Source organism: Terribacillus saccharophilus (genome assembly GCF_046592595.1).
GTDB lineage: Bacteria > Bacillota > Bacilli > Bacillales > Amphibacillaceae > Terribacillus > Terribacillus saccharophilus_C.
This window is the reverse complement of sequence record NZ_JAWVPF010000001.1, coordinates 402,789-507,190: the sequence shown is the minus strand read 5'-3', so window position 1 is coordinate 507,190 and position 104,402 is coordinate 402,789. Positions and strand designations below refer to the sequence as shown.

94 protein-coding genes, 3 tRNA genes, 1 other RNA gene and 2 other annotated features are annotated in these 104,402 nt (G+C 44.5%); of the genes, 52 read left to right on the top strand and 46 right to left on the bottom strand.

The genetic code is table 11. From position 1 onward, the window contains the following. Positions 1 to 68: 68 nt before the first annotated feature. The 7 genes from SFC25_RS02460 to tadA form a co-directional block, all read right to left on the bottom strand. Complete coding sequence (locus SFC25_RS02460; protein WP_411213748.1) at positions 69 to 329, bottom strand: pro-sigmaK processing inhibitor BofA family protein; 261 nt, start codon at positions 327 to 329, stop codon at positions 69 to 71. 74 nt (positions 330 to 403) lie between these two features. Beyond that, a complete protein-coding gene (locus tag SFC25_RS02455; protein WP_411213747.1) occupies positions 404 to 619 on the bottom strand; it encodes a YaaL family protein in 216 nt (71 codons plus the stop codon). A gap of 14 nt (positions 620 to 633) precedes the next feature. Next, positions 634 to 1,230, bottom strand: coding sequence for a recombination mediator RecR (gene recR / locus SFC25_RS02450; RefSeq protein ID WP_093726377.1), 597 nt, complete (start codon positions 1,228 to 1,230; stop codon positions 634 to 636). A 15-nt stretch (positions 1,231 to 1,245) separates the two neighbouring features. Continuing rightward, positions 1,246 to 1,563: a YbaB/EbfC family nucleoid-associated protein gene (locus tag SFC25_RS02445; RefSeq protein WP_411213746.1), complete on the bottom strand. Its 318-nt coding sequence runs from the start codon at positions 1,561 to 1,563 to the stop codon at positions 1,246 to 1,248. A gap of 26 nt (positions 1,564 to 1,589) precedes the next feature. Next, entirely contained in the window at positions 1,590 to 3,266 is a 1,677-nt protein-coding gene (dnaX, locus tag SFC25_RS02440) for a DNA polymerase III subunit gamma/tau (RefSeq protein ID WP_411213745.1), read from the bottom strand. 119 nt (positions 3,267 to 3,385) lie between these two features. Further along, an RNA gene (gene ffs, locus SFC25_RS02435) (signal recognition particle sRNA large type) lies at positions 3,386 to 3,651 on the bottom strand. 68 nt (positions 3,652 to 3,719) lie between these two features. Then, on the bottom strand, positions 3,720 to 4,199 hold the full coding sequence (gene tadA / locus SFC25_RS02430; RefSeq protein ID WP_411213744.1) for a tRNA adenosine(34) deaminase TadA: 480 nt from the start codon (positions 4,197 to 4,199) through the stop codon (positions 3,720 to 3,722). Positions 4,200 to 4,298: 99 nt separating this feature from the next. On the opposite strand from tadA, the gene SFC25_RS02425 reads away from it, so the two are divergent. Beyond that, positions 4,299 to 4,823, top strand: a complete 525-nt coding sequence (locus tag SFC25_RS02425; RefSeq protein ID WP_411213743.1) for a cysteine hydrolase family protein — start codon at positions 4,299 to 4,301, stop codon at positions 4,821 to 4,823. A 60-nt stretch (positions 4,824 to 4,883) separates the two neighbouring features. Further along, entirely contained in the window at positions 4,884 to 6,167 is a 1,284-nt protein-coding gene (locus SFC25_RS02420) for a glycoside hydrolase family 18 protein (RefSeq protein ID WP_411213742.1), read from the top strand. 25 nt (positions 6,168 to 6,192) lie between these two features. On the opposite strand, the gene SFC25_RS02415 is transcribed toward SFC25_RS02420, so the two are convergent. From SFC25_RS02415 to aldA, 4 genes are all read right to left on the bottom strand, one after another. Next, the gene (locus SFC25_RS02415; protein WP_411213741.1) at positions 6,193 to 6,912 is read right to left on the bottom strand and encodes a DUF3891 family protein; all 720 of its coding nucleotides are present in this window, start codon (positions 6,910 to 6,912) and stop codon (positions 6,193 to 6,195) included. Positions 6,913 to 6,966: 54 nt separating this feature from the next. Continuing rightward, positions 6,967 to 7,479, bottom strand: coding sequence for a type 1 glutamine amidotransferase domain-containing protein (locus SFC25_RS02410; RefSeq protein ID WP_411213740.1), 513 nt, complete (start codon positions 7,477 to 7,479; stop codon positions 6,967 to 6,969). Positions 7,480 to 7,546: 67 nt separating this feature from the next. After that, positions 7,547 to 9,247, bottom strand: coding sequence for an acetate--CoA ligase (gene acsA / locus SFC25_RS02405; protein ID WP_411213739.1), 1,701 nt, complete (start codon positions 9,245 to 9,247; stop codon positions 7,547 to 7,549). Between the two features lie 172 nt (positions 9,248 to 9,419). Further along, positions 9,420 to 10,862: an aldehyde dehydrogenase gene (gene aldA / locus SFC25_RS02400; RefSeq protein WP_411213738.1), complete on the bottom strand. Its 1,443-nt coding sequence runs from the start codon at positions 10,860 to 10,862 to the stop codon at positions 9,420 to 9,422. 241 nt (positions 10,863 to 11,103) lie between these two features. Here aldA and SFC25_RS02395 point away from each other — a divergent pair, with 241 nt between their 5' ends. Further along, positions 11,104 to 11,295 carry a CsbD family protein gene (locus tag SFC25_RS02395; RefSeq protein ID WP_411213737.1) on the top strand — a complete coding sequence of 64 codons (192 nt, stop codon included), beginning with the start codon at positions 11,104 to 11,106 and terminating at the stop codon, positions 11,293 to 11,295. A gap of 161 nt (positions 11,296 to 11,456) precedes the next feature. Here the strand turns inward: SFC25_RS02395 and SFC25_RS02390 are convergent, their stop codons facing one another. Beyond that, positions 11,457 to 12,212 (bottom strand): N-acetylmuramoyl-L-alanine amidase, encoded by a 756-nt coding sequence (locus SFC25_RS02390; protein ID WP_411213736.1) that lies wholly within the window; start codon positions 12,210 to 12,212, stop codon positions 11,457 to 11,459. 193 nt (positions 12,213 to 12,405) lie between these two features. Here SFC25_RS02390 and SFC25_RS02385 point away from each other — a divergent pair, with 193 nt between their 5' ends. The 3 genes from SFC25_RS02385 to SFC25_RS02375 are packed head-to-tail and all read left to right on the top strand — an operon-like array spanning position 12,406 to position 16,232. Then, positions 12,406 to 13,887: a spore germination protein gene (locus SFC25_RS02385; protein ID WP_411213735.1), complete on the top strand. Its 1,482-nt coding sequence runs from the start codon at positions 12,406 to 12,408 to the stop codon at positions 13,885 to 13,887. A 15-nt stretch (positions 13,888 to 13,902) separates the two neighbouring features. Then, positions 13,903 to 14,991 (top strand): GerAB/ArcD/ProY family transporter, encoded by a 1,089-nt coding sequence (locus SFC25_RS02380; RefSeq protein WP_411213734.1) that lies wholly within the window; start codon positions 13,903 to 13,905, stop codon positions 14,989 to 14,991. Further along, entirely contained in the window at positions 14,970 to 16,232 is a 1,263-nt protein-coding gene (locus SFC25_RS02375) for a Ger(x)C family spore germination protein (protein ID WP_411213733.1), read from the top strand. The genes SFC25_RS02380 and SFC25_RS02375 overlap by 22 nt, the downstream gene beginning before the upstream one ends. A 204-nt stretch (positions 16,233 to 16,436) precedes the next feature. Here SFC25_RS02375 and SFC25_RS02370 read toward each other — a convergent pair. Then, a tRNA-Arg gene (locus SFC25_RS02370) sits at positions 16,437 to 16,509 on the bottom strand. Positions 16,510 to 16,659: 150 nt separating this feature from the next. Between SFC25_RS02370 and SFC25_RS02365 the strand changes: the two genes are divergently transcribed. Both SFC25_RS02365 and SFC25_RS02360 read left to right on the top strand, forming a co-directional pair. Next, positions 16,660 to 17,301: a deoxynucleoside kinase gene (locus tag SFC25_RS02365; RefSeq protein ID WP_411213732.1), complete on the top strand. Its 642-nt coding sequence runs from the start codon at positions 16,660 to 16,662 to the stop codon at positions 17,299 to 17,301. Beyond that, positions 17,298 to 17,981, top strand: a complete 684-nt coding sequence (locus SFC25_RS02360; protein ID WP_411213731.1) for a deoxynucleoside kinase — start codon at positions 17,298 to 17,300, stop codon at positions 17,979 to 17,981. The genes SFC25_RS02365 and SFC25_RS02360 overlap by 4 nt, the downstream gene beginning before the upstream one ends. A 30-nt stretch (positions 17,982 to 18,011) precedes the next feature. Here the strand turns inward: SFC25_RS02360 and proC are convergent, their stop codons facing one another. From proC to guaB, 10 genes are all read right to left on the bottom strand, one after another. Further along, a complete protein-coding gene (gene proC, locus SFC25_RS02355) occupies positions 18,012 to 18,833 on the bottom strand; it encodes a pyrroline-5-carboxylate reductase (RefSeq protein ID WP_411213730.1) in 822 nt (273 codons plus the stop codon). A gap of 134 nt (positions 18,834 to 18,967) precedes the next feature. Further along, a tRNA-Ser gene (locus SFC25_RS02350) sits at positions 18,968 to 19,060 on the bottom strand. A gap of 58 nt (positions 19,061 to 19,118) precedes the next feature. Further along, positions 19,119 to 19,214 (bottom strand) — tRNA-Ser (locus tag SFC25_RS02345). 60 nt (positions 19,215 to 19,274) lie between these two features. After that, a complete protein-coding gene (gene serS / locus SFC25_RS02340; RefSeq protein ID WP_411213729.1) occupies positions 19,275 to 20,549 on the bottom strand; it encodes a serine--tRNA ligase in 1,275 nt (424 codons plus the stop codon). A gap of 50 nt (positions 20,550 to 20,599) precedes the next feature. After that, positions 20,600 to 20,801: a binding site (T-box leader), on the bottom strand. Between the two features lie 400 nt (positions 20,802 to 21,201). Beyond that, on the bottom strand, positions 21,202 to 22,530 hold the full coding sequence (locus SFC25_RS02335) for a serine hydrolase (protein WP_411213728.1): 1,329 nt from the start codon (positions 22,528 to 22,530) through the stop codon (positions 21,202 to 21,204). A 108-nt stretch (positions 22,531 to 22,638) separates the two neighbouring features. Further along, a complete protein-coding gene (locus SFC25_RS02330; protein ID WP_411213727.1) occupies positions 22,639 to 23,319 on the bottom strand; it encodes a uracil-DNA glycosylase in 681 nt (226 codons plus the stop codon). 69 nt (positions 23,320 to 23,388) lie between these two features. Further along, positions 23,389 to 25,497 carry a TRAP transporter permease gene (locus SFC25_RS02325; RefSeq protein WP_411213726.1) on the bottom strand — a complete coding sequence of 703 codons (2,109 nt, stop codon included), beginning with the start codon at positions 25,495 to 25,497 and terminating at the stop codon, positions 23,389 to 23,391. Continuing rightward, on the bottom strand, positions 25,490 to 26,014 hold the full coding sequence (locus SFC25_RS02320) for a DUF1850 domain-containing protein (RefSeq protein ID WP_411213725.1): 525 nt from the start codon (positions 26,012 to 26,014) through the stop codon (positions 25,490 to 25,492). The genes SFC25_RS02325 and SFC25_RS02320 overlap by 8 nt, the downstream gene beginning before the upstream one ends. Before the next feature lie 72 nt (positions 26,015 to 26,086). Next, positions 26,087 to 27,079, bottom strand: a complete 993-nt coding sequence (locus SFC25_RS02315) for a TAXI family TRAP transporter solute-binding subunit (protein ID WP_411213724.1) — start codon at positions 27,077 to 27,079, stop codon at positions 26,087 to 26,089. Positions 27,080 to 27,236: 157 nt separating this feature from the next. After that, the gene (gene guaB, locus SFC25_RS02310; RefSeq protein WP_411213723.1) at positions 27,237 to 28,712 is read right to left on the bottom strand and encodes an IMP dehydrogenase; all 1,476 of its coding nucleotides are present in this window, start codon (positions 28,710 to 28,712) and stop codon (positions 27,237 to 27,239) included. 135 nt (positions 28,713 to 28,847) lie between these two features. On the opposite strand from guaB, the gene SFC25_RS02305 reads away from it, so the two are divergent. Next, entirely contained in the window at positions 28,848 to 29,804 is a 957-nt protein-coding gene (locus SFC25_RS02305; protein ID WP_411213722.1) for a YaaC family protein, read from the top strand. Between the two features lie 10 nt (positions 29,805 to 29,814). Here the strand turns inward: SFC25_RS02305 and SFC25_RS02300 are convergent, their stop codons facing one another. The 8 genes from SFC25_RS02300 to dnaA all read right to left on the bottom strand — a co-directional run bounded on the left by SFC25_RS02300 (position 29,815) and on the right by dnaA (position 39,930). Continuing rightward, entirely contained in the window at positions 29,815 to 30,888 is a 1,074-nt protein-coding gene (locus SFC25_RS02300) for an HD-GYP domain-containing protein (protein WP_411213721.1), read from the bottom strand. Between the two features lie 72 nt (positions 30,889 to 30,960). After that, the gene (gyrA, locus tag SFC25_RS02295; protein ID WP_411213720.1) at positions 30,961 to 33,477 is read right to left on the bottom strand and encodes a DNA gyrase subunit A; all 2,517 of its coding nucleotides are present in this window, start codon (positions 33,475 to 33,477) and stop codon (positions 30,961 to 30,963) included. Positions 33,478 to 33,520: 43 nt separating this feature from the next. After that, the gene (gene gyrB / locus SFC25_RS02290; protein WP_411213719.1) at positions 33,521 to 35,449 is read right to left on the bottom strand and encodes a DNA topoisomerase (ATP-hydrolyzing) subunit B; all 1,929 of its coding nucleotides are present in this window, start codon (positions 35,447 to 35,449) and stop codon (positions 33,521 to 33,523) included. Positions 35,450 to 35,468: 19 nt separating this feature from the next. Next, positions 35,469 to 35,714 carry an extracellular matrix regulator RemB gene (gene remB / locus SFC25_RS02285; RefSeq protein WP_411213718.1) on the bottom strand — a complete coding sequence of 82 codons (246 nt, stop codon included), beginning with the start codon at positions 35,712 to 35,714 and terminating at the stop codon, positions 35,469 to 35,471. Continuing rightward, on the bottom strand, positions 35,714 to 36,838 hold the full coding sequence (gene recF, locus SFC25_RS02280; RefSeq protein WP_411213717.1) for a DNA replication/repair protein RecF: 1,125 nt from the start codon (positions 36,836 to 36,838) through the stop codon (positions 35,714 to 35,716). Before recF ends, remB begins: the two co-directional genes overlap by 1 nt. A 30-nt stretch (positions 36,839 to 36,868) precedes the next feature. Next, a complete protein-coding gene (yaaA, locus tag SFC25_RS02275) occupies positions 36,869 to 37,090 on the bottom strand; it encodes a S4 domain-containing protein YaaA (RefSeq protein ID WP_038562590.1) in 222 nt (73 codons plus the stop codon). Positions 37,091 to 37,249: 159 nt separating this feature from the next. Then, positions 37,250 to 38,392 (bottom strand): DNA polymerase III subunit beta, encoded by a 1,143-nt coding sequence (gene dnaN, locus SFC25_RS02270; RefSeq protein ID WP_411213716.1) that lies wholly within the window; start codon positions 38,390 to 38,392, stop codon positions 37,250 to 37,252. 188 nt (positions 38,393 to 38,580) lie between these two features. Further along, entirely contained in the window at positions 38,581 to 39,930 is a 1,350-nt protein-coding gene (gene dnaA, locus SFC25_RS02265; RefSeq protein ID WP_411213715.1) for a chromosomal replication initiator protein DnaA, read from the bottom strand. Between the two features lie 607 nt (positions 39,931 to 40,537). On the opposite strand from dnaA, the gene rpmH reads away from it, so the two are divergent. The 10 genes from rpmH (at position 40,538) to SFC25_RS02215 (ending at position 49,711) form a co-directional block, all read left to right on the top strand. Continuing rightward, on the top strand, positions 40,538 to 40,672 hold the full coding sequence (gene rpmH, locus SFC25_RS02260) for a 50S ribosomal protein L34 (RefSeq protein WP_093726343.1): 135 nt from the start codon (positions 40,538 to 40,540) through the stop codon (positions 40,670 to 40,672). 186 nt (positions 40,673 to 40,858) lie between these two features. Next, positions 40,859 to 41,233, top strand: a complete 375-nt coding sequence (gene rnpA / locus SFC25_RS02255) for a ribonuclease P protein component (protein ID WP_411213714.1) — start codon at positions 40,859 to 40,861, stop codon at positions 41,231 to 41,233. Positions 41,234 to 41,270: 37 nt separating this feature from the next. Next, positions 41,271 to 42,047, top strand: coding sequence for a YidC family membrane integrase SpoIIIJ (spoIIIJ, locus tag SFC25_RS02250; RefSeq protein WP_411213770.1), 777 nt, complete (start codon positions 41,271 to 41,273; stop codon positions 42,045 to 42,047). Then, the gene (gene jag / locus SFC25_RS02245) at positions 42,047 to 42,685 is read left to right on the top strand and encodes an RNA-binding cell elongation regulator Jag/EloR (protein WP_411213713.1); all 639 of its coding nucleotides are present in this window, start codon (positions 42,047 to 42,049) and stop codon (positions 42,683 to 42,685) included. Before spoIIIJ ends, jag begins: the two co-directional genes overlap by 1 nt. A 191-nt stretch (positions 42,686 to 42,876) precedes the next feature. Next, positions 42,877 to 44,253, top strand: a complete 1,377-nt coding sequence (gene mnmE, locus SFC25_RS02240) for a tRNA uridine-5-carboxymethylaminomethyl(34) synthesis GTPase MnmE (protein WP_411213712.1) — start codon at positions 42,877 to 42,879, stop codon at positions 44,251 to 44,253. Positions 44,254 to 44,271: 18 nt separating this feature from the next. Next, positions 44,272 to 46,161, top strand: coding sequence for a tRNA uridine-5-carboxymethylaminomethyl(34) synthesis enzyme MnmG (gene mnmG, locus SFC25_RS02235; protein WP_411213711.1), 1,890 nt, complete (start codon positions 44,272 to 44,274; stop codon positions 46,159 to 46,161). Between the two features lie 21 nt (positions 46,162 to 46,182). Continuing rightward, positions 46,183 to 46,899 carry a 16S rRNA (guanine(527)-N(7))-methyltransferase RsmG gene (gene rsmG, locus SFC25_RS02230; RefSeq protein WP_411213710.1) on the top strand — a complete coding sequence of 239 codons (717 nt, stop codon included), beginning with the start codon at positions 46,183 to 46,185 and terminating at the stop codon, positions 46,897 to 46,899. Positions 46,900 to 47,118: 219 nt separating this feature from the next. Next, entirely contained in the window at positions 47,119 to 47,970 is an 852-nt protein-coding gene (gene noc, locus SFC25_RS02225; protein ID WP_411213709.1) for a nucleoid occlusion protein, read from the top strand. A gap of 147 nt (positions 47,971 to 48,117) precedes the next feature. Then, positions 48,118 to 48,900, top strand: coding sequence for a ParA family protein (locus tag SFC25_RS02220; protein ID WP_038562607.1), 783 nt, complete (start codon positions 48,118 to 48,120; stop codon positions 48,898 to 48,900). Continuing rightward, entirely contained in the window at positions 48,872 to 49,711 is an 840-nt protein-coding gene (locus tag SFC25_RS02215) for a ParB/RepB/Spo0J family partition protein (protein ID WP_411213708.1), read from the top strand. The genes SFC25_RS02220 and SFC25_RS02215 overlap by 29 nt, the downstream gene beginning before the upstream one ends. Positions 49,712 to 49,769: 58 nt before the next feature. Here SFC25_RS02215 and yyaC read toward each other — a convergent pair whose 3' ends face one another. Continuing rightward, entirely contained in the window at positions 49,770 to 50,363 is a 594-nt protein-coding gene (gene yyaC / locus SFC25_RS02210) for a spore protease YyaC (RefSeq protein WP_411213707.1), read from the bottom strand. Between the two features lie 86 nt (positions 50,364 to 50,449). Here yyaC and SFC25_RS02205 point away from each other — a divergent pair, with 86 nt between their 5' ends. The 8 genes from SFC25_RS02205 to SFC25_RS02170 all read left to right on the top strand — a co-directional run bounded on the left by SFC25_RS02205 (position 50,450) and on the right by SFC25_RS02170 (position 56,923). Next, entirely contained in the window at positions 50,450 to 51,469 is a 1,020-nt protein-coding gene (locus SFC25_RS02205) for a YkvI family membrane protein (protein ID WP_411213706.1), read from the top strand. A gap of 50 nt (positions 51,470 to 51,519) precedes the next feature. Then, entirely contained in the window at positions 51,520 to 52,440 is a 921-nt protein-coding gene (locus SFC25_RS02200; protein WP_411213705.1) for a mechanosensitive ion channel family protein, read from the top strand. Beyond that, entirely contained in the window at positions 52,433 to 52,639 is a 207-nt protein-coding gene (locus SFC25_RS02195; protein ID WP_093726332.1) for a DUF951 domain-containing protein, read from the top strand. Before SFC25_RS02200 ends, SFC25_RS02195 begins: the two co-directional genes overlap by 8 nt. A gap of 326 nt (positions 52,640 to 52,965) precedes the next feature. Further along, the gene (gene ychF / locus SFC25_RS02190; protein WP_411213704.1) at positions 52,966 to 54,066 is read left to right on the top strand and encodes a redox-regulated ATPase YchF; all 1,101 of its coding nucleotides are present in this window, start codon (positions 52,966 to 52,968) and stop codon (positions 54,064 to 54,066) included. A 145-nt stretch (positions 54,067 to 54,211) separates the two neighbouring features. Continuing rightward, positions 54,212 to 54,502 (top strand): 30S ribosomal protein S6, encoded by a 291-nt coding sequence (rpsF, locus tag SFC25_RS02185; protein WP_095222056.1) that lies wholly within the window; start codon positions 54,212 to 54,214, stop codon positions 54,500 to 54,502. A 12-nt stretch (positions 54,503 to 54,514) separates the two neighbouring features. After that, entirely contained in the window at positions 54,515 to 55,015 is a 501-nt protein-coding gene (gene ssb, locus SFC25_RS02180; RefSeq protein ID WP_411213703.1) for a single-stranded DNA-binding protein, read from the top strand. A gap of 20 nt (positions 55,016 to 55,035) precedes the next feature. Continuing rightward, a complete protein-coding gene (gene rpsR, locus SFC25_RS02175) occupies positions 55,036 to 55,266 on the top strand; it encodes a 30S ribosomal protein S18 (protein WP_038562624.1) in 231 nt (76 codons plus the stop codon). A 226-nt stretch (positions 55,267 to 55,492) separates the two neighbouring features. Next, positions 55,493 to 56,923 carry an MDR family MFS transporter gene (locus tag SFC25_RS02170; RefSeq protein WP_411213702.1) on the top strand — a complete coding sequence of 477 codons (1,431 nt, stop codon included), beginning with the start codon at positions 55,493 to 55,495 and terminating at the stop codon, positions 56,921 to 56,923. Between the two features lie 25 nt (positions 56,924 to 56,948). Here the strand turns inward: SFC25_RS02170 and SFC25_RS02165 are convergent, their stop codons facing one another. Continuing rightward, on the bottom strand, positions 56,949 to 57,668 hold the full coding sequence (locus SFC25_RS02165) for an NAD-dependent protein deacylase (RefSeq protein ID WP_411213701.1): 720 nt from the start codon (positions 57,666 to 57,668) through the stop codon (positions 56,949 to 56,951). Between the two features lie 164 nt (positions 57,669 to 57,832). Beyond that, positions 57,833 to 58,066, top strand: a binding site (T-box leader). Between the two features lie 84 nt (positions 58,067 to 58,150). Between SFC25_RS02165 and SFC25_RS02160 the strand changes: the two genes are divergently transcribed. Continuing rightward, positions 58,151 to 59,308: a pyridoxal-phosphate-dependent aminotransferase family protein gene (locus tag SFC25_RS02160; protein ID WP_411213700.1), complete on the top strand. Its 1,158-nt coding sequence runs from the start codon at positions 58,151 to 58,153 to the stop codon at positions 59,306 to 59,308. 2 nt (positions 59,309 to 59,310) lie between these two features. After that, positions 59,311 to 60,894 carry a phosphoglycerate dehydrogenase gene (serA, locus tag SFC25_RS02155; protein WP_411213699.1) on the top strand — a complete coding sequence of 528 codons (1,584 nt, stop codon included), beginning with the start codon at positions 59,311 to 59,313 and terminating at the stop codon, positions 60,892 to 60,894. A 32-nt stretch (positions 60,895 to 60,926) separates the two neighbouring features. On the opposite strand, the gene SFC25_RS02150 is transcribed toward serA, so the two are convergent. Together SFC25_RS02150 and SFC25_RS02145 are read right to left on the bottom strand one after the other, a co-directional pair. Then, positions 60,927 to 62,243 (bottom strand): APC family permease, encoded by a 1,317-nt coding sequence (locus tag SFC25_RS02150; RefSeq protein WP_411213698.1) that lies wholly within the window; start codon positions 62,241 to 62,243, stop codon positions 60,927 to 60,929. A 208-nt stretch (positions 62,244 to 62,451) separates the two neighbouring features. After that, the gene (locus SFC25_RS02145) at positions 62,452 to 63,267 is read right to left on the bottom strand and encodes a histidinol-phosphatase (RefSeq protein ID WP_411213697.1); all 816 of its coding nucleotides are present in this window, start codon (positions 63,265 to 63,267) and stop codon (positions 62,452 to 62,454) included. A gap of 754 nt (positions 63,268 to 64,021) precedes the next feature. Between SFC25_RS02145 and SFC25_RS02140 the strand changes: the two genes are divergently transcribed. The 13 genes from SFC25_RS02140 to SFC25_RS02080 all read left to right on the top strand — a co-directional run bounded on the left by SFC25_RS02140 (position 64,022) and on the right by SFC25_RS02080 (position 80,548). Then, complete coding sequence (locus SFC25_RS02140) at positions 64,022 to 64,960, top strand: YybS family protein (RefSeq protein ID WP_411213696.1); 939 nt, start codon at positions 64,022 to 64,024, stop codon at positions 64,958 to 64,960. Positions 64,961 to 64,996: 36 nt separating this feature from the next. After that, on the top strand, positions 64,997 to 66,964 hold the full coding sequence (locus SFC25_RS02135) for a DHH family phosphoesterase (protein WP_411213695.1): 1,968 nt from the start codon (positions 64,997 to 64,999) through the stop codon (positions 66,962 to 66,964). Next, positions 66,961 to 67,407, top strand: a complete 447-nt coding sequence (gene rplI, locus SFC25_RS02130) for a 50S ribosomal protein L9 (RefSeq protein WP_411213694.1) — start codon at positions 66,961 to 66,963, stop codon at positions 67,405 to 67,407. Before SFC25_RS02135 ends, rplI begins: the two co-directional genes overlap by 4 nt. A 104-nt stretch (positions 67,408 to 67,511) precedes the next feature. Beyond that, complete coding sequence (gene dnaB, locus SFC25_RS02125) at positions 67,512 to 68,876, top strand: replicative DNA helicase (RefSeq protein ID WP_411213769.1); 1,365 nt, start codon at positions 67,512 to 67,514, stop codon at positions 68,874 to 68,876. 152 nt (positions 68,877 to 69,028) lie between these two features. After that, the gene (locus SFC25_RS02120) at positions 69,029 to 70,318 is read left to right on the top strand and encodes an adenylosuccinate synthase (RefSeq protein ID WP_411213693.1); all 1,290 of its coding nucleotides are present in this window, start codon (positions 69,029 to 69,031) and stop codon (positions 70,316 to 70,318) included. A 178-nt stretch (positions 70,319 to 70,496) separates the two neighbouring features. Next, positions 70,497 to 71,201, top strand: a complete 705-nt coding sequence (yycF, locus tag SFC25_RS02115; RefSeq protein WP_095219677.1) for a response regulator YycF — start codon at positions 70,497 to 70,499, stop codon at positions 71,199 to 71,201. 5 nt (positions 71,202 to 71,206) lie between these two features. After that, entirely contained in the window at positions 71,207 to 73,054 is a 1,848-nt protein-coding gene (gene walK, locus SFC25_RS02110) for a cell wall metabolism sensor histidine kinase WalK (RefSeq protein WP_411213692.1), read from the top strand. Then, on the top strand, positions 73,051 to 74,346 hold the full coding sequence (locus tag SFC25_RS02105; protein WP_411213691.1) for a YycH family regulatory protein: 1,296 nt from the start codon (positions 73,051 to 73,053) through the stop codon (positions 74,344 to 74,346). The genes walK and SFC25_RS02105 overlap by 4 nt, the downstream gene beginning before the upstream one ends. Beyond that, positions 74,346 to 75,209, top strand: a complete 864-nt coding sequence (locus SFC25_RS02100; protein WP_411213690.1) for a two-component system regulatory protein YycI — start codon at positions 74,346 to 74,348, stop codon at positions 75,207 to 75,209. The genes SFC25_RS02105 and SFC25_RS02100 overlap by 1 nt, the downstream gene beginning before the upstream one ends. Positions 75,210 to 75,222: 13 nt before the next feature. Then, positions 75,223 to 76,020, top strand: a complete 798-nt coding sequence (locus SFC25_RS02095; RefSeq protein ID WP_411213689.1) for an MBL fold metallo-hydrolase — start codon at positions 75,223 to 75,225, stop codon at positions 76,018 to 76,020. A gap of 56 nt (positions 76,021 to 76,076) precedes the next feature. Further along, positions 76,077 to 77,285, top strand: a complete 1,209-nt coding sequence (locus SFC25_RS02090) for a S1C family serine protease (protein WP_411213688.1) — start codon at positions 76,077 to 76,079, stop codon at positions 77,283 to 77,285. A gap of 368 nt (positions 77,286 to 77,653) precedes the next feature. Then, the gene (locus SFC25_RS02085; protein WP_411213687.1) at positions 77,654 to 79,969 is read left to right on the top strand and encodes a YhgE/Pip family protein; all 2,316 of its coding nucleotides are present in this window, start codon (positions 77,654 to 77,656) and stop codon (positions 79,967 to 79,969) included. 21 nt (positions 79,970 to 79,990) lie between these two features. Beyond that, positions 79,991 to 80,548 carry a TetR/AcrR family transcriptional regulator gene (locus SFC25_RS02080; protein ID WP_411213686.1) on the top strand — a complete coding sequence of 186 codons (558 nt, stop codon included), beginning with the start codon at positions 79,991 to 79,993 and terminating at the stop codon, positions 80,546 to 80,548. A gap of 31 nt (positions 80,549 to 80,579) precedes the next feature. On the opposite strand, the gene ytvA is transcribed toward SFC25_RS02080, so the two are convergent. Further along, positions 80,580 to 81,377: a YtvA family blue-light photoreceptor gene (gene ytvA / locus SFC25_RS02075; RefSeq protein ID WP_411213685.1), complete on the bottom strand. Its 798-nt coding sequence runs from the start codon at positions 81,375 to 81,377 to the stop codon at positions 80,580 to 80,582. 214 nt (positions 81,378 to 81,591) lie between these two features. Here ytvA and manA point away from each other — a divergent pair, with 214 nt between their 5' ends. The 3 genes from manA (at position 81,592) to SFC25_RS02060 (ending at position 85,083) form a co-directional block, all read left to right on the top strand. Continuing rightward, positions 81,592 to 82,545 carry a mannose-6-phosphate isomerase, class I gene (gene manA, locus SFC25_RS02070; protein ID WP_411213684.1) on the top strand — a complete coding sequence of 318 codons (954 nt, stop codon included), beginning with the start codon at positions 81,592 to 81,594 and terminating at the stop codon, positions 82,543 to 82,545. Between the two features lie 136 nt (positions 82,546 to 82,681). Next, complete coding sequence (locus tag SFC25_RS02065; protein WP_411213683.1) at positions 82,682 to 84,706, top strand: penicillin-binding transpeptidase domain-containing protein; 2,025 nt, start codon at positions 82,682 to 82,684, stop codon at positions 84,704 to 84,706. Positions 84,707 to 84,813: 107 nt separating this feature from the next. After that, on the top strand, positions 84,814 to 85,083 hold the full coding sequence (locus SFC25_RS02060; RefSeq protein WP_411213682.1) for a DUF4190 domain-containing protein: 270 nt from the start codon (positions 84,814 to 84,816) through the stop codon (positions 85,081 to 85,083). 17 nt (positions 85,084 to 85,100) lie between these two features. On the opposite strand, the gene SFC25_RS02055 is transcribed toward SFC25_RS02060, so the two are convergent. Together SFC25_RS02055 and SFC25_RS02050 are read right to left on the bottom strand one after the other, a co-directional pair. Next, a complete protein-coding gene (locus SFC25_RS02055; RefSeq protein WP_411213681.1) occupies positions 85,101 to 86,567 on the bottom strand; it encodes an amino acid permease in 1,467 nt (488 codons plus the stop codon). A 315-nt stretch (positions 86,568 to 86,882) separates the two neighbouring features. Continuing rightward, the gene (locus SFC25_RS02050; protein WP_411213680.1) at positions 86,883 to 88,304 is read right to left on the bottom strand and encodes an amidase family protein; all 1,422 of its coding nucleotides are present in this window, start codon (positions 88,302 to 88,304) and stop codon (positions 86,883 to 86,885) included. Positions 88,305 to 88,460: 156 nt separating this feature from the next. Here SFC25_RS02050 and SFC25_RS02045 point away from each other — a divergent pair, with 156 nt between their 5' ends. Both SFC25_RS02045 and SFC25_RS02040 read left to right on the top strand, forming a co-directional pair. Further along, positions 88,461 to 89,078 carry an acetate uptake transporter gene (locus tag SFC25_RS02045; RefSeq protein WP_411213679.1) on the top strand — a complete coding sequence of 206 codons (618 nt, stop codon included), beginning with the start codon at positions 88,461 to 88,463 and terminating at the stop codon, positions 89,076 to 89,078. A gap of 33 nt (positions 89,079 to 89,111) precedes the next feature. Beyond that, positions 89,112 to 90,473: an amino acid permease gene (locus SFC25_RS02040; protein WP_411213678.1), complete on the top strand. Its 1,362-nt coding sequence runs from the start codon at positions 89,112 to 89,114 to the stop codon at positions 90,471 to 90,473. A gap of 41 nt (positions 90,474 to 90,514) precedes the next feature. Here the strand turns inward: SFC25_RS02040 and SFC25_RS02035 are convergent, their stop codons facing one another. Further along, entirely contained in the window at positions 90,515 to 91,192 is a 678-nt protein-coding gene (locus SFC25_RS02035) for an ABC transporter ATP-binding protein (protein WP_411213677.1), read from the bottom strand. Between the two features lie 15 nt (positions 91,193 to 91,207). Then, positions 91,208 to 92,683: an ABC transporter permease gene (locus tag SFC25_RS02030; protein WP_411213676.1), complete on the bottom strand. Its 1,476-nt coding sequence runs from the start codon at positions 92,681 to 92,683 to the stop codon at positions 91,208 to 91,210. 203 nt (positions 92,684 to 92,886) lie between these two features. On the opposite strand from SFC25_RS02030, the gene SFC25_RS02025 reads away from it, so the two are divergent. Further along, complete coding sequence (locus SFC25_RS02025) at positions 92,887 to 93,564, top strand: response regulator transcription factor (protein ID WP_411213675.1); 678 nt, start codon at positions 92,887 to 92,889, stop codon at positions 93,562 to 93,564. After that, entirely contained in the window at positions 93,561 to 94,988 is a 1,428-nt protein-coding gene (locus tag SFC25_RS02020; RefSeq protein ID WP_411213674.1) for a sensor histidine kinase, read from the top strand. The genes SFC25_RS02025 and SFC25_RS02020 overlap by 4 nt, the downstream gene beginning before the upstream one ends. Positions 94,989 to 95,016: 28 nt before the next feature. On the opposite strand, the gene SFC25_RS02015 is transcribed toward SFC25_RS02020, so the two are convergent. From SFC25_RS02015 to SFC25_RS02005, 3 genes are all read right to left on the bottom strand, one after another. Further along, on the bottom strand, positions 95,017 to 97,434 hold the full coding sequence (locus tag SFC25_RS02015; RefSeq protein ID WP_411213768.1) for an immune inhibitor A domain-containing protein: 2,418 nt from the start codon (positions 97,432 to 97,434) through the stop codon (positions 95,017 to 95,019). A 447-nt stretch (positions 97,435 to 97,881) separates the two neighbouring features. Beyond that, positions 97,882 to 98,343: an 8-oxo-dGTP diphosphatase gene (locus SFC25_RS02010; RefSeq protein ID WP_411213673.1), complete on the bottom strand. Its 462-nt coding sequence runs from the start codon at positions 98,341 to 98,343 to the stop codon at positions 97,882 to 97,884. A 1-nt stretch (position 98,344) separates the two neighbouring features. Next, positions 98,345 to 98,704, bottom strand: coding sequence for a Lin0512 family protein (locus SFC25_RS02005; RefSeq protein WP_411213672.1), 360 nt, complete (start codon positions 98,702 to 98,704; stop codon positions 98,345 to 98,347). 107 nt (positions 98,705 to 98,811) lie between these two features. Here SFC25_RS02005 and SFC25_RS02000 point away from each other — a divergent pair, with 107 nt between their 5' ends. Continuing rightward, positions 98,812 to 99,270 (top strand): NUDIX hydrolase, encoded by a 459-nt coding sequence (locus SFC25_RS02000; RefSeq protein ID WP_411213671.1) that lies wholly within the window; start codon positions 98,812 to 98,814, stop codon positions 99,268 to 99,270. 55 nt (positions 99,271 to 99,325) lie between these two features. On the opposite strand, the gene SFC25_RS01995 is transcribed toward SFC25_RS02000, so the two are convergent. Both SFC25_RS01995 and SFC25_RS01990 read right to left on the bottom strand, forming a co-directional pair. Then, positions 99,326 to 99,607: a hypothetical protein gene (locus tag SFC25_RS01995; protein ID WP_411213670.1), complete on the bottom strand. Its 282-nt coding sequence runs from the start codon at positions 99,605 to 99,607 to the stop codon at positions 99,326 to 99,328. A gap of 68 nt (positions 99,608 to 99,675) precedes the next feature. Continuing rightward, positions 99,676 to 100,677, bottom strand: coding sequence for a LacI family DNA-binding transcriptional regulator (locus tag SFC25_RS01990; RefSeq protein WP_411213669.1), 1,002 nt, complete (start codon positions 100,675 to 100,677; stop codon positions 99,676 to 99,678). Positions 100,678 to 100,856: 179 nt separating this feature from the next. Between SFC25_RS01990 and SFC25_RS01985 the strand changes: the two genes are divergently transcribed. Further along, complete coding sequence (locus SFC25_RS01985; protein WP_411213668.1) at positions 100,857 to 102,185, top strand: 6-phospho-beta-glucosidase; 1,329 nt, start codon at positions 100,857 to 100,859, stop codon at positions 102,183 to 102,185. Positions 102,186 to 102,218: 33 nt separating this feature from the next. Here the strand turns inward: SFC25_RS01985 and SFC25_RS01980 are convergent, their stop codons facing one another. After that, complete coding sequence (locus tag SFC25_RS01980) at positions 102,219 to 103,199, bottom strand: LacI family DNA-binding transcriptional regulator (protein ID WP_411213667.1); 981 nt, start codon at positions 103,197 to 103,199, stop codon at positions 102,219 to 102,221. A gap of 108 nt (positions 103,200 to 103,307) precedes the next feature. Between SFC25_RS01980 and SFC25_RS01975 the strand changes: the two genes are divergently transcribed. Beyond that, positions 103,308 to 104,135: an HAD-IIB family hydrolase gene (locus tag SFC25_RS01975; RefSeq protein WP_411213666.1), complete on the top strand. Its 828-nt coding sequence runs from the start codon at positions 103,308 to 103,310 to the stop codon at positions 104,133 to 104,135. The last annotated feature ends 267 nt before the right edge of the window (positions 104,136 to 104,402 follow it).

Genomic DNA, 104,402 nt, shown 5'->3' with positions numbered 1-104,402 from the left:
TCTTGCTGTCAGCTCCGTTCCGAAGCGACTTGAATATAATATCATGTATCAGGGTACACTGCAATACTTTATAATAAAAAATATTGAATTGCTGCCAGTGAAGCTATTCCCGGAATACCTAACAAGCCCACTAATACTGTTGTTGCGGCATTTATTGGGATATGGAGTCCGGCAAGTGCCCCTACTACATTAAATAGAAATAATAGAAAGACACCAATAATAAGCCTGACTGAACCTTTGAGTACAAAACTAAAAAGCTTTCCTGACGTTCCTGAAATAAGTAAGATGACTACTGCAGCCAATAGTATACCGATTATTGCATATGACATTTTCCATCTCTCCTTTAACTTGTCCTGCTTTTCTACATTATGAGAAGGGACAAGAAAAAAGAACACGCATTGCGTTAGATACGCAATGCGCTTAAGTTTCGGTGTCTTGCTTCTCGCAGCATGAACAGGTACTTGGCTTGTGCTACCTGCAGATCATACTGCCCCATCTCACTAGCATCGACACTTCTCTCTATTATGGATTGGATACTGACCCAATCATTTTTCATCTTGAATATATCAGCTAACAACTCTTTGTCCACATCAGATCTCTTCAATCTTCTGCCAGCCATTACTCTCACCTGCTTTACAGTTCTCTTCTGCCTTCCATCGCTTTGGAAAGGGTGACTTCATCTGCATACTCCAGATCTCCACCCATCGGCAGGCCGTGTGCAATCCTTGTTGTTCGTATACCAGATGGTTTGACTAGTTTGGATATATACATCGCTGTTGCTTCGCCTTCTATGTTCGGATTGGTGGCAAGGATCAATTCCTTTACTTCTTCATCCTTCAGGCGGTTCAATAATGACGGGACATTTATATCTTCCGGTCCGATGCCATCCATCGGAGAAATTGCTCCATGCAATACATGGTATTTCCCATTGAATTCACGCATTTTCTCCATAGCGATGACATCTTTCGGATCCTGCACGACACAAATAAGAGAGCTGTCTCTTGCTTCATCCTGACAAATACTACAAGGATCCTGATCGGTGATATGACCGCAGATGCTGCAGTGGGTCAATTCACGTTTGGCATTGACTAATGCCTTCGCAAAATCCATGACGTCATCTTCCTTCATGCTAAGTACATGGAAGGCAAGGCGCACGGCAGTCTTTGGTCCGATTCCAGGCAATTTGGTAAAGCTGTCTATCAGCTTCGAAATCGGTTCGGGATAATACATCTATTTAGTTGCCTCCTAGAACATTCCTCCAGGTAACCCTTTCGTGAACTGTCCCATTGTTTGGTTGGATTTTTCGTCGACTTTCTTCAATACTTCATTTGTTGCAGAAATAATGAGATCCTGGAGCATTTCTACATCATCCGGATCTACTACCTCTTCCTGAATGACAACATCAGTAATCTCTTTTTTTCCATTAGCGATAACTTTCACAGCACCGCCGCCTGCAGTTGCTTCGAAAGTCATTTCGAAAAGCTCTTCCTGAGCCTGCATCATTTTCTTCTGCATCTTCTGCATCTGTTTCATCATATTGTTCATATTCCCACCACCACGCATGGAAAAATCCCTCCTTGAATTGATAGTTATTCTTTTATTTCGAGTAAGTCATCTCCGACCAATTTCCTGGCCTCTGCGATAATCGGGTCTTCCGCTTGCTTTCCATCTTCAGATGAATCCTGCTGCTTCTGATTCTTCAGGAAATCTTCCCGCAGTTCTGTCCAATTTGCCTCCGGAATCGGTATGACCGAAACTTGGTGTCCGATCCGTTCTGCTAGTAATGATTCTATCGTGTCTTTGTGTTCCAAGGCAAGCGAACAATGGATCTCATATTTGAAACCTATAATAAGCGCATTCTGGGAAGCTGCCCTTGGCTTGCTATTCAAAATCGTAGCATGCGCAGGAGCACTCTGCCGCTTCAAGGCATCCATAAAGCTTGCCCAGTGTTCGGCAACCAGCTTCAATTCGTCCTTTGTTGCTTCTGATAATACTTGGCGTATACGTTCAAAAGGAACACGATAGCTGTTTTTGCTGCCTGTCCTTGCCGGACGCTTAGGCTGTTCGGCCGGAGCCGATGCTGCTTGCGGCTGCGATTTCAGCTGTTTCAATTCCTGTTCCAGCTGAGAGATCTTGCGCGTCAGCTGCTGCACAGCCTCTGCTTCCACACTCGCTGTCGGAGCACTTTGATCTGCAATATGCAGAATCGCAATTTCAACAAATACCTTTGGACTGTTTGCCCATTTGATTTCCTGCTGACAGCGATTAAGTTCTACAATCGCCGCTTGGATCCAAGAAGCATCCACTTCCTCTGCCAGTTGTTTGAAACTATCGTCTACAAGCACGCGTTCCAGAATGTTCTCCATACCAGGTGCACTTTGGAACATGAGCAAATCCCGTAAGTAATAGATAAGATCAAAAACGAAACGCCCCGGATCCTTTCCATCCTGTATCAGCAGATCAACTTGTTCCAGTGCTGCTTGTACATCCTGTCGCGTACAAGCCCGGATTACCTCGGTTAGCCTATCCTGGGAGACGGCCCCGGTAACTGCAAGCACATCCGCAAGCTCCACGACATCTTCACTATAGGAAATTGCCTGGTCAAGCAAACTGAGTGCATCCCGCATTCCGCCTTCAGCAGCTAGCGCCACTGACTCAACTGCGTCATCGGATACAGTGATTTGTTCCTTCTCCAGAATCTCCTGCATCCTGTTCACCATTGCCTGCTGGTTGATACGTTTGAAGTCGAAACGCTGACATCGGGAAATGATCGTCAGCGGAATCTTGTGAGGTTCCGTTGTTGCCAGGATGAACACCACATGTTTCGGCGGCTCTTCCAATGTCTTGAGAAGTGCATTGAATGCCCCGATCGAGAGCATATGGACTTCATCGATAATATACACTTTATATTTAACCGCACTAGGAGCATATTTCACTTTGTCCCGGATGTCCCTTATTTGTTCGACACCATTATTGGACGCTGCATCAATTTCGATAACATCTGCAATTGAACCATCCTGTATACCTCTGCAAGCCGCACACTCGTTACACGCTTCCTCTACCGGCGCATGTTCACAGTTGATCGTCTTTGCAAAGATCTTGGCCGCACTTGTCTTCCCTGTACCACGCGGACCGGAAAACAAGTAGGCATGCGAGAACTTATCCTGCATGATGGCATTCTTCAATGTACGGATGATCGGCTCCTGGCCTACTACATCAGCAAATGTCCTTGGCCTCCAGACACGGTATAACGCTTGATAACTCATCACGCCGCGCTCCTTTTTTCATTCTTCCTTCATTATAACGGAATTAAGTTACTGATACTACATGTATAAAAAGAGCCCTTACCAAATGGCAAGGACTCTGATTGTTTATTGGTTAAGCGCCGTGCACCCACCGTCGATAATACAGATCTAAGCGTTACATAAGTTCATGGCTCGACCCAGGCTTCCCCGCGGCACACAGGAGAGACTGCTTACTGCTGCTTCCTTCCGGACCTGACAGGGTTCACAGTTTCCTGTTGCGCAGGACCCGGGTGTCAACACCAATTCCTTATGGCAGACCTTAAAGCCGCATTACCTCGGGCGGGAATTCGGCCTCGCTATAGCGGATTGCGAGTACAGGGCACCGCTACCTCCCCGCTTAGCACGGCTAAGTTGTGAATAAAGTTAGGCGCTTCTATAGCGCACTTCATAGTATAGCTTGTTTACGGAAAAAAATCAATCCCGGCTGTTTTTGGCTGCTTTCCGTTTTCGGAGCTCCCGGAAAAAGGAAGTCAGCAATCCGCCGCATTCCTCTTGCAGCACACCACCTGTCACTTCTGTTTGGTGATTGAACCGATCGTCTTCCAGTAAATTATATAAAGTGCCTGCACAGCCAGCTTTCGGATCATAAGCACCGAATACAACACGCCGCACGCGTGATTGGATAATGGCACCTGCACACATCGGGCAAGGCTCCAATGTCACATATAAATCACAATCCTCCAGCCGCCAGCTGCCTATCTTTTCATTGGCTGCCTGAATTGCATGCATTTCTGCGTGCGAGTGTGCCTGCTGTGTCGTTTCTCTAAGATTGAAGCCGGAAGCGATGATCTCCCCATCCTTCACAATAATAGCTCCAATCGGAACTTCTCCGAGAAGCTCTGCACGCTTGGCTTCTTTTATTGCTTGCTCCATCCAGTAAGCATCTGTCGTCATATTTATATCCCACATTTCTATCTAAAGGTTTCAAATTAGCTAAAGTTGATAATGTATAAGTATAAGAAGCTTCCTACTATGAAGTAAAGGGGAATTATCATGACTGACAAAAAAGCTGTCTTGTTTATAGATGTATTCAATACATTCGATTTTCCGGGCGGCGATCAGCTGCTGGAGAATACAAAAGAAATTCTTCCCAATTGGGAAAAACTTCGCAAGAAAGCAAAAGAAAATGATTGGCCAGTTATCTATATAAATGACCACTATGGAATTTGGCAGGATAACTTTAAAAAAATTGCGGATTATTGCCGGAATGATGATAACCATGAAATCATCGATAAGATGATGCCGCACGAAGATGATTATTTTCTTTTGAAGCCGAAGCATTCTGCTTTCTTTCAGACATCACTGCCATCCTTATTAAAGGATTTAGAATGCGATCGAGTCATTCTTGCTGGTGTTGCGGGTAATATTTGTGTCATTTTCTCTGCCAATGATGCCCACATGCGGGAATTCAAGCTGGATGTACCGAAAAACTGTGTAGCTTCCAATACGAAAGAACAAAATGAGGACGCCTTGCGCGTCATCGAAACAACTCTCAGCGCCAATACCGATCCAGTCTGACATAAGACGGCTCCTCCCAGCATAGCTTTTCTACAGAGGCTTTATAAAGGAGGAGTCGTTTTGCAAATATATGTAGTGCAGACTGGTGATTCACTGAACAGCATCGCAAGCCGTTATGGCACGACTAGCCAGGAATTGATTACCGCAAATGAACTGGCCGCACCAAATGATCTTGTCGTCGGACAGGCGCTTGTGATTCCGATTATTGGTTCATTCTATTATGTCCAGGCTGGGGACAGTCTTTACACTATCGCCAGGAGAAACAACCTGTCAGTTGCAGAACTGGCCCGGATCAATAACATTTCAGCATCAGCACTACTGCAGCCCGGCCAGCGTCTTTACCTGCCTGCAAAGCCAAAAAGGCAGATCGAATCAAACGCCTACATCGAACCTACCGGAAATACTGTCTCCCAGACTCTGGAGACTGCGGCAAGACAGCGAGCACCATACCTCACCTATCTAATGCCTTTCAGTTACAGAGTAGACCGGCAAGGAAATTTAACCGCCCCGCCACTGAACGAGTTTGCTACAATTGCGCAGGCAAATAATACGACATTAAGTCTTGCTGTTTCCACGCTAGAAAGCGGCGCATTCAGCGCTGAATTAGGAACTCGAATTGTCACCAATACTTCTGTCCAGGATCGCTTGTTTACAAACATCATCAATACAGCCAATGAAGTCGGTTTTGGTGAGGTGCACTTTGATATTGAATTTCTGCCAGCGGAAAATCGGGAGGATTATAACAATTTCCTCAGGCGAGCTGTCGCCAGACTTCGACCTGAAGGACTGCGTGTATCGACAGCTGTCGCACCCAAGACGAGTGCGACACAGCAAGGGCAATGGTATGAAGCACATGATTATGCCGCCCATGGGGAGATTGTCGACTTTGTCGTTTTGATGACCTATGAATGGGGCTATAGCGGCGGACCGCCATTAGCTGTTTCTCCATTACCGAATGTTCGCGATGTTGTGGAATATGCTCTGACGGAAATGCCTGCCAATAAAATTATGCTGGGACAAAATTTGTACGGCTATGATTGGACACTACCATACGAGCCAGGCGGAGAATATGCCAGAGCCGTCAGTCCGCAGCGCGCCATCGATATTGCCCGTGAAAATAATGCTTCTATCCAATATGACACTACTGCACAAGCACCTTTCTTTAGATATACAGCAGCTGGCGCACAGCATGAGGTGTGGTTTGAAGATGCCCGATCCATCCAGGCAAAGTTTGATTTGATCAAGGAGTTGAACTTGCGCGGAATCAGTTATTGGAAGCTTGGTCTCTCTTTTCCGCAAAACTGGCTGTTGCTTACCGATAACTTCACAATCAGAAAGCTATGAGAGCAGCATAACGGCTGCTCTTTTTTCATGTCACTGTCACCCAGAGCTTCTCTTTACGAAAGTTGTCTCCATCCACCACCACTTGTGGAATCATCACACGCACAGGACTTTCCAGCGGTGATGGTGTCAGCCTGACTTCCTCAGAAGATACCCATTCCCCCGTAATCTTGTCTGCAAAAGAAAACTGTTCCCGAAAGCCATCCCGAAACCAGCTTACTTCATCTTCCTTCGATACACCTGGTTGATTCATACACAAGTACAACGAAACATCATCACAGAAGGAGAGCATTTTCTGATCTATATCCAGTGTGGCTTTTTCGGCTGACGTAAGTGTTTGTAAGTCAGCTTGCTGCAACCCGTATTCCCTATCCAAAAATGCTTTTATTTGTTGATCATCTGTATCATCGGAAAAAAAGGAGCAATAATGCCTGCTGCACAGTATAGCTGCATAGCGGGATTGTTCTCTCACTTCCATAATACCCTGCTGATAGGCACGCAGCTTGTCATCCTGCGGATAATCAATAAAGCTATAAAAGCCTTTTCCATCCGGCTTACGCTTCGGTACTTCATCCAGCGGAATCCAAGCCCGGTCGTGTTGATCAATTGCCATGATAGCATCAGGCCGCTGAGTTGGTGAATCAGGATCATCCTTACGCCAATGCCTGGCTATTTCCCCGGAAATAGCCGCATGATCATGCTGCGGTATCAATACCGTTTTACCTTCGTTATTCTCACGAACGATCATACTATCCCTCCTATAAAAAACTCCCGGCATAGAGCCGGGAGACATAATCTGTACTTATTTCAATAGCTTCAAGGATTCCTCGATGAAAGCTGGAATATCATCCGGCTGTCTGCTCGTAACCAGCTGATCCTGGCATACGACAACTTCTTTGTCTTCGACTGTCGCACCAGCGTATTCCATATCCACTTGAATGGATTTATAACCTGTCGCTTTTCGCCCTTCCAATGTTTTAGCTGTAATTAGCAGCTGCGGACCGTGACATATTGCAAATACAGGTTTCTTCTCATCCATGAAATGCTTCGCAAAATTAACAAATCGATCATCCGCACGCAAGTTATCAGGTGAGTTGCCGCCAGGAATGAACAGTGCATCAAAATCAGATGGGTTCACATCATCGATGCCTTTATCGATGGACACTGTTGCGTCCCCTTGCTTGCCTGTTACACTTTTGCCTGCTTCAAATTCGATTGTTGTCACTTCATGACCAGCTTCTTTGAAAGCTTTCGCCGGATCTGTGTATTCTACGTCTTCAAAAGTATCGGTAATTACTGTTGCAATTTTAGCCATTGTCTAACACTCCTTTTATAAAGTATCACACAATGTATACTTCCACGTGGGCAGTCGATTAAACCTGTTATTCTTCTAAAGTGGATGTATCACCCAGCGGAAGTCCGAGTTCTTTGGCACGAAGCAGACGACGCATGATCTTACCGCTTCTTGTCTTTGGAATCGAGGTGACAATCTCAATTTCCCTTGGTGCAGCATGCGCGCTAAGTCCTTTTTTAATGAACTGACGGATCTCTTCACGCAGCTCCATCGAATCTTTATGCCCCTTATCCAAAGTGATGAAAGCTTTGATGATTTCTCCGCGCTCTTCATCCGGTTTCCCGATAACCGCAGCCTCGGTAACTGCATGGTGCTCGATTAGCTTGCTTTCCACTTCAAAAGGACCGACCAGCTTTCCGGAAGTGTTGATTACATCATCCAAACGACCTTCGAACCAGAAATAGCCCTCTTCATCCATCTTGGCGCTATCTCCTGATACATACCAGCCGTTGATGAAATAGCTGTCAAACTTCTCTTGATTGCCCCAAATCGTTTTCATCATCGATGGCCATCCAGCCTTTACCGCGAGGTTTCCGCTCGTATGCGCTGGCAGTACATTCCCTTTATCATCAATGATCGCTGCCTCGACACCTGGTATCGGTTTGCCCATCGCCCCAGGCTTGATTGGCAGTGTAGGGTGATTGACGATAAGCATGGCACCTGTTTCTGTCATCCACCATGTATCATGGATGCGTTTGCCGTATACTTCTTCCGCCCAATAAATGATTTCCGGGTTGAGAGGCTCCCCGACACTGAGGACATGGCGAAGCGAGGACAAATCATGGGCATGGGCAACCTCGTCACCTGCAGCAGCCAGCTTTCGCAATGCTGTCGGAGCTGTATACCAGACTGTGACCTTATGCTTCTCAATGATTTTATACCAGGCTTCCGGTGTAAAACGGCCCCCGGCAATAACATTTGTTGCTCCATTCAACCAAGGTCCGAATATGCCGTAACTTGTACCTGTCACCCAGCCTGGATCAGCTGTGCACCAGTACACATCATCCTCCTGCAAATCCAAAATCCATTTACCTGTGGCATAATGCTGCAGCATTGCCCGATGTGCATGATAGACACCTTTTGGCTTCCCAGTGGAACCAGAAGTATAATGCAGCAGCATACCATCCTCCTTATCCAGCCACACAGGCTCGAATTCTGTTGATGCCTGATCCATCAGTTCTGTATAGTCATGTACGCCGTCTGTTTCACAGTCGAGCACAATGACCTCCTTCAGTTCAGGCAGCTTATCCCTGTTGACACGCGGCAGCAATGCAGCAGTTGTAATCAAGATACTGGCTCCGCTGTCCAACAATCGATCTTCCACCGCCTGCTCCATGAACGCTTCGAATAATGGTCCAGCCACTGCTCCAATTTTGAGAATACCAAAAAAGCTTGCGTAAAAATCAGGACAGCGAGGCATGAACAAAAAGACGCGGTCTCCTTTTGCTGCGCCAAGTGAAGTCAGCATATTGGCAGCTTGATTGCTGCGTTCCTTCAGCTGTGCGAATGTCCACTTTTCCTCTGTCTGTCCATCCTGATAAATCAGAGCCAGCTGATCCGCTTTGGCTGGATTTTCCGCATGGCGGTCGACCGCTTCATAAGCAGCATTCAACTTACCCGTATGGAACCAGGAGAAATCCCGCTCCATCTGACTCCACTCAAACGACTGACGTAATGCTTCAAAATCCGTTACATTGTGCTTTCCAGCGAGAGGTGCTAACATTTTCATGATTCGACATCCTTCCCTATATTTTGTAAGCGTTTACAATTAACACGAATAAAAAAGCCTCTGTCTGCATCAGCAAAGCAAGTAGGTTATTTCCATTGTACCTTGTTTTCCTTACCAATCAAAGCGAAATCATAAAAATGAACACCCGCTGCTTACACGGGTGCCCATAATGTTATTTCTTATATTGCATATATACTGCCTGCGTAATAAGGAAATCGTCGATACCATATTTACCGTCGGTACCGCCAAGTCCAGATTTACGGATACCAGCATGATAGCCTTGGACCGCTTCCATGTTTTCGCGATTTACATATGTTTCGCCAAACTTCAGTTCATTGATTACTTTCATCGCTTCATTCAAATCCTCTGTATAGATAGAAGAAGAAAGACCATAATCTGTGTCATTGCCCATCTCAATGGCTTCTTCCAAATTAGAGAATATCACAATAGGAATAACCGGACCAAAAATCTCTTCCTTGATAATGGAGGAGTCATGCGCTACGTTAGTCAGGATTGTTGGCTCATAGAAGTAGCCGGAATCTGCATCTGCTCTTTTACCACCGATGATACAGTCAGCACCTTCCTCCTTCGCTGCTGCTACCATCTCTTCAACAGTTTCCAAACGCTCTTTGCTGACTAGCGGACCCAAATCCACATCATGATCTTTGGCGGGATCCCCGTAAGAGACGTCTTCAAAAGCCTGTTTCAATTTTTCCGTGAACGTTTCTGCTACGCTTTTGTGAACGTAAACGCGCTCGGCATTTGTACAAGTTTGTCCGTTGTTCAGCAGGCGGGAAGCCTTTATTTGTTCTACAGCTAAATCTATATCTGCGTTCGCCGTTACAATGGCAGGTGCTTTACCACCAAGCTCCAGATTTACTTTGGTTATATTTTGCGCAGCAGCTTCCATTACCTTTGTCCCTGCTGTTACACTGCCTGTAATCGAGATCATATCTACTTTCGGATGGGAGGCAAGCTGGTTTCCTAATGCGGAGCCTGTCCCTGTGACATACTGGTAGACGCCATTTGGTATGATACCTAGGTCATCCACCATCTTTGTAAATTCATACGCTGTATTTGGCGTTTGCTGACTTGGTTTCAGGACAAGTGTACAGCCGGCGGTAAGAGCCTGGGCAACCTTACGTGCCAATATAAAGACCGGAAAGTTCCATGGTACGATGCCTGCTACAACCCCAATTGGCTTTTTATAAATAAATATATTTTCATTCGGCCGATCACTCGGGACGATGTCACCTTCAATGCGGCGTGCCCATTCGGATGTGTAGCGGAAGAAATCAATTGCCATATCCACTTCGCCCGTGGCAAGTTCATAGTTCTTTCCTTGTTCTTCCTGCAGCAAGGAAACGAAAGTGTCTTTCCGCTTTTCAAGCTCATCACCAAGCTGGCGTACAATTTTAGCCCGCTCGATCGCCGGTGTCTGCTCCCACTCTTTTTGAGCTGCTGCGGCACCTTCTACTGCTTGATTCACTTCATCCTCTGTCGCTTTAGGTATTTTAGAAATAACTTCTTCAGTAGCCGGGTTTAAGATATCGATTGTCTCTTCTGCTTGTGAAGAAATAAAACGTCCGTTGATATAAAGCTGATGCGTTTCCACATTCATCCTCCTCCATTCATTCCTGGTAGTTGTTTTCCACCATAAAGGAAGGTACAAACACAAAAAGGCCCACTCTATAACAGAGCAGGCCTTTTCTTACACTTAGCAGATTAGTGGTATGGGGGATACCTGCTATCACTATACCCATCTGGAAGTAAAATAAACATATTTCTTTAAAAGTTTATGATTTTTTTCAGCGGGAACTGGTTTATATACAACATACTGAAGGAGTGGATGACAAATGGCTGAAAATAAACAAAGTCTAGGCGATAAAGTAAAAGGTGCCGTATCAAAAGCAAAAGGTGAAGCAAAAGATCAAATCGGCAATGCCAAAAATGACAAAGGTATGCAAGCGGATGGCAAAAAGGATAAAGCAAAAGGAAATCTTCAGGATACTGCTGGTAAACTAAAAGAAGATTATGACCGTCGTTAAGAAAGAGCCCGTCTGTTTGTCAGATAAACTGACAGAAATCACGGGGTACTTGGGAAAGTGAGAACTGCACCCAATTTCGGCAAATTTCGTGCTACACTTAATGCAAGATTTCCCCTAAATTTCTAACGCAAAATGGCTGCCAAAAGGCAGCCATTTTTGTTTTAGACAATTTCCACATATTGCGGATTTGCAGTGATATAGTTTCCGCTCTTCAGCTTATACATTGTCGAACCATCGACTGTGAGTGTCTCCACTACCGTGAACACTTCGCCTTGGCTTACTGTACCAGCTCGTGCATTCCAATCCGGCGCATCATAATAGTATAGTGATGCTGCCTTCACTCGAATCAAGAAAGTAGATCCCGAACCTGACTTCTTCGTTAACCCAAGTGCTTTCTCCAAACCATTCACATGACCTCGTGCCACATTCTGGATCCAAGAGTTGGATTTCATCTTCGCTGCATCGGCACTGTTATCAATAAAACCATTCTCCGTCAGAACAGCAGGCATATTGGTTTCCCGAAGAACGTGGAAATTCGCCTTTTTCCTGCCTCGATCCGCCATTCCATTCAGCTTCATGACTTCCTCATGAATTCGTGCCCGCATTACGCCAGTTTCAGAGCTGTCCGAAAGTGTGGAATAGATGAAATCCTCATATCCTGTCCCTCCACCGGCATTGATATGGATGCTAAGGAAGAAATCAGCGCCCCATGCATTGGCATCATTCGTACGCTGCGTAAGAGATGGGAACGTATCCCCCGTACGAGACATACGAACCTCTGCATTTTCATATTCCAGCTGCAGGATGTTACGGATCGATGTTCCAATCGCCAACACGACATTTTTCTCCTGGATACCATTTGCTGTTGCACCCGGATCTGACCCTCCGTGACCTGGATCTACATAGATTTTCACCATTCGACCATCTCCCTTTCTTTTTTTGACTGCTATGTGTTACTTTATGCAGCCTTGTACTAGATAAAAGCGGTTGGTGTCACAATTTCACAACCCATTCTGTATCTATTATCGAAAGATAGGTTCCAATTGTGTTATCCCGTTCATAAAAAAGATCCGATTAGACACACTAACAGAACAAGAGAGGTGATCGGTGATGTTTCCCTGGCAGAAGAAGAAAAAGACAGAGACAGTGCAAAAACAGAAAGCTACCAAAGTATCGAGCATCTTAAATAAGAATGTAACTTATATTGAAAATCAGTTTTTATATGGAACCAACTATGACTTCGTTTCTAGGGAATTGTGCGGTTCAAGTGGGAAATACCATATCTTTTACTATTCCACCATCGTCGATATGAAACAGTTACATGAGCATATTGTGACACCGTTGCTTGAATCAAAAAAGGATAATCCTATCGACCGCATCCTCACGGTTTCCAACATCAGCACGGTGAAAAATATGGATGATGTGGAAAAAGGCATTAACGCCGGCAGTGTCCTCATTTTTAAAGAAGGAAGCAGAGAAAGCTTCGAGGCTAAAATAGATGACTTTAAGCATCGCGCAGTAGAAAAACCAGAGAATGAGAAGACTGTAAAAGGACCGAAAGAATCCTTTACGGAGTCTTTACCAACGAATGTATCCTTGTTCCGAAAACAAATCCCTTCCAAAGATATGATTGTTGAAAACGTCAGCGTTGGTACGAGACCCTCCACATCCGTGTCATTGGTGTACGCTCGCGATTTGGTTAACGATAAAGTATTGGAAAATATTAAGCAGCGCATCAAGAAGATTACAGTTGATAATATCCGGAATATTGAAGTATTAGAGCAGTTTCTGGAGGAACGACCCCATTCATTGTTTCCCACAATGCTGTATACAGAACGGCCTGATAACGCGGCAAACTACATTGCCGAGGGGTTTATCGCCATCCTTATGGACAATTCATCCTCCTGTCTGATCGCCCCTGCAACTATCTGGTCTTTCTTTCATTCTCCAGAGGATCGGTATTTAAGGTGGGCATTCGGGAACTTCAGCAGATTAATAAGGGCTGGTGCCTATTTCATCACACTGTTTGTCTCAGCAAGCTATGTGGCGATAACAAATTTTCATAGCCAGCTTGTCCCAATTGATTTACTGCTGGCCATAGCAGCCAGCCGGGAACGAGTTCCGATGCCGATTGTATTCGAGATTCTTTTGATGGAAGTGGCCTTTGAGTTAATCAGGGAAGCAGGAGTACGGATACCTTCCCCGCTTGGACCGACCATAGGAATAGTCGGGGCATTGATTCTGGGACAAGCGGCAGTTGAAGCAAACATAGTTAGTCCTATTGTCGTCATTATTGTAGCACTAAGCGGCTTGTCCTCATTCACTGCTGCCAACTACAGTATCAATCACACATTGAGGATTTCACGATTCATCTTCATTGTGGCTGCGAGTTTTTATGGATTGCTCAGCCTGCTTGGAGCTATTTTGCTCTGGGTAGCATATGTCGTATCCATTGATTCCTTTGGTGTAAGTTATTACTCACCAGCAACACCTTCCACCAGATCCCCAAGGGATACATTCTTCCGCATGATTTTAAAAAAGGAAAAGTGGAGACCCGGTTATCTTAATCCGAAGGACTGGGACAAATCTTGAAAGGAGATTCACTAAATGGAACTGAGTAAAAAACCATTACGTATCCGTGAACTAGTCGCGATAATCTTTATGCTGATTGGACTAAAGGGTGGAGATACCACGCCTGCCCTTTTCGCAGATAAAGCACAGAATGCTATGTGGATTGTTCCGATAATCTCCTTTCTCTTTTTATTAGGTCCATTTCTGGTACTTATGTTTCTGCTGAAGAAATACGAGAAGTATAATCTCGTTGAACTTATTTTTCACTTGATCGGTAAGAAAGCTGGCAGTTTGCTTGCACTGCTGCTTTTCATTATCGGTTTCATTGCCATGTTTTCAGATATGCGAAATGTAGTCGAAGAATTAAACTACCTGTACTTCCCGGATTCACCATCCATTGTTATTTATGTCATCTTCCTTGGTATATGCTTGGTTGTTGCGCATAAAGGATTAGAAACGATAGGCAGCCTGGCTTGGGCACTCACCCCGGTAATCGTTGTCACTATTATCTCTGTCATTGCTATCGATCTAAAGGATGTTGAATTTGCCCGTATATTCCCTATTTTTGGAGGCGGAGTGGGTACTGTTTTGTCTGAGGGCATCACCAAATCAGGAGCCTTTATGGAGATATTCCTGATCACAATTGCTTACACCTCCTTTCATCAAACAAAATACTTCCGCAGTGGCATATATCTTGGCGGCGGTCTATCCGGTTTGCTGATTGTCACATTTTACGTTATATATTCCACACTTTTCGACTATAACTCGATCAACAACATCGCTTTCCTTTATCAAGAATCGACAGAGATTGTTGCACTTGGGCACTTTTTCACAAATATTAGTACCCTTTTTATGGTCGGTTGGATGTTCTCTAATTTTCTGCGCTTTATTATTTTCCTTTATCTACTATCCTGGATATTTGGAGAAATCTTTGAAATCAAACGCTTCGAAGGGCTTCTGTTGCCACTGGGATTCATTGCGATGATGTTGTCACTCATTCCTCCAAGCTTTGTAGTCAATGAAATGCTATTCAGAGAAGAAAGTCTGCAATTCTCCACACCTCTGTTTTTCCTTTTTCCTTTCCTGCTATTAGGAGCATCTTATTGGAAAGGCAGAAAATCATGAAAAAATTCTTTTTATTACTGGTGTTTTTACAGATGGTCACTCTTTTATCCGGCTGCTTTGATCGAAAAGAATTAGAGGAACAGGCATATGTTGTCAGCATTGGTGTCGATAAAACTGATAAAGATAATATCTTCCGCTTTACATTTCAAATAGCCAACCCAGAAGTCGGAAGTTCTGTTTCAGGTAATCCAGCGCCAGAGCCCGTACAAGAGATAGTCAGTGTGTTAGGGACCGACTTCCTGTCTGCTACAAATGCTGCGAATGCAACCGTTGCGAAAGAGATTACACTGGAACAGGCGCGTGTCGTCATTGTCTCCCAGAAGCTTGCGAGGTCCAAAGAATTCATTCATCTCATGCAGTCTGCACCGAGTACTGTTGATTTAAAGCTGAATTCCCAGCTAGTTATCAGCAAGGAAAAAGCAGAGGACTTTATTCGGGATAATAAACCGAAATTGGAATCCCGCCCGCATAAGTACTTTCAATATATACTTGACCGAGCGAAGGAAACTGGGGTTATACCAAATGCACCATTAGTTCGATACTTTCAAATAACCGAAGGTGATGCAGACCTCTTTATTGCTCCATTTGCAACTACTAAAAAAGATCCGAAAGAAAAATATGGGGAAGAAGATAATTATAAAGCTGGAGAAGTACAATTAAAAGGCGGTAATATCACGCAATTCATGGGCTCTGCGGTATTTAAGGAAGGGCAGATGATTGATACATTAACGGGGGAAGAAACTCGTGTCTCATTAATATTGGATACAACATTGGCCCAGCAGGATATTATAGCCACATACAAAGATCCCCTTAAACCGGATTTTGATATAGCTGCCCGCCATCAAGTAGATAGAGTGAAAATAAAAATAGACTATAAACCAGATAGCACATCAGATATCGATGTCTACATCAATACACATATGAATGTCTTTGCAGTTCCAAGTACGGAAAGTTACATGGTGGAGTCAAAAAATAGGAAATTGCTGCATGACTCACTGGAGAGGCAGCTAGAAGAAAGAATAAGAAAGCTGGTTAGAAAAACCCAGGAGAAATACAAGCTGGAGCCCTTCTACTGGTCTCTGCATATTAGACATAAGTTCCTGACAATCAAGGATTATGAGAAAGCCGACTGGTCGAACAAGATTTACCCCAATGCTAACATACGGATACATGTAACAGTAAAAAGCTTGGAATTCGGAAAAATTTTACGGGAATCTGATTTAAAAAGGGTGAGGGATTGATGCAGATATTTTTTATAAGTATGATCGTAACGTTCATCACGATATACTCTGGATTATTTTGCTACGCCCTTTACAAGACCAATAATAAAAAAGGAGCAGCAGCTGTCCTCTGCTTGATCCTCATCGTGATCATATGTCCCTTTTTAGTCTATCGATACTAAAAAACCACAGCCTCTCTAGGCTGTGGTTGCTTTTATATATGGACGGCCCCGGCAAGATTCGAACTTGCGACACACGGTTTAGGAAACCGATGCTCTATCCCCTGAGCTACGGAGCCACGACATACTATATTATAACTGAATCGGCATAGCTTGCAAAGTCTGTCGCTTTTTCCACTAGTTTCTTCCTTCGCTGTATCGAAGCGGCAGCCCTTCTATGGTAAACTATATTTATTTGCCATACAACGTTTGAGTTTGGAGGATACATCATGCACGAGCTGCCTTTTATTGCAGTGGAAGGTCCAATCGGTGTTGGAAAGACATCATTGGCTAAAAAAATTGCTGAACACTTTCAGTATGAACTGCTGAAAGAGATTGTAGAAGAAAATCCATTCCTAGGCAAATTCTATGAGAATATCGAGGAATGGAGCTTTCAGCTGGAAATGTTCTTTTTGACTAATCGTTACAAACAGCTGAATGATATTCGCAAGGACTATCTTTCCCAGAACCAGCCGGTGGTTGCAGATTACCATATCGCAAAGAATATGATTTTTGCCCAGCGTACACTTGCTTCATCGGAGTTTGATAAATACAGCAAGATCTTCTCTATATTGACAGAAGATATTGCACTGCCTAATATGGTCATCTATTTGGATGCCAGCCTGGAAACATTGCTGCAGCGGATTGAAATGCGTGACCGCAAAGTGGAACAGCATATCCAGCCGGATTACTTGAAGCAATTAGCTGCAGATTACCAGACCTTCATGGATCGTTTCGAAGAAGAAAATCCAAACATACCTGTACTCCGATTGAGCGGGGATAAGTTGGATTTTGTGAAGAACGAGCAGGATTGGAAGTATATTTGTGAGAGGATCTCCTCTCACTTGAATAAAGGAGTAACATCATCATGAACCTTAGAGAGAAATACCATATACCCGCAGACAGTGTGATTACCATTGCAGGTACAGTAGGTGTCGGAAAATCGACAATGACACATGCATTGGCAGAAGCTTTGGACTTCCGTACAAGCTTTGAGAAAGTGGATGGTAATCCTTACTTGGATAAATATTATGCTGACTTTGAAAGATGGAGCTTCCACCTTCAAGTCTACTTCCTGGCAGAACGCTTCAAGGAGCAAAAGCGCATCTTCGAATACGGTGGCGGATTCATCCAAGATCGTTCCATTTATGAGGACACAGGAATTTTTGCGAAAATGGCCTATGAAGAAGGAAACATGTCCAAGGTCGATTATGAAACATATCGTTCTCTCTTTGATGCGATGGTTATGACGCCATACTTCCCTCATCCAGATTTGCTGATTTACTTGGAAGGATCGTTCGATCATATCATCAGCCGGATCAAACAACGCGGCCGGGAGATGGAACAGCAAACGCCGATCAGCTATTGGGAAGAGATGTTCCATCGCTATGAGAAATGGATCAATGATTTTAATGCTTGTCCTGTATTGCGAGTAAATATAGCAGACTATGACTTATACAATCCGGATACTTCCATTGAACCGATTTTAGAGAAGGTCGGCCATTTTATCCAGCATTCCCGTAAATGGACTTCGCGTCAGCCTTCCAAATAAAAAAAAATCCGCCATCATAGGCGGATTTTTTTATTTGCTGAATGCTTGTCCCATTTCCTTTGATCGATCAGCTGCTGCTTTTACGCATGCTCGCATGGCGGCTTTTACCCCTTGCTCTTCCAGCACGCTGATACCTGCAGCTGTTGTACCTCCAGCACTGGTGATGTTCGCACGCAGCTGAGCTGGAGTTAGGTCTGACTGTTCAAGCATCTTCGCTGCCCCTTTGAAGGTCTGAATCAACAGTTGTTTGCTAACAGTCTCATCAAGGCCGACTTGAGAGCTTGCTTCCTCCAATGCTTCCATCATGTAATAAAGATAAGCAGGACCGCTGCCTGAAATGGCAGTGACAGCATCCATATCCTCTTCTTTCACTTCTACAGTCTCTCCAACAGTCCCGAACAGCCTGCTCACGACCTTCATCTCCTCATTGCCTGCATATACTCCTGCAGCGATAGCTGTAGCAGCCTCGAGAATTGTGGCAGAGGTGTTAGGCATGGCACGAACTACCGGTTGATGGGCTGGCAGATAGCTTTCCAGGAAAGATGTATGGATTCCAGCCAGTATTGATAAGACAATTTGTCCTGGTTCAATCTTTGCTGCTCTCAAAGAAGTTAGCGCTGCTTCTGCATCTTTCGGTTTCATCGACAATATAATGACATCTGCATCCTTCAAGAGATCTGTTTGATCGCGTGTAACCGTTACACCGTACGCTGCGTGCAATTCCTGCAATCTCTCATCATTAGCATGATTCGTCAGCCATATATCCTTTGCCGGAAGCTGCTCAGCTGCAATTAACCCTTTAACTAGTGCTTCCGCCATTGCTCCTGCGCCTATAAATGCTATTTTATTCATAAATGCCTCCGTTCCACGTGAAACAAGTTTGTAGTATTATCTGATGCTTCTTTTCAGAAGTCAATGTATAAAAAAAATCGTTACGATGAACGTAACGATTTTATATATCTCCAATTTTATGCGTTTGTAAAATATGGCGGAGGAAGAGGGATTCGAACCCCCGCGAGCCGTTAAGCCCCTGTCGGTTTTCAAGACCGATCCCTTCAGCCAAACTTGGGTATTCCTCCGTAAGACAAAGACTACTATACCATATAGGATATCAACATGTCAACAAGATATGAAATATGGCGGAGGAGGGGGGATACGAACCCCCGCGAGCCTCAGAAAGGCCCCTGTCGGTTTTCGAGACCGATCCCTTCAGCCGGACTTGGGTACCCCTCCATGCTTTTGTCTCCAAAAGCTATCTCACCATATTTTCAAGTTTCAAGTCAAGACCTCCGCTTAGCGGATTTCTGTCTTACCACCCATGTAAGGTACGAGCACTTCTGGAATCTTCACGGAACCGTCCGCCTGCTGGTAATTCTCCAGGATGGCCGCAACTGTACGGCCTAGTGCCAAACCAGATCCATTCAATGTATGGACGAATTCCGGCTTGCTCTTATCATCACGCTTGAAACGGATACCTGCACGACGTGCTTGGAAGTCCTCGAAATTGGATACAGAAGAGATTTCGCGATACGTACCGCCGCTAGGCAGCCACACTTCGATATCATATGTTTTCGCAGAAGAGAAACCAAGATCTCCTGTACATAATGTAACTACGCGGTGCGGGAGGCCAAGAAGCTGCAAGACTTTCTCTGCATGGCCTGTGATTTCTTCCAGCACATCATAAGAGTCTTCGGGTTTTACAAATTGAACAAGCTCAACTTTATTAAATTGGTGCTGACGAATCAAACCGCGTGTGTCACGTCCGGCAGATCCTGCTTCAGAACGGAAGGAAGCGCTGAATGCAGTGAATTTCTGCGGAAGCTGTTCACCTTTCAAAATTTCTTCTCGGTAATAGTTTGTTACAGGAACCTCAGCAGTCGGAACGAGGAAGTAATCCCAGCCTTCTACTTTGAAAGCATCCTCTTCAAATTTCGGCAGCTGACCTGTTCCTGTCATGCTTGCTCTGTTTACCATATAAGGAGGCAGCATTTCCTGATAACCATGTTCATCAGCGTGAAGGTCCATCATAAAATTGATCAAAGCTCGCTCAAGACGGGCACCTAAGCCAGTGTAGAATACAAAACGGCTTCCTGTTACCTTCGCAGCACGTTCAAAATCCAGAATTCCTAAATCAGCTGCAAGATCCCAGTGCGCTTTTTCTTCAAAGTCTTTCTGCTGCACTTCTCCCCATTTCCGCGCTTCTATATTATCGTCCTCAGAATCGCCTACAGGCACACTCTCATGCGCCAAATTAGGGATGGACAGCAATAACGTATCCAGCTCACCCTCTACGCTCCGAAGCTCCTCATCATATGATTTGATTTGATCGCCTACATCGCGCATCTCTTTGATTTGGGCATCGGCATCCTGCTTCTCTTTTTTAAGAACAGCAATCTGCTTGGATACCTCATTACGTTTTGCTTTCAGTTCCTCTGTGTCATTGATCAGCTTCCGGCGGCGATCATCCAAATCTCCGAATTTATCCAGGACAGTCAGATCTTCACCCATATTTTTCAGCTTCTGTTTTACTACTTCAAAGTTTGAACGTAAAAATTTCAAATCAAGCATATGTGCTTCCTCCTTTTTTCTTAAACAAAAAAACATCCCATCCCTATAGAAAAAGGGACGAGATGTTTCACCCGCGATACCACCCTGGTTGAAGACAAAGAAGTCTTCCGGCTCGGCAAGGTAACGGTTTGTACCGGGTATGTCTCCATACCATTCCAGGATGGATTCACTCACGGCCCTGCATCGATTTTCACCAGCCATCGACTCTCTTAAAGCATGCAGTGAGTTACTAGTTCCTATCATCACGTTGTTGTTATTCTTCCTACAGAATAGCTAATTCCAGGTAATTATGCAAGTATGATATGCAATTCCAGCTCTAGCTTCTACAAGCTGGGAGGATTTTATACGAAAAAAGCGGCAAAGACTGGGTCTTTTCCGCTTTTCTTGAATGCTTTTTCGCTATGTCCAGCTTCAAAGAACAGAAACTGCGGTATAGGCGATAAATCCCTGCATGAGTAAATGCACCTCACTACGGGCTTTCTCACCTATTCCTCCGTTTCTAAGCGTTCTTTTCCGCTTTTCTCAATTGTCTAGCTGCGAAAGCCAGGAACTAGAGTATAAGCAATGAATCCCTGCGTGGGGAAAGGGCACCCAACTCCGGGCTTCTTTGCTTATCCTTACGTTCCTAAACGGCTTTCTCCGCTTTTCTTAATTAAAACCAGCCTTTTACTGTGTCAGTTACACTAGTGAAGATTCCTGCGAAGAAATCACCGATTGCGCCTAGAGAGAGCATGAACCAGTTTGATTTCTCTACATCTTCGGATGCTACGACGTCAACAGTATAGGAGCCGCCGTTGATATTGCCTTGGTCTTCTCCGTCATAGACTAGTGTTGCAGTTCCGACTTTGTCGCCTTTTTTCACTGGGGCCACCAATTCGCCATCTGCATTGAGCTTGTCCTCGTCTACTTTGTATTCCAAGTGATATTTATCTTCTTCGCCGTTCTTTACAGAAGTTGTAACTGCATCTTTTGTTGAGATGGCTACACTATCTTCTTTTCCTTTTGCAACTGGTACAGAATCATGGTCCTTGATTTCTGTGCCTGCTTTATAAAGTTCAGCCTGTTCGAATTGATTGAAGCCGTAATCAAGCAGCTTTGCTGTTTCCTGGAAGCGCGCTTCTTCACTTGCTGTCTTCATGACAACAGTTATGTAACGCTGTCCATCACGTTCAGCTGTACCTGTGAAGCAGTAGCCTGCTACGTCTGTATGACCTGTTTTCAAACCGTCCATGCCTTCATAGCCATATGCTTCTAAGTATCCAGGCATGTTTGGCAGCATCCAGTTCCAGTTCGTGATTTGTTTCCCATCGAAATCTGTTTGCGTAACGCTGGAAACCTCAAGTGCCTCTGGGTGATCCTTGATCAAGTTATATGCCAAGATACCAGTAGACTTTGCAGTCATCAGGTTTTCGTCGTTGACATTCGTTCCCTCAGCTCGGTTATCGCCTAAGTCAGAGTTGGAAAGACCAGAAGAGTTGACGAATTTATAATCTTTCATACCGATTTCTTCTGCTTTTTCATTCATCATTTTGACGAATTCTGTCTCACTGCCAGCCACAAGCTCAGCCAGCACGATAGTTGCTGCGTTATCGGAGTAGATCGCCATCGCATTGTACAAGTCACGAACTGTGTAATCTTTATCCTGTGTTAATCCTGTTCCGGAGAAATCCGTATTCGAGGAAATGCTGTAAGGATAATCACTTACCTGTGTTGTCGTGTCCCAAGAAATATCTCCTGCTGCAATAGCATCCAAGATGAGATATTCCGACATCATCTTCGTCATACTTGCTGGAGGTAAAGTGAGATCTGCCTGCTTCGCATATAATATTTCACCAGAATTGGCGTCTATTAGAATTGCGGATTCCGCTTTAATATCCAAGCCTTCCGCAGCTTGAGTGTCTAGTGGCTTTGCTAGAAAAGTGTTAAACGTAATCAGCATCGCGAGCAAACCGATCATCGATGCTTTCAAAAGATGTTTCAAAGTCTTCCTACCTCCACAAAAATATAGAATCGATACTGTGCATCCCCGCTATTTTACCATAGACGATAGGCAGAGGGGAACGTACTTTATACCGATTCTACATTTTGTTCACAGGTCTGGAATACACCAGTCAATTGGCTCTAAACCATTATTTTCTAATATCTCGTTTGTCTTGGAAAATGGCTTGCTGCCAAAGAAACCGCGCCTTGCTGATAACGGACTTGGATGGACAGAAGTAAGCGTATAATGTTTCTCCGTATCAATCAGTTTCTGCTTTTCCTGGGCATGTTTTCCCCAAAGGATGAACACTACGGGATCCTGCTTCTCATTTAATGATGCAATGACCCTGTCCGTGAAGCGCTCCCAGCCTTTGCCTCGGTGCGATGCTGCTTGGTGGGCTTCAACAGTCAAAGCTGTATTTAAAAGCAGCACACCTTGTTCCGCCCAACGCTTCAAGTAACCATGTGTCGGAATCGGACAGCCGATATCATCTGCCAGCTCTTTGTAGATATTGATTAGTGATCTTGGTATAGCTACCTCGGGCTGTACCGAAAAACTTAGTCCATGTGCCTGATTCGGTCCATGATAGGGATCCTGTCCCAATATGACAACCTTCGTATCCGCAAATGATGTCACCTGCAATGCCTCGTAAATATGGTGCATCTCTGGGTAGATCGTCCGCTCCTGATATGCTTCCTTTAAAAAGCCTCTCAGCTCCTTGTAATAGCCTTTCTCAAATTCCTCCCGCAGAATATCCTGCCAGTCATTATCAATTATTTTTTTTACCATGCTACTCCACCTCCAGGACATTGTATCAGACCTTTACCCGAATTCACTCATAGGAAAAGCCATCTCCCATTAGGAAGATGGCTTTTTAACAGGTACATTCCATTCGGAACGTTTAAAGAAGTATTGGATTGCAATCATAGCTGCAAAGACAACAATGCCAGTTATGCCGGACCAAACTTCCGGATAGATGAGCACTAGACCTCCTGCTACAGCTAACAAACGTTCCACAATATTCAGCTTGCGGTACCAGTAGCCGATAATTCCTGCTCCGATACTGATCATACCGAGAAAGGCTGTGATGAATATCCAAATGACATGCAGATAGTTGCCATCTATGTCATATAGCAAGAGCCTTGGTTCCAGCACGAACATGTAAGGAATGATAAACGCAGCGATTGCTAGTTTGGCTGCATTCACGCCGGTAGCAATTGGTCGGCCGCCTGACATACCAGCTGCTGCAAAAGCTGCCAGGGCAACAGGAGGTGTGATATCTGCCATGATTCCAAAATAGAAAACAAACATATGTGCAGATAAATCATTTACACCAAGCAAGATGATTGCAGGTGCTGCAATTGTGGATGTGATGATATAGTTGGCAGTCGTCGGTGCCCCCATCCCAAGAATCAAGGAAGCTATCATTGTAAAGAACAGGGTAAGCAGCAGTTTTTCATTCGCTAAGTCGACAAGACTGTTTGCTAAGCTCAGACCAAGTCCGGTTTTTGTCACAACCGCTACGATAATACCAGCTGCTGCAGTCGCCGCAATGACACTGAGGGCTGTACGTGCTCCTTCCACCAATGCCTGGATTGTATCAATGAAATTCTCATCGAAGAAATAACTTACGATTACTGTAACAAGTGCAGCAACGATTAAAGCTGTTTCAACAGAAATTCCGTTTGTAACCGCACCATACACAATATATGCGATAAATGCAGCTGCAAAAACAACCGGATATAGATGGCGATACCGCTCCTTACGCAGTAGTCCGACCAAAATACATGTGATAATACCATAAATAGCTGCACGCATAATACTTAGTCCGGAACTCAAATAGAATACCATCGCTATAATTGGCAGCAAAAGATACAAATTTTGGAGAACTTGCTTTTTGTCTGGCATTTCCTCCTTCTGTAATCCTCGCAGTCCGGTCCGCTTAGCTTCGAAATGAGTCATAATCCAGATACCGGAAAAGTAAAGGATTGCTGGAATGATAGCAGCTTTGGCAATCGTCCAATAGCTAACGCCGATGAATTCTACCATCAAGAAGGCAGCCGCTCCCATGATTGGAGGCATGATCTGTCCACCTGTAGAAGAGGATGCTTCTACTGCGCCAGCAAAATTTTTAGAGTATCCCAAACGTTTCATCATCGGAATGGTAAAAGACCCAGATGTAACAACGTTAGCTACCGAGCTTCCACTCACTGTTCCTTGTAATGCACTGGAGAAGATCGCTACCTTAGCAGGTCCGCCAATCCTTCTTCCGGCAACGACCAAGGCCAAATCATTGAAGTACTGGCCGACACCTGTTTTGACAAGGAAAGCCCCGAAAAGCAGAAACAGGAAGATATAAGTTGCAGATACACCAATAGGAGTACCTAATATCCCTTGTGTCGTAAAGAACAAGGATTGAACAAGTGTATCGACGTCGACTCCGGGATGAATGAGGAATCCAGGCATTTGTCTTCCCCAATAGGCATAGGCCAGGAATGCGACAGCGATGATGACTATCGGCAAACCTACTGTCCGACGAGTTGCTTCGAGCACTAAAAGTATAGCAACTGAACCAACAATGAAGTCTATCGTTGTAATTTGTCCGGCCTGTGCAATGATCTCATTGTACATAATCGGCCAATAAGCGCCGACAACGAAACCAAGTACAGCCAGTATGTAATCATACCAAGCAATTTTTGTCCTGCTGCTCTTCTTAGCTGCAGGGAAGAGGAGGAAAATTAAAACGAGTCCGAATCCCAGATGAATCGAACGATGAATCTGAGTCGGTACATTCCCGTAAGTTGATGTATATATTTGATAGATTGAGAAGGCTAATAAACCGTAAAAGACGATAAGACCCATGATTCCAGCCAATCGCCGAAAGTTCGATTCGGAATCGTATTTCTCAATCAGTTGCTGCTGTTGTTCTTCTGTCAGCCTTTCTGCTTGTGCTAGCTTTTCACTCATGTAATTTTTCTCCTTTCCAAAGCGTCCAGTGATTCACACGGCGACTTAAGATTGCAACCGTCTCACCTGGTCCGATATTATCTTGTAAGCTATATGCTTTGTCCTTAAAAATGATTTGATGATTGGCTTTCACAGCTCCAATCGTCAAATAAAGCTTGTCTGTAGAACCATGGAGGTCGGATAATATGTATTTTCCATCCTCCATCGTGAAGGTCTGACCAGCTTCTGCATTCGCTGGCATCCCTACTGCCGTATCCTCATAGACTAATCGATTTGGAAAAAGGCGCTCATTCCGGATGATATATTCCTCGAATACATCCGATAAGTGGATGGAATGTGTATATTTGATCTGGAAGTGATCTCCTTCTGCAACCGGCAGAAAACGTAGCAATTCACCATTATCAGGATCCTCAAAAGCAAGGATTTGCCGGGATGGGTAGTATACATACCAAAGAAGCGTGGCCACAGCTGCTACAGCCAGCAGCCATCGTTTCCTCGGTATACGGAACCGATTCATGTCCAACCATCCTTTCAGGCCTAAAAAATCGCCGGTAACCGAGGGATACCGGCGATACTCATTTGCAGCTTTTTATTGCGGTACTTCTACACCTGCTTCTTCAAAGTAACGTAGCGCTCCTGGATGGAAATCGATACTCACACCTTCCACAGCACTTTCAGGCTTGATGAATTCAGCTTTCTGGTGACCGATTTCATCTGTATGTTCATAAATTGCTTTGGTGATGTTGTAAACAAGATCCTCATCCATACCCTCTGTCGTTGCCAGCATTGCATTTACAGAAACTGTTTCAACAGGTTCCTCCAAGCTGTATGTTCCTTCTTCGATTGTATACGGAGCGTAATAAGGTTTTTCTTCGATCAATTGATTTACTTTATCTTCTTCCAATCCAACAATGGTAATTGGCGTAGTAGCAGAAAGACTTTCTACTGCTCCTGTCGGTGTACCAGCTGTAATGAATGCAGCATCAATTGTTCCATCCTGCATACCTGTGGTCGATTCACCAAAATCAAGATTTTGCACTTCGATATCATCCACTGTCATATCGTATATACCAAGGATGTCCTCTGCACTCGCGTTCGTACCAGATCCTGGAGCACCAATTGAAACTGTTTTACCTTTCAAGTCCTCCACGGTTTGGATACCGCTATCTTCTGTAGCAACTATCTGGATTGTTTCCGGATATAACGAACCGATGGCTTGGATGTTATCTATTGCTTCCCCATCAAACATCAAGGTTCCTTCTGAAGCATAAGCAGCTATATCAGTTTGGGTAAAGGCAATGATATCATCGTTACCACCACTCATTGTATTCATATTCTCTACTGAAGCACCTGTAGATGTTGCACGTGCTTCTACATTGTCCACGTTTGAATTGATAATCTCTGCCAGGCTTCCTCCAAGCGGATAGTATGTACCTTCCGTCCCGCCTGTCAGCAAATCTATGAACTGCGGACCGCCATCAGAAGAGGAGCTGTCACTTGTCCCTCCGCCACATGCTGCCAGTACTACTGTCAGCGCTGCAATCATGCTGAGCATAATAAATGATTTCTTCTTCGTTCTCATGTTTGCATACCCCCTATTTCTAAATACAATTCTTTATAAATGTAGCAAATCCTTCATTTTATTTCAATTTTAATTTTATTGAAAATTATCAGTTATTTTAGTATAGTGTATGCTACAAAAGAAAGAACGACGTGCTTATGCACGTCGTTCAAGATAATTAGTTAACAGAATAGTTCGGTGCTTCTTTTGTGATTTGGATATCATGCGGATGGCTTTCACGCAGTCCTGCACCAGTCATACGGATGAACTGTGCATTTTCACGGAAGTAATCAAGATCAGGGGCACCGCAGTAGCCCATGCTCGCACGCAAGCCGCCAAGCAGCTGATGAACCGTATCAGCAAGGGAACCCTTGTAAGCAACACGGCCTTCGATTCCTTCTGGTACCAATTTTTTCGCTTCTTCTGTTTCGCCTTGGAAGTAGCGGTCTTTGGAGCCGGATTTCATTGCGCCGACAGATCCCATACCGCGATATACTTTATATTGGCGGCCTTGGAAGATTTCAGTCTCACCAGGGCTTTCTGTTGTACCAGCAAACATACTGCCGAGCATGACAGCATGTCCGCCTGCTGCGATTGCTTTAGCGATATCACCGGAATACTTGATTCCGCCGTCAGCAATGATGGAGACGCCATGCTTTTCAGCTTCTGCTGCACAATCGTACACAGCAGTGATTTGAGGCACACCTACACCAGCTACAACACGTGTTGTACAAATAGAGCCTGGTCCAATACCCACTTTTACGACGTCAGCACCAGCTTCGATCAAAGCACGCGTACCTTCAGCTGTTGCTACGTTACCAGCAATCAAGTCAACTTCAGGGAACTTGTCTTTGATCGCTTTCACTTGCTCCAAGACACCTTTGGAATGGCCATGTGCTGTATCAACAACAAGTACGTCTACACCTGCATCTACCAGTTTGCTGATGCGAGTCATTGCATCACCAGTAACCCCAACAGCAGCTCCTACTAACAAACGTCCATGTTTATCTTTAGCAGAATTCGGGAACTCAATCACTTTCTCGATATCTTTGATTGTGATCAAGCCTTTCAGCACACCATTCTCATCGACAAGTGGAAGCTTTTCAATTTTATGCTTCTGAAGGATCTTCTCTGCTTCATCCAATGTCGTTCCAACAGGTGCTGTAACCAAATTTTCTTTCGTCATGACGTCGGAGATCGCGATGGAATAGTCCTGTACGAAACGAAGATCGCGATTTGTCAGGATACCGATCAGTTTCTGCTCTTCTCTATTGTTAACGATTGGTACACCTGAAATGCGGAATTTACCCATTAGATGCTCTGCATCGAACACTTGGTTTTCCGGACATAAGAAGAATGGGTCTGTGATAACGCCGCTTTCCGAACGTTTGACGCGATCCACCTGCTCTGCTTGCTCTTCAATGGACATGTTTTTGTGGATGATACCAAGACCACCCTGTCTAGCCATTGCAATCGCCATGCTTGCCTCTGTTACTGTGTCCATTCCTGCACTGATCAATGGAATGTTCAAAGTGATATTTTTTGTCAATGCTGTCTGGAACTTCACATCACGTGGCAGAACCTCTGATTTCGCCGGTACAAGCAAGACATCATCAAAAGTTAAACCCTCTTTTGTAAACTTATCTTCCCGCATGTTTATCCTCCTTTTATCATGAAATATTTATATATGGTTAAAATACTGCTATTAAAACCTATTGTTACTTACAATACGCCAAGATGCGCGGTTTTTCAACTATATGAGCACGTAAAAATCACTGGAGGATTCTGTATGCATGATGAAAACGTATCCACCTTTCTTTCGTTCCTCGAAGCAGAGGATACAGCTATTTCCTTCCTGCAAAAAAGCTACCAGCATATCGGAATTCCAGACGCAGAAGCACAGAGCTACCAGAACATTTCTGCCTTCCTTGCTTATCTGGAACATGGAAAATCTTATTATTCCCATGGACAAGACGCCCCGCTGTTAATGAAACCTGTCTTATTATTTTACGGAATGACCCATTTTATGAAAGCGAGTTTGCTGCTGACGCGTCCTGCCTACCCAGAATCGACAGCTGATCTTGCACACGGGTTATCAACCAGGAAGCGAAAAAAGCGGGACTATCAATTCAGCTTGGATGAAGTATTATGCCAACAGCGCGGCTTATTTCCGTATTTCTCCCGTCATGTATGTAAAAGAGAATTTCACACTATCAAAAAGGTTTCCATGGGAGATATGTTCGGATTAGTTCCGGAACTACATCAACTTCTCACCCTTCAGCAGGGTAAACGTAACCTGACAGAAGTAGTTTTAAAGGGGGATAGTCTTATTTTGCAGGAGGGCTTACTCGACGAATTTCAATATACAAAACGGCGCTTTTTAGAATTCCTGGAATCTTTCTCTTTTACAATCACAGAGCAGGATCGACTTGCAATCAAGCCGCCCGATTCATTATGGAAAGCAGCGGGACCGCTTTCCTGCAATTCTTTCACTAAGCAATATTATTTTATTCAGCATAGTCATTGGAGCAGCTTTCATGAGTGCATGGCGCATTATGCGCTCCTTTATAACTTAAGCATGATTTGCCGCTATGAGGCAGAGTGGTGGACAGATCTGCTTCATGTCAACCGCCAAAAGGAATATCCGCTCATTGTCCGTTTTCTGGAGGTTACTGCCGAAAAATTCCCCTTATTGATTGGATCTTATATGCTGAAGCATTTTGAGGATATAAAAAAAGCACGCTGATAAGCATGCTTCATAAGATGACTTGTTCAATACGTATATGCGGAAGATCAGCCAATGCCCTCACTTGATTTGTCTCTTGTTCGCGGACCATCGGCCTCGAGGGATTGGTATGATCGGTATAAACAACCTCTGCCAATTCGCCGGATGAAAGTCTGACTGTTGTGTTTTGCTGGGCATCAATAAATGCCTGGACAAAATGTTGGACCATTGCCGGATCAAATCGGCTGAATTGCTCATCCAGGATAATGTCCAGCGCATCATATGGCGATACAGAAGCCTGATAAGCACGTTCGGATATCAAAGCATGATAGGTGTCACAGATGGAAAGAAGACTGGCGAATGAATGAATCTTCTCCTTCGATAATCGCAGCGGGTAACCAGCTCCATCCGTCCGTTCGTGATGCTGGAGAATGGCAAGCTTCGCTTTTGACGATAGGAGAGAGGCCTGCTCGACCATCCGGTAAGAGTGGGTTGGATGCTTTTGGACATCCTGCCAGTCTATATCCAGCAGCTGACGTTTCTGGATATGATATGGCTGGTTGAGTTTAGCCATGCCACAATCAGACAGATAGGCAGCCAAACCGATTTGTTTGACGTCTGCTTCCGTAAAACCTGCTTTTTGTAAGACAGCAGCCACAAGTGCAGCCATGCCCGCTGCGTGGCACGGTAAATAATCCGTCTGATTTATGTATGCAGGCAAATTGAAGACATTTCCTTCCCATTGACTTACCTTCTCCAGTACAGGCAGAATGTGTTTCCGAAGTGCTGCTATATCAACTGCTGAGCCATGTTGCCATGTGTTGAACTGCTTTTGATAGCTTTCAACTGCTGCTGCATAGGCATCCAGGAAATGCACTTGTATGATGGCTGGCTGAACGCTTACAGGCTCCTTTTCGGGAACGAAACTGCTGCCATCCTCTAAATGAGCGGCAACTGTTACTTCTTTCACGAGCATTTTCTGCAAATAAAAGATTTCTGTTTCTGTCAGTACTGTTTTACTCTTTACAAGCGGCATACCGCTTTTTCCCATCACATCTGCTGTTACGATACAGCCCGCGACGAGCTGATTGGCTGAGACGATCATATCCTGCATCCTTTCATCCAAAGGTTATGTAAAAAAAGAGCATTCCCACTATGGGAGCGGGAATGCTCAATATCATACTTCTTCTGTATCATCTGGCTCGGATACTACTGGTTCCTCCAGCATATCATCTGAGACAGCCTCGATTTCTTCTTCTTGCTCTTTATCAATACGGGCAACAGTAGCTACCGCTTCATTCTCCTGAATTCGGATCAGAATGACACCCTGCGTATTCCGGCCAGTAGTCGAAATACTGGAAACAGGCATCCGGATCAATACACCAGAGACAGTGATGATCATGATATCTTCTTCACCTGTAACCGGCTTAGCTGATACCATCTGTCCTGTTTTATCCGTGATCTTAGATGTAAGGATCCCTTTACCGCCACGGTTTGTGATGCGATATTCGGATTCTGGTGTCCGTTTTCCGAATCCTTTTTCGGTAACGTTCAGGATATCGACGCCTTCATCGATTATATCCATGGACACAACCGAATCATCTTCACCGCGCAAGGTTATTCCTTTCACCCCAGCAGCTGTACGGCCCATTGGTCGAATTTGCTCTTCCGGGAAGCGGATCAGGTAACCATTCTTCGTCGCGATCATGATATGTTTGTGACCATCTGTCATACGAACAGATATCAACTCATCATCCTCTCGCAAGTTCAATGCGATCAGACCGCCTTTACGGATATTGGCGAATTGAGATAAAGTCGTCCGTTTGGAGATACCTTGTTTTGTTGTGAATATCAAATACCAGTCATCTGCGAACTCTTTGACAGGTATCAAAGCATTGATCCATTCGCCTTTTTCGATTTCCAGCATATTAATGATCGGAATTCCTTTTGCTGTACGGCTGAATTCCGGCACTTCATAGCCTTTCGCACGATATACTTTTCCTTTGTTCGTGAAGAACAGAATCGTATCATGTGTGCTGGTGGAAATCAGATGTTCGACGAAGTCATCTTCATTCGTACCCATACCCTGGATTCCTCGGCCGCCGCGTCCTTGGCTGCGATACGTGTTGGAAGGCAGGCGTTTGATATAACCCTGGTGCGTCAATGTGATAACGACATTCTCTACCGGAATAAGTGCTTCATCCTCAATAAAGTCAGTACCGCCAATCACGATTTCTGTACGGCGATCATCACCGAAACGTTCCTTGATCTCAGTCAATTCTTCTCGAATGATCTCAAGCACCTTCTCCTCATCAGCAAGAATTGCTTTAAGCTCCGCAATCAAATTGACCAGTTCCTGGTACTCATCTTCGATCTTGTCGCGCTCCAAGCCTGTCAGGCGCTGCAGACGCATATCAAGGATTGCTTGAGCTTGCTTGTCAGAAAGCTCGAAACGCTCCATCAATGCATCACGGGCGATATCCGTTGTTTGGGATCCGCGGATCAAGCTGATGATCTCATCCAGGTTATCAAGGGCAATCCGCAAACCTTCCAGGATATGTGCTCTCGCTTCTGCCTTGCGCAATTCAAATTCTGTTCTGCGGCGAATGACCACTTGCTGGTGATCCAGATAATGCGTCAGTGCCTGTTTCAGGTTCAGAATCTGTGGTTTGTCATCTACTAAGGCAAGCATATTGATCCCGAAACTTGTCTGAAGGGCTGTATGCTTGTACAAGTTATTCAGAATGACATTCGGGTTCGCATCACGGCGAACTTCGATCACAACGCGCATACCATTACGGTCGGATTCATCCCGAAGGTCTGTAATGCCTTCAATACGCTTATCACGAACAAGTTCTGCTATTTTTTCGACAAGACGTGCTTTATTAACCTGATACGGCAATTCATGCACAAGAATGGTTGATTTGCCGTTATCATGCTCAATAATTTCAGTCTTGGCGCGAATAGTAATCGAACCACGGCCCGTTTCATATGCTTTCCGAATTCCGCTTCGGCCCAATATCTGGGCTGCAGTAGGGAAGTCAGGACCGAATATATAATCATCCATCAATTCCTCAATGGTGATATCCGGGTTTTTACTGAGTGCCAAAACCGCGTTGATTGTCTCATTCAGGTTATGCGGTGGAATATTCGTTGCCATACCAACCGCAATACCGGAAGCCCCGTTCACGAGCAGATTCGGGAAGCGAGCTGGCAATACAAGCGGCTGCTTCTCAGAGCCGTCATAGTTATCGCCATAGTCAATTGTATCTTTGTTGATATCCCGCAAAAGCTCCATGGATATCTTGGACATCCGCGCTTCTGTATAACGCATTGCTGCTGCGGAGTCGCCGTCCACGGAACCGAAGTTTCCATGACCGTCCACGAGCATATAACGATAGCTGAAATCCTGCGCCATACGAACCATCGCTTCATACACAGCTGTATCGCCGTGCGGATGGTACTTACCGATTACTTCCCCGACGATACGGGCTGATTTCTTATATGCCTTATCAGCATGCATACCCAAATCATGCAATGCATAAAGGATTCTGCGATGCACCGGCTTCAAGCCGTCTCGTGCATCAGGCAATGCACGCGCTACGATAACGCTCATTGCATAGTCAAGAAATGATGTACGCATTTCCTGACTTATATCTCTTTCTTGCACACTTGGACGTAATTCATCCGCCATGCGAAAACCTCCTGTCAAATTGCCGGAACCAATAGTTTATTGGTTAGATATCTAGATTCTGTACGTTCTGTGCGTTGTCTTGGATGAAGTTCCGTCTAGGCTCGACTTTGTCGCCCATCAGGATATCAAAGATCTGGTCCGCATCGATCGCATCAGCCAGGCTGACTTGAAGCAATGTACGGTTTTCCGGATCCATGGTTGTCTCCCATAGCTGTGCTGCGTTCATCTCTCCAAGACCTTTATAACGCTGCAGCCCTGGTTTTGGTACTTTAGGAAGCTCACTCATGACACGATCAAGTTCCCGGTCATTATACGCATAATAAGCAGCTTTCCCTTGCTGTACTTTGTATAGAGGCGGCTGTGCGATATACACATAGCCATTCTCGATCAATGGTCTCATGTAACGATAGAAGAATGTCAGCAGCAATGTACGAATATGCGCGCCGTCGACATCCGCATCGGTCATGATGACCAGTTTATGATAACGTGCTTTGGAAATATCAAAGTCTTCTCCAATACCTGTTCCAAGTGCTGTAATCATGGCACGGATTTCGTTATTGGCCAAGATCTTATCCAATCTTGCTTTTTCAACGTTGATGATTTTTCCACGTAAAGGCAAAATAGCTTGGAAATGCCGGTCGCGTCCCTGTTTCGCTGAACCGCCGGCAGAGTCTCCCTCTACGACGTACAATTCACTGATGGATGCATCTTTGGAAGAACAGTCTGCCAGTTTACCCGGCAAGCTGCTCACTTCCAGTGCACCCTTACGGCGAGTAAGTTCACGCGCACGTTTTGCAGCGATACGGGCACGGGATGCCATCAACCCTTTTTCAACAACGATTCGTGCTGTATCAGGATTTTCGAACAAGAACTTGGAAAATAGCTCTGTGAATGCTGCATCCGTTACTTGACGTGCTTCACTGTTGCCGAGCTTTGTCTTTGTTTGCCCTTCAAATTGCGGATCCGGATGCTTGATGGAGATGATTGCAGTCAAACCTTCGCGCACATCATCACCAGATAGATTAGGATCTGCTTCTTTGAACATATTATTTTTGCGGGCATAGTCGTTGATAACACGTGTCAGACCGGATTTGAATCCTGCTTCATGCGTTCCGCCTTCATACGTGTGGATATTATTCGCAAAAGAGTAGATACTGCTTGTGTAGCCGTCATTGTATTGCAAAGCGATTTCCACAGTGATTTCGGAATCTGTATTTTCTGCATAGAATGGCTCGTGCAATACTTCCTTGGAGCGGTTGAGATGCTCCACATAAGAACGGATACCGCCTTCGTAATGGAAAGTGGTGCGCTCTGGATTCTCTTCGCGTTTATCTTCCAGGCTGATTGCCAATCCTTTGTTCAGGAAAGCAAGTTCCCGGATACGTACCAGCAATGTCTCTTTGTTATATACAGTCGTTTCCGTAAAAATCTCCGGATCCGGCTTGAAATGTGTAATGGTACCAGTTCTATCGGATTCACCAGTGACTTGCAGGTCACCTGTCGGAATTCCTCGCTGGAAGCTTTGTTCATGGATCTTGCCGTCACGGTGTACTTTTACATCAAGCTGTGTGGACAAAGCGTTTACTACCGACGCACCTACACCGTGCAGACCGCCGGATACTTTATATCCTCCGCCGCCGAATTTACCGCCGGCATGCAGTACTGTCATGATTACTTCGACCGCTGGGCGGCCAGTCTTTTCATGCGTTCCTACCGGGATTCCGCGTCCGTTATCTTCAACGGTGATGCTGTTATCTTCTTCGATGGTAACTTGGATATGATCACAGTAACCAGCAAGCGCCTCATCGATACTGTTATCGACAATCTCCCATACAAGATGGTGCAGACCGCGCTCGCTTGTAGATCCGATGTACATTCCCGGCCGTTTGCGGACTGCTTCCAATCCTTCTAGTACTTGTATCTGATCTGCATCATACAACTGTTCTTCAGGCATTTTATCTTCCATTGCCATTTAAATCACCTGCATTTCTTTAAAGGTTATCTTCTTCTATCATTCTCGGAACCGTAGTATCAGCCCGTTTCTTCAATGTCTGCACCGATAAGGGACTGGAGTAAATCCGATCAGTGGTGACAATGATAGATTTGGCTGATACATGATCCGCTTCATCGTTTTCTGCCAAAGTGGGATCAACTGTTTTAGCTGCTTGGCTGTATTCCAGGATTGCTACCACTTCTTCAGCTCTGACGACGTTATTCCAACCGATCGAGATAAACATCAGGATCCTCCTGACTCACTGACAAGCTTCCCTGATTTTATCGTGAACAGTTCTGCCTGTTTCAGGGTCTCATGCTGGATACCTGATACATTCGTCGTCGAGACAAAGGTTTGGACTTTCCCTTGTATCGTTTCTAGTAAATGCGACTGCCTGCTGTCATCCAGCTCACTTAAGACATCATCCAATAAAAGAATCGGATAGTCTCCAACCTCGTTATAGATAAGTTCTATCTCAGCCAGCTTCAGCGATAGAGCAGTCGTACGCTGCTGCCCTTGTGAACCAAAAGCTTGTACATCCTTCCCATTCACATAAAAAGACAGGTCATCACGATGGGGGCCTGCTAATGTTGTCCCTCTTTCCACTTCACGTGTCCGTAATTCAGAGAATTTCTCCTCATAAGCTACTTTTAGCGTTTCCTTATCGGATTCTTCTGATACATGCAAGTTGGAAAGATATTCTATATCAAGCGTCTCCAGCTTCGTCGTAATGCTCTGGTGGATTGGCTGTGCCCATTTACGGAGCAGCCCGAGGAAGAGGAAACGTTTCTCTAATATGATGCTAGCATGCTCAATCAGCTGCTCCGTCAGCACATCAAGCATTGTCGGATCGGCTTGGCGCCGCTGCAGAAGCTTCAGCAGATGATTCCGCTGCTTCAATACTTTTTGGTATTGTCCAAGGTGGTAAATATAGACCGGCTGAATCTGTCCGATCTCCATATCAATAAAACGCCTGCGAATTTGCGGACTGCCTTTCACCAGGTTCAGATCCTCAGGAGCGAACATGACGACATTGAGCGCCCCGATATAATCACTTAGGCGTTTTTGTTCCAGATGATTCAGTTTTGCTTTCTTTCCTTTGGACGATAGGACGATCTCAAGCGGAAACCGCTGTTTCCGCTTGAGGATGTTCCCTTCTATTTTAGCATAATCTTGATCCCATTGGATAAGTTCTTTATCTTTAGGGGTTCGATGCGATTTGGAGAAGGCGAGTACGTAGATGGCTTCCATCAAATTCGTCTTGCCTTGTGCATTCTCGCCGATGATCACATTCACTTTATCGTCGAATTGAAGCTGCAGCTTATCGTAATTCCGATAATGCGTAAGCGTTAGCTCTTGGATATGCATGCTTAGGTCCTTTCTGTATCCGGCAGACTGCTATGCCTTTTTGACAATGAATGCTTCGGATGTCGCAGGCAGCTCTACACGATCCTCCGGATACAGCTTTCTGCCTCGTCTGTTTTCTTCTTCGCCATTGACCAGCACCGGATAATCAGCTAAATACAGCTTAACCATTCCGCCGCTCTCTACAGCATTCACTAGCTTCAGGAATTTCCCAAGCTGAATATATTCGGTATTGATCTGAATTTCTTCGTTCATTTCCGCTCTCCTTACTTTATGGTGCCTTCTTATTATTTTACTAAAGTATCCACAACTTTGAAAGTTATTTTCATTATGCCCAATCCTGCAAGGCGTCATGTTATACACAGAAAAAAAGCACCGCCACCAGGGCAGTGCCTTTATCCACATGTGCATAACTCAGTACGTACGGACTGGTGTAATCAATTGCAGCAAATCCTCATCGTCTGTTGGACGGATAAGGAATGGTCGCATTGCGCCAGTGAATTCAATTTTCACTTGCTCACTTTCAATGACCTTCAGTGCATCCATCATATATTTCGCACTAAAGCTGATTCGTAATTCCTCTCCTGAAATTTCCTGAACGGTCACTTCTTCCACAACGCGTCCAACTTCTGGGGAATTACTGCTGATTTCAAGCTGTCCGGAATCCTGGGTTACCAGTTTCACGACATTGTTTCTATTTTCTTTCGCAAGTAAAGATGCCCGATCGATGGAGCGAAGCAGTTCCTTCGTATCGATCTGCAATGCTGTCTTGCTTTCTGATGGAATCAGACGGGATGTATCCGGATAATTTCCTTCTAGCAAACGGGATAGGAAATACAAATGCTTCGTTCGGAACAAAATTTGATTATTTGTTATCCGGATTTCGACAGGATCTTGGTTTTCATCAAGGATTTTGTTCAATTCCGTCAAGCTTTTCCCTGGAATGACAACATTTTGGAAGCCTAGTGCTGCTTCATTTGTAGAAACAGGGATCTGTCTGGATGCTAAACGGTGACTGTCTGTCGCAACAAAATGCAGCTGGTCATCCTGAACACGAACATTTACTCCAGTCAATAGCGGACGCGTCTCCTGTGTTGATACAGCAAATACAGTTTCTTTGATGACATTTTTCAGTAAATCAGCAGGAAGTTCAAAGCTATCTTCACTATGCAGCTTTGGCAGCTGTGGATATTCCTCAGCATCTTGCCCATTCAATTTGAATTCTGCACTTCCGGATCTGATTGTTACGTTCAACTGGGCATCAGATTCGATTTCTACTGCATTCATCGGGACTTTTCGAACAATTTCCGGGAAGTATTTAGCTTGCAGTACGATGCTGCCAGGTTCTATTTGTTCTACATAGACAATGCCATCTTCTTCTTTTGGTATGAAAGATTCGATAGAAATATCTGAATCACTTCCTGTTAACGTGATTCCATCTTCTTTTGCTTCAATTTTCATCCCAGTAAGGATCGGAATTGCTGTTCTGGATGAGATTGCTTTCACAACATCCTGGATACTTGCTAAGAGCCGATCACGTTGTATGACAAATTTCATGATAATTGCGTTCCTCCTATGGGGGGTTCTTCTTATTAATTATTATTTATAAAAATACAGTAGTAGTAATAGGGCCTGTGATTATGTGGATAAGTATGAAAAAGCCCAGTAATACCAATAAAAATACCCTGTGGATAATATGTGAATAAAAAATGGTTTTATGCACGTTTATCAACAGGGTCCAATCGTCAGAAAGATTTGAGTCTTTCTTTTATTTCATCGATATCGCGCTGTAAATCCTGATCTACACTTAGTAGCTTGGAGATTTTCTCATGCGCGTGAATAACGGTTGTATGGTCTCTGCCGCCGAATTCTTCTCCAATTTTAGGTAAAGAGAAATCAGTCAGTTCCCTTGATAGGAACATCGCGATTTGACGAGGGAAAGCGATGGCCTTCGTACGTTTCTTCGCAGTGAATTCTTCCAAGCGGACATTGTAGCGCTCACCGACTTGTTCCTGGATCGCATGGATCGTTATAACCTTCGGCTTTGAGCTGGGAATGATATTTTTCAGTGCATCTGCTGCTAAGGAAGCATCAATATCCGAGTTTATCAGGGATGAATAAGCAACTACACGTATAAGAGCACCTTCCAGCTCCCGGATATTGGTGTCTATTTGATTGGCAATGTACAGCATGACTTCATTCGGGATGTCCAAGCCTTCTGCTTTTGCTTTCTTGCGAAGGATAGCAATCCGCGTTTCCAGATCCGGAGGTGTAATATCCGTAATCAATCCCCATTCGAAGCGGGACCTGAGCCGGTCCTCCAAAGTTGGAATTTCTTTTGGCGGCCGATCACTGGAAATGATGATTTGTTTATTTTCTTCATGTAATGCATTGAATGTATGGAAGAACTCTTCCTGCGTTTGTTCTTTTCCAGCCAGGAATTGAATATCATCTATGAGAAGGACGTCGATATTGCGGTATTTCGCCCGAAATTCCGCTGTCTTATTATCCCTGATCGCATTGATGAATTCATTTGTGAACTTTTCGGAGGATAAGTAAACGACCTTTGCATTCGGATTATGATCCAGCACATAATGACCGATTCCATGCATTAAATGGGTTTTACCGAGCCCGACGCCACCATAGATGAATAGCGGGTTATAAGCTTTGGCCGGTGCTTCTGCAACAGCTAGTGAAGCAGCATGGGCGAACCGGTTCCCTGAGCCGATAACGAATGTATCAAATGTGTACTTGCTATTCAGCATGCTTTTTGGTGATTCTGCCAACGTATCCTTTACGGCAGCCTTTTTAGGCATCGGCTGGCGGATGACTTCTTCTTCCTGCTGAAATTCCGGAATGATGAATTTCGTCTGCAGCCGATTGCCAGTCACTTCATAAAGTGTATCTCCGATCAAAGAGGAGTAGCTGCTTTCCAGCCAGTCTCTGGCGAATTCGTTGGGGGCTTCGATCACAAGTGTATCTTCTTCAAGTGCATAGGCTTGTGTGTTTTTCAGCCATGTATCAAAGCTCGGCTTACTAATTCGTTTTTCAATTTCTTGTAGTGTCTTTTTCCATAAATCCTGAATATTCTCCAACAGGCATCCCCCTTTCTGAAAAAATGAAAGAAGCAGTCACTTTCTCTAAAGAACTGCATCATGATAGGTATTAAAAGGCCTTTTCGAGACATGCGAAAAAAAGTTCACGCATGCAAAAAGGCCGTGCACATACATATATGGATGTGGATAGAAAATCCGCATGATAAAGGGCAATGAAGCTACTTCTTCAGTTGTCCACGTTACTGTTGATAACTGCATCTACAGACCTGTGAATAGATGTCCACAGTTTATCCACACTCTGTGGATAAAGGATTTTGATGATATTGTTATCCAATCAGTAAAACACAGATATGATACCAGAATAATCCTTGTCTTGCAATGCTTAATCGACACTTATCCACAAATGCCGGCGTTTGTAGACAAAATATATCCACAGCATGAGATTATGTGTGTAAGTTGTCGAAAACTTGTGTGGAAAAAGTTATGCACAGGGTTACTAGATTAACATGGGCTGTGGATAAAAGGAAGGGAAGATCCAGCAAAAATGATAGGTTGACATGTCTGCCTGTTTTTACGTATAATGTTCAAGACTGTCTATGACCTTTCGCTATATTTTTGATATATCCTCAAGGGAGGTGTTTTATATATGAAACGTACATTCCAACCTAATAACCGTAAAAGAAAAAAAGTACACGGCTTCCGTGAACGTATGAGCACAAAAAACGGACGTAAAGTTCTAGCTCGTCGTCGTCGTAAAGGAAGAAAAGTATTGTCTGCATAAGGCCACTTACGTATGTAGTGGTCTTTTTGACTTTATATACTTGATCAGTGGAAATGACACAGCGTTTGCTGTGCTTTTACATGAATGGAGAAGGAGAATAAACTACAAGCTTAAATGCCGCGTTTATTCTCCTTCTTTCAAATTAAAGACTATTCTCGCAAATAGGCATGCTTGAGGGGACCCTCTATGAAGAAAGAATATCGGATAAAGAAGAATGAGGCATTTCAGGAAGTATTCCAAAAGGGAAGCTCCTTTGCGAACCGTCAGCTCGTTCTATATTATAAGAAGCAGGAAACAGCGGATGCGCACTTCCGCATCGGGCTGTCTGTCAGCAAGAAACTTGGAAACGCTGTTATGCGGAACAAAATAAAGCGTTATTTGAGACAAGCCTTCCATGAACTGGACGAGCAAATTGCACAAGGCTATGATTTCATCGTCATCGCCAGGCAGCCAGCGAAAGACATGGCTTACCAGGAATTGAAAAAGAGCTTGATCCATGTGCTTTGGAAATCACATCTGCTGAAACAGCCAAACAGGAAAAATAATAAAGAGAAGCAATAGGGAAAGTCTTATGCAAGGAAGTTAAGGAGGAAACATGGTGCGTAAAAAAGGTTTATTAGTATTGGCACTCGTGCTGCTCGTCGCTGCCTTAGCAGGCTGTGCGCCGAACACCGATCCAATCACTTCGGAAAGTACCGGGTTTTGGAATCAGTATTTCATCTACCCGCTATCTTGGTTGATTACGTATTTTGCTGATTTAACAGGCGAAAACTTTGGTCTAGGGATCATCATCGTAACAGTGATCATCCGTCTGGTATTGCTGCCATTGAATATCAAGCAGCTGCGGAGCTCCCGTGCAATGCAGGAAATTCAGCCTGAATTGAAAGAACTTCAAAAGAAATACAGCTCTAAAGATGCAAACACACAACAGAAATTACAGCAGGAAACAATGCAGCTCTTCCAGCGTCACGGTGTAAATCCGTTGGCAGGATGTCTGCCGATCATCGTACAGATGCCTATCTTGCTTGCGTTCTATCAAGCAATCAGCCGTACGGAAGCAATCAAGGAACATAACTTCCTTTGGGTACAGCTTGGTTCACCGGATCCGTACTTCATCCTGCCAATCGTAGCAGGTCTTGCGACATTCCTGCAGCAAAAATTGATGATGGCAGGAAACACAGCAATGGCAGCTAATCCGCAAATGACGATGATGCTGTATATCATGCCGGTCATGATTACTGTTTTTGCGCTATTCCTACCATCTGCTTTGGCATTGTATTGGGTAGTCGGTAATATCTTCATGGTGGCACAGACATTGCTTATTAATAAACCAATGATGTCGAAAAACAAAGCTCAGGCAGACAGCAAGAAATAATGAAACAGCTGACTGCTCGCGGCAAAACCGTCAATGATGCGATTCAATCAGCTTTACAGCAGTTACGTGTTTCTATGGAAGAAGTCGAAGTCACTGTAATCGATGAAGGAAGCAAAGGCTTCCTCAATCTATTCGGTGCCAAACCGGCAGTAGTCAAAGTGGTCGTGAAGACTGATACTATCCAAGCAGCAAAAGAATATTTGGAGAGTGTCATCCAGCATCTGCACACAGGTACAGAGGTGGAAATCACGGCCCGCAAGAAAAAGCATGTGATGTTTACACTTAGTGGAGAAAATCTCGGCATCTTAATTGGAAAAAGAGGACAAACGCTTCATGCACTGGAACAGCTTGTCGAACAATTTCTGCATCAGCAAAAAGCATATCACTTTACCGTTTCCGTCGATGCGGAAGGATATCGGTCAAGAAGACGGGAAACGCTTGAAATGCTAGCTGTCCAAGCTGCCAGTAAGGCATTGGCGCTGCAAAAAGCAATTCCTCTTGATCCAATGCCGGCTAGCGAACGGAAAATCATCCATGCTGCAGCTCAAAAACAAAAAGGTGTCGAAACCGTTTCCAAAGGAAAAGAACCGAATCGGTATATCGTCATCCAACCACTAAAGGAAAAGTCTTGGCAATGATGCCAAGACTTTTTTTGTTGTCTATTCACATGTGGATAACCTGTACCTACCAGCTGTCACGAAAATTTCATGTGGATATCTTTCTTTTTGATAGACACTTGTGCTATTCTTATAAGTTAGTGAGTACAAACTTAATCATAGCAAAATGCTGTGGATAAATAGATAAAGAAATCATAGAAAGAGGTGAAGAAATGCAGAATGATACAATAGCCGCGATATCAACTCCAGTTGGAGAAGGAGCGATAGCCATTGTGCGGCTTAGTGGTGCGGAAGCAGTGGAGATTGCTGCCAAACTTTTTGATGGGAAAAAGCTGACTGACGTGCCAAGTCATACGATTCATTATGGTAAACTCATCGACCCGGCAACCGGAGAGGTTGCAGAGGAAGTGATGGTGTCTGTTATGAAGGCTCCAAAAACATTCACACGGGAAGATGTTGTTGAGATCAATTGCCACGGTGGTCTAGTTTCCGTGAACCGCGTGCTGGAATTAGCATTGCAGGAAGGTGCACGACTGGCAGAGCCTGGTGAGTTTACGAAGAGAGCCTTTCTTAATGGAAGGATCGATTTGTCACAGGCAGAAGCTGTCATGGATTTGATTCGCGCAAAGACTGATCGAGCGATGAATGTAGCGCTTAAGCAGATGGATGGCAGACTATCACGTTTGATCCAGAAGCTGCGCCAGGAATTATTGGAAACAGTAGCACATGTTGAGGTGAACATCGATTATCCGGAGTATGATGATGTGGAAGAGATGTCCCACAATATGATGATCGAGAAAACACAATATGTATATGAAGAAATAGAGAAGCTGCTTGAAATGGCGAAGCAAGGAAAAATTCTGCGGGAAGGGTTGGCCACAGCGATAATCGGCCGTCCGAACGTCGGAAAATCTTCTTTGATGAATGCACTTGTGCACGAAAATAAAGCCATTGTTACCGAAATAGCTGGTACTACACGCGATATCATTGAAGAATATGTCAATGTGCGCGGCGTGCCATTGAAGCTGGTTGATACAGCCGGAATCCGTGAAACAGAGGATATCGTGGAACGAATCGGAGTGGAACGTTCTCGCCAGGTTCTGAAGCAAAGTGATCTTATTTTGCTTGTGCTGAACTATGGAGAAGCTCTGTCCGATGAGGATCGCAACTTATTCGAAGCTGTTGCCGGTCTTGATGTGATTGTCATCGTCAATAAAACGGATCTCTTCCAGCAAATCGATCTGGAAGAAGTTCGTCAGCTGGCAGGAGACCGTCCAGTCATTACGACTGCATTGATTGAAGAAAAAGGAATCGACGAATTGGAGCTTGCTATCAAGGATACCTTCTTTGCGGGGGAAATCGATGGCGGCGACTTGAGTTATATATCGAATGTACGGCATATCCAGCTTTTGAAGCAGTCATTGTCATCACTTCGGGAAGCAATGAATGGAATCGAAATGCAAATGCCAATGGATATCGTCCAAATAGATGTGACAAGAACATGGGAATTGCTCGGTGAAATCATCGGGGATACCGTGCACGAAAGTCTGATCGACCAACTGTTTTCACAGTTTTGCTTAGGAAAATAAAAAAAGGAGAGAATGAACATGACATACGATGCTGGGCATTATGATGTCATCGTCATAGGTGCAGGACACGCCGGCTGTGAAGCGGCTGTAGCGGCAGCAAAAATGGGTGCTAATACTCTAATGCTTTCCATGAACCTTGACATGACAGGATTCATGCCATGTAATCCATCCGTCGGCGGACCTGCAAAAGGTGTTGTAGTGCGCGAAATTGATGCACTTGGCGGCGTGATGGGAAAAGTTATTGATAAAACATATATTCAAATGCGTATGCTCAACACAGGAAAAGGTCCTGCTGTTCGTGCTTTGCGAGCTCAAGCGGATAAACCGCTATATATCACAGAAATGAAGAAAACACTGGAAAGCCAAGAAAACTTGACGATGCGTCAAGCAATGGTTGACCGTTTGATTATTGAAGATGGTGTCTGCAAAGGTGTCATCACAGAAACGAAAGCGGCTTATTACGCAAAAACAGTCGTTATCACGACTGGAACATTCATGCGCGGACGTGTCATCATCGGAGATGTTTCTTATGAAAGCGGCCCGAACAACCAGCGTGCATCCGTGACATTGTCAGAGCATCTTGAAGAGCTTGGTTTGGAAATGGTACGGTTCAAAACTGGCACACCGCCACGTGTTAACAGCCGCTCCATCGATTATTCCAAAACAGAAATTCAGCCAGGAGATGAAGAACCGCTTGCGTTCTCCTATGAAACAACAGTATTCATTACAGATCAGATCCCTTGCTGGCTGACTTATACAAATGAATTCACACATAATATCATCAACGAAAACCTAGGTTTGTCTGCTATGTATTCCGGTATGATCAAAGGAACAGGACCGCGCTATTGTCCATCTATCGAGGATAAAGTTGTCCGTTTCAATGATAAACCGCGCCACCAGATCTTCCTAGAGCCAGAAGGACGCAATACAGAGGAAGTATATGTACAAGGATTGTCCACTTCCTTGCCTGAATACGTCCAAAAAGAAATGCTTCAAACGATCCCTGGTTTGGAGAACGCTGAAATCATGCGTGCCGGTTATGCAATCGAGTATGATGCGATGGTTCCGACACAGCTATGGCCGACTTTGGAAACGAAAAAAATTCCTGGTCTTTACACAGCGGGGCAAATCAATGGAACATCCGGTTACGAAGAAGCATCGGGTCAAGGAATCATGGCTGGTATCAACGCTGCTGCAAAAGCACTTGGCAAAGATCCTGTCATCCTTGATCGTTCCCAGGCCTACATCGGTGTTATGATCGATGACTTGGTTACAAAAGGTACTAATGAACCTTACCGACTGCTAACATCCCGTGCAGAATACCGTTTGCTGCTTCGTCATGACAATGCAGATATGCGTTTGACTGAAATCGGACATCAAATCGGCATGATCAGTGAAGAACGCTATGCGCGCTTCCTGGAGAAAAAACGCCTGATTGAAGAAGAACGAAATCGTTTGGCAGGAATCATCATTAAAACAGAACCGCATGTGCTTGAGCTGATGGACGAAGCTGGATCTGTCATGAAAGAAGCACAGCGTGCATCTGATCTTTTGAAGCGTCCTGAAATTAAATACAGCTTGCTGGAGAAAATCATCGTCCCTGCAGACAAAGAGTTGCCTGCTGACGTAAAAGAGCAGGTTGAGATTCAAACGAAGTATGAAGGCTATATTGCGAAATCCATGCAGCAAGTGGAACGTATGAAGCGCATGGAAGATAAAAAAATACCAGATACAATCAATTACGATGATGTCAGCGGACTTGCAACAGAAGCACGCGAAAAACTGAAAAAAGTCCGTCCGCTATCTGTTGGCCAGGCATCCCGTATTTCCGGTGTAAACCCAGCCGATGTTTCCATCCTGCTCGTATTTATCGAACAAGGTGGACACGTGAAAGCAGCAAATCAATAATCTGTCGAAAAGAGGTACAGGATGAACCAAGCAGACTTTCTACAACAATTGGATGAGCAGGGTATCACATTATCCGAGCACCAGCAAAAGCAGCTGGAGGATTACTTCCATCTGTTGGTTGAGTGGAACGAAAAGATGAATTTAACAGCAATTACGGAAAAAGGAGAAGTGTATTTAAAACACTTTTATGATTCCATTTCCGCTGCTTTCTTCTTTGATTTCAAAGGAGATGAAAGTATTTGTGATGTCGGAGCAGGAGCTGGATTTCCATCAATACCGCTGAAGATTGTCTTTCCAGAGCTGAAAGTAACGATTGTCGACTCCTTGAAGAAGAGAATTACCTTCCTCAACGAGCTTGCAACGAAACTTGGCTTATCCAATGTCGCTTTTTATCACGACCGAGCAGAGAATTTCGGGAAAAATGATGCTTTCCGGGAGTCTTATGATTTGGTTACGGCGAGAGCAGTAGCTCGGATGTCCGTACTTTCAGAGTTGTGTCTGCCGCTTTGCCGGACAAAAGGTCATTTCATTGCTATGAAAGGACCTAATCTGGAAACGGAACTTCGGGACGCAGAACCTGCCATTCAGCTGCTGGGCGGCGAATTGGTTGAAAGCTATACTTTTGATCTGCCAGAAGAAGGCGGAGAGAGGAATATCGCTATCATTGCCAAACGTCGGAAGACACCGAAGAAATACCCTCGTAAAGCAGGGGTTCCAAATCGCGAGCCTATCGTATAAAACAAAAGAAAATTAGTGAATGAAGTACCATACAAGCTTACCATTCTCACCCAATCTATGATAAAATAGTAGATAAGGAACTGGCTCGGCTTATGTAAGCGCAGCAGCTTCTACTGTAGAACTGCTGCGCCTTTTTATACATGTTTCACGTGAAACATTTACTATTCCTTATGTACCTGCTTGCTAGATTAGGATTGTAAAAAAAGGTGGTGTCTGAGGATGTTACACCCGTTCAGCCGTATTTTTGGGCTAGGTGATAAATCGGATTCAGCAGAAACGGAAAACGATGCGCATCAGGATGAAGTAGTAAACCTTCGGGTACAGGATATTGTCCCGAACCAATACCAACCAAGAACTGTTTTCCAAGAGGATAAAATCAAAGAGCTTGCACAGACAATCCGCACACATGGCATCATCCAGCCAATTGTTGTCCGGAAAAACACTGAGGGCAGCTATGAATTGATTGCAGGAGAGCGTCGCTGGCGTGCAGTGCAGTCCTTGGAATGGGAAACAGTGCCTGCCATCATCCGTGAAATGTCGGATACAGAGACGGCCTCTGTAGCACTGATAGAAAATCTGCAGCGCGAAGAACTGACTGTTATCGAAGAAGCTCTTGCATATGAGCGTTTATTGGAACTGCATTCTTTGACTCAGGAAGCATTGGCGCAGCGTCTCGGGAAAAGTCAATCTACCATTGCCAATAAGATGAGGCTATTAAAATTGCCGGAATCTGTGCAGCAAGCGCTATTGGAAAAGAAAATCACAGAGCGGCATGCACGAGCACTTATTGCACTGAAAGATGCAGAAAAACAAGAATTGATTTTGCAGGAAATTATAGATAAAGAATTGAATGTGAAAGAAACAGAGGCACGCATCTCCCGTATTGTGAACGCCCAGCCGAAAAAGAAGCGTCCAAAGCTGAAGGGTATCAATAAGGATATGCGTATAGCAATGAATACAATCCGTCAATCACTTTCCATGGTTTCCGATACCGGTATCAACCTGGAAACAGAGGAAGAGGATAAGGACGATTACTACCAAATAACAATTAAAATCCCGAAAAAATCATAAATAAAGCTCTAATAGTTTTCCCATCTTGATGAAAGATGGGTTTTTATATAGGAAAAGGGAGCTAACTTTTCAAAATCTTGAATTTTTCCGTCGGTTTCTATGAAAAAATGATAGAATAAATGTATTGAGTTTGAGGTAGGTGACACCATGGGCAAAGTGATAGCAATCGCAAATCAAAAGGGCGGCGTAGGGAAGACAACTTCCAGCGTCAATTTGAGTGCTTGCCTGGCTTTTTTAGGAAATAAAGTTTTGCTTGTAGACATTGATCCGCAAGGGAATGCTACAAGCGGTGTTGGTGTGAACAAAGCAGATGTCGAAAATTGTGTATATAACGTCCTAGTCGAAGATATGGAAGCCGAAAAAGTCCTTGTATCAACTGCTGTTGATAATTTGGATGTCATTCCGGCTACTATTCAGCTTGCAGGAGCCGAGATTGAGCTAGTACCTACGATCTCAAGAGAAGTCCGTCTGAAAAAGGCAATTGACAGTGTGAAAGATAATTATGATTATGTGATCATCGATTGTCCGCCTTCTTTAGGACTGTTGACTTTGAATTCGCTGACAGCAGCAGATACTGTCCTTATCCCGGTACAATGCGAGTATTATGCATTAGAAGGATTGAGTCAGCTCTTGAATACGATTCGTCTTGTTCAGAAGCATTTGAACAAGCATCTGATGATTGAGGGCGTATTGCTTACAATGCTGGATGCCCGTACGAATCTAGGTATTCAAGTTATCGAAGAAGTAAAGAAATATTTTCAGGATAAAGTATATCAGTCGATCATTCCAAGAAATGTTCGGCTGGGAGAAGCACCAAGTTATGGTCAGCCAATCATTATTTACGATCCGAAGTCGCGTGGTGCAGAAGTTTATTTAGACTTAGCAAAGGAAGTGATGGCGCATGGCCAAAGGGTTGGGGAAAGGTCTTAATGCTTTCTTTCCAGAATTGGAAATGAAGGAAGAAGATCAGATTCAGGAAATTGCAATCAAAGAATGCCGGGCGAATCCATATCAACCGCGCAAAGTCTTTTCTGCAGATGCAATTGAAGAATTGTCACAATCGATTCAGGAATACGGCATCCTGCAGCCACTCATTGTCCGCAAGAGTATAAAAGGCTATGAAATAGTAGCGGGGGAAAGAAGATTCCGTGCGGCTAAAGCAGCTGGTTTGAAAAAGGTTCCAGCTATCGTCAAGTCATTGGATGACGAGAAGATGATGGAACTTGCATTGCTGGAAAACCTTCAGAGAGAAGATCTCACGCCAATTGAAGAAGCACAAGCTTATTCAAACCTGATGAAAGAATTGGATATCACACAGGAGATTTTGGCAAAACGCTTAGGGAAGAGCCGTTCTCATATAGCGAATCTTGTACGATTACTGATGCTTCCTCCTGAGATAAGTGATTTAATCAATCAAGGCGAACTATCCATGGGACACGGGCGTGCTTTATTGGGATTAAAAGATAAGAAGAGACTGCAGCCACTGGTAGACAAAATACGCAATGAATCGTTGAATGTCCGGCAAGTAGAGCAGCTCATCATTCAAATGAACAATAACCTTCCGGAACCTGAGAAAAAGAAACCTGTAAAGGATATTTTTCTTGTTCAGACTGAATCACAGTTGCGGAACCAATTTGGTACGGATGTAACAATTCATCGCGGTAAGAGAAAAGGCAAGATAGAGATTCAGTTCTTTTCTGATGAAGACTTAGAAAGAATATTGAATGTACTGAATAGATAAAAGCCAACAGGAGCTCGCGCTTCTCTTGGCTTTTTTTGTTTGTTCCACGTGAAACATATCAGTTTTCGGCAGCGGTGGTGTCGGGTGATAGTATAGGAACTTGTTTACGATCGACGGCAAGTAAAAGAGCACTGATTTTATATGCAAGCTGCATGACAAGATGCAAGCGAGTATTTTGTAAAACAAAATACTCCATATCGCCGCTGGCATTCACAATTCCAGTTATTTGGGCATCTCCAACTGCTGGAAGGTTCTTTTTCAGTGCAGCACCCGGACGAAGTGGTGTAGGAGAAACGATAATGGAACCTATGGAAGTGGTCCTGCCTAAGCAGGCATCAATAGCTATTATATAAGCAGTAGGATGTTTTTCCGCTATCCTTTGCAGACGTTCGACCAAATTGACAGCATGCACTGGAGATTCCAGCGTCCCATATACATGAAGTCTGTTCAATGGCTTTTCCGTCAAAAATGAACCTATAATGGGCCCTAATGCGTCACCAGTCGATCGGTCTGTACCGATGCAAAGGACAACAATCTCTCGGTCATCGGGAATCCATGAGCTGATTGTTTCATAGGCTTTACTCATAAGAAGGGGGTCTTGATAGTCGCAGCGGAACTCCTTTTTTTTCGTAAATATTCTCTTCAGGCTCATAGCTTATCCTCCATACACATATTGGTAATAGTATATAGCTTTTCTACTTTTTCTATACGTGTTCATATGAAATTGGAGGGACTGTGATGTGGGCTGCAGGGCTGAAATGGATGTTTTTGATATTGGCGACATTGATAGGAGCAGGATACGCTTCGGGAAGAGAGATCTGGCAATTTTTCGGCTATGAAAGTGGACTGGCCATTATCATTTTCACCGTTCTATTTACAATATGCAGTTATGTAATTCTGCATATAAGCTTCACCGAAAGAAGCACCCATTACTTTCCGGTACTGGAGCGGCTAGTGGGCAAAAGGTTGGCTGCTTTTTATGATGTGCTGATTGTTTTTTATTTATTTACAGTTACAGTGGTTATGATTGCAGCTGGCGGTGCTACTGGAACGATGTATCAGATTCCGAATTGGCTGGGCATCCTCTTCATAGCATTAATGATTATCCTGATATTCACCTCCAACGTAGAAGGTGTCGTTTCGATGAATAGTTATATCCTTCCTATCTTAGTCGGAGGACTTGTCCTTGTTCTTATCGTCTATACACGGCATGAACAGATCAATCTGCTGCAGGATTGGCGGGAACAGGCAAATTGGCAAGCAGCTTTCCCATTTACTGCATTGAATATCCTTCCTGTTGTTGCTGTTATCGGTGCGATTGGTAAGCAAATGAAAGGGAAGGGAGAATTATGGATTGCGAGTATCGGCAGCGGAATTATTATTGGTGCTCTAACTTACTTGTACAATAATGATTTGATGCATATCAGTGATGCAATCCCGCATTATGATATCCCGTTATTCTATATATTAAAAAACTATCCCTCTATTGTGCTTATCGGCATCAGTATTGTACTGTGGCTTGCTATCTATACTTCGGCTGTTTCAGGGATTCTCGGTATTGTCTCGCGTTTTCAAACAAGATGGAAGGGACCGCTCTGGCTGCAAGCAGCTGTGCTTGTCCTGCTTATGCTGCCGCTCACGCAGATTGGGTTTACAGACCTGATAGCTTTGATGTACCCGATTTTTGGCTTTGCTAATCTTTACATTCTCTCCGCCATTCTTGTATATCCAATACTAAATCGTTACAAAATGAAATAGAAATTTGATAATATATAAAGAAAACAAATGGACGAGGAGATACGCACATCATGAATGTAGAGGAGCAGTGGACCAGTATTTACGACTATTTGACGAGTGCCGAACTTTGGACAACCATCGGATTAGCAGCATTAAAAATTGTCATGATCATTATATTATCTATGGTGGTCGCCCGCGTAGCCAATAATATAGTGGAGAGGACTTTTCATAATTCCTTCAGAGAAAAAGCGAAATTAAAGGCTCCTCTCGTATCAGAACGCCGCGAGAATACGCTGAAAAAGCTAATCCAAAATGTAATTACGTATGTTGTGTATTTCACCGCTGTCGTAATGGTGTTATCACAGCTTGGTTTAAACATAGGGGCATTGATAGCAAGCGCCGGGGTTGCTGGTTTGGCTATCGGTTTCGGTGCACAGAACTTAGTGAAGGATGTTATCAGCGGTTTCTTCATTATTTTCGAGAATCAATTCTCAGTAGGAGATAATGTTCAAACAGCTGGTGTGCGGGGAGATGTAGAAGAGATAGGTTTGCGGACATGTAAGATTCGTAACTGGACAGGCGAACTGCATATCATACCAAATGGAAATATTACACAAGTAACCAACTTCTCTGTGCATAACAGTTTGGGAGTCCTGGATATCAATGTACCTTATGAAGCAAATCTGCAGGTAGCCGAAGAGGTCATCATGCAGGTGCTGCTGGAGATGCCAGCAGAATATCCTGAGATTCAATCAACCCCCCAGCTTTTAGGAGTTGAGACATTATCAACTTCCCATATCGTACTGCGAGCTATCATTGAGACGTTGCCGATGGAGCATTTTGGTGTAGCAAGGGAAGCTAGAAATCGTATCAAAACGAAACTATTGGAACGCAATATCAGTATTCCAGCTCCAAGGCTGGTCATGTATAATAAACAAGAAGCAGAAGAGCTTATGCAGGAAAGTGCCGTGAGGGGGAATGCTCGTGAGTGACAAAGTCTATCAGCTTAATGATGTGGTACAAATGAAAAAAGCCCATCCGTGTGGTGAAAATCGCTGGAAGATTATCCGGCTGGGAATGGATATCCGGATTAAATGTGAAGGCTGCGGTCATAGCGTGCTCATTCCTCGGAAAAAATTCGAGACAAAAATGAAAAAAGTTTTGGAGCATGCAGAAGAACCGACAAACTAAAATATGCGTTTCACGTGAAACATAGAAGTCTGTCTGATGTTGTCATCAGACAGACTTCTTTTTATATACTAAATAATTTTTTGACGTAATCGCACTCTAAAAGGCAGAAATACACACATAATTTTGCTGTTTTATAGAGAATAGTGTACTCTAGAAGTACGTATGTTTACTTGGACAAAGTAAGGGCAAGCTGGCATGATTTAACGTAAGTCAGTTACCGGTACTGCCCCATCTTCCGGCCTTTGGGCGGAGTGTTCAGTAAGCAGATCTATTTTGGCAGGCTGTACGATAAAAGCGGCCAGGACACTTAAGGAGTGGAAGATTACATGGCTTTAACAGCAGGTATTGTCGGATTGCCAAACGTCGGTAAATCCACATTGTTTAATGCAATCACGCAGGCAGGAGCGGAATCTGCAAACTATCCGTTCTGTACGATCGATCCGAATGTCGGCATCGTAGAAGTCCCTGATTCACGTTTAAATAAATTGACTGAACTGGTCAAACCGAAAAAAACCATCCCAACTGCATTTGAGTTCACAGATATCGCTGGTATCGTGAAAGGTGCAAGTAAAGGGGAGGGACTAGGAAACCAGTTCCTATCACATATCAGACAAGTAGATGCAATTGTTCACGTCGTGCGCTGCTTTGATGATGAAAACATTACGCATGTATCCGGTAAAGTAGATCCTATCGATGATATCGAGACGATTAACTTGGAATTGATCTTTGCAGATCTTGATTCTGTCAACAAACGTCTGCAGCGCGTGGAGAAACTAGCGCGTCAAAAAGACAAGGAAGCTGTTGCAGAACAAGAAGTGCTATCCAAGGTCAAAGATGCACTAGAGAATGAACAGCCGGCACGTGCACTGGAATTCACAGAAGAACAGGGCAAGATTGTGAAAGGCTTGCATCTTTTGACAAGCAAACCAGTCTTGTACGCTGCTAACGTGAGTGAAGAAGAAGTAGCAGATCCTTCTGCGAACCAGAATCTTGTAAAAGTACAAGAGTTCGCGGCAAACGAAGGTGCACAGGTGATTGTTGTCTGTGCGAAGATCGAATCGGAAATCGCAGAGCTTGAAGGCGAGGAAAAAGAAATGTTCCTCGAAGAGCTAGGTATTCCGGAGTCCGGCTTGGATCAGCTGATTAAGGCGTCTTACAGCCTGCTTGGACTGGCAACATACTTCACGGCTGGTGAACAGGAAGTTCGTGCTTGGACGTTCCCTATGGGCATCAAAGCTCCACAGGCAGCTGGTATCATCCATAGTGACTTTGAAAAAGGATTTATTCGTGCAGAAACTGTTTCCTATGAGGATCTGGTTGATGCTGGTTCTATGAGTGTTGCGAAAGAACGCGGGAAGGTTCGCTTGGAAGGAAAAGAGTATTTGGTGAAAGATGGAGATGTCATGCATTTCCGCTTTAACGTATAAGGTCGGATCCTCATCTTGCAAATATGTGGAAACAACTTGCTTAACGGCAGATAATTTGCTATAATTCATCATTGTGAGTAATTAAGATTACTCCTTGCTCTTATGAAAGATAAGAGCCGTTAAGTCCAAAAGGAGGTGCAAACGGATGAGAGAATACGAAATCATGTACATCGTCCGCCCAGATATCGAGGAAGAAGCTAAAACTGCTCTAGTTGAGCGTTTCAACGGAATCCTAACTGATAACGGTGCGGAAATCGTGAAAGTTGACGAGAAAGGCAAGAAACGTCTTGCTTACGAAATCAACGATTACCGTGATGGCTACTACTATGTCATTAATCTAAACGGCAATGAAGCCGCTATTAATGAATTCGACCGTCAAGCGAAGTTCTCTGATGATATTATTCGTCAGATGGCTATTCGTCTAGACGAGAAATAAGGAGGGGTTCTGATGTTAAATCGTGTCGTACTTGTCGGCAGATTAACCAAGGATCCGGACCTGCGTTATACACCAAATGGAGTGGCAGTTGCCAACTTTACCTTAGCAGTAAACCGTCCTTTCTCTAATCAGTCAGGCGAACGTGAGGCAGATTTCATTAACTGTGTTGTATGGAGACGTCCAGCTGAAAATCTGGCGAACTTCATGAGCAAAGGAAGTCTGGTTGGCGTAGATGGCCGTGTCCAAACGAGAAGCTTCGATAATCAAGAGGGTAATCGTGTATATGTAACAGAAATTGTTGCGGATAGCGTGCAATTCCTCGAGACCAAAGGTGGCTCTCAAGGAGGCGGACAAGGTTCTTCTGGATACCAAAATCAGAACTCGAACTTCAACAACAATAATAATAACTTCAATAGCAACAACAACAATAACTATAATCGAAATAACGACCAGGATCCTTTCCGTGATAAAGGTGAACCGATCGATATTTCCGATGATGATCTACCATTCTAATTTAAGGGAGGCAATCTGATATGGCAGCACGTCGTGGTCGCGCTAAGCGCAGAAAAGTATGTTATTTCACAGCAAATGGCATCACTTACATCGATTACAAAGACGTTGATTTGCTAAGACGTTTCATCTCCGAGCGTGGAAAAATTCTTCCTCGCCGTGTGACTGGAACTTCTGCAAAATACCAGCGTAAATTGACAATCGCTATCAAACGTTCTCGTCAAATGGCTCTATTGCCATACGTGAGCGAGTAATGAGGAAAGCATCATCCATTGGGGTGATGCTTTTTTTATGTATTTTAATAGCGTGACAACTATTACGAGACCCCTAATGCGGGTCTTTTTTTAATGGTTAGTTTTCAGAATTTAATTAATTTGATAATATGCGCCGATTACGAACAAGATGCTTGAATCTCATAGCAGAACTTCTATAATGGAAAAAGTTGATTCTTAATCTGACAGAAAGAAAGGAGCAATCTATATGGCTGCTACTACACAAACTATCGACAAACATGTGCAAGTGGAAAACCGTATTCCGTTGATCATTGTCCTAATGGTGGGGAATTTCATTGCATTGATAAATGAAACTGTTATGAATGTCGCTTTGCCCAATATAGAAGAGACCCTTGGAATCCAAACGACGACTGCGCATTGGCTTTCTACTGGGTATATGCTGACGATCGGTATTCTTATCCCGATCAGTGCTTATCTGATGCAGCGTTTTACCACGCGGCAATTATTGCTTACTGCACTATCGTTTTTCTTTATAGGAACACTTATTGCCGGTATTGCTCCTAACTTTGCTGTTTTATTGCTCGGGCGTGTGATTCAAGCTTCTGGTTCCGGGATCATCATCCCACTCGTAACGACAGTGATCATCACGATCACACCACTTGCTAAGCGAGGTTCGATGCTTGGTTTGCTCATGGTAGTGATATTGTTTGCTCCAGCAATCGGGCCTGTATTTTCCGGTCTTGTTGTGGAACAAGCTTCTTGGCGCTATGTGTTCATCAGTGTATTGCCAGTGACACTTGTTTTGCTTGCTTTTGCTGCTTATTATGTTCGAAATGTACTGGAGACAAAGCGTACTAAGATAGATATTCTATCTGTCGTGCTGGCAGTGATCGGTTTTGGTTCAATCGTTATCGGATTCAGCAGTGCTGGTGCAGAAGGATGGACAAGTCCGCTGGTACTGGGTGCTTTATTGGTTGGACTAGCTGCCATTGCATATTTTGCTTATCGTCAATTCAATTTGGAGACGCCGATGCTTGATCTGCGTCCATATAAAAATAAAAACTTTTTGATGGCTATTTTGGTGACAATCACAGTCATGATGTGTTTCTTTGCCGCGATGATTCTTTTGCCTGTATTTATGCAGGATGCATTAGGAATCAGCGCATTTGATTCTGGCATTGTCCTGTTCCCAGGCGGTATTATGATCGCAATCATGGCGCTGCTCACTGGCCGGCTTTCCGATCGATTCGGACCAAAGCCATTTGCTATCACAGGAACAATACTGTTAGTAGCAATGATCGGCTTGATGACAACAATCTCAACAGATACGACAATGCTGCAGTTCACATTGCTTTATGTTGGCTTTACCTTTGCAATTGGATTGATTCTGACACCGATGACTACATTGGGATTGAATCAATTGACGGAAGAGCTCTATTCTCATGGCAGTGCTTCTCTGAATGCTTTTAACCAAATCTCTGGAGCGATCGGTCCGGCACTGTTCATCACCTTGATGAGCGGCGGCAGCCAAGCGGTAGCTTCCCAGAGTGCCGATCAGGCGATGACAGCCGGCTTACAGTTTGCCTTTACCATTGCGGGAGCCTTCGCTGTAGCGGCCGTCGTATTCGTCCTGTTAGTCAAACAAAGCAAGCCTGTTCACCATTATCAATATGAATAAAAATAGCGAGCTCCTTGGGAGCTCGCTATTTTTGCAGCTGCTGCACAATTTCGGAAAGATCATCATGAATGACAATATCAAATAATTCATCCATTACGGTAGGTTCGCGATTGATCAAGATGGATGGCTTTCCGAGTGTGTTGGCGTATTCAGGAAGAATGTTGAAGGGACTGACGAGCAGGGACGTTCCAAGTACAAGAACCAGCTCACTATGCTGAATTGCTCGTTCTGCATTGTCGTGCGCCGTAATCGGATCTCCAAACAAGACAACGTCAGGCTTTAGCACATGCTCACATCTCTCGCAAACAGGGGTGTCTGCAGCCAATAGATAAGGTAAGTCATAGGAATTGCCGCAGTTCGGACATGTGGCGCTATTCAGGGTGCCATGGTATTCAATGACATGCTTATTGCCTGCGAGGTTATGGAGGCCATCCACGTTTTGGGTGATGACAGAGATTTGTTTTCCGTTCACCTCCAATTCCCTGAGATAGCGATGCACATGATTCGGACCATAATCCCTCAGCAGCTTCACCCGGAAAATATCCTTGTATTTCTGCCAGAAATCTACGGGATCTTTATGAAAATAGTGATTGGAAATATAGTATTCCCTGGATTGATCTGCTGTCCAAAGACCAGTGGTGGAGCGGAAATCAGGAATACCGCTGGCAGTGGATACGCCGGCTCCGGTCAGGACCGCAACCGACGAGGCATCTGCGATCATTTTTGCTGCTGTGTCCAATTGCATGGTTCATACCTCCAGCTGAATTATTATTTTTTCCAGTATAGCAAAAATGCCCGAGTTAATCAGATTACATTAAAATCCGAACAATCCGATTTGCTATAATTATTAGAAAATGTATTGACAATAGCTGTGTGTCTGCTATGATAAATAAAAAATTGAACCAAAACATAACTATGTTGATGAAGATCATACCTTTGTTCGTGATTATCCAAGAGAGCTAGTGGCTGGTGTGAACTAGCATAATCCATCAAAGGGCAGCACTTCTGAATAGGCAGGCTGAATCCAGTAGGTTTGTCCGGTATATGCCCGTTACGCATAGCTTCAACGAAGGCTGTCATGTGCAAGCAGACAGTGAAAAAGGGTGGCACCGCGTGAGTAGATCCAAGCTTTTCGCCCCTTACTTATCAGGTAAGGGAGCGGAAGGCTTTTCTTATGGTCTCTTTTACCTGTGAAGATATCTTACAATCCAAGGAGGAGAAGAAATTATGTTACCAGATCAGCTTTTACTACGTATTCCAGGACCATCACCAATTCCGCCAAGTGTACAGCGCGCAATGAGCCAGCCGATGATTGGGCATCGCGGTGCGGAAACAACTGCTTTGCTGCAGCGTATCAAGCCTAAATTGAAGCCAGTATTCGGAACAGAACAAGACGTACTGCTTGTGACTGGCAGCGGAACCGCCGGTTTGGAAGCAGCAGTTGCTAACACTTCCAAGCCAGGAGATGAAGTGCTGATTGTAGTTGTGGGAGCATTTGGTGATCGGTTTGTGAAGATAGCACAAGCATATCAGCTTCACGTCCACCGCTTGGATGTGACATGGGGAGAAGCAGCAAATCCGGAGGATATCAAGGCATACTTGAAGGAATATCCGGAAATCAGCTCCGTGTTTGTCACCTATTGCGAAACGTCAACAGGAGTGCTGAACCCTATCAAAGAAATCTCAGAAGCAGTGCATGACGTGTCAGAGGCTTTGGTCATTGTAGATGGTGTATCCTGTGTAGCAGGCGTCGAGACAGAATTTGATAAATGGGGTATTGATATTTTGGTGACAGGCACGCAGAAGGCATTCATGCTCCCAGGCGGTATGTTTTTTGCAGTAGTAAGTGACCGGGCATGGCGAGTAATCGAAGCCAATACACAGCCGAGATTTTATCTCGACCTTACAAAATATCGTGATGGGCTGGAAAAGGACAGCACACCTTTCACGCCAGCTTTATCGATATTGTTCGGACTGGAACAAGTACTTACACTTCTTGAGGAAGAAGGACTGGATCAGGTATATGCAAGACATCGGCTGATGCGGGATATGACACGAGCTGCTTTCCGGGCATTGGATGTACCGTTGCTTGTAGAGGATGCATATGCTTCTCCAACAGTTACAGCGATCAAACCAGCAGATTTTGATGCAGAGCAGCTGCGGAAGCAAGTGAAGCAAGATTTCAACCTGGCATTTGCAGGCGGTCAGCAGCATATGAAGGGAGAAATTTTCCGGATCGGTCATATGGGATATTGTTCTCCGGCAGATGTACTGCAGATTATCGGAGCAGTGGAAATCGGTCTTGTGAAAATTGGCAAACAGATCACATTAGGCGCAGGCACAGCAGCAGCACAGCAAATCTACTTGGAACAAGGAGCGAATTGAACATGACTTACCATGTATTAATCAGTGATCCGTTAAGTGAAGAAGGCATGACACCATTAACGCAAGCAGATAACTTTGCTGTTACAGTAGATACTGGCCTGACGGAAGATGAACTTATCCAAAAAATCGGTGATTTTGATGCGCTGCTTGTACGCAGCCAGACGACTGTAACACGGGCGATCATGGAAGCAGCACCGAATCTTAAAGTAATCGGACGTGCCGGTGTAGGGGTGGACAATATCGATCTGGAAGCAGCGACAGAGCTTGGGATAGTCGTTGTCAACGCACCGGATGGCAATACGAACTCTGCTGCGGAACATACAATTGCGATGATGATGTCACTGGCACGCAACATCCCGCAGGCATTCCTTGCTTTGAAGGAAGAACGCTGGGAGCGCAAGCAGCATATCGGCGTGGAATTGAAAGGCAAGACGCTCGGAATCGTTGGTATGGGCCGGATCGGAGCAGAAGTGGCTTATCGGGCAAAGGGACAGCGGATGGATGTAATCGCGTATGATCCATTCCTGACAAAAGATCGCGCGGATAAGATGGGTATCGGATATGGAACGTTGGAAGAGGTTTTCGCCGGGAGTGACTTCCTCACTGTCCATACACCATTGCTGAAAGAAACACGCCATATGATTTCTACTGAAGCGTTCACACAGATGAAAGATGGCGTGCAGATCTTGAACTGTGCAAGAGGCGGGATCATTGATGAGGATGCTTTATATGAAGCAATCGTCAACGGCAAAGTGGCTGGTGCGGCATTGGATGTGTTCGAAGAGGAGCCTGCAGTTCACCATAAACTGCTGGAGCTGCCGCAGGTTATTGCCACACCGCATCTAGGGGCAAGCACAGTCGAAGCGCAGGAAAATGTTGCTATCGATGTCAGTAAGGACGTGATGCAGATTCTTCAGGGAGGGCAGGCGATTCATCCGGTTAACTTCTCCTCCATTTCCCCGGAAGTCATGCGAAAAATTCAGCCTTACTTTGATCTTGCTGAAAAGCTCGGAGCCTTCCTGGCTCGGACAATGCCTGATGCAATCGAGGAAGTGACCGTCTATTATGCTGGAGACCTGGCAGATCAAGAGGTAGCTCCATTGACACGGAATACAGTCAAAGGATTGCTGCAGCGCTACTTAGGCAATGTGAATGACGTCAATGCAACACACTTAGCCAAAAAACGCGGTATTACCATCAATGAACAAAAAACGTCCACAACACGAGGCTTCACTAGTCTGGTGACAGTTGAAGCAAAATCTGCGACTATGACGCATCAAGTTGCAGGAACACTTGTGAACGGGCTAGGGGCGCGTATTGTAAAGGTGGATGACTATTATGTCGATGTAACGCCAGCCGGGCATATGCTGCTGGTTCGGCATAAAGACCAGCCAGGAGCAATCGGCCGCGTTGGTACGTTATTAGCTAAATATGCGGTCAATATCGCGACGATGCAGGTAGGACGCTCAAATGAGGGCGGCGATGCGATCATGATGCTTACAGTTGATAAGGAACCGCAAAAAGAAGAAGTAGAAGGATTGAAACAGCTGGATGACATTTTTGATGTGACAGCTATCACGATATAAAAAAAGCGAGCAGACAAGGTCTGCTCGCTTTTTTAGCGCTGTTTAGCTTTCAATATATAAAATATCGGAAGACCGATGACTGCTATTCCAATTGACAGGAGACAGCTTAAGAAGTCTGTGAACAATGTACTGATCAAGACAAACAAGGACCCTGCTATCGCTGCAATCGGGATGAATGGATACAGTGGTACACTATAAGCGCGTTCTTTTCCTTTATTACGCTTGCGCAAGATGAAAACAGCATAAAAAGCGAGAACATAGAACATATAAATCGTGAAAATGCTGATTTCGGACAGCTTATCCGGATTGCTGACAAGCATGAAGATGATAGAAAGAACTAGCTGCAAAATAACTGCTACCCAAGGTGTATGCAGTGTTGGATGCACCTTTTTAAGCAGGTTGGAAAATGGCAGCTGACCGCGTTCAGCCATTGCGAACGGAATACGCGGGAATGTTAGGATTTTACCATTGAGGCAGCCGAAAATACTGACGATGATACCCAAGCTAACGATGATTTCTCCAGCATCACCCAGTACAAGCTTCGCTGCTGTACTGGCGGCATTCGTGTTCAGGCTGACGATTTCTGCTGCAGGCAGGATATAAAGCATGGCAGCGTTAATAAACAGATAACAAGCTGTAACAATCAAGATACCGCCGATCATTGCTTTCGGCAATGTCTTTTCTGGATTCTTCATTTCGCCGCCCATGGAGGCGAGCATGATCCAGCCATCATAAGCGAATAATGTCGCTAATACAGCAGCACCGAAGTTAATATCGGAAATAGCTTCCGGTACAGCACTGAAAAAGTCTGCATCCCCTTTCCAAAAACCGAAGATGACGATAAGCAGGATTGGGAGCAGCTTGCCGATTGTAGTAACAAGCTGCACGGCACCGCCGAGTTTTGTGCCTAATATATTAATGATACAAAGGAACACGACACTTGCGATACCAACAATAGTTGTCCAGTTCGTATCCCAGCCGAACAAATTGACCATCAATGTTCCAAAGTAAAGTCCAAGAGCCCCGATGATGGCTGGTCCATAAAGAATCGTTTGCACCCAGCCGCATAGGAAGCCCCAAAGTTCGCCATATGTTTCCTCTAAGTACGCGTACAAACCGCCAGTCTTTGGAATTTGTACACCAACTTCAGCAATAGTAAGACCGCCAGCAAGTGTCAGCAGTCCGCCGATCAGCCAAGCGAGCATGGCAATCTCAGAACTGCCGGCATGACTCAGCACAGGGCCTGGTTTCATAAACACACCAGAGCCGATGATTGTTCCTACTACAATGGATAAACCTAGAAATAGTCCAATTTCTTTCTTTAACGCTGTGTTCTCTGGTTGATTCATGATGTCACTCCTTATCGAAGCAGCTTACTGCATTCCTTTAGTGTAGTAATGATGAAGATATGTAGTTCATTATAGGAAATGTGCCTGCAAATAGAAACTAGAAAAAGTATTCTGACTTGTAAGGGTTTTATCGCAAAACAAAGGAGCTTGCAGCAATCTGCAGCTCCTTTGGGTATTGTCTCCATGGTAGCAGTAATTATGTGATAGTTCAGCCTAGCGGAACTGCCATGCGCTGGCGCTTTTCGAATGTCTGAATCTCCGTGTAGCCCGTGTTTTTGGCAAGCTCAACTGCCTGTTCGTAGGCATAGCCTACATGCTTTGGTGCATGTGCATCAGAGTTAATGACGATGCCAACACCAGCATCATGGCATTTTTGCAATAGAACGGGATCTGGATAAATCTCTCCGACCGGCTTCCGCAGACCAGCCGTGCTGATTTCGATACATGTATCATTTTCTGCTAGTGCCTTGACGACTCGATCATATTCTCCTTCAACAAAGGCTTGATCGTCCGGTTTATAGCCAAAAATCTTAATCAGATCAATATGGCCGACAAAGCTGAATAGCCTGGACTGAGCGAGCGTGATGATTTGATCATAATAATCACGATACGCCTGCTTCAGATCACGTTTCTCATATTCTTCTTTATAAATATCCAAATCGATTCCCCACTCACGAATCCAGTGCACGGACCCGATGACATAGTCGAAAGGATGCTGATCAAGAAATTCAGCCATTTCAGCTTCTTTACCAGGTGTATAATCCATTTCAATCCCCATCTTGACGGGAAGTCCAGCTTCTTTAACCTCTTTGAAAAAAGCAAGATAATCCTTGAAATGGAGCGTCCGGCGGTTTTCTACCCACGGATTGGTTAGAATTTTATTTGTTTCCTGAAAGAAGTAAGCATGCTCTGAAATGCCGAATTCCTCAATCCCCTTTTCTTTAGCGGCGCTGAGATATTCGCGAATATAGTCCAAAGTGAACGAGCCTGTTTCTGCCATATGTACATGATAATCTGTCAACAAAACGTCCCACTCCTAACAGTTAAGTTAAAAATAGTGTGACATATTCCGCAGGATGTTCCAAGTGGTGATTTTATAAACTATTACCGCAAGGGTTCCTATTTCCGCAAAATAAAAAGCTCCGCCTTTACAGGAAGAGCTTGACTGGGCTAATGAATTAGAAGATAGAGTGCAAGTAACCGCCGATGCTGCTGATTAAAAGAGTTGCTGCGAGAATCGCATTGAAGTGACTATTTTTCATGGTGTTCCTGTCCTTTCCGTAGATTGTATAGTTGTTTGTTTACCCGATTTGTTGTGTTTATAACCTGTTCTGATCTTGGATTAATCATAGCATGCCGCAATCTTGTACTTCTTCTTGATTCGGTAGAAAAATTGTGTAAAAAGTGTGGAATAGAAAAATCGGCTGCATGCTTGTCGCGATGCAGCCGATTTTGAGGTTCGTCTCATTAGTGGCTAATGAGGTATGTAGTATGTAGTGCCAACCATTGTAAGGTTGTCTAACTATTATAAGGGCTCATTTCGGAAAAATAAACAGGTAAATTAAGATATTCACAAACTAATCTGCGGATGGGACTATCTTCATGTCGAATCATTTGTTTGACGACTCCGTTTCAGGTATAATCGTGGGGTAGCATTTTTTCGGATGAAGGGCTTTTCATGCGCCTTAGTCCATTACAAACGAACGTAAGCACAGCCTATGCAGCTGTGCTTTTTCTACAAGTGGAAGATTACATATTTAAATGGGGTGTCACGATTCATGAACAATGCTCGAAAAATGACGGAAGGGGCTATACTTGGGGGGATTTATCTCGTACTGTTGCTAATTGCGACTTTCGCGCCAGTGATTAATATTTTGGCCATGCTAATTATGCCAGTGCCAATAATCCTCTATTGGATACGCCATGGTTTCAAGCCAGGTATCTACTTTGCTCTCGCCATTTTGCTTTTTTCCTTTATAGGGACACTTGCTGGGTTCTTCCTGACGATTTCAGTCGCTATTGGAGCAGCAGCGACAGGTTATGCGCTGCATCACAAGCAATCGACATATGAAGCTTTATTAAAAGGAGCAGCAGGGTATGCACTTGGATTCACGATATTTCTGGCTGGGACGCAATTTGTGTCAGGGATAAATATTATTGATGAAATCCAAAACAGCTATCAGACTACGCTTCAGTCGCTCCAGTCTGAGATGGACACCGTTGGGGTGAGCGTAACGGATACCCAGTGGGATCAAGTCAATGCTATGTTTGATTATATAATGGTGCTGATTCCAACGATGATCGCTGTCGGCTCACTTCTGTATGCTTTCATCACACAATGGCTGGCTCAGAAAATCCATAATCGTCAGAGCAAAGATAAAATCCTTTATCCGCCATTCCGCCGATTCAACCTGCCTGTCATTGTATTGTTCATCTACTTTATCGGGTCATTCGCCCGCTGGTTCGATATGGATCCGAATGGATGGCTTTATCCGGTTGTCGCAAATGTTACGGAGCTTGCTGGAATCCTGCTTGTACTGCAAGGATTTTCATTCTTCTTCTATTTTGCCCACCACCGGAATCTGCCGAAGGTGCTGCCGATTCTTGCAGTTGTGGTATCGGTCCTTTTCGGGACTATACTGCTGTATCTTGTGCGTATTTTGGGTATAATTGATGTAGGATTCAGGCTGCGGGAACGGATGAGCAGCAGAAAGTAGCATGGTCGCGGAATTTAGGTTTAGGAGCTGACATATATGCCAGAGATATTTAAGAAACCAGCATTGAGTAAGCATTTGATCGTGACATATGTACTTGCTGTCATCCTGCTTATTTGTGTGTGGTTTTACGAATGGAAGCTTGGGCTGCCGCTGACAGTGCTCCTGGCTCTGTCTTTTTTCTACAGTATACTGACGGAACAGCGGATGCAGGATCAGACGGAGGAGTACATTTCGACAATGTCCCACCGTGTGAAGAAGGTCGGCGAGGAAGCACTCTTGGAAATGCCGATCGGAATCGTCCTGTACAGCGAGAATTACCAGATTGAATGGACAACACCTTATATGAACAGGTTTGCGGAGGATACGCTCGTAGGTGCTCCGCTGGATGACTTGTCGGATGCTTTGATACCAGCAATCAAGGATGAGAAAAACGAGGTGTGGATTACGCTTGATGATTTTGATTTCCTGACAGTTATCAAAAAGGAAGAGCGGCTTCTATATTTATTCGATCGGACGAAGCAGCTGGAAATCCAGAACTTATATAATGAAGAACAGACCGTTCTAGCTATTATTTTTCTTGATAACTATGAAGAAATGACACAGAATCTTGATGACACAATGAAAAGCCAGATCAATTCCCGTGTCACAGCTCAATTGAATGAGTGGTCACGTCAAAAAGGTCTCTACTTAAAGCGTACATCTCAAGAACGATTTCTGGCAGTCCTCAATCAGCGTATTTTGAAGGAACTGGAGAAAACAAAATTCGAGATTCTCGATGAGATTCGCGGATTGATTACCGATCAGAATATACCGATCACCCTTAGTATTGGTGTCGGTGCTGGCGGACAGACATTACCGGAGCTTGGGGAACTTGCCCAATCCAGCTTGGATTTGGCACTGGGACGAGGCGGAGATCAGGTCGCCATCAAAGGAGAAGCCGGCAAGGTGCGTTTCTACGGCGGCAAAACGAATCCAATGGAAAAAAGGACCAGGGTTCGGGCACGTGTCATTTCACATGCATTGAAGGAATTGGTCAAGCAGAGTGAGCAGGTGCTCATCATGGGACATAAAACACCAGATATGGATTCTATCGGGGCGGCCATCGGAATCTTGAAAATAGCAGAAGCAAATGATATTGTCGGGCATATCGTCCTTGATAAGCAGGATATTACGGGAGTTTCTAAGCTGATGTCGGCCATTCAGGAGGATGAGGAGCTTTGGGAACAATTCATCAGTCCGGAAGAAGCGCTCGATAGGGTAACCAAGAACACACTTGTTGTCGTTGTTGATACGCATAAGCCTGTAATGGTTGCTGACGATAGATTGCTCAGCAAGACGGAGCATGTCGTTGTGATCGACCACCATCGCCGGGCAGAGGAATTCATTGAAAAGCCGACACTTGTTTATATGGAGCCATATGCTTCTTCGACAGCAGAGCTTGTGACAGAGCTATTGGACTATCAGCCTAAGAAGCTTCGATTGTCCACATTGGAAGCGAGTGCTTTGCTTGCGGGCATCATTGTTGATACGAAAAGCTTCACGCTCCGTACCGGTTCACGAACATTCGATGCAGCATCCTATCTGCGCTCCAAAGGTGCTGATACAGTCCTTGTGCAGCGCTTTATGAAAGAAGATCTGGATACGTATGTGAAACGGGCACATTTGATTGAGCATACAGAAATTTACCGGGAAGGAATCGCAATATCTGCAGGGGAAAAGGGGCAGGTATTCGGGCCGGTTGTCATCGCCCAAGCAGCAGACACATTGCTGACGATGGATGGTGTGAGTGCAAGCTTTGTCATATCTGAGCGGGAAGATGGACGTATCGGAATCAGCGCCAGATCACTTGGGCAAGTCAATGTGCAAGTGATCATGGAGAGAATGAATGGCGGCGGGCATTTGACCAATGCCGCGACGCAGATTTCCGACACAACTGTAGAGGCAGCGAAGCAAGAGCTGCAGCAAATCATAGATGAATACGTTGAAGGGAGAAAAGAAGAATGAAAGTAATCTTTACAGAAGATGTAAAAGGTAAAGGGAAAAAAGGACAAGTGAAAGAAGTGCCAGATGGTTATGCACGTAATTACTTGCTTAAAAATAACTTGGCTGTACCAGCTACAAAAGGTAATGTGAAGGTACAGGAAGCAAAAGATAATAAACAGCATCAGCTTGAACTCCAGGAAGTCGAAGATGCGAAAAAACTGCGTGAAACGCTTGCTAATCTTACAGTAGAAGTAAAAGCGAAATCCGGAGAAGGCGGCCGTCTATTCGGATCCATCACAAGCAAACAAATCGCTGATGAGCTGAAAAAGTCTCATAAAATCAAATTGGATAAGCGGAAAATCGAATTGAATGAACCGATTCGTGCTCTTGGTTACCGTGACTTGGATGTGAAGCTGCATCCGGAAGTAACTGGTAAGGTGAAAGTCCATATCAGCGAGCAATAATATTTTTTCCAACAAAATACTAGCAGTTTTCCATCCCCCTTTTGACACAAAAGGGGGATATTTCGGTACAATGGTAGCAGTATGCCAGAAATGGGGGAATCATGATGGAAGAAGCCTGGAATGATCGGACCCCTCCACATAATATAGAAGCAGAGCAAGCAGTAATTGGAGCTATTTTCCTAGAGCCTGAAGCGCTATCCAGAGCATCAGAACAGGTTGTAGCAGACGACTTCTACCGGGCAAGCCACCAGCGTATCTTTGATGCGATGATGCGTTTATCCGATAGAGGAGAACCAGTTGATCTGGTGACCGTCACTACTGCACTTGCTAATGCAAAACTGTTGGAGGAGGTCGGTGGCGTTTCGTATCTTAGCGATCTTGCTAACGCCGTTCCAACTGCAGCAAATATTGAATATTACAGCAAAATCGTAGCTGAAAAGGCGCTGCTGCGCCGTCTTATACGATCTGCTACGGACATTGTCACATCAAGCTTCGCAAAAGAAGATGCTGTCGAAGATGTCCTCAACGAAGCAGAGAAATCGATTATGGAAGTATCCGGACGTAAGAATTCCGGTGCTTTTCAGAACATAAAGGACGTTTTGATCGAAGTATACGATAATATCGAGAAATTACATCATCAAAACGCTTCTATTACAGGTATTCCGACTGGTTACCGAGACTTAGATAAAATGACCTCCGGTTTCCAGCGGAATGATTTGATCATCATTGCTGCCCGTCCTTCCGTGGGAAAGACCGCATTTGCCTTGAACATTGCGCAAAATGTATCGATACATGCAGGAGAGAATGTAGCTATCTTCAGTTTGGAGATGGGTGCGTCCCAGCTAGTTTCGCGTATGCTTTGTGCAGAGGGTAATATCGATGCGCAGCGTCTGCGGACAGGAAGTCTGCAAGCAGAAGACTGGGCTAAGCTCACGATGGCGATGGGAAGCTTGTCGAATGCAGGGGTTTATATCGATGATACGCCTGGTATCCGAGTAAGTGATATCCGTTCCAAATGCCGCCGTCTGAAGCAGGAAGGCGGATTAGGAATGATTTTGATCGACTACTTGCAGCTCATCATGGGATCAAGCTCCGGTAAAGGAGAGAACCGTCAGCAAGAGGTATCGGAAATCTCCCGTTCCCTGAAAGCACTGGCACGGGAACTGGAAGTCCCAGTTATCGCGCTGTCACAGCTTTCTCGTGGAGTAGAGCAGCGCCAGGACAAACGTCCGATGATGTCCGACTTGCGTGAATCAGGAAGTATCGAGCAGGATGCCGATATTGTCGGCTTCCTGTATCGTGACGATTATTACGATAAAGAATCTGAAAAGCAGAATATCATTGAGATCATTCTGGCTAAACAGCGTAACGGTCCAGTAGGAACAGTCGAGCTTGCGTTCGTAAAAGAGTATAATAAATTCGTAGATTTGGATCATAGATATTCGGAAAGCGATGTTCCGCCAGCTTAATTACAGCACCCTATCATTTGATAGGGTGTTTTTTAACGAACAAATATAGGTCTTCATCAGTAAATGTTCGGTTGTATCATTGACATGTGTTTTGGGGATTGATACACTTTAGAGGTGTTAAAAATAGTTTATTTGGCGGAGGTGCCACACAGATGTCCTCAGTAGTTGTAGTAGGAACCCAATGGGGAGATGAAGGGAAAGGGAAGATTACTGACTTCCTTTCACAAAATGCCGAAGTTGTTGCTCGTTACCAAGGCGGGAACAATGCTGGCCACACAATTAAATTCGATAATGTCACATATAAGCTTCACTTGATTCCATCCGGTATTTTCTTCCCGGAAAAGAAATGTGTATTGGGCAATGGTATGGTAATTGATCCAAAAGCATTGATTGAAGAATTGGAATATTTGCACGAACGCAATGTCAGCACGGATAATCTTGTTATTTCCAACCGAGCACATGTTATTCTTCCATATCATCTGAAATTGGATGAGCTTCAGGAAGAAGCAAAAGGTGTTAATAAAATCGGTACAACGAAAAAAGGTATCGGACCAGCATATATGGATAAAGCAGCGCGCATGGGTATCCGTATCGCTGATTTACTGGACAAGGATGCTTTCCGTGAAAAACTGGAGCAGAACTTGGAAGAGAAGAATCGTTTGTTCGAGAAGGTTTATGAAAGCAAAGCCTTCACAGTTGAAGAAATCCTTGATGAATACTATGAATATGGACAGCAGATCGCGAAGTATGTAACGGATACATCCGTTGAGCTGAACAATGCATTGGATCAAGGCCGCCGCGTCCTATTTGAAGGTGCGCAGGGCGTTATGCTTGATATCGACCAAGGTACGTACCCGTTCGTTACAAGCTCCAACCCGATTGCAGGCGGAGTTACAATTGGTTCCGGTGTAGGTCCAACGAAGATCAATCATGTTGTTGGTGTTTCCAAAGCTTACACAACCCGCGTCGGCGATGGCCCATTCCCAACAGAATTACATGATGAAATTGGAGACCAAATCCGCGAAGTAGGTCGTGAATATGGCACAACAACTGGCCGTCCGCGCCGTGTAGGCTGGTTCGACAGCGTTGTTGTCCGTCATGCGCAGCGCGTGAGTGGTATTACGGATCTTTCCTTGAACTCAATCGATGTACTGACTGGTATTGAAACATTGAAAATCTGTGTTGCTTACCGCTACAAAGGTGAAGTCATGGAGCACTTCCCGGCAAGCTTGAAAGAGTTGGCACAGTGTGAGCCAGTTTATGAAGAGCTTCCAGGCTGGACAGAAGATATCACAGGTGTTCGCAACTTGAGCGAATTGCCAGCGAATGCACGTCACTATATCGAGCGTATTTCCCAGCTGACAGGTATTCCGCTAAGCATCTTCTCTGTTGGCCCAGATCGTACACAAACAAATGAAGTAAGAAGCGTATACAGCCAATAAGTTAAAAATCGTCCATATGGGCGATTTTTTCTTTATTCTTCCAAAAACTGCCGAATCGACCCCTTACAAAGACATTTGACCGAAATTGCTGTAAAATAGGAAGGGTATGCAATTACTGAACTAGTAATATATAGATAAAACAATTCAGATAAAAAACACTAGAAAGCGTGGGAATACGATGAACCATAAGATCTTAGTGGTGGACGACGAAAAACCAATCGCTGATATATTGAAATTCAATTTAGAGAAGGAAGGATACGAGGTGATCTGTGCCTATGACGGAGATGAAGCTGTCGAATTAGTGCAGCAAGAGAACCCGGATTTGATCCTTTTGGATATCATGCTGCCGAACAAAGACGGCAATGAAGTTTGCCGTGAAGTGCGGAAGACACATAATATGCCAATCATCATGCTGACTGCAAAAGATGCGGAGATAGATAAGGTCCTCGGTCTTGAGCTTGGGGCCGATGACTATGTGACGAAGCCTTTCAGCAACAGGGAAGTAATTGCCCGTGTCAAAGCGAATTTGCGCAGACAGGCTCAGATTCCAGAAGATGACAGCAAAGAGAACAAAGATATCGAAATCGGTAAACTAGTCATCCATCCGGAAGCTTATACCGTAACAAATGATGGAGTACAGGTAGAACTGACACATCGTGAATTCGAATTGCTTCATTATCTTGCCCGTCATAGCGGACAAGTCATGACGCGTGAACATTTGCTGGAGACAGTATGGGGATATGACTACTTCGGCGATGTTCGTACAGTCGATGTAACTGTCCGCCGTCTCCGTGAGAAAATCGAAGACAATCCGAGCAGTCCGCTCTGGATCATTACACGAAGGGGCGTAGGATATTATCTTCGCAGCCCTGAACAGGAGTAACATCTATGAATAAGATAGGCTTTTTTCGTTCTGTGAGCCTAAAGCTGGTTGTCGTTTACATTTTGCTGCTGATCATCGCTCTTTTGTTGATCGGCGTCTTTTTTACCAACAGCTTGGAAAATCAGTTGATTAACAATACGCGAACCTCGCTTAATTCCAATATGGATTGGCTGGAACAATCACTGGTGCAGGAATTTGAGGAAGAACGGTCCCCGACCGATCCTACTCTAGAGGAAGATATTGCTGATCTGCTCGAGAACTATTCGGAAGGGGAAGAAACAAAGATTCAGGTCATTGATACCCAGCGACAGCTTGTAGGTACGAGCGAGCTTGGTGACCAAAACTCTGTTGGCGCCCGTGTGACGGACAACAACATCATACAGGCAATAACCAACAATGGGTTTCCCTCCACTGAAAAAACGGATATTGTCATTGATGAAGAATCAGGTGACCGAACGCTTAAATCTTTTTACAACATCATGGGAACAGACAGCAATGGCGAAAGTGAATTACTCGGCTTAATCTATGTACGTACATCTATTGAACCAGTATACAGCCAGCTGAAAAGTACGAATATCATTTTCCTGCAAGCAACGTTCATAGCCCTTATTTTTGCTGCCATTTTAGGAATACTCATTGCCCGGGCAATAACGAAGCCAATCAAGGAGATGCAAAAGCAAGCCCGCGTCATGGCGACAGGAGATTTCTCCAAACGTGTAAATGTATATGGTGAAGATGAAATCGGTCAGCTGGCACGTACTTTCAACCACATGAACGATGAACTCCGGCAAGCCCATATGCGGACGGAAGGGGAACGCCGTAAGCTGAGCTCTGTCCTTTCCCATATGTCGGATGGTGTAATCGCAACCGACAGGAATGGAGCTATAACGCTAATGAATGCTCCAGCAGAGAGCTTGATTGGACGTAGTGCTGACGAAGTGCGCGGTCAATTCTTGATTGAAGTATTGAATTTGAATGAAAAGATCGTCGATATCACCGAAATCCAGGAAACTGGATCAATCATCATTGATATGAGTGATGATGATCAGTATTTACTGTTGCGATGCAACTTCTCTATCGTACAGGATGAATACGAGCAAATCAGCGGATTCATCACAGTGATCAGTGATGTTACCGAACAGGAACAAATTGATCAGGAGCGGAGAGAATTTGTTTCTAATGTTTCGCATGAGCTTCGGACACCTCTGACAACGATGCGTAGTTATTTGGAGGCGCTGACAGATGGTGCATGGAAGGATGAATCAATTGCGCCGCATTTTCTTGATGTGACCCAGCAGGAAACAGATAGGATGATACGGCTTGTCAATGATCTGCTGCAGCTCTCCCGTATGGATAGCAGCAACTACACAATGGAGTGGGATCGCATTAATTTTGTTGATTTCTTCCATCATGTAATCGATCGCTTTGAGATGAACAAACGGGATGATATCCATTTCGAACGCTACTTGCCGAAAGAAGAAGCACTTGTCACAATTGATAAAGATAAAGTGATGCAAGTTTTGGATAACGTGATTAGTAATGCAATTAAATATTCTCCGGATGGTGGTACCATTCGTTTCCGTCTTCGTAAAGACAGTCAGAAGCTATTAGTAAGCATCTCCGATGAGGGGATGGGTATAGCCTATGAAAAACTAGATAAGATATTTGAACGATTTTACCGGACGGACAAAGCTCGTACACGTAAATTGGGTGGAACGGGTCTTGGCCTTGCCATTGCGAAGGACCTTGTCGAAGCGCACCATGGCGTCATTTGGGCAGAGAGCAAGGAAGGAAGAGGCACGACCGTGCTCTTCACCATTCCGATCAACCGGAAAAGGGGTGAGGTGCGATGAAGCTGGAGACATTCAGTACGATTCTGCTGATTATACTCGTAGCGTTAAGCTTAGTTTTGACAGCTTATGTCTGGACTTTCCAGCCAAATAGCCTAGAATCGGAGGGAATTGGAACCGAGGAACCAAAGACCTTGGATGGTGTGGAGAAACAATTGGCTGATGTAGTCCGGCCGGCACATACGTACATTCATAAAAATGATGGTAACTTCGTATTTACGTCGAAGGACCAGGAGCAGAAATTCATTGATCAATTGTCTTCCTGGACGCTGACAGATACAAAACGTAATGATCAAAGTCAAAGTCAAATTCCCGCCAACAGTGTAGAGCTCGTATATCCGGTTACTGTTGCTTTTTCTCAATTGAACAATCTGTTTCAAGTAGAAGGAGCAGAAAATATAACAAATAGACTTGGAAATGGCGGCTTCACGAGAGTCTATCTAACGCCTAATGAAAATGGTTCGACTGGACTTCTCTTCTTGAACGAACACCAGGAGAACCCAATGGAAAATGTGGTAACAGCTACTGTGACAAATAATATTAATGAGATCCTCAATAGCGGGAACCTAACAGCTGCTGTGACATTGTCAGAAACGAATACTTGGAACCAGATTTATTTACCTGAGAAGATTGATGTAAGTGATAGTATCGTTCGTAGTGAGACGATCTCCAGGAATGCATTTGCAGGGATCTATATGGAAGATCCTTCGGTTCAAGGCTCCGATCAATACATTGACGCCAATCGATTGGAATCCGTACAGTTCAGCAATAGCGGACAGTTTGCTTCTTACAGCTATTCAAATCCCTCTTCTTCAAGCATGGGGACAGCTACACGGGCCGATCAGCTGCAAGCAGCGATAAATACAATCAATTCTCATAAAGGATGGACAAATAATTTTAATTTATATGCAGTAAGCGGCGAAGGTAGCTTTACTTTCCAGTTCCGAATGGTGCGTAATGGTTATCCAGTGTTCCAAGCAAGTGGTCTTTCACTTATGTCGATCCGGATGCAAAACAATCTTCCGGATCCCGTCAGCTATGAGAGGACCTTGCTTAATATTGGGACTACAGGCAACTCAGAAAGTAATGTTTCGTTGGAGGCTAAGGACGTTCAGGACTGGATAGAAGAGAATCAATACAGCCCACGCGATATAGATGATGTAGTCATTGGTTATAAGTTGGAGGAATATGAAGAATCCGATATTTTTAAGTACCACATGCAGCCATGCTGGTATGTAAAATACCAAGGGGATTGGCTGGAAGTTGAAGGTAGCACGACAGGAGGGAAGAACTGATGCAATGGAACAAGATAAAGCTGACGTTCATCCTTGCCTTCCTGGTTCTGAACGTGTATCTGGTTTTCCAGCTGTTCCCGCAGGAAGAAACAGAGCAGACAGTGCTGGAAACAGAAAGTCAGGCAGCTGTCTTGGATAGTGTAAAAGGATATAAAGAATTGTCCGATCAGCAAACGGATACGAACCAGCAGTATGAAGCAACCAAATTTCATTTTACGGAAGATGAATTGGACAAGGTTCCTAATCGAGATAAGATGAACTTTGATATCAGCTCGGGTTCAAATACGCAGTTGAAGGCAACATTTAAGGAACCGCAGGATTTGCATGTTGAATTTCCGATTGATGATGACAATAAACAGGCTCTCGAAGAGCTAAATGGCTTCATCAATGATCATGTCTTGTTTGCAGAAGAGTATACGTACTGGGGCAGACAGGGAAATCAGCTGATGTTCTTCCAAAAAATCAATCAAGGACAAACATATTTCAGTCCGGATAGTTTACTGCTTGTCACGATTAATGAAGATTACGAAGTTGTAGAATATACACAAACATATATCAAAGACTTTAAAAAGCTTGAAGAGAGTGAAGATCAAGATCTGAAGCAGTATTCAGAGAAGCAGGCGGTCCAGGCACTTCAAAGCCAGCAGCTGATCGAAAGTAATGACACAATAAAAGTTGAAAAAGGCTTCTACCCGACAATTGAGCTCTCTTCCAAGCCGAATTATGCACCTGCGTATATGATAACAGTAAATAATGAAAAGCATTATTTCTATTTACTGCTACCGGATTATCCATATATATACGCTCCAACAGAGTCAGGTTTTCTAAGCAGTTTACAGCCAGAGACAGAAGAAACACAATAAGAGGTGAAACAGCATGACGTTAAGCTTTAGCGTACTTGCTTCCGGCAGTTCCGGGAATGCGTTCTTTATTGGAACGGAGAAAGAGCGTATCCTGGTCGATGCAGGTTTGACTGGCAAGGAGCTGCAGCGTTTATTGGAGGAGGCAGGAATTGATCCGGCGTCACTTACGAAAATCCTAGTCACACATGAACATAGTGACCATATAAAAGGATTAGGTGTGGCAGCAAGGAAATTCGATCTGCCGATTTATGCAAATGAAAAAACATGGAAAGCAATGGAGAACAGCATCGGGAAAATACCTTTGGATCATAAATTTGTCTTTAACATGGAAGAGACGAAAACGTTTGGAGATCTGGATGTACAGTCATTTGGTGTATCCCATGATGCGGCGGAGCCAATGTTTTATGCTTTCCATCATGCAGGTAAAAAGGTAGCGTTGGTGACGGATACGGGTTATGTATCCGATCGAGTGAAGAAAATCGTTGAGAAAGCAGATGCTTATATATTTGAAGCAAACCATGATGTGAGCATGCTGCAGATGGGCGCTTATCCGTGGAATGTGAAACGCAGGATACTTGGTGATCTTGGCCATGTTTCCAATGAAGATAGCGCGCTTGCTCTCACAGACTTGATTGATAACAACACGAAGCGTATCTATCTTGCGCATTTGAGCCGCGATAATAATATGAAGGACCTTGCACGGCTTGCTGTGGGAAATATCCTGCAGGAGCGAGGCTTTGATTTGAATAAACACATTGAGTTGCATGATACCGATCCTAAAACACCGACACCGATTTTCCAGATAGTTTAAATTTCCGAAATGGTGGAAAGATAGCTATATCGAAAAGAATTGGAACGGAGGCTAACATGGACTATTTTGATGATCACCACAAGGAACCGGAAAAACCGAAGCGCGCAAGCTGGCTGCTGCCAGCTATATTAGGCGGTATCATCGGAGCCGGTATTGTACTGCTTGTCGCTTATGGCCTTGATCGAGACAGTCTTACGCCGAACGACCAATCACAGTCGCAGCAAGGAGAGGCCACACAGCTCGCTTCAGATTCAAATCAGAATCCTAATTTGCAGAATGTCAGTGTGGATGTCCAATCAGGTATTACCGATATTGTCGATAAAACTGCACCAGCAGTAGTTGGTGTTGTAAATCTGCAGCAGGGTGATGCACTTTTCTCACAGGAGGAGAGTGCTGCCGGAAGCGGATCTGGCGTCATTTATAAAAAAGAAGGCGATAAAGCCTATGTGGTCACCAATCACCATGTTGTCGAAGGAGCTACGGATGTAGATGTTATCCTCCATAATGGAGTGGAAATTTCCGCAAAGCTGCTTGGCAGTGACGTATTCACTGATTTAGCAGTCTTGGAGATGGATGCTTCCCGAGTGGAGCAGGTCATTGAGATCGGAACATCATCTACTGTCAAAACGGGTGAGCCGGTTATAGCAATCGGGGATCCACTGGGCTTCTCCGGATCAGTTACACAAGGTATCATCAGTGGAGTCAACCGCACCGTTCCCCAGGATTTCAATGGAGATGGCAGAGCGGATTGGCAGGCAGATGTTATGCAGACAGATGCAGCGATCAATCCAGGTAACAGCGGCGGTGCCCTTATCAATATGGCAGGGCAGCTGATTGGTATTAATTCGATGAAAATCGCGGAATCATCCGTTGAAGGCATCGGCTTTGCTATTCCAGTTGATAGCGCAGTGCCTATCATGGAGCAACTCGAAAAGAATGGTCAAGTGGAACGTCCATACTTGGGAGTAGAAGCTTATTCATTGAATGAGATACCGGCATCGGAACGGACGGAGCATCTAGGCTTACCAAATGACATGGAGAATGGTGTCTATATTTGGAGTCTTGAAGCACTATCTCCTGCGGAAAAAGCAGGATTACAGGAGCTGGATGTAATTACAGAGCTGGATGGCCAGCCGATAAATGATATGACTTCTTTGCGGAAACATCTCTACGAAGATAAACAAATCGGAGATCAAATGAAGGTGACGTATTACCGGGATGGCGAGAAAAACGAGACAACAGTCACATTAAGTGAACAGCAATAAGGCAGCCTAATAGGCTGTCTTTTTTAGTTATGCACAACCTGTGGATGCGTGTGAGGATAACATACTCTATTTTGTAGCGAACAAATATTCTTATTACTAAATAAAGAATCCGGTCTGTGCATATGTGGATAAGTCTGTTGATAAAATGTTCATAGTGTGTGGAATGTTGTGTATAAAGAGGTTATGCACAAGTTATGCACAATTACAGTGGATAAACTAGTGTAAGCGACTACATTCTTTTTATTGAGCCAAACCGTTGTGGTAATAGGCTTTTTCTGCTATTATTGGCTAGTAAATTGACCAAAAGTCAATTTTGGTCATTCGGTCTGTGTGGACAACTCGTGCATTACAATATAGGAGGAAAAGTTATGAACATGTTGAAAAAAGAATGGCTTCGCATATGGAAAGACCGGAAAATGCTCCTGGCCATTTGCGGTATTTTAGTCGTTCCGCTGCTTTATAGTACTATCTTTCTGGCGGCTAACTGGGATCCATATAATAAAACTGATAACCTGGCAGTTGCTGTCGTGAATAAAGATAAAGGATCCACATTTGAAGGCAAAGAGCTCCATGTTGGTGACGACTTTGTGGATAATCTGAAAGACAATGATAAGTTCGACTGGCAGTTCGTGGATGAATCGAAAGCGATGGATGGATTGAAATCCGAGGACTACTATATGGTTGTGAAAATTCCAGAGGATTTTTCCGCAAATGCGGCTACATTACTGGATGAAGACCCAAAACAGATGGATATTGATTACTATTCCAACCCAGGAAAGAACTATCCAGCATCTAAAATAACAGACAGTGCTATGCAGCAGCTGGAGAAAGAAGTGGCTGAACAAGTAACAGAGGAGTATGCCCATTCTGTCTTTGCCAGTCTTTCCGATGTTGCCGATGGACTTAAAAAGGCTAGTGATGGTTCCAAAGAACTCGCAGATGGTTCAAGCGAAGTGAATGAAGGCGCGAAAAACTTAAGCAAGAACTTGGCTAGCCTGTCAACTAGCACAGCCACCTATACAGAGAAGGTCGGTGAAGCAGATACTGGCATGCAGGAATTGGATCAAGGTATTCAAGTTCTTAATTCCCAGTATCCAGAACTTGATCAGGGAATCAATCAGGTCAATGACGGGTTGCAGACTTTGAATGGCAAGAGCGGGGAATTGACTAGTGGCTCGGATAAATTGGTCTCTGCCACAGATGAGTTGACGAGCGGTCTTGAAAAATTGCAGCAAGCTACGGATCAATTAGCTGGCAGCTTTCCGAAGTTGAATAATGGAATCGCTGCAGCAAATGAGGAAGCTCAAGCAGTCAAAGGTGAGCTGGAAGATGCCCAGTCAAGACTGACTGATATGATGGAATTGGCAGAGCAGCTGCAAAGATCTCAGCAGCAAGTGGAGGATCAGCAGGCAGAACAGCTGCAACGTATAGAAGATACAATTGCAAGCAGTGATCTGTCGGATGATCAGAAAGAAGAACTCCAAAATCAGCTGCAGCAGATTGGCGGATCTTCACCTGATATACAGCTTCCGGATATCGATCCAAAAGCAATCAAACAGCAGCTGACAGAAGTGACAACGCAACTTGATAGAATCAATCAGCTGGCTGAAGGTGCGCAGCAGACACAAACAGCGTTGAACGGTATCAATGATGCCACTGGTAAACTTTTGGCTGGTGCAACAGCTATACAATCTGGACAAACAGACTTGAATACTGGGATCAAAGCGTATACAGATGGAGTTGGTCAGTTAGCTGAAGGAACTCCTGCGTTAGTCTCAGGTTCCCAATCAGTCAATGATGGATTGAATCAGCTGCAATCAGGCAGCACGCAGCTGACAGCAGGACTAGATCAATTGAATGCGAATGGACCGCAATTGGCTGATGGAGCGCAGCAGCTGACAGAGGGTTCTCAAACTCTATCCGACGGTACACAAAGTGTGACCGATGGAAGCAGCGAATTGTATGATGAGCTGGCAAAAGGCGCTGATGATGCAAACATCAGTACAAGCGATAAAACAGAGACAATGTTTGCTAGTCCGACGGATGTGAAGGATGAAAAATTGAGTACTGTGCATACCTATGGAGAAGGACTGGCGCCATACATCCTTTCCTTAGGATTATTTGTAGGAGCATTAGTATTCACGAATATCTTCCCGCTTCGTGACCCGGCAAGTGAGCCGACATCAGGTTTTGCATGGTTCCTGAGCAAATTCAGCATTGTGCTGTTTGTCAGTGTGCTTCAATCAATATTTGCAGTCGTTATGTTGGTGCATGTGGTTCACCTGGAGGTGCATAGTGAATGGCGGCTGCTTCTATTCGCAATCCTATTCAGCATTACGAGCTTCCTGCTGATTCAGCTGCTCACGGTTGCATTGGATAATGTAGGACGCTTCTTGGGTATCATTGTATTGCTGATCCAAATTGGGGCAGGCGCAGGAACATACCCGGTGGCATTGCTTCCGGAATTCTTCCAAGTTGTGCATAAATTCGTTCCGATGACTTATGCCATCAATGGGTTCCGTGAGATCATCTCCATTGGCGATGACTGGGGCTATCTATGGCAGCAAGCAGGTTACCTGGGCATCTTTTCTGTGCTATTCTTAGCTTTGACAATACTCGTATATGTATTGCAGACTCGTAAATTCAAGAAGAGTGATAAAGAAGAGCCTGCAGTTTCTATGTAAAACAAAAAGGGGTAGAGAACAATGATTACAGATAAAAAAGAACGAATCATCGAAGCGGCAGCTTTGTCTTTTAGTCAATTTGGTTTTAAAGCGACAACGATGGCTTCTGTTGCGAAGATAGCCAAAGTAGCGAAGGGCACGATTTATACGTTCTTTGACAGTAAAGAATCTTTGTTCTCCACCATCTTAGAACGGACAATGAGGCAATTGCGACAAGCGGCAGATACAGCAATACAGGAAGATGCAGCTTTTCATGAAAATATTCAAGCAATGCTGGATGCGATTCTCGGTTTTCGTGAAAATCACCAGCTGCTGATAAAGATGGGACAGGAAGCAAAGGAATTGGGTACAGCAGAAGTATTGGAGATTCTTACCCAAGTAGAGAGACAGATTATCGATTATATCAAGTCCGTAATCATGAAAGAAAAGGCAAGAGGCATTGTTACAAAACATGATCCCGAGCTGCTTGCTTTTCTTGTTTATAAAACATACATTGCGCTTATTTCCGATTGGGAGCGGCAGCATGAACCGCTGCCAAAAGAAACCATTTCCGAAATCATCAGAGCACAAATCCATTAAAAAACCGCTGCATATAGCAGCGGTTTTTATTCTAATGGCTGGCGCGAATACCTTCCAATGCTTGCTGAACAGTTGCATAGAAGGATATTTGTTTTTTACGGAAGTCAGCCAGTTTAACACTCGCTTTTGCAGTATTCGGTTCAATTCCAGTAACGATCAGCCGAGCGCCCATCACTTGCAGTAATTTATGGAGTCGCAGGATTCCGCTATGCACATCATCATTCATATCCTTTATGCCCTGCAGATCCATGATGAATATCTCCTCATCATGATCGTAAACATGTGCAGAAATCCGCTGGTAAATCTCTTCCCAGCGCTCAGAGTTGATATTGCCGACAAGAGGCAGTATGCAAATCTTCTCGGAAATTGGAACAAATGGAGTAGACAGCAGGGAAGCCTCTTGTTTATAGTCATCTGCCCTGATTTCCTCGGATTTCCGATCGGATACATCCTTCTGGACACCGACAAAATATAACTTATCTTCACTCGGAACAAAAATTGGATACATAGAAAGCTCGTTCCAAAATGGTTTCCCGTCTTTCCTGTAATTCAGCAATTCTACAATGATAGACTGCTCTTCTTCTATTGCTTTTCGTACCTTGGCTACTTCTTCTCTTGAAGTCTTTTCTCCTTGAAGGAAACGACAATTCTGGCCGATAATTTCTTTTGTCGTATAACCTGTGACCGTTTCAAATGCTTTGTTCGTATAGATGATTGGATTGTCTGGCAGTGAAGGATCCGTGATAACAACGCCGGCTCCTACATAATCGATGACCTGGCGAAAAAAGGCATCGCTTATCTTAGTGGAGTAGTGGATTTCTCTTTCCATAGTTTCCGTTCCTTCCTGTATAAGAATCTTATTCTTATTACTTCCTCATCCGTTGTTTCCTAAACGTCATATATTCTGAGCTGCAGGCTTCTAGCTGGTTACGTACATCATATATAAACTTGTAAGGGTATACAACAATTATATATAGTCGCTGAAGGGAACTATTGGTAAAATAATGGAGAGAAGATAGTGTCTAAAAGTGAGGGGATTTTTTATGTATAAACAGGAGCCCATCTTTCTGGAACCTGCTTTACAAGAGCGGATCTGGGGAGGAACGAAGCTTGCTGATGTATTCGGTTATAAGCTGCCATCCAGCCACACTGGTGAGGCTTGGGTGATCTCTGCCCATCCGAACGGACCAAGCAAGATACAGAATGGTGCATTAGCTGGAAAAACATTATTGGATGCATGGCAAAATCATCGGGAATTATTCGGGGAACATAACAATGAAGACTATCCATTGCTAGTGAAAATCCTCGATGCTAAGACGGATTTATCTGTACAGGTCCATCCTGCTGATGACTATGCGCAGAAAGTGGAGAACGAACCTTACGGAAAGACGGAATGCTGGTATGTAGTCGATGCAGAGCCTGGGGCTGAGATCGTTTTCGGGCATCATGCACAAACGAAAGAACAGCTGGAACAGATGATCGATAAAGGTGAATGGGATCAGCTTCTGAAAAAGATGCCTGTGAAGAAGGGTGATTTCGTATATGTTCCAAGCGGGGCGATTCACGCTATTGGGGCAGGTATTGTCATTTTGGAAACACAGCAAAGCTCTGACATTACATATCGTGTATATGATTATGATCGTAAGGATGATCAAGGAAAGGAACGGGAGCTGCATCTGGATTCTGCCAAAGCTGTCTCGACTGTTCCACATGTAACAAATGAAACAAAAAAATCACCTGTGGCAAATGGTGCCCTAACGGAGCAGCAGCTCGTACAAAATGAGTACTTTACTGTTTATCATTGGCAGCTGGCAGGAAACGTCGAAATGAAAGCTCCAGATTCATTCCTGCAAGTCAGCATTATTGAAGGATACGGCGAAATCATATTAGAGGGTCATTCCTATCCATTGAATAAAGGCGATCATTTCGTACTGCCTGTTCACATTAACAATTATACGTTGAAAGGACAGTTTGAAGCGATTACTTCTCATGTGTAAGAGCAAGTTAAAACTTGCTCTTTTCTTTCGACAGCATGCTTCTATTTCCTGGGAAATAGTTGGGTTTTTTCTGCAAAGTTTTTCCTTGCATATGCTATAATTGGGGAACAGTTTATAAAGACAGGAAAGGTGAACTATGAAACGATTAGCAGCATTGTTATTAGGCCTTAGTATGATATTCCTGCTTTCTGCTTGTTCGGATGATCAGTCAGCTAAGGATGGTCTTGATCAATTTGTAGACAATTGGAACGCTCAGGATTTCGATAAAATGTACGAGCAGCTGACAGAAGAATCACAGAAGCAGATCTCGAAGGAAGATTTCGTTAAACGCTATACAGATATTTATGATCAAACTGGCGTTTCAGATCTGAAGGTCACTGCTGGTGATGTATCCGAAGAGCAAGAGAAGTCGGACGCGGATACCCAGCAGCTGCCTTTGTCAGTATCCATGCAGACTGTTGCTGGAGAAGTGAACTTCGATAAAGATGCAGAGCTAGTCAAAGTAGATGGCGAAGACGGTGCGACTTGGAAAGTAAATTGGGACCCTTCCTATATTTTTGCACAGCTTAATGATAACGAGAGCGTCCGCATCACTTCTGTTGAACCAGAACGGGGCCGGATTTTGGATACGAATGGAGAGGAGCTTGCATTCAATGCGACTGTTCCTTCCATCGGTATCATCCCTGGTCAGTTGGAAGGGGAAGGGATGACACGAGATGAGACGCTGGATCAAGTAGCTGAGCTGCTTGAGATGGATCGGGAAGAGATTGATAGCTTGCTGGAACAGAGCTGGGTGACGGATGAAGTAGACGTGCCAATAAAAACATTGCGTCCAGATCAGCGTGATTTAGCATCAGAAGTAACGTCACTTCCAGGTGTACAGAGTACGGATACAACTTCAAGGTATTATCCATACGGAAAAGCAGCAGCACATTTGACCGGGTATGTGAAGAAAGTGGATGCAGAATTCCTTGAGAAGGATGACAATGCCTCCAATTACGATGCGAATTCCTCTGTTGGTTCAACTGGCTTGGAATCCGTTTATGAGGATCAGCTTCGCGGGACATTAGGATGGAAAATCTATACGGTTTCAGAAGACAGCGATGAACAAGAAGTAATAGCTGAGACAGACGTGAAAAATGGGGAAGATGTCGAGCTGACCATTGATATCAATACCCAAGAGAAGATTTATGATCAGCTGAAGGATGACAGCGGTGCTTCTGTTGCCTTGGATCCGAAAACCGGAGCTACTCTGGCATTGGTAAGTGCACCATCATATGATCCGAATAATTTCATATTCGGCTGGAATGATGAGGAATACGAAAAGCTTACCAATGATGAGAACAGTCCGTTTTCAGCTAAATTCAATAAAGCATATGCGCCAGGTTCCACCATCAAGCCGCTAACAGCTGCTATTGGATTGGAGAATGGGGTCATCACACCAGATCAGAAGAAGCATATTGAAGGGCTGAAATGGGACAATGATGGCAAGTTCGGGAATTACAGTGTGACACGGGTTTCCGACAGCTTGTCGGATGTGAACCTCGAGGATGCACTGATTACATCTGATAATATTTACTTTGCGATGACAGCAGTGGATACCGGAGCGGAAAACTTCGAAAAAGGCTTGAAATCCTTCGGTTTCGAGGAAGAATTGGATTATGCATTCCCGACGGCAGCATCATCAATCTCCAATGAGGGCCTTGATAATGAAACACTGCTTGCGGATTCTGGTTATGGCCAGGGGCAAGTACTTATGTCTCCGCTTCATTTAGCAGCATCTTATACACCGTTCGTCAATGATGGCAATCTGATCAAGCCGACTTTGCTTAAGTCCGAAGCAGAGGAAGCTGTCGTATGGCATGAAGGAGTTCTGCCGAAGGATGGAGCAGATGCTATTACGGAAGGTCTTCGCGGTGTTGTAGAAGATGAACGTGGCTCAGCACATAAACCTGTAGTGGATGGACTGAAACTTGCAGGCAAAACGGGAACTGCTGAGTTGAAGCAAAGCCAGGATGATGAGAACGGTACGGAAAATGGCTGGTTCGTTGCATATGACTACGATAAACAGGATATGCTGATCAGTATGATGATAGAAGGTGTACAGGATAAAGGCGGCAGCCATTATACTGTCGAAAAAGTGAAGAATGTCTTCAAATAAGATAAAGCGTGCGAGTCTCGCACGCTTTTTTTTCTATAGCAAGAAATACACTATAATAACATGTCGGAAGGGAATATAATTGAGAAGTAAAGGAAGGAGATGGAGATATGGGAGGAAAACGCTATTCACCATCAGGCACGCTGGCACTTGGTATTCTGTCGATAACACTACCAGTGATTGGGATCATAACAGGTATTCTTGCACTTATATTCGCAAATAAAAGTATCAAGGTAACTGAAGATACAGAAGCAGCAAAGGCATTATATTTGGCAGGAAGAGTATGTGGAATCATTGGATTATGCTTCCAGGCATTTATCATCATCTATTTCATCTTCATACTCACTATGATCTTGGCAATGCCAGGATACTATTATTAAAAAAAACAGCCTCGGACTCAGTCCGGGGCTGTTTCATGTTCAGGAGTTGTCAAATCGACATCCTCCAGTTTATGCATTTTTGTTTTATATTTCACTTTATAGATAAGCCAGCATAGCAGGAAGATTGGAATGCCGATATAAGAAGCAATGAATCCTCCAAGATCGAAACCGTCTTCTGTAAAGGAAGATACACTCTGTCCGACTACTACAATGATACTCAATGTAAGTGCGAATATCGGTGCGAATGGGTAGAACTTCGCTGTATACGGCAAATCCTTCACATCATTGCCTTGGGCAATGTACGCTTTCCGGAAGCGATAATGACTGATTGCGATTCCGATCCAGATAATAAAGCCAGTCATACCAGCCACATTCAATAGCCATATATATACGACTCCGTTACCGAAGAAGGAAGTAAGGAAGGCTGCACACCCTACAACTGCAGTACCGATCAAGGCATTGACAGGAACGCCGTTTTTGTTCAGCTTTCCAAGGAAACGCGGTGCTTTTCCTTCCTTGGCAAGGTTCCATAGCATACGAGTGCTTGCATACATACCGGAGTTACCCGCAGATAAGACAGCTGTCAGGATGACAGCATTCATAACGGACGCAGCAAAAGCAATTCCAGCTTTCTCAAAGACAAGTGTGAAGGGACTCAGCTGTACATCTTCACTTGCCAAGCTCTCTGTTGTATACGGAATGAGCATCCCGATGACGAAGATAGCCAGAATGTAGAATAACAGGATACGCCAGAAAACAGATCGAATCGCTTTAGGAATGGATTCTCTCGGATTATCAGCTTCTCCAGCGGCAGCACCAAGCAATTCTGTACCTTGGAAGGAGAAACCGGCAGCCATGAACACACCGATCAGCGCAAGGAATCCGCCATTGAATGGTGCATCACCTGTTGTGAAGTTTGAAAATCCTGGAGATTCACCGCCTAATATACCAATGATCATTAATAGACCCACGATGATGAAGATGATAACGGTGATTACTTTGATTAAGGCGAACCAATATTCAGATTCCCCGAATCCTTTAACGGAAATATAATTCAGCAAGAACATGATGATCAGGCTGATCGCACTCCAAATCCACGATGGTGTATCCGGAAACCAAAAATCCATGATCAGTGTGACAGCAACAAGCTCAGCTGCGATAGTCGATGCCCAGCTGAACCAATAGTTCCATCCTAGTGCAAAGCCAAGTGATTCATCGACGAATTTAGTTGCATACGTGCTGAAGCTGCCAGATACAGGCATGAAGGCAGCCATCTCTGCAAGACTGGTCATCAGGAAGAAGACCATACAGCCGATGAGGGCGTATGCCAGCAGTGCGCCGCCAGGACCAGCTTCACTGATTGCACCGCCGCTGGCAAGGAACAGGCCGGTACCAATCGTACCTCCAAGGGAGATCATCCCTAAATGACGGGCTTTGAGCTTTCTTTGCAGGCCGGGCGCTGTGTTGTTATGTTTGTTGCTCACTTCTTTCACCTCGTCTATAGTATGTCATGTTGCTGTGTACTTACTAAAAAAAGCCGTATCAGATAGAATTGCTCTATCTGAACGGCTTATTATATACAACAGCATCATTCTAAAATAATTAAGATAGCGCAGCACGTGTATGATAGCTCACGTGATCTTTCTGAACCTAGTCGGTCCAGATACAGCTTGTAAAAGCTGCGTACTATTTTCATTGATTAATGAGTGCCTATGCAAATCAATGAGTTCTTATGCAATTGAAAACCTCCCTAACTTTACTATACAAGGGGACAGATTTCAACTGTATTTTAGAATGGATTATTTTGGAGCTTTTCGGTGCTTCGTAGCGCACTCGTAGCTATAGCCGATTTCTATTAAGGTAGATTCCTCAAAAGCACCGGCTGTAAACGTAATTCCGAAAGGTTCACCAGCCTCGGTGTACCCTGCAGGTACAGTGATGGAAGGGTAGCCGGCTTTGGCAGCTATATCACAGCCATAATAACTAGGGAAAATGATAGCATCGAGTTCAGCATCTGCCATAACTTGATCGAGACCTTCGGTACGAGACTCCCGTATATCAGCTAGTCTGTCCTGCAGATAATCCTTCTGTTTTAAAGTCCCATCTGTTTTTTCAGCTGCTTCAAGTATATCCTGCCCGTGCAAAAGCGCTGTCTCAGTATTGATGCGGTTCCATTCAATCACTTCTTTTAATGTATGGGCAGGCAGATGGGCTGAGACTGTTCGTAAGTATCGATTCACTCCATGCTTGAATTCGTGATACAGCACACTGGATTCCCTCTTGATCTCTGGAACTTTTACGTCGATAAGTTCTGCTCCTTGCTTACGCAATGCATCAAAAGCCTTCGCCATCAACTCACGTTTTTCAGGAGCAAGACCATCCAATGTCAGTCCGTCTATACCAAGACGTTTTCCGTTCAACCCATCTTCCTGGAGGGACTCCATATAATCCGGAAGGGATGGAGCGGAAAGAGTGGCAGGATCTGCATCATCGTGGCCAGCAATCACTTGCAGCAGAGTGGCTGCATCCTGGACTGTTCTCGTCATAGGTCCAGCAGTATCCTGGCTATGCGCAATCGGAATGATTCCGCTGCGGGATACCAGACCGACAGTCGGCTTGATTCCAACGAGCGAATTGCTGCTTGAGGGGCTGAGAATCGATCCGCTTGTTTCTGTTCCGATGCCGACCGCTGCCAAGTTGTTCGCAATGGATGCTCCAGTTCCGGAACTGGAACCACCGACATCAAAGCTGCCATAAGGGTTTCGTACTTGGCCTCCGCGGCCGCTGAAACCATTCGGCATCGGCTCTGACATAAAATTGGCCCATTCCGTCATATTGACCTTACCTAAAATGATGGCACCTGCTTCCCGCAGTTTTCTCACAATAAAGGCATCCTCTTTAGCGAAATTATCAGCAAGAACGAAGGTGCCGGCACTTGTGTGCATACCATCTGCTGTATCAATATTGTCTTTAATCAGAACGGGGATGCCATGAAGCGGCCCGCACAATTTTGCTTCTTTTCTTTCCTTATCCATCTGTTCGGCAATAAATAATGCATCCGGATTTATTTCCAGTACACTATTTGTTCCATCTTCAATGGAATCTGCTTCTGCAATACGCTCTAGATATGTTTGAACTAACTGTACGGATGTTGTATTTCCAGCTGTTAATTCACTTTGCAAGGATGCAATTGACATTTCTTTAATTGTAAAAATATTCATAGACTGGATTCTCCCCTGTAAAATGTGTATGATTAGAAAATCTTCTGTATTTAGATAAGTCGGACTTGTTAATTATACTAAATTTTCTTGCAATAAACTTCTAGGGGACCTCGATTTTATCATTTATATGGAAGCATCCAGAAAGGGGAAAAAGATTTGGAAACAGCAAAGACAGTCAAGGTGCTGACTGCCGATCCTAGCGCATTGGGATTATTCGGACTAGCAATGGTCACATTAGTAGCATCTTCGCAAAAACTTGGTTTGACGGAAGGACTTTCCATGATTCTGCCATGGGCATTCTTCTTAGGAGGCATTGCACAGCTAATTGCTTCCGCTCAGGACTTTAAACACAATAATATCCTTGGGGCAACAGCATTTGGTGCTTTCGGCTTGTTTTGGTTCGGCGTCGGCATGAGCTGGCTCATCCAGCTTGGTGCGTTGGGAGAAAACCTGCAAACAGCTGCTGACAGCCGTCAATTAGGTGTAGCTTTCATTGGATATCTTATATTCAGTCTCTTTATGACAGTTGGAGCTATGGGGACACATAAAGTATTATTCTTTATATTTGTTGCAATCGATTTTCTATTTATCGGTTTATCTTTAAGTTCATTTGATATAGCATATGAACTAACTCATACGCTTGCGGGCGTTGCGGAATTAATTATTTCACTACTATCTTTCTATGGTTCTGCTGCTGCTGTTCTGAACGGTCATTATGGACATACCGTCCTACCGATTGGCAAAGCATTCCGTGTCTTCACGAAAGCAGACTAGAACACAAAGAGATAGATAGCAAGGGGCATAGACATGGCAAGAAATAATCGAGCATCGAATGATTTACACAAAGGTTTGAAAAATCGTCACGTGCAGATGATTGCGCTTGGCGGAGCAATTGGAACAGGCTTGTTTTATGGTTCTGCTTCATCGATCGGACTGGCTGGACCTGCAATAGCACTTGCGTACTTAGTCGGCGGTATCATGATTTTCTTCATCATGCGGGCACTGGGTGAGCTTTCTGTGGATTCACCGAACTCCGGATCCATCAGTTATTATGCTTATCAAAACTTAGGCGATTTCTTCGGATTTGTTTCCGGCTGGAATTATTGGTTCAATTATGTTGCAGTAAGCATGGCGGAGCTGACAGTCGTCGGTATCTACGTACAGTATTGGTTCCCAAGTATCCCTACTTGGATCACGGCATTCGGTTTTCTGGTCTTGATTACATTTATCAACCTTTTGAGTGTCAAATTGTATGGTGAGTTCGAATTTTACTTTGCCATCATCAAAGTTATCGCAATTATCGGGATGATAGTTCTTGGCTTGCTTATCATCTTCACTGGTATTGGGAACGGCGGTGTACCGACCGGCTTCTCTAACTTGTTTGATGAGGGCGGCTTCATGCCGAATGGCTGGACGGGTGTGATCTTATCGCTTGTCCTTGTCATGTTCAGTTTCGGCGGGGTCGAATTGGTGGGAATTACAGCAGGTGAAGTCGATACACCGAAGAAGACGATCCCGAAAGCAATCAATCAAGTTGTTTATCGGATATTGATTTTCTATGTCGGTGCATTGCTCGTTATCATGTCTGTCTTTCCTTGGAATCAAATCGATGGTCAAAGCAGTCCGTTCGTACAGATATTTGACGGCGTCGGAATTCCGGCAGCAGCAGGTATCCTGAATTTAGTCGTTCTTACTGCCGCGGTATCTGCGCATAACAGCAGTCTTTACAGTAACGGACGTATGCTGCACTCCTTGGCTAAGCAAGGAAATGCACCGAAGTTCCTGGGTAAAGTCGGTAAACGGACAGGAGCCCCGGTGGCGGCGATCTTTGTATCATCAGGAGTGGCAGCTATAGCTGTCATCGTGAACTATCTGTTCCCTGAAAAAGTGTTCAGCTATTTGATGGCGATTGCGACAATCGCCGTTATTATCAACTGGATCATGATTGTCATTATCCATTTAGCGTTTCGGAAGCGGATTGGTAAGGCAGCAGCGAGTAAGCTATCTTTCAGAATGCCGCTATATCCGATAGCCAATTACTTGGTCCTGCTATTCTTAGTAGCGGTAATTGTGATTATGGGCTTCATTCCGGATTACCGTCTGGCGTTGTTTATTCTGCCAATCTGGGTAATCATCCTGTCGGTTGGTTACAAGCTGAAACGAAAATGAAAAAATGCGTATCCTTGATTGGATACGCATTTTTTGTGTTCTTATACATGCTGCAGCATACGGAAACTGCCATTGGAAAGCTGGATCGTCACATCTGATTGGGAAGCAATTTGTGGATCATGGGTAACCATGATGACGCATTTGTTCTCCTGGTGAGCAAGATCGGTAAAAAGCTTTACTATTTCCTTGGAGGTCTTATCATCCAGATTCCCAGTAGGTTCATCTGCTACTATCAAATCAGTGTCACAGCAGAAGGCCCGAGTGATGGCCACGCGCTGCTGCTGCCCGCCGCTAAGCGTCAGAACGCGCTGCCTTGCCTGCTCTTCAGAAATGCCGACCTTTGTCAGCATTTTTAAGATGTAGTCCTCTTGGTTCTCCACTTTTTTCCCGGTGATGGCCATTGCTGAAGCAATATTCTGATACGCTGTCATGTAAGGAATCAGATTATAAGATTGGAAAATGATCGAGACATAATCATGACGGAACTTGCCAAGCCCCATTTTACGGATGGATTTCCCGTCATATTCGATGTCTCCTTCCTTGGCTTTGTCCAGCCCTCCTGCCAAAGACAGGAAAGTGGTTTTGCCAGATCCGGATGTACCGGTGATCGTATAGAATGTATTTTTATAAAAATCGATATTCACAGATTGAAATAACGGATTTTGTTTATCCGTGTACCAGTAGCCAACGTTTTTGAATGCCAATAATGGTGCTGTCATAATTACCCCTGCTTTCTATTCTTGTTTTGTCAAAATGTTTTTCGGCTGCAATCGAAGGATCGAGATGGATGGGATAAGCGCTGCAATGATTGCCACTGCCAGTCCGATACCGCCAAGAATCAAGATGTTCTCCCATGTCACATTGATATTCAGACTGCTGATTGCTTCACTAGGCTGACTGAATGCATCGGAGACAGCTTGTCCTGGGCCGCCGCCCATCATACCACCGCCACCGCCAGGTCCTTGCTGCATGGATGCAGATGCTGTCTCGGCTGATGCCGTTGTTTGTTGATCTAGTAGCTGGTTGCCTAGTACGTTCGCAATTGGATTTCCGAAAATAGAAGACAAACCGACTGCAACAATGGCAATCACAACAATTTCTGTGATGAACTGTCCTGCCAGCTTCCATTTCTTCTCACCAATCGCCATAAGCACACCCATTTCATATTTACGTTCACGAATGGATAGCATAACGATCAATGCAAGGATGATCGCGCCTGCAATAGTTACTAGATAAACAATGTTCTTCGCAAAGGAAGCGACATTCTCGATTGGTCCTACCATCTGCTGGTAAAGATCATCGTTTGCATCCAATTGATATACATCAAAGTCGACATCCGTTTGCTCTGCTGCGGCAATGAAGGCATCGATGTTTTCTGCATCGTCCATTTGATATGTGACAGACTCAACTGTATCTGCGTAGTCCTCGCCTTTTAGCGTATTCGCTGCTGTATATGGTACATAAACCGTGTTATATGGATTCAGGAAGGAGAAGTTCATCGCTTGGTCACTTCCTGCTGAACTTGTTTCATAGATACCTACGATCTCCAGTTCTTGTGTTGTGTCTTCATCACTTGCTGAGCTGATATTGATTGTATCTCCAACCGCTAAATCATTTTCCTCTGCAAGTGTTTGCTCGATGACTGCAACATTCGTGCCGGCATCAGATTCTTCAATGCCTCGTCCGTCTACGATTTCTGCTTCGCCATCACTGAAGCTTTCTGCTTCATCACTGGTCAGCGTACCATTTACCGTAAGATCGGCTTGAACCATACCGCCGCGGCCTTGGTCACCGCCAGGAGCCTGTTCGCTTTCTGTGTCACTGCTGTCTGTCGATGTGCTGCTCTCGATAATATCGAAGTCTTCCGCATTAGCAGAAGCTGATACAGAGTAGTTATAACTCTTCACATGATCTAAAGCCGCGATGGATTCAGCATCATCCAGACTGATTGGTGTGCTTGTGAACTGTGGTGGTCCGTCTGATTCACTTTGCTCACTCTGCTGCTTCTCCATCGCTGCTTCTCGGTCAACCTGAAGGGTGACAGAGCCTCCCAGCTCTTGTCTTGCCAATTCACTAGATGCTTTGGCTGCTGATTGAATCGTAAGTCCAGATAGGACGAATACACATATGACCGTGAAAATTACCAATTGTAACAAGGTCTTTCCCTTTTTTGCTTTCATGCTCCAAAAAGCACGTTTCAAGAAATTCATTTTTCCAGCTCCTTTACTTTTTCCGGGCATGCTATAATGCATCTGAGCCACGCCCGCTTCGGCTAATTGCTAGTATGGGGGCACGTGCTGAAGTGCACTTGAAAGCTAGCTGAAGATTTGCTGAAAGTGATAAAATCGGGAATCTTCAGCTGGTTTTCAGTTAAATGTTCCATAATAAAGAAAAAAGAAGAATGGATGACAGAATGGAAAACATAAAAGTATTGGTGGTCGATGATGAACAGACAATCACACAGTTCCTGATGCTCGGATTGCAAAATGAAGGTTATATCGTAGAGAGTGCGGCTGATGGTATGCAAGCTATTGCCAAAGCAGATCAGTTCGAGCCTCATATTGTCATATTGGATGTCATGATGCCGGGAATGGATGGATTCGAAGTGTGCCGGATGCTGAAAAAGAAAGGCAGGAAGCTTTCTATCATTATGTTAACGGCACGAGATCAAGTGGATGATCGTGTGAAAGGTTTGAATGGCGGTGCGGATGATTACTTGGTCAAACCGTTCAGTTTTGAGGAACTGCTTGCCAGGATGCAGGCACGGCTCCGCAATCAATTTCCGGAAATGGGCGATTCCCTTGTGGCGGGACCTATACGAATAGATGACCGCCGAAAGGAAATCTACTTGGAGGAAGAGCTGCTGCAGCTTTCTCCGACAGAGTATGAGCTATTGAAATATCTTGCGATGAACCAAGGTATTGTGCTGAGTAAGGCGCTTATCCTGGATAAAGTGTGGGGATATGCATTTGGAGGAGAAGAAAACATTGTAGAAGTGTATATTCGTTCTCTGCGTGAGAAGCTCCACGATAAAGAACGGCAGCTGATCCGTACAATCCGGGGGGCAGGCTATCGCCTGGATGTCAGATGAAGCGATTGCGAAAATGGAAGCCAAGAACCTTAAATAAGCAGATAGTTGCTTTATCTTGCCTTATTCTAGCTATTATCCTGACAGTCGTCGGTATCCTGCAATACTTCTTGATGAAGGATTTTTTATATCAAAATGAGGCAGATGCCATGCAGTCGCAGCTGCATTCGCTACCGCCAGCACTGCTCGAACAAGATGATGATATGCATCAGCCATTTCTTTTTGATCGCTCTTTAGCCAGGATCGACACGTCTGGTACCTACACAGACGTATCAGAGGAGAACGGACTCTCCAGTCCGCGCCTGAGTCAGGAAGAGCTTCGTAAATATATGAATAGCAGGGATGATAAGTCTGCCCGGTACATCGTGATGGAGGACGAAGACGGAAAAGAGCAGCTCGTGGTTATTGTTGCTGATCGACGGTTTGGTGATATAACGGGTTATGTGCAGGCAGGGACAGAGACGGCATCAATCAATGATGTCATCAAAGGGCAGCTGCAGGTATTTTTCCTGCTGGCTATTGTGGCATTGGCTGCAGGCATACTGCTGTACACCCGAGTGATCAAAAAAGCGCTCGATCCGCTGCACCGGATCATCCGGAGGGTAGAGCGGACGAATGCCGAGAACCTGTCCGAGAGGGTGGAAGAGGCCTCTGAGCAAATCGAAATCAAACGGCTTACAGACGCCTTCAATCAAATGGTGGAGAGAATCGACAACGCGTTCCAGTCGGAACGGGAAGCAAAAGAACAAATGCAGCAGTTCATTGCGGATGCATCCCATGAACTGCGAACGCCGCTTACTTCCATTCACGGGTTTTTGGAGGTACTGCTTCGAGGAGCAGCGAATAACCCAGCCCAGCTCTATCCAGCCCTTGAAAGCATGCTCAAGGAATCGAAGCGGATCAAAAAGCTGGTAGAGGATTTGCTTTTACTCACCAAGCTGGATCAGTCTGAGAATATGCAGCTGCAGAATCTGGAGGTGAGTACTGTACTGGAGGAAATGATGCCGCATTTTGATATGCTTGCCGGCAGCAGGAAAGTACAGTTTTCGGTGTCTGGGCATCTGATAATAGCTGCTGATAAAGATAAATTGAAACAAGTGTTATTGAATCTGTTTTATAATGCAGTCCAGCATACAGACTCAGAGCATGGAGAAATCGATATAATCCTTGGGGCAACAGAACATGATGCTGAGATCGTCGTAAAAGATAATGGATCTGGTATACCAAAAGAGCATCTTCCCCATGTGTTCGATCGATTCTATCGAAGTGACAGTTCACGCACACGCCAGCAAGGCGGTGCGGGTCTTGGTCTATCCATCAGCCATTCTATCGTCAAAGCACACCAGGGTACAATAGAAGTGGAGAGTGAAGAAGGCAAAGGCACTATCTTCCGAGTGCTGCTGCCAAAAAAAAGAAGGAACCCGTAAATGAACGGGTTCCTTTTTTGCTATTATCTTAGCGGGAAATTTCAATCTTCCCTACTGTACCATTCGGGCTGTCTTCTTTGACCTCAAACTCTAGTCCATACTCTGGAACGTTACGCCCAGCGTCAGGAAGGGCTTTATTCAAATAAGTTTTATCATCTTTGAACTTATCATAGCTCTTCGTGTGATTATCTTTCAACGTCAAGCCATTCGTAGCGCGATAATCGAGGAACATCTTCTCAGATTTATCTTTGCTGAAGGCAGCATCGTGAATTTGATAACGAGAGGAAGCTACTGATTCATCACTCCAGTAAAGTGCCTTCTGATCGGCATCCACTACACCTAGGAAGCCTTCACCCGGATGTGTACCAGTCCAGTTGTTGTCATAAGAATTATCGACGTACCAGACTAGAAGACCAGTGTTGTAGCTCATCAAGCTGTCACCACGGCGGATATGGTCAAGGCCGATATCAACGCCATTATGCGTACGCCATTCCAGCAAGTAGTAGTGCTCGGAAAGGGAAACACCTTTATCTTGCGCAAATCCAGCTAGCTCAAAACTACTATCAGCTTCTGCATCGTCTGTCAGGACAGAGCTGCCATCAGCTGTCACTTGGATGTCATCCACGTAGAATCCAGCGTTGTTCACAGCTACATCCGTCCAATAGTTCAAGGAAAGCTCGATTTCCTGGCCAGCATAGGCACTCAAATCGAAGGTAGCATCCACCCAGCCGTCAGACGTTCCGGTAATACCATCACCTGGGTTCTGCTCGTTCGGGTTATCCGTAGTCGTAATGCTGCCAGGTACAGTTTCCCCGTTGACTTTGACAGAGGCATAATCCCAATCTTGTTCAATATCATACCAAGTCTTGAATGTCAGTTCAGCAGAAGAGGCACTAGTCAAATCAACAGTCGCTGTCATGCTGTTATCAACATTATTGCCTTTACCACTGAAGTAAGCATACGTGCCGCTTGCAGGTTTTGTGACTTCGGTTTCTTTATCAGGCAGGTTTACACGAATTACATCGTTGTTTGTTCCTTTTGTCACAGCTTCGTCCAGCAGCAGTTCCACTTTATCTCCATCCAAGTCCTCTGCTTCGATCGTCGTACCGCTCAGCCAGTTGCCGCCATGTGCGTTTTGCAGATATTCCTTCGCATAGGCACTGAATCCAGATGGCTCTGTTCCAGGTACATCACCAGCCCAGCTTCCGCTTGCCATGATGGACCAATAAGCAACCGCTTCTCCTTGGCCAGTATAGTTCGTATCATACTCATCCGGTAAGCCTAGGTCATGGCCGTATTCATGCGCGAATACCCCCATAGCCCCGTCTTCCGGTTCGATTGTATAGTCGTAAGCAGCAAGCTGTCCGTCAAAGCGGTCACTAGTGGAGCTTCCGCCAGGGACTGCCACAAGTCCGCCAAGATTCCAGCGGTGAGACCAGATTGCATCGCCGCCAAGGCTTCCGCCGCCGGCTTCTTCACCGACACCTGCGTGAATGACCATCAAGTGGTCGATGATACCGTCTGGCTCATGGTAAACGCCATCGCCATCATAGTCATCGCGATCCCATTGATCGTATTCGCTCAAGTCGACATTAGGATCCTGCCCAGCTTTCGTTAGGGCTTCATAAACCAACTCCCTCGCAGCCGCATCACTGCCATCTGGAGCCGGATCGTTGGCACCATAGTAAGCAGCAGGATGATCAGCTGTATACCAACCAGCAATTTCTCCGTCAACAGTGTAGCTGCCGCCGGACTGCTCTTCATAATACTGCTTCATGGAAGTGAAGTTCTGGCCATCCGGACCAGTATAACCATCATCACCAAAGATCATGTTCTGGAAGTGATCATGCGTATAATCCTCATACCACATATCCGTTTCTTCTGGTGTGATGGAGCTGTTTTGGTAATCCGGGAAGTCAATTGCAAGGACAAGTACTTTGTCTTCACGAACTTCTCCGTCATACTCTTCTTCTTTTACATTCTCTACTTTTTTATCTTTTTTCTTATCTTTTCCTTTGTCCTTGTCTTTGCCTTTCTTGGAAGCCTCTTTAGAAGCACTTGCTGCATTGTCAGCATTGCCATTTTGTTTGTCAGTGTCACTTACCACTGTTTCATCGATTGCTGCTTCTTTCAGCTCATCCGGCAGAGGCTGTTTAGCAGCTTCTGCGCTTTTTTCTTCCCGTTCCTTGAGGTAGGCATTCAATACTTCCTGAGCTTCCGCTTCCGTAGCGTCTTCACTGATCTTTCCTTCTTCTTTAAGCAATTCAATCAATTTATCTTCATTGGCAATTGCACTGTCGAAAGGTCCGCCGCTTTGTGCAGCTTTCGGCGAGTACGTCACGGCTGGTGTTTTCTCAACAGTTGCTTCGGCATGGGCTTCCTGCGTTGGCGTGAATGATAATGTAAAAGTGCTAAATCCAATAACAGCTGCCATTGCAGAAGCCATCCATTTATTCTTCTTCAAGCAAGTCACTCTCCCTGTGCTAATAGTTTAAATAGTCGGAAAACAAAAGGTGTATGTAGGTAAAGTTTTCCTTAAAGGGTAGTATAGCGACTAGTTTGCTAGATTTACAATGGTACTTTCGAAGGAAGAAATATTGTATATACCCTGTAATGAAGCGGTTTTCGTGAGATGTCTTCACATAATCCGACAGGGTTGGCCATTAGGTTGGGAAACCACAAAGTTGAAAATAACGTAAAATTACAGAAACGTGTAGAAGGGTGAGGAAAGTTGGGAAAGTGGGGGCCTATTAGAAAATAGTCCAATTACTAGAAAAATGAGCGGATGGACCTATCTATTAATCTCGTTTTTAGAGAAGGAGTTACAACAACCAGCATAAAATTATATATTTCAAAGGGTAAATAAGGAGGAAGAAGGCATGCTTCCCCTTATTTATGTGTGCAGTATTTCTTCCGTGTAATCAGAAGCTTCCGATTCTGCATGCAGGTACAATTCAAATGTACCTTCTCGAAAGAATAACGGAAAGACAGTACGGACTACATCCTGCATCGGCAGTTCCATCGCTTCAGACTTATGGACCCACGATGGGTTGCCTTCTCTGGAATCCGACAGCAGTGTGCCTGAAAAGGAGTCGGTTATATAGTAGAAAATCAGATAACGGATATTCTGTTCATCATTCACGTAATGCTGTACACCTTTATACTCCAGATCCCAGACATCCAGTCCTGTCTCTTCCTTCACTTCACGAATGGCGCTTGCAGTGAGGCTTTCAGGAAAATCTACTTTTCCGCCGGGCGGGATAAAGCCGCGGAAGTCATCATGCTGGCGGTCCAAAAGAAGCACTTGATCCTCTGTATGGATCATTACCATGTTATAGATCTTGTGCTCGATCATATCAGTATCCTGTTTCGACGGAGGCATTCACGATATACATCATATCGTTTTTGTCCTGTTTATCCTCCAAGTAAATGGCACTGGAAGTCAGCATACCGCCGTCAATTACTTCTACTGTTACAGTTCCGTATGGAATGCGAGCCTTCACTTGCTCGATATCCAGCTTGTCTTTATCTGCAGGAACTGCCAAACGGACATTCACCTTCATGTTATGTAAATCGTTTTCGGGCAGGACACTTGTAATACCAGGCATGGAGTTTGTATGAATAGCATTGACTACTGCACGTACAGCTGCTTTTGTGACGTCCTGACCGTGGACATCCACACCAAAGCCAGTTTGGATAAACATGATTTTTTCCATATGATCTCTCCTAGTTCGTTCTGATATAGTTACTGTATCATATTAAGATCAAAGAATTCTATCAGCTATATATAAGATTTGGTAAACTTGGGTGAGAGAAAGGGGATATGCTTGTGAACTATGTAGAGAACCTTCGGAAGTACGTCGGGCATCAGCCAGTCATTTTAGTTGGAGCATTATGCCTTCTTTTGGATGGAAAGCGGCAAGTCCTTTTACAGAAAAGAGTCCACCCGCCCGAAACATGGGGCTTGCCCGGTGGATTGATGGAACTTGGTGAATCAGCTGAACAGACAGCGTCCAGGGAAGTCTTTGAAGAAACTGGACTGACAGTCGAGGAGCTGCAGCTGGTCGATGTGTATTCCGGTAAGGATAATTTTGCCGTCGCAGCTAATGGTGATGAGTTTTATAATGTGACCATCGTATACCAGACAAGTCAATTTCATGGAGAACTAATACTGGATGAGGCAGAATCGATGCAGTTGGCTTTTTTCCCGCTTGATGGACTTCCGGAAAAAATGGTCAGAAGCCATCGTCGATTTATTATGGATTTCAGCGAAAAGGAATAGCTAAACAGCTACTCCTTTTTGTCCACTAGGATGGACGCTTTGCTATTCTAACTACTCATGGCATGGAGGATACCGCATATTCAATTACCACAGAAACAAGTGCGAGCACTACGGTAAGTACAGTTGATATAGCTAAGATCCACCCACTGCTATCAAGCCTATTATCGCCCTGACGTTTCCATATAATGAAAAGAATAGCTCCTAGTAATGTAGAAATTCCCCAGATAATCAAGCCCGCTTTAGTGAAGAGCAGCTCCCAAGCAGCCAGCCAAAAAGCGAGTATACCGAGATGAACAATACATAATGAATAATTGGCTGTTCGCCTTAAGATTAACAAATCATCACCTCTATAGCACTATCCTAGCACGCAAAACGATCTTACATATATAAAACTTCTTGATAGCCTCATACCTGGACCTGCTTCAGACCCCTGGCAGTAGACTGACGCTCTGTCAGAGAAAAAGAAAGATCAGCGGCTGTATAAGGCGTTTCCGTCAACACTGCATACATTCGGCGGAATGCTTCTTCTCCCATTTGCTTGAGGGGGTTGCGGACATGGGTGAGATCCATCAGTCCAGCCACATCGCTTTGGTCGGATTCGAAGCCTACTAATCCCAGTTCATCGGGGATGCTGATTCCCTGAGCTCGTGCTTCGGCTGCCATGCCGGCTGCAACATAATCACTGGCATGTATGACAGCGTCAGGCATATCTTTGCCGCTTAAAAGCTTCTGGAGGGCACTGCGTCCATCATCGACTGTGAACGTTTCATCTAAAATCCATTCGGAATGGACGGGAAGGTTATGTGTTTGCAATATATCTTCAAATGCCTTTTTCCGTTCCAGGCTGTTTCGGCTTTCGGCTCTTCCAATCGTGCAGGCAATACGGTTATAACCTTTTTCGATCAAATGCTCCAGGCCAAGCTGGAACCCTTCGTAATGATTCATATATATGGATTGGATCTTTGGGTGCTGAAGGGGCTCACATGTCATAATCGGACCGTACTTTGTATAGGTGGCAACTTTCTCCCAACCCAATCCGCAGCGCAAGATGATCAGGCCGTCCAGGCGCTTTTGACGCAGCATTTCCAATGCCTGTAATTCTTGATCTGCTTTCTCGTTCGTTTGGTAAAGCAAGGTTTGATACTGGCAGGAGGTACCCGCATCTGCGATACCTTGAACGATTTGCATGAAATAATGACTGATTGAAGGAGAAACGACACCAATGGTATTCGTCCGGCCTTTTTTCAGCTGCACTGCATTGCTGTTTTGTATATAGTCGAGCTTATCGATGACTTGCTGGACTTTACGCCGAGTTTCTTGATGGACGTGGGGATGGTGATTGAGGACACGTGAAACAGTGCTGCGGGAAACGCCAGCCATCTGTGCAATTTGCTTGATATTACTCATGTACATCACCTCATTAGAAATCGCTTTCTTACCTTTATTTTAGCGGAAAATAAGCATTTTGTAAGCAATGGGGAACCTGTTTACAAATTCCTTACGATTTTGTGCTTGACCTGGGATGCATTCCAGCATTTAAGCTTTGATTGTAGATCCAAAACGTAACCATATAGGAGGCTTTAATCATGGGAAAATTGAAGATCGTTACAATCGGCGGCGGCTCCAGCTATACTCCGGAAATTGTGGAAGGGTTCATTAAACGCTATGATGAACTGCCAATCACGGAGCTTTGGCTTGTTGATGTAGAAGCAGGAAAAGAGAAGCTTGAGATTGTAGGGAATATGGCAAAACGTATGGTGGAAAAAGCAGGCTTGCCAATCGATGTGCATTTGACATTGGATCGCCGGGAAGCTCTGAAGGATGCAGATTTTGTTACAACACAATTCCGTGTCGGACTATTGGATGCACGTGCAAAAGACGAAAGAATCCCATTGAAATATAATGTAATTGGTCAGGAAACAAACGGACCAGGCGGATTGTTTAAAGGTCTGCGTACCATTCCGGTGATCCTTGATATTTGTAAAGACATGGAGGAGCTTTGCCCGAACGCATGGCTTGTGAACTTCACAAACCCAGCAGGTATGGTAACAGAAGCTGTGCTTCGCTACTCCAATATCAAAAATGTTGTTGGTCTTTGTAACGTGCCGATCATGATGAAGATGCAAGTAGCAGAGCTGCTTGGCGCCGATGGAGATCGTGTGCACATCGACTTTGCGGGATTGAATCACATGGTATTCGGATTGAATGTATACTTGGACGGCGAAAATGTAACTGATAAGGTGCTGGATAAAATGACAAGCGCCGATAAAAAAGAAATGACGATGAGAAATATCAAAAATCTCGACTGGGAACCTAGCTTTATCAAAGGGTTGAAAGCTATCCCATGTCCATACCATCGTTACTACTACAAGACTTCTCAAATGCTTGAGGCAGAGCTTGAGGAAGCAGCTAACGAAGGTACACGTGCCGAGGTTGTGCAAGGCGTAGAGCGTGATTTGTTCGAGCTTTACAAAGATCCGAATCTTGCAGAGAAACCGGAGCAGCTGTCCAAACGCGGCGGTGCATACTACAGTGATGCTGCTTGCAGTCTGATTAATTCCATCTACAATGACAAACGCGATATTCAGACAGTGAACACAATTAATAACGGTGCTATCCAGAGCATCCCGAATGATTCCGCTATCGAAATCAACTGTGTCATTACAAAAGATGGTCCGAAACCGATCGGTATCGGCGATCTGCCAGTACCAGTACGCGGACTTGTCCAGCAAATCAAATCATTCGAGCGCGTCGGAGCGGAAGCAGCTGTAACAGGTGATTACAACACTGCTTTGCTGGCGATGACAATCAACCCGCTTGTACCTTCTGATGAGATTGCGAAGAAAATAATGGATGAAATGTTGGAGGCTCATAAAGAGCATTTGCCACAGTTCTTTAAAAAGGTAGAAGCATAAAAAGATGACCCGTGCAAAGAGCACGGGTCTTTTTTATGTGGAATGCCTCGGTACAAGATATCCTTGCCATTGAAATAGTTTGGTTTCATATATGTTACCAGATAGCTGCATATCTAATTGTTCTACAGTCTTTCGTGCCATGGCCTCTATCTCATTATCATAAGTGGTCAGCGGAGGATCGGTAATCTGAGAGATAGGATGGTTATCAAACCCAGTAACTGCGCACTTTTCTGGCATAGCGATTTGGTGCTGCTTGGCAGCATGCAGAATTCCAGCGGCAACGAAGTCACTTCCAGCAAATATGCCATCTATCAGCAATTGTTTATCATGAAATAAATCAGTACCCAAACGAATACCATCCTCAATTGATACCATTCCTTCTATACGTTTCCCGCCTTCCTTTAGATTTCTCGCAGCTAAGGCGTTTAGAAAACCTTTATATCTAGCTTCTTGGGATGGGGAAGTGTGGTCGAGACAGAATAAGAGTCGCTTCTTACCTGTTTGCAGCATATGCATGGTCAATTTATAGGCGGCACTCTCTTCATCTAGACTGCATACAGTTGCGTCAATTTCATATTTCTCATTGCAAATAAGTACTGGACCGTTTTCTAGGCAACGGGCTAATAGGGGAGCTTCCAGTGCGGATGAAGTTGCGATTATAGCGTCCAGTTCACGCTGTTTCAGCTTGGCAAATACATCCAGTTCACATTTTTTATCACCGAATGTCTGAAAGATAACGGGTTTCCATCCTTTTGCTGTACACGCATTCGATAATGATTGCACCAGTGCTGCGAAATAAGGATGATCGACTTGAGGTGTCAGGATGCCTATCGCAGAGGTTTTTCGCTTACGAAATTGAACAGCCAAGCTGTTCGGGGTGAATCCGGATTCCTCGATAGCAGAAAGGACCTTCTGCCGCTTCTGTTCAGATACATAAGGATGCCCATTTAATACGCGAGAGACAGTACTTTTGGAAACGCCGCATATCTTTGCAATGTCGTTTATAGTAGGCATTCAACCAGCTCCTTGGACAGTGAATGTAGCTTTATCATAGCATACCTCTTTTCTTATTGACCTGGGAACGTTCCCATCTCTTATGGTAGGAAAGGAGGTGGTTGAATAATGAGTGTGAAAAAATGTTTCGCTAGTACCGACAGTACAAAGGCACTTATTTGTTTTGATTTTGATGAGACTTATTTCCCCCATGCTTGCGAGAAAGGGCTGCTGGAGGATCTGCATGCTATGGAACTTTATCTAGATCAGATTGCCAGGCAGTATCATGTGAAAATTGCGTGGGTTACCGGAAGTGATTGTAATGCCCTGGCTGCTAAAATGAAGCGTGCAAATCTGACTTATGTACCCCATTTCATTGCAGCTAATCTGGGAACGGAGCTGTACCAACTTACTGCTGGTGGGGAACTAAAGGAGATATACGATTGGAAACAGCATTTGCCTGTTCAAGAAGAATTCGATCAGCTTGTAGAGGATTTGATTCATTTGCTCTCTTTGGATGGGATAGCGTTACAGCGACAGACGATGCATGGGCAGAGCTCGTACAAAAAGAACTACTATTACTTTCCTAATGAAGATGATTTGGCTGAGGTAATGTATCGTATAAGGCAGGCAGCTGTTACGGCTAAGGTAGGATTGAATGTAAACGCATGTAATCCACTGGCAGGAGATCCAGACGGGGCATATGATGTGGACTTTATTCCGTTAAGGACTGGAAAACGAGCGGCCGTTCAGTTCTTGGCAAATCATTGCATGGTGGAGCCCTCGCAGATTTATGCTTTTGGAGACAGTGGAAATGACCTTGAAATGCTGCGATACGCAGGAAATGGTTTCCTAGTTGCTAATGCAACAGAGGAGGCGAAACAGAAGCACAGTCAGGTATGCGGAAAACCCTACGCAGCCGGTATCCGGACGACGCTGCAACATTTCTTTTCTTGATGAGAGTAATATGGAATTGTTAAACCCAGAAAACCCAAAAGTTTAGGGTTACGCTTTTTTTGGAACGCAGTTCATTTATTAGCAGAACCGTTAATACGCTGCTTGGTTTTTTTTGATCCTTTTCCACCGAATAGATAGTACCCAGCTGACTTGATATCCTTTTAATTATATATCAAATGGAAGGAATACAATTGTGTGTTTAGATCAATCTTTTTCCCTTTTCCTCTTCATCCAAAAATTACAGCTACTATAACAGCCTCAAATCGG

Bases quoted from the DNA above. Each gene is read 5' to 3' on its own strand.
- SFC25_RS02460 (WP_411213748.1), bottom strand. From the start codon at position 329: ATGTCATATGCAATAATCGGTATACTATTGGCTGCAGTAGTCATCTTA.
- SFC25_RS02455 (WP_411213747.1), bottom strand. From the start codon at position 619: ATGGCTGGCAGAAGATTGAAGAGATCTGATGTGGACAAAGAGTTGTTA.
- recR (WP_093726377.1), bottom strand. From the start codon at position 1,230: ATGTATTATCCCGAACCGATTTCGAAGCTGATAGACAGCTTTACCAAA.
- SFC25_RS02445 (WP_411213746.1), bottom strand. From the start codon at position 1,563: ATGCGTGGTGGTGGGAATATGAACAATATGATGAAACAGATGCAGAAG.
- dnaX (WP_411213745.1), bottom strand. From the start codon at position 3,266: ATGAGTTATCAAGCGTTATACCGTGTCTGGAGGCCAAGGACATTTGCT.
- tadA (WP_411213744.1), bottom strand. From the start codon at position 4,199: ATGACGACAGATGCTTACTGGATGGAGCAAGCAATAAAAGAAGCCAAG.
- SFC25_RS02425 (WP_411213743.1), top strand. From the start codon at position 4,299: ATGACTGACAAAAAAGCTGTCTTGTTTATAGATGTATTCAATACATTC.
- SFC25_RS02415 (WP_411213741.1), bottom strand. From the start codon at position 6,912: ATGATCGTTCGTGAGAATAACGAAGGTAAAACGGTATTGATACCGCAG.
- SFC25_RS02410 (WP_411213740.1), bottom strand. From the start codon at position 7,479: ATGGCTAAAATTGCAACAGTAATTACCGATACTTTTGAAGACGTAGAA.
- acsA (WP_411213739.1), bottom strand. From the start codon at position 9,247: ATGAAAATGTTAGCACCTCTCGCTGGAAAGCACAATGTAACGGATTTT.
- SFC25_RS02395 (WP_411213737.1), top strand. From the start codon at position 11,104: ATGGCTGAAAATAAACAAAGTCTAGGCGATAAAGTAAAAGGTGCCGTA.
- SFC25_RS02390 (WP_411213736.1), bottom strand. From the start codon at position 12,212: ATGGTGAAAATCTATGTAGATCCAGGTCACGGAGGGTCAGATCCGGGT.
- SFC25_RS02385 (WP_411213735.1), top strand. From the start codon at position 12,406: ATGTTTCCCTGGCAGAAGAAGAAAAAGACAGAGACAGTGCAAAAACAG.
- SFC25_RS02380 (WP_411213734.1), top strand. From the start codon at position 13,903: ATGGAACTGAGTAAAAAACCATTACGTATCCGTGAACTAGTCGCGATA.
- SFC25_RS02365 (WP_411213732.1), top strand. From the start codon at position 16,660: ATGCACGAGCTGCCTTTTATTGCAGTGGAAGGTCCAATCGGTGTTGGA.
- SFC25_RS02360 (WP_411213731.1), top strand. From the start codon at position 17,298: ATGAACCTTAGAGAGAAATACCATATACCCGCAGACAGTGTGATTACC.
- proC (WP_411213730.1), bottom strand. From the start codon at position 18,833: ATGAATAAAATAGCATTTATAGGCGCAGGAGCAATGGCGGAAGCACTA.
- serS (WP_411213729.1), bottom strand. From the start codon at position 20,549: ATGCTTGATTTGAAATTTTTACGTTCAAACTTTGAAGTAGTAAAACAG.
- SFC25_RS02330 (WP_411213727.1), bottom strand. From the start codon at position 23,319: ATGGTAAAAAAAATAATTGATAATGACTGGCAGGATATTCTGCGGGAG.
- SFC25_RS02325 (WP_411213726.1), bottom strand. From the start codon at position 25,497: ATGAGTGAAAAGCTAGCACAAGCAGAAAGGCTGACAGAAGAACAACAG.
- SFC25_RS02320 (WP_411213725.1), bottom strand. From the start codon at position 26,014: ATGAATCGGTTCCGTATACCGAGGAAACGATGGCTGCTGGCTGTAGCA.
- SFC25_RS02315 (WP_411213724.1), bottom strand. From the start codon at position 27,079: ATGAGAACGAAGAAGAAATCATTTATTATGCTCAGCATGATTGCAGCG.
- guaB (WP_411213723.1), bottom strand. From the start codon at position 28,712: ATGCGGGAAGATAAGTTTACAAAAGAGGGTTTAACTTTTGATGATGTC.
- SFC25_RS02305 (WP_411213722.1), top strand. From the start codon at position 28,848: ATGCATGATGAAAACGTATCCACCTTTCTTTCGTTCCTCGAAGCAGAG.
- SFC25_RS02300 (WP_411213721.1), bottom strand. From the start codon at position 30,888: ATGATCGTCTCAGCCAATCAGCTCGTCGCGGGCTGTATCGTAACAGCA.
- gyrA (WP_411213720.1), bottom strand. From the start codon at position 33,477: ATGGCGGATGAATTACGTCCAAGTGTGCAAGAAAGAGATATAAGTCAG.
- gyrB (WP_411213719.1), bottom strand. From the start codon at position 35,449: ATGGCAATGGAAGATAAAATGCCTGAAGAACAGTTGTATGATGCAGAT.
- remB (WP_411213718.1), bottom strand. From the start codon at position 35,714: ATGTTTATCTCGATCGGTTGGAATAACGTCGTCAGAGCTGAAGAAGTG.
- recF (WP_411213717.1), bottom strand. From the start codon at position 36,838: ATGCATATCCAAGAGCTAACGCTTACGCATTATCGGAATTACGATAAG.
- yaaA (WP_038562590.1), bottom strand. From the start codon at position 37,090: ATGAACGAAGAAATTCAGATCAATACCGAATATATTCAGCTTGGGAAA.
- dnaN (WP_411213716.1), bottom strand. From the start codon at position 38,392: ATGAAATTTGTCATACAACGTGATCGGCTCTTAGCAAGTATCCAGGAT.
- rpmH (WP_093726343.1), top strand. From the start codon at position 40,538: ATGAAACGTACATTCCAACCTAATAACCGTAAAAGAAAAAAAGTACAC.
- rnpA (WP_411213714.1), top strand. From the start codon at position 40,859: ATGAAGAAAGAATATCGGATAAAGAAGAATGAGGCATTTCAGGAAGTA.
- jag (WP_411213713.1), top strand. From the start codon at position 42,047: ATGAAACAGCTGACTGCTCGCGGCAAAACCGTCAATGATGCGATTCAA.
- mnmE (WP_411213712.1), top strand. From the start codon at position 42,877: ATGCAGAATGATACAATAGCCGCGATATCAACTCCAGTTGGAGAAGGA.
- mnmG (WP_411213711.1), top strand. From the start codon at position 44,272: ATGACATACGATGCTGGGCATTATGATGTCATCGTCATAGGTGCAGGA.
- rsmG (WP_411213710.1), top strand. From the start codon at position 46,183: ATGAACCAAGCAGACTTTCTACAACAATTGGATGAGCAGGGTATCACA.
- noc (WP_411213709.1), top strand. From the start codon at position 47,119: ATGTTACACCCGTTCAGCCGTATTTTTGGGCTAGGTGATAAATCGGAT.
- SFC25_RS02220 (WP_038562607.1), top strand. From the start codon at position 48,118: ATGGGCAAAGTGATAGCAATCGCAAATCAAAAGGGCGGCGTAGGGAAG.
- SFC25_RS02215 (WP_411213708.1), top strand. From the start codon at position 48,872: ATGGCCAAAGGGTTGGGGAAAGGTCTTAATGCTTTCTTTCCAGAATTG.
- yyaC (WP_411213707.1), bottom strand. From the start codon at position 50,363: ATGAGCCTGAAGAGAATATTTACGAAAAAAAAGGAGTTCCGCTGCGAC.
- SFC25_RS02205 (WP_411213706.1), top strand. From the start codon at position 50,450: ATGTGGGCTGCAGGGCTGAAATGGATGTTTTTGATATTGGCGACATTG.
- SFC25_RS02200 (WP_411213705.1), top strand. From the start codon at position 51,520: ATGAATGTAGAGGAGCAGTGGACCAGTATTTACGACTATTTGACGAGT.
- ychF (WP_411213704.1), top strand. From the start codon at position 52,966: ATGGCTTTAACAGCAGGTATTGTCGGATTGCCAAACGTCGGTAAATCC.
- rpsF (WP_095222056.1), top strand. From the start codon at position 54,212: ATGAGAGAATACGAAATCATGTACATCGTCCGCCCAGATATCGAGGAA.
- ssb (WP_411213703.1), top strand. From the start codon at position 54,515: ATGTTAAATCGTGTCGTACTTGTCGGCAGATTAACCAAGGATCCGGAC.
- rpsR (WP_038562624.1), top strand. From the start codon at position 55,036: ATGGCAGCACGTCGTGGTCGCGCTAAGCGCAGAAAAGTATGTTATTTC.
- SFC25_RS02170 (WP_411213702.1), top strand. From the start codon at position 55,493: ATGGCTGCTACTACACAAACTATCGACAAACATGTGCAAGTGGAAAAC.
- SFC25_RS02165 (WP_411213701.1), bottom strand. From the start codon at position 57,668: ATGCAATTGGACACAGCAGCAAAAATGATCGCAGATGCCTCGTCGGTT.
- SFC25_RS02160 (WP_411213700.1), top strand. From the start codon at position 58,151: ATGTTACCAGATCAGCTTTTACTACGTATTCCAGGACCATCACCAATT.
- serA (WP_411213699.1), top strand. From the start codon at position 59,311: ATGACTTACCATGTATTAATCAGTGATCCGTTAAGTGAAGAAGGCATG.
- SFC25_RS02150 (WP_411213698.1), bottom strand. From the start codon at position 62,243: ATGAATCAACCAGAGAACACAGCGTTAAAGAAAGAAATTGGACTATTT.
- SFC25_RS02140 (WP_411213696.1), top strand. From the start codon at position 64,022: ATGAACAATGCTCGAAAAATGACGGAAGGGGCTATACTTGGGGGGATT.
- SFC25_RS02135 (WP_411213695.1), top strand. From the start codon at position 64,997: ATGCCAGAGATATTTAAGAAACCAGCATTGAGTAAGCATTTGATCGTG.
- rplI (WP_411213694.1), top strand. From the start codon at position 66,961: ATGAAAGTAATCTTTACAGAAGATGTAAAAGGTAAAGGGAAAAAAGGA.
- dnaB (WP_411213769.1), top strand. From the start codon at position 67,512: ATGGAAGAAGCCTGGAATGATCGGACCCCTCCACATAATATAGAAGCA.
- SFC25_RS02120 (WP_411213693.1), top strand. From the start codon at position 69,029: ATGTCCTCAGTAGTTGTAGTAGGAACCCAATGGGGAGATGAAGGGAAA.
- yycF (WP_095219677.1), top strand. From the start codon at position 70,497: ATGAACCATAAGATCTTAGTGGTGGACGACGAAAAACCAATCGCTGAT.
- walK (WP_411213692.1), top strand. From the start codon at position 71,207: ATGAATAAGATAGGCTTTTTTCGTTCTGTGAGCCTAAAGCTGGTTGTC.
- SFC25_RS02105 (WP_411213691.1), top strand. From the start codon at position 73,051: ATGAAGCTGGAGACATTCAGTACGATTCTGCTGATTATACTCGTAGCG.
- SFC25_RS02100 (WP_411213690.1), top strand. From the start codon at position 74,346: ATGCAATGGAACAAGATAAAGCTGACGTTCATCCTTGCCTTCCTGGTT.
- SFC25_RS02095 (WP_411213689.1), top strand. From the start codon at position 75,223: ATGACGTTAAGCTTTAGCGTACTTGCTTCCGGCAGTTCCGGGAATGCG.
- SFC25_RS02090 (WP_411213688.1), top strand. From the start codon at position 76,077: ATGGACTATTTTGATGATCACCACAAGGAACCGGAAAAACCGAAGCGC.
- SFC25_RS02085 (WP_411213687.1), top strand. From the start codon at position 77,654: ATGAACATGTTGAAAAAAGAATGGCTTCGCATATGGAAAGACCGGAAA.
- SFC25_RS02080 (WP_411213686.1), top strand. From the start codon at position 79,991: ATGATTACAGATAAAAAAGAACGAATCATCGAAGCGGCAGCTTTGTCT.
- ytvA (WP_411213685.1), bottom strand. From the start codon at position 81,377: ATGGAAAGAGAAATCCACTACTCCACTAAGATAAGCGATGCCTTTTTT.
- manA (WP_411213684.1), top strand. From the start codon at position 81,592: ATGTATAAACAGGAGCCCATCTTTCTGGAACCTGCTTTACAAGAGCGG.
- SFC25_RS02065 (WP_411213683.1), top strand. From the start codon at position 82,682: ATGAAACGATTAGCAGCATTGTTATTAGGCCTTAGTATGATATTCCTG.
- SFC25_RS02060 (WP_411213682.1), top strand. From the start codon at position 84,814: ATGGGAGGAAAACGCTATTCACCATCAGGCACGCTGGCACTTGGTATT.
- SFC25_RS02050 (WP_411213680.1), bottom strand. From the start codon at position 88,304: ATGAATATTTTTACAATTAAAGAAATGTCAATTGCATCCTTGCAAAGT.
- SFC25_RS02040 (WP_411213678.1), top strand. From the start codon at position 89,112: ATGGCAAGAAATAATCGAGCATCGAATGATTTACACAAAGGTTTGAAA.
- SFC25_RS02035 (WP_411213677.1), bottom strand. From the start codon at position 91,192: ATGACAGCACCATTATTGGCATTCAAAAACGTTGGCTACTGGTACACG.
- SFC25_RS02030 (WP_411213676.1), bottom strand. From the start codon at position 92,683: ATGAATTTCTTGAAACGTGCTTTTTGGAGCATGAAAGCAAAAAAGGGA.
- SFC25_RS02025 (WP_411213675.1), top strand. From the start codon at position 92,887: ATGGAAAACATAAAAGTATTGGTGGTCGATGATGAACAGACAATCACA.
- SFC25_RS02020 (WP_411213674.1), top strand. From the start codon at position 93,561: ATGAAGCGATTGCGAAAATGGAAGCCAAGAACCTTAAATAAGCAGATA.
- SFC25_RS02015 (WP_411213768.1), bottom strand. From the start codon at position 97,434: ATGGCTTCTGCAATGGCAGCTGTTATTGGATTTAGCACTTTTACATTA.
- SFC25_RS02010 (WP_411213673.1), bottom strand. From the start codon at position 98,343: ATGATCGAGCACAAGATCTATAACATGGTAATGATCCATACAGAGGAT.
- SFC25_RS02005 (WP_411213672.1), bottom strand. From the start codon at position 98,704: ATGGAAAAAATCATGTTTATCCAAACTGGCTTTGGTGTGGATGTCCAC.
- SFC25_RS02000 (WP_411213671.1), top strand. From the start codon at position 98,812: ATGCTTGTGAACTATGTAGAGAACCTTCGGAAGTACGTCGGGCATCAG.
- SFC25_RS01990 (WP_411213669.1), bottom strand. From the start codon at position 100,677: ATGAGTAATATCAAGCAAATTGCACAGATGGCTGGCGTTTCCCGCAGC.
- SFC25_RS01985 (WP_411213668.1), top strand. From the start codon at position 100,857: ATGGGAAAATTGAAGATCGTTACAATCGGCGGCGGCTCCAGCTATACT.
- SFC25_RS01980 (WP_411213667.1), bottom strand. From the start codon at position 103,199: ATGCCTACTATAAACGACATTGCAAAGATATGCGGCGTTTCCAAAAGT.
- SFC25_RS01975 (WP_411213666.1), top strand. From the start codon at position 103,308: ATGAGTGTGAAAAAATGTTTCGCTAGTACCGACAGTACAAAGGCACTT.